Raw genomic sequence first — 115343 nt, forward strand, 5'->3', positions numbered from 1 at the left:
GAGAACTACCTGCTCGGAGGCGAATACCAACCGCTGATCGAATGGGCCCGGCTCAACGCCCGCGTCGCGGGCCGTCGCGGACCACTGATCGGCGTCCCATTGTCTGCGCTCAGCGCCATCATGCCGGTGGCCGAACCGATCTGCGCCGCGCTGGGTTCAGACCTTCTCTCCCAGGCCACACTCAACGCGCTCTCGGCCGCACCGCGGGTGGACTACTCGAAGGCCGAACTCGAACTCGGCTACACACCGCGCACCGTGGAACAGTCTGTACGCGACTTTGTGTCGTTCCTCATCCAGTCCGGTCAGCTGGACCGATAGGTCGCGCGCTACAGACCTGAGCAGCAGATGCCCACACCGCGTTGATCTTCAGCGCCGCCGCGCCGGCCGGTCCGGTCAGCGCGGGTCGCGGCATGAGCGTGCGTTCCCGATGGATCAGCCTGTCATCCGACAGTCACCGGTAGTCACCGTGAAAGTTTGGGGTAATCCTTCCACGCCCGCTTATGGATTCGTACTGCCGTCATCTCTCCTCCATGCTTTTACGCTGCGGCACGAGGGGTTACGACCGGATCGGGCCCGTCCCCGCGCCGGATACTGTTATCGCGGTGGCGATCTCGTCCAGATCGCTCGCCGCGAGTTCTACAGCCGCCGCACCGATCCACCCATCGACCTGCTCGGCATTGCGGGCACCGACAATAGCGGCGGTAATGCCGGGCCAATTCAGCACCCACGCGATAGCTATATCAGCGACACCGACTCCGTGCCGTTCGGCTATGGGGCGCAACGCCTCTGCCAGCTGCAGGTTGGCGGTCAGTCCGCTGGTGAAGTCGGAATGCGCCGAACGCCAATCGTCGGTCGGCAGCTTTGCGGCGCGCTCGGCGCTGAAAGCGCCGGAGAGCAGACCCGATTGCAGCGGCGAGTAGGTGATCACGCCAGTGTTGTTGGCGTGCGCCCATGCGATCTCCTGGGCCGCGGACCGATTGATCGCCGAGAACGGCGGCTGAATGGAGTCGACGTGGGCGACCTTCTCGGCGCGCTCGAGAAGGTCGACGGTGTGATTGGACAGGCCGATCGCCCGCACCTTGCCCTCGGCCTTCAGCCCGGCCATGGTCTGCCAGTACTCCTCCAGCGGGGTGGCGTTGGGGGACACGGCGCCGAAGCCGCCACCGGCGTACTCCAGCGATTCGCCGGTGTCGGGATAGTGCACCTGGTACAGGTCGATGTGGTCGACCCCGAGCCGGCGTAGGGAGTCTTCGAGCTCGCGGCGCACGCTGGCGGGCTTCATAATCCGCCGAGGCGCGGCCGTCGGATTCTCCGGATCCCAAACCAGGCCGACCTTGGTGAAAACGTACGGCTTATCGGCCGTGGGGAATTCGGCGATGGCCTTGCCGACCAGTTCCTCGGAATGGCCGAGACCGTAGACGGCGGCGGTGTCGATCCAGTTGACGCCGGAGGCGATGGCGTGCCGGATGGCGGCCACCGATTGCTCGTCATCGGTGGCGCCCCAGCTGAAGCGCCAGCCGGAGCCCGACACGGCCCAGGAGCCAAAGCCGAGGCGGGTGATGTCCATGCCCGTGGTGCCGAGCGGACGGGTGGACAGCTTGTCGGTCATTCTTCTTGTCCCTCTGTGGTGTGGGTGAAGAGCCAGCGATGGAAGCGGCTGGTCAAGGCGGGCATGACAATCCAGACCATCGCCGCCACGGCAACGGGGATCAGCACGGCCAACCGAACCGGGACGGGAAACTTACTCAGCAGCGGCCCGGTGACGGTGGCGAGTACGGTGATGATCGGGTAGATACCGCAGACGGTCAGCAGCCACAACTTCCAGCGCGCGGGTTCGGTCCTGGTCATAGTTCAGGTGAGAATGTCCAGGACCAGACGCGATGCTTCGGGAAGCGTGATGTGATTCTCCGGATATGCGCCCAGGTGCCCGCCGTCCGGGAGCACGAGGGCGGTGGCTCCGAGCTCGCGGACCAGAACATCGATGTGCTCCAGCGGGTTCGGGGCATTGACCGGATCATCGATCGCTGTCAGCGCTCGAAACTGCCTGGCAGCAGCGCGGATTCGCGGCCAGTCGAATTCGCGCTCGAAGAACTCCGCGAGCAGGTCGTAGCCGACCTCGTGTACCGAGGTCGAGACCAGCACGACTCCGGCGAAGACTCCGCTCGCCACGTCGTATTGTTCGAGGAACCGCAGGACATTGACCGCGCCGATGCTGTGGCCGACCAGCACGGTGTCCTCGGCAGGTGCCGCGACTGCGCCCGCCAGGGTCTCGAGCCACGGTTTCACCCGCGGTGCCTCCGAATTCGGAAGGTCAGGGATGACCACTCGGTGCCCGGCCGCTTCCAATTCGGCTCGAAAGGTGGGGAACCAGACGCTGTCGTTCCGCGCCGCGAGCCCATGCGACACAACGATGGTACTCAAATGCTTCTCCTATTGTCTCAAAAGGGCAGTGCGGCAGGCGCATCGGTCTGCTGCAATAGCCGGGACTGGGTGAAGAATTCCCGATCCCAATGGCTGCCGAATCCGCTGTCACGGAAACTGCTCACCGGCGAGAACGGGTCTTCGTCCACGGTGTGGTGATTGACATGGGTTGTGCCGTGCCGCAGCCGCCGCGCAACGGCGAGGGCCCGCGCCCGGTCACTGCTGAATACGGCGCTGGCCAGGCCGTAATCGGTGTCGTTGGCCAATGCCACTGCGGCGTCGTCGCTTTCGACGGTGTAGAGGCAGGCCACCGGGCCGAAGATCTCTTCGTGATGGATCCGCATGTCCGGGGTGATGCCGGCCAGCACAGTCGCGGGGAAGACTCCGTCGACAGCCGGGCCGCCGCCGACCAGCATGGCGGCACCCTTGTCCGTCGCGTCGGCCACCAGGGCGGTCACCCGCTCCACGGCGCGCCCATTGATCAGGGGGCCGACGACGGTGTCGGGATGCGACGGATCACCCTGGTCGAGGAAACGGGCTCGCCGCACAAATCGGGTGGTGAACTCTTCAGCGATGTTCTCGTGCAGGATGATTCGGTCCACACTCAGGCAGATCTGCCCCGAGTTCATGAAACGGGTGAACAGGATCTCCGCAACGGCCTGCTCCAGATCCGCATCATCGAGCACGATGATCGGATTCTTGCCACCCAACTCCAACACTACTGGAGTGAGGTGTTTCCCAGCCAACTCCCCCACGATCTCTCCGACGCCGGTCGATCCGGTGAACCCCACCCGCCTGACCCGCGGATCCCCGATCAAGGCCGCCACCACCTCGGCCGCATCCTCGCGGTCGTTGGTAATTACATTGAGCACCCCGGCAGGCAGACCCGCTTCGGCCAAGACATCGGCAAGGAACAGCCCGGACGTGATCGGCGCGTCCTCGCTGGGCCGCAGCACGACCGTGTTCCCGACCGCCAACGCCACGGTCACAGCACGAATCGCCAACACCAGCGGCGCATTCCACGGCACGATCGCCGCCACGACACCGGCTGCCTCGTAGGTGATCTCGGACCAATCGCCGGTGCCGTCGTGGGGTGCCGCTGCGATCTCGTAACCGGCTACGGCCTTGGTGGCCTCGATCATCAGACGGGAGGCGCCGATAATGTTGAACCGGGCCCACTTCTGCGTCCCGCCGGTCTCGCAACGAAGTAGTTCGGTGAATTCCCCGAGCCTTTCCGCCAAGAGCCCCGCCGCCCGATCGAGTACAGCTGTGCGCTCCGTGGCGGGGAGTGCTGCCCAGCCCGGGAATGCCAGCTGTGCAGCATCCACAGCCGAGGTCACGTCAGCGGCCCGCCCTGCTGCGACCATCGCGAACACTTCGAGGGTGAACGGGTTGATATCGGAGGTCGACTTCGCAGACAGCGCCGGCACTTCCGCGCCGCCGATCAACAATCCGCGTCTGATCGGACCTGCTTGGTTGGTCATGGGTTCCTTCACTCCTCTGCAGGGGTATGTGCCGAACGCTGTAGCAACGCTCGCATTGAGCGGACTGCGGAGGGAATGACCGATCCTGCACTGCAGCCGTGCGCAGGTTGCATCACCGAAATCGCGGTTCTCGGTAATACTCGAGGGCGTGACGGCCCCGAACGAAGACCGCGAGATGGAACGATCGCCGCAGATCACCAAGTCGCCGGAGGCGCTCGAGCTGCGCCATTTACGCGCATTCATCGCGGTGGCCGGTGAACTCAACTTCGGTCGCGCCGCCGCGCAGCTATACCTGTCGCCGCCCGCGCTGAGCCGCCAGATCCGCGCACTCGAGCAGATCGTCGGGTGTGAATTGTTGCGCCGCACCACACACCGGGTCGAGCTGACCCTGGCCGGCAATGCGCTCCAGCACAGGGCGCTGGAGATTCTCGCTCAGGTGGACGAAGCCGTGTCGGCCACCCGTCTTGTAGGCGGGGAACTGGTTGCCCGCATCGCCCGGTACTGGGAGCCGGTCGGCGACCTCATCGACGCTGAATTGCAGGCGCTACGTATGGCTTTCGAGGATCTCCATGCGCAGTTCTCGCCACCGCAGGACGTAGCCGTCCGGCCGATCAATGCGGGCGGCGTGCCGAGTCTGCTACTCACGCCACCGCAACCCGCGACCGGCACCGTGCTGTATCTCCATGGTGGCGCGTACATTTCAGGATCCGCATTCGGATACCAGGCGCTCGCGGGCGCGCTGGCCGCCGCCGCGAATACCAGGACCCTGCTGCCGGATTACCGTCTCGCGCCGGAATACCCCTTCCCCGCCGCAGTGGAAGACGCCCTGCGCGCGTATCTCTGGCTCGTCGAAGGAGGCACCGACCCGGAACAGATCCTGCTCGCCGGAGACTCGTCGGGCGCTCATCTGGTGCTGTCGACGCTGATCGGGATCAAGAACCGGCAGCTCCCCGCGCCTGTGGGCGCGGTACTCCTCTGCCCCGGTGTCGATCTCGCCGGCAGTCGTCCCGGTGAGCAGCCGACCGAGCCGCAGCCCGCCACCGCCGAACGACTGCGCCAGCGATTCGTCACCGACTACCTTGCCGGGCATCCGCATGATGATCCGATGGTCGATCCGCTCGGCACCGACCTCTCCGATCTCCCCCCGATCCTCATCCAGGCGGGCACCGGCGACACCCTCCTGGCCGACGCGCACCGCCTCGTGGAGCACGCTCGACGGTGCGACGTCGCAGTCACACTTCAGCTGTATCCGGTGGCAACACACGACTTTCATATCTTCTGGTCCTTCCTCCCCGAGGCCGCCGAGGCCCTGCGCCATGCCGGTCAGTTCATTGCAACGACGACGCAGCGCGGTGCCGCCACCGAGTCGCGACCGGAGGAACAGAGCGCCTGAGTCGAGTCAGGCGCGACCACGCGGTCATCGCCGGTTGCACAAAGGCCATGCCCCGGTCTGCTGCCAGTTGCCCCAGCACCCGCCACCGATGCCCGGTCGGTTCACACGCCACTGTCACACCCGTGAACCCAGCCCTGGCAGCGTGCTCGGCCGCCCAGCCCAGGCCAGCACCAAGATCCCAGGCCCGACACCGGAACGTCCTGCGCGCCAGCACTTTCAAGTCATCATCAACGACCACCACCATCTGTTCGCGTTCGGCCAGATCGATCCCGACTATCGCGTTGCTCACCGGAACCAACCCCCGCAGCCTCGCCAAACGCGCATTCCGGTTGCGATCACCCCGGGACACGCCACTGCCGTTACCCATGGAACGTCCTTCTACCGCGATGGGCCACCAAGCCCGACAAGCGCATCAGGAGGACGTTCCCCACGTCCAGACACCCGAAGCACAGAACGCCTTTCTATGTCGCTGAGATCGGGGGTGGATTGCGGGCACCGCTCGCTGCCCCGACCACGTCGCATACGGAAGGGCAGTCCATGGCGAAGAAAATCACCATAACTATGGTGGAGGACTACGACGGCGAATCGACGGCCGACGAGACCGTCTTCTTCTCAATCGACGGCAACGACTTCGAGATCGACCTGTCGAACAAGAACGCCGCCACGCTGCGGGAGGCCATGGAACTGTGGAGCGATAAGGCCTGCAAGCTGGGTCGCTCCAAGCGCGTCAAAGTGGTTGGCGGCGGGCGCGCGCGTCTGGCGGCGGACCGGCAGGAGAGCACCGCGATCCGTGATTGGGCGCGCGCTCAGGGGCACCAGGTGTCCTCACGCGGCCGCATCCTCGCCGAGATCGTCGACGCTTACCAGCGCGCGAAGAACTAGCCGGCGCGAATCGCCGGGGGAGCCGAGAACCCGCAGACATCGGCTCCTGACCGTTCAGCCTTCGGGGGCTCGTTCCGACCACTGTCAGGTTTCACCGGTGCACGACTCAGGCCGCGCGGTATGCGGCATGTGCGGACGTTGGCTGGGCGGGATGCCCGTCGCAGTGCTCCGGCGGGACTGATCGGGCGATTCCGGCCGCCCTGAGTAGGTGTTCAAGAACCGATGATCTGACGAACGCGAACCCGGCTCGCCCTGAGCGACTGCACACCGGGGAGCCGGTGTTCGGAAGCCTGTTCATCAAGGGACTGCTTGGATCAAAGCTCGATCGGCCGCTGTCGTCGGATTTCAGCCACTCGGCTCAGCCCTGAGCACTCCGGCCTGCACGACATAGGCGTCCGCGCCGAATATCTCGGATGTCGTCATCGGGGATCAGTCGGTCCAGCTGGTGGTGTGGTGGCCGCCGCTGTCTGAGTGGCCACCATGGTGGCCACCGCTGTCGTGGTGGTGCCCACCATGGTGGTGCCCACCATGGTGGTGCCCACCATGGTGGTGGCCACCATGGTGGGGCGTGATGTCGGAATGTGAAGTTTCGGAGGAGATTCCGAAGGTGTCGAACGAACCGCTGCGGCGGCGTGGCCGTGGCCGTGAGTCGCGGTGGACGATCGCGGTGACGATTACGCGGACGGTCAGCAGCGCGAAGAAGACGGCCAGCGGCGCGAGCACCAGCACGAGGAACCCCAGCACGATGTAGACGAAAATTGTCACCGCCGCAGCGTGCGCGTGGTGCACGTGCGGCGTCAACACCGGAGACTCATCGCCGGCGAAGTGCGGGGCCAGGCAGTGTCGAGAAACGCGGCGGAAGCCGTGTGTGTCCGACAACTTACATTGACCGATTTCGGACCAATACCGCCCATGGGAACACACGACACTCGGCAATAGCGTGCACTGCCGACGGCCGTATGGCGCTCTGCCAGTTGATCTTCCGATGTCCGCGCTGGCCGGTTCGGTCCGCGCGGGATCCGGCAGTAGCGGATGTTTGAACTACCTCAGCTCTGCGGTGTCGATACATCTTCAGTGGGAGGATCGAGGCGAAAGAAGCGGCTACGACGCGCGCTTCCGTCTCGACGGATGATGGTGTCCTGGTGCACGCCGAGGTCAGTCGCGCCCAGCTTGCGGATCGCGGCCGCCGATCGGAGGTTTCGCTCGTCGGTGCGAAACCTGATCCACTTTGCCCCTTGCGTGAACACTTCACCGATCAGCAGCGCCTTCGCTCGCATGTTGATTCCAGTGCCCCAAACTGTCGGCGTGAACTGGGTTCCCCCGATTTCGACGCCCTCCGGGGCGGAAGGATCCCAGATCAACGATGTCCTGCCGACCACGCCCTCTGCTCGGCGGACGGTGAATGTCAGCCACAATCCGGCCGCCATGCTGGCCGCGATGTCCGCATCAAGCGTGCTGAAATCCTCGGGCACCGTGCGAGGTATGTGCTCCCATACACATTCATCGCGCAGCGCTTCGAACAGGTCCTCAGCGTCGGCGGAGCTGTACGACCGCAATGACACCTCGCCATCGTCGAGGCGGTCGTGGGAAAGACGTAGCGGCCAGATCACATACCGATCCTCGCAGGAGTCAGCCGATTGCTACCAGATGCACTCAACTCGGGCAGTAGCGGACGTTCCGCCGGCCTCGGATCGGCACGGCCAGTTGATCTTCCGACAACACGCGCCGGCCGGTTCGATCAGCGCGGCATGCGGCAATAGAGGATGGGTGCGGCTCTCCTGGTGACGGTTGATCAGGCGGCGAGTCGATAGTCGTCGGCGGGGACGCGTTGGCGTTCGCGGGTGAGGTGAAAGTTCCAGTAGGAGTTGAAGTCTCCGTTGCTGATGAGGGTGCGGAGGGTGAGGATGGCTTCAGCGCCGGTAAGTCCCCATCGGGAGCCGGTGATGTCGAGCCGATCGGCGACGAGGTGGCGGGCCGCTCCCTCGATCTCGATCAGTCCGAGAGTGCCTCATCAGCGGCACCGAAGTCCGCATCGACGGTGCTGCCTACACCTGACCACTCGCCCTTTCCACTGGGCGCCGAACGATTTCCTAACACCGGATGGTCAGTGCTGATGAGTCTGTCCAGAAGTGATTCCGCCACAACGGGATTGGGGAACAGCTGGCTGCCCTATTCGGTCAGTGCCCTCGCATCGGCTCTGCAGGGAAGCTGAGAGTTGCGGCCGGGTTCTTGTCGCCGGTCCCGGCTCGGATGCGATTCGGGTGGGTTGATATGGCCCCGCACCCGCATCAGTGCGCGGACTGGGGAGGGCAGGCCAAGTCGATGAGAGCGGCGACCGCGCGGGAGATCCGGATGGCGGCGTCGTCGGGGTCCGGCTGTCCAGCGTCCAGCCAGGCGATGATGGCTTCGAGGATGAAGGTGGGGATGACTTGCGCGGCCCAGGTCTGCCACGGGCCTTCGGGGGTGGCGTCCGCTAGATATCGGCGGGTGAGCATTGCCCCGTGGCTCTGGGCCAGTTCGGTGACGTCGCGGAATTCGGGTTCTCGGGGGGCGTAGCGAAACAACAACCGAAAGGCGTCCGGATCCGCGGCCGCGGCGCTGAGTAGAGCGGGAATGGATGTGCCGTCGAGCGTTTTGGTCCCGGCTGCGTCGCCGAGTCTCGTGTAGGCCCTTTGCAGGGCGGCGCGGAACAGTTCGGCCTTCGAGGCGAAGTGGCGGTAGAGGATCACCTGTGAGACGCCCGCCTCGGCGGCGATGTCCTCCAGTCCGGCCCCGGCGAACCCGCGCTGCGCGATCACCCGCGTCGCCGCGCTGAGGATCTGTTCGCGGCGTTGTTCGCGAGGCATGCGCCGGGTCTGTGCGGGTTGTCGATCTCGAGCAGGGATGCCGACCTCCTTGTTGAGGTGACAGTGTACAACCTCAGATGTTTAATGTAACTTGTACATGTGCTCCTATATAACGGTGTTGGTGAGTGCTCGATCGTCACCGTGTGCGTGTCACTTCCTCCGACCGGTGATGTGTTCACACAAAGATCCCGCGGCTGCCCAGAAACGCATCGCGGCAATCGAATCCGCCGTGCCCACCCTCATCCGATCGGTCGGGAGAACGGCTATTTCGGCCGGTAGTCGAGTCGGAGGGCGAATCTTGCCGTCTTGGGATTGCAGATTGCGCTCGCGGTACTCGGACGGCGATTCCCGGAATGCGTGTGGTCGCCCCGAGCGAGGAAGTGCGGTTCTTCGAAGGCGACTTCCTCGGTTCGCTGGTTTCCTCGACGTCACCTGGTAGCTACCCGAATCGATTGCACTGGAAGGAATTCAGTCCATGTCGCACCGTCATACGGATGGCAAAGCGAACGATGTACCTGTATTTTATTTCAACTCGACTGCAGAAGGACTCGAACCACAGCCATGTGCGGTGAGCCCATGGTCTCCCGACATGATCATCGGTCCTGCAATCTGCGGCGCTCTGGCTCACGCTCTCGACACCGAGCACTCGACGGATGGATTCTCGGCTGTACGACTGACTATCGACCTGTTCCGACCCGTGCGATGGAGCCTGCTGACACTGGAGACCACCCGTGTTCGGGACGGCAGCCGGATACGGGTGGCAGACTCGATCGCTACACAGGATGGGAGTGCCGTTGCCCGAGCTTCGGCCGTTTTCCTTCGGCAATCGAGTCAACCGCCTGGCATCATTTGGATGCGAACCGATGTCCCGATGCCACCGCCGGGAGTGGACCCGGCAGTCCCCTCGATTCCACACTGGGGAAGCGATGACAGTGATCGATGGACGACCGATCCCATCGATCACAGCAATGGCAGCCGGAAACGGACCTGGCAACATGCCGCTCCCCTCTTCGCCGACCATCCGGGATCGACATTCGCGCGCGTGGCGATGGTGGCCGAATCCACCAGCATGTTGACGAATTGGGGAAACAGCGGCATCGGCTTCATCAATACAGATCTGACGATGGCCATTTCCCGTAGGCCCCAACAAGATTCGGGCATCGGCTTGGAAGCGGACAACCACATCAGCAGCGGCGGTATCGCCGTGGGGACGGCCACACTGTACGACGAGCAAGGCATGTTCGGAACCGTTATCACCGCAGGGGTTTCCAGTGCCGCGCGGCAGATCGATTCGACCAAACTTCAGGAGGCGATCCAGCTGCCGACACGGGGTGGACGGGCGTCCGGTATCTCATGACTGACGGGCGCACGAAAACGTATGCGGCCTTTGCGGGTTCGTGGATATTGCCGGTCGTGGACGAGAGGTTGCCCGATAGACCCGAACCATACGCGGCCGGTGAGGCAGTCTGCGCCTCCGGCAGCGTTCTGAGCTCAGCCGACATTCGCATTTCTACACAGGGGAATTCACGGTGACGACGATCGAACGAAATCCGTGGGGTGCACTGGCTGCGCTCTGCGTGGGTTTCTTCATGATTCTGCTGGATATGACCATCGTCGCGGTGGCCAATCCTTCCATCATGTCCGGCCTGCATACCTCCCTGACCAGCGTGGTCTGGGTGACCAGCGCCTACCTGCTCACCTACGCGGTGCCGCTGCTGGTGACCGGCCGCCTCGGCGACCGATACGGGCCGAAGAATCTGTATCTGGCCGGTCTGGTCGTGTTCACGGCGGCGTCGCTGTGGTGCGCGCTGGCCGGCAGTATCGAGTCGCTGATCGCGGCCCGGTCGGTGCAGGGCCTCGGCGCGGCCCTGCTCGCGCCGCAGACCATGGCGGTGATCAGCCGGATCTTCCCGATCGAGAAGCGCGGCGCGGCAATGGGTGCGTGGGGTGGTGTCGCGGGTGTCGCGACGCTGGTCGGCCCGCTGCTCGGCGGTGTGCTCATCGACGCCGGCGGCTGGCAGTGGATCTTCTACGTGAATCTGCCGATCGGGGTGATCGGTCTCGCATTGGGCGTGTGGCTGATCCCGGATCTGCCGACCACCGAGCAGGGTTTCGACATTCCCGGCGTGGTACTGGTCGCGATCGGCATGTTCGGTTTGGTGTTCGGACTGCAGCAGGGCAATGCCTATCACTGGGCCGGATGGGTGTGGGCGCTGATCGTCGGCGGGCTGGTCGTGCTCGCGCTGTTCGTGGTCTATCAGGGCCGGGTGCGCAGCGAACCGCTCATGCCGCTGGGACTGTTCAAGGATCGCAACTTCGCGCTCGGCAATGTGGCGATCGCTTCGCTGTCGGTGGGCATGACCGCGCAGATGGTGCCGTCGTTCTTCTATCTGCAAGAGGTGCGCGGACTTTCGCCGACCAAGGCGGCGCTGATCTTCGCGCCCATGGCGATCGTGACCATGTTCCTGTCCCCGGTGGTGGGCCGCTTCACCGACAAATTGCATCCGCGGCTGCTACCGACCTTCGGTTTCGGACTGTTCGCGGTCGCGGTGTTCTGGTTCACCCGCCTTGCCACCCTGCACGGGTCGCTGGCGCTGATCTGTGTGATGGCTGGGCTCTGCGGTGTCGCCGGTTCTTGCATCTGGGCACCGCTGACGGCCACCGCGCTGCGGAACCTGCCGATCCAGCAGGCCGGTGCGGCCGCCGGCATCTTCAACAACAATCGCCAGCTGGGCTCGGTGCTGGGTAGCGCGGGCATCGGCGCGTTGCTGGCCGCGCGGTTCTCGGCGCACGGGCTGCCGTCCACCGGTTCCTCGGAAGGTGCTGTGGCAGGCGGTCTTCCGGAGATGATCAAGGTGCCCTTCGCGCTGTCGCTGACCGATTCGCTGTATCTCACGGTGCTCTGTCTGGCGGTGAGTGCGATGGTGTCGGCCTTCTTCGTCGCGGGCAAGCCGGTCGCCGCGCCGACCACGTCGGTGAAGTCGGAGGACGAAAGCTCGGCCTTCATTCCATAGAATTTGCTGAACGTTATTTGCGCCGCTCGGCGGGTGATTGGTCGTTGGGCAGCAGCTCCGCCAGACCCGCTCGGTCGAGCCGGTTCAGCAGTTCCGGGGTGAGCTCGTCGACGGTCAGCGCTTTCGTGTGTCGGTAGTTACGAGGCTCGGGCTCTCGGCCGTGGTGGCCGCGACCATCGCGAACGCACCGAAGGCCGCGCCGCTGCTCATGACCTGGGTTGAACACGAGTCGCAGATGGATGCGGTGACCGCGGTGTCGGGTTCTGGGCCCGCGTGGCCATATCCCGGAACTGCACGAGGTGGTGAACGCTTTCGCCGCGCGACGAGCTGACGACGGCGGTCGTCATCGATGACCTGCCCGCGGACCGCACCGGCGAGGCGTTCGCGAAGGCCCTCGGTATCGGCGACGGCGCACTCGGGATGCGTCGAAGTGATCATCGTCCGCAGCAGCCACCGCCCGGCACTATCGCGTGCCGACGCGATAATGCCGGGCCGCTGTTGTCAACGCCTGTTGCATCCGGGTCAGGACACGTTGGTCAGCGGCAGCATGCCCCGCTCACCGAAGACCTTCTTCGCGACCAGGGTGGCGTTGATGGACCTCGGCATGCCCGCGTAGACGGCAGTGTGCAGCAACGCTTCCGAAATTTCGGTGGGGGTGAGTCCGACGTTGAGTCCCGCATTGATGTGCACGTCCAACTCGATCTCGCAGCCGCCGAGCGCCGCGAGCACGCCGAGGGTGACCAGCTGCCGGTCGCGGGGCGCGAGTTCGGGTCGGTCATACATATCGCCGAATGCCCAGGCCACCACCTGATGTCCGAGCTCAGGCGAGGTGTCGGCCAGCGACGCCACAATCCGTTGTCCTGCTTCGCCATCGACGCGGTTGAGGACATCGAGGCCGTGGGCGTAACGCTGTTCGCGGTTCATGATTTCTCCTTGGACGATTCGGTCGGTGTGACTGCTCAACTGTCGCGCACCGAACGACCGAATTAGCCCCACAGGCATTGGTAGCTATGCTCCCTATGCTTGGGAGGTATGAATTGATGGAGCTTCGACTGCTCGGCTATGTGGTCGCGATCGCCGAGGAAGGCACGGTCAGCGGCGCGGCGCGGCGCTTGCACGTGACCCAGCCGACCTTGAGTAGACAGGTGCGCGAACTCGAAAGACGGCTCGGCGTAGCACTTTTCGAGCGGGAGGGACGTGGGCTGACGCCGACCGCGGCGGGAGCGGCCCTGGCGCGACGAGGCGCCGCCGTCCTGGCCGAAGCCGACGCCGCACTCGAGGATGTTCGGCTTGCCGCACAAGGGATGACCGGACGGCTGACCGTGACCTTCGCCGGATCCGGCATCAATGGACCGCTCGGGGCGGTGCTCGGCAGGCTGCGCCGGGAACTGTCCGGGGTGGACCTGCGGCTCGAGGAAAGCTTCAGCGATGCGGAGATGTCCGCCGGTGTCCTGGACGGCCGCTACGACATCGCCGTACAGCGACTGCCTGCGCGCGACGCCCGTCTGGCGACCCGCGTCTGGTGGACCGAACCGCTGACCATGTTCCTCCCCGCCGCCCACCCCCTCGCCCACGCGGTCGGACCGGCACCGCTATCCGCACTGGGCCAGATCCCATTGGTCATCTGGCCACGCGAGGTCTCCTCCCGTTCCTACGACGAGGTCATCGCGCTCTGCCATCGAGCCGGGGTGGTCCCGCGCATCGGCGCCGAAGGCCGAAGCGCCCAAACACTTTTGGCACTGGTAGCCGCCGGATTCGGCGCCGCCGTACTAGCCGACTCGCACCGCGCGTTACGCCGTGTCGGGGTAGCCCCGAGACCGCTGGCCGACACCTCGACGTCGCTGCATGTTGCGTGGCGTACGGACGATCCGAGCCCGCTGGTCGCGCGGTTCCACGGCGTGCTTGCCCAACACAGTCAAGAGCGCGGAAACGCCGACGGCAGTGCGGAAGTGACCTATCCCAGCCACTAGGAGCGAATCAACCGCGCACGATACTGCTGTCTGCTGTCCCCATTTCGCTGAGCCCGAACCTGCCTCGCACGGCAGTGATCTGGCACAACCGGACCGTCGATGCACCCATCAAACGATCGCTCATCGCATACGACCACGAGAAATCTGTCGTCTACGCTGTTGACGTGCCTTACGCGCTCGCCCCGGACGATTGCGAGATCTACTACGAAGTCCATGGATCACAGGGAACTCCTCTGGTTCTGCTCGCGGGGCAGGCGAACACGCATCACTGGTGGGATGCGGTGCGCCCTGACTTCGAGGGCGTCCATCAGGCTGTGGTGATCGACTGGCGAGGCACCGGACGTAGCGCCAGACCCGATGACGATTCCTACAGCACCCGCGCCTTCGCTGCCGATGTGTTGGCTGTTCTCGACCACCTGGGCATCCAGCGAGCGGATGTCTACGGGACCTCCATGGGTGGCCGCGTCGCCCAGTGGCTCGCCGCCGATCATCCGGACCGGGTAGAAGCGCTGGTGCTCGGCTGCACATCGCCGGGAGGTGCGCACAGCGTCGAACGGAGTCCCGTGGTGCGCCGCGCCCTGAGTCAACCGGACGCCGCAAAGGCTCGCCGCGCGTTGCTGGAACTGATGTATACCCCCGCCTACCTAGCTGCACACGTCGGGCCCTACCACACCCTGGGCGACCCGACGATGCCGAATCACGCCCGCCGCCACCACCTGCGCGCGAGCGCACAACACGACGCATGGGAAGTGCTGCCGCGCATCATCGCCCCGACACTGATCGTGCACGGGTCCGACGACCGGTTCAATCCCACAGCCAATGCCTCGCTTCTCGCAGGCCGGATCCCGCATGCCCGAATACATCTCATTTCCCGAGCCAGACACGCCTATTTCGAGGAATTCCGGTCGAGCGCCAGCCCACTGGTACTCGACTTCCTCGATCAGGCCCACCACCGCCAGTCCTCGCGTCATCAGGTCGTGTCTCCCAATGATCAGAGCCATTCGACGATGAGGGCCGGGACGGATCCGGCACGGTAGGTGGTCGCGAGCTTGTCGTAGCGGGTGGCGACTGCTCGCCAGTGTTTGGCCTTGTTGCAGGTGCGTTCTATGACGTTGCGCCGCAACAGAGTTCGATTCGACTTCGCCGAAGACAACGCATGATCTCGCGATGGCGGCCGCTTCGAATACTGAACGCCATCGTGGTCCGGACGCTCGGAACCGATTTGCCGGTGATTCGTGTCGAACTCGCGGCGATCAAGCCCTCTGCTGCGGCAACGACGGAGCCGAGACAGGCATCGATCTCACCCTGGGTCGCGATGACGCCTCGAAGAGTCGGGTTTCGATGTCCTCTCGACTGACTCACCAGCGTATTCCCGTATGCGGCAATAGCGCTCGCGCCTGAACTGTCGGATCAGTTAGGGTCGGCGCTGGTGCCGGACCGCAGACTGGCCCGTCGGTTCAATTGGGAGTTGGCAGTGAGTTCGTTGTTCGCGGTGTTCCTGCCGCTCGCGCTGGCACTGGTGATGTTCGGTCTCGGTTTGACGTTGACCACGGCCGATTTCGTTCGGGTGCTTCGCTATCCGAAGGCAACGGTGGTGGCGCTGGTGTGCCAGATGGTCGTGCTACCGACGGTGTGCCTGGGCTTGGTCTACCTGTTCCGGCTCGACGGTGCGGTGGCGGCGGGTATGTTGCTGCTCGCGGCGTCACCGGGCGGACCCTCGGCGAATTTGTTCAGCCATGTCGCGGGCGGCAATGTGGCGCTGAACATCACGCTGACGGCAGTGAATTCGGTGCTGGCGGTATTCACCCTGCCGCTGTGGGTGGGTCTGTCGTACGCGCTGTTCCTCGACGGTGACGCCGGAATCGGCCTGCGCCCCGACAAATTCGCGCAGGTATTCGCGATCCTGCTGGTGCCGGTGGCGCTGGGCATGTGGGTGCACCACCGCTTCCCGGACTGGTCGCTGCGGATGCGCGGCACCGTGAAGGTGGCATCCATCGTGGTGCTGGCATTGGTGGTCCTGGCGGCCGTGGCCCGCGACTTCCACACCCTCACCTCCCACATCGGCGCGCTCTCGGCGGTATGCCTGTCGCTGGCGATCATCGGCCTGGCGGTCGGCTACTACGTGCCCCGACTGTTCCGAATCGAGACCGACCAGGCCATCGCGGCCGCGATGGAGATCGGAATCCACAACGGCGCGTTGGCCATTGCCGTGGCCACGTCAGTGCTGCACAGCACGGCGCTAGCGGTGCCGGGCGCGGTGTACGGGGTCCTGATGAATCTGCCTGCCGCGGCGGCGGCGTACTTGTTCGCCCGGCGTAGTCGGCCTGCGCCGGTGCCTGCTGCCGTTTGAGGGTAGTTGGACCATACGATCGTGACGCGGTCATGTCTTCTCTCGGGAGTGCTCTTGACCGGCGCTCCCGGACGACCTATCGCCCGACCGTGCCCCCTGAGGGGAGCACCCATGTCGATACTGCGTTCACGGGTACCACCTCCTCGGTCTCCTGCACGATCTCCGGAAAGCTAGCAGTGGTCGCTGTAGTCCGCCAACAGGTTTTTCGGTGGCTCTGCGACCGGATGAATCGTTCGGAATGCACTCAACTCGGCAGTAGCGGACGTTCTGCGGCGCACCGTTCCGGCCGCCGGCGCCCCGCGCTGGCCGGTTCGGGCCGCGCCTTGTTCACCGCTGCCGCCACGCGATCGCGACCGGCCTCGGTCAGTCCCTCGATCACACCGTCGATATCCGGCTGAGGGCGATTCTGGCTGAGTTTGAATTTGGCCTCGATATGAGTGATCGCGACCTCGATACCGACGATGGCGCGTAGTTGGCCGGAAATGAACTGCGGTGGCGCGTCATCGACTGACCATGGATTCGGGCGGCCGCCCTCGTGTCGTTCAGTGAGGTCGCGGACGAGTTGGTCAACCCATTCCGGATCATCGTGCACGATGAGGCGGCCGTACACGTGTGCGGTGACATAGTTCCAGGTAGGTACCGCGCGCCCGTGCTCAGCCTTGCTCGGATACCACGACGGGGAAACGTAGGCATCAGGACCGCGAACGATGACAAGAGCCTCACCGGTCACCGTTCGGCGCCATTGATCATTGTTGCGGGCCAAGTGCCCGCGCAGAGCCCGTGATTCCGGGTCGTAGACGAACGGCAGCATGGTGGCGACCAGACCGTTCGGTGTCGCGGTGATCAGATCCGCGGCGCCGTGGTTGGTGAGCAGATCATCCACGGCCTGCGCGTCGGCGGAGAAATGCGTTGGAACATACACCTACTCAGTCTCGCTGGTCCGGATTGATCTTGACCAGAGATGCATCTGATATCCGCAACTCGGCATGGGCGGATGTCCCTGGGCCGCTGTCGATCTCGCCGCCAGCGGTACCGCGCTGGCCGGTTCGGTCAGCGCAGTATGCGGCATTATCGTGCATCGGCAGAAGCGGACGTTCCGCCCGTGAAACCTTGGCGAAGTGGGCGGCTCAGAGCTTGTGGAATTCGCCTGGTCTTCGAACAAAGCGACTCGATCGATCCGGTCCAGTTGCGAAGGCCGTCAACGCCTGTCACTATCGGCTCTCATGATCGGAAGAATCGAGTTCTCCACCGCGCGGTGAGCGCGATCACCGGCTCGGCCCAGCCCAGCCCCCGGACCTCCTTCTACAACCATGCTCTTGCTCTTGCGCGGAGATATCCTGGCATTCCACTGCCTCATGAAGGCAGACCGTATCCGGACGCCGAACGACGAAACATTCGCGTGGGAAGTGACGACAGGGCCGATCACCGGGGCACCCGTACGAGCCGCCTGATCGATGAATACTTCAGCGTACCAAGGGAACACCGCGACATCGAACGGCTCTGCCGCGAGATCATCGAGTACGACATCCAGATTGCCCTCTGGCCGTCGATGGCGGAGGCAATCAGCCGCGTGGACCCTGGTCAAGCGCGCGAGCTCGGCCGGCGTCTCACCCGCACCAGCATCGACGAGAACCCCACAGTGCTCGGCATGGCGATACTCGCCGCCGTCGGAACTGAAGAAGACGTCTCGCTGATCCAGACGATCGGATTGCTGTCCAACACCTTCGGACTCCTGGCCGCCCAGGCTCTCGCGCGGCTTCCCGATGCCACGACCAACCTCATCTGGCTCGCCGACCGCACCGCGGGCTGGGGTCGCGTGTATCTCGTCGAAACCATTTGCGAGCTCAACGATCCCGCAGCCGAACAGTGGCTACTACGCAAGGCCTGCGATGGCGACTACCTCAACGGCGAATACGCGTACAAGGTTGCCTGTGCCGTCCCGATCCACCAAGCGATAGCGGCACCAGATGCCGACGAGGCTCTCATCGACCACACCGGAGACCTGATGTCCACGCTGGTCTGGAGTGACGGCATGGGCGGCACCATCTGGGACTACGAACACGCCGAACAGGTTCTCACCGACTACCTCTCGCACATGGGCGTGCTCGCACCAACCTTGATTCGATATCGCTGGTTATGGGTTCTCGCCTGCTTTCTGGACGGTAGCCCGAACCTGACACCACCGAACTGGGCAACCCTGGGGTCGCTACGAACCGGCTACTGGTCACTCCTGACCACCCCGCCATGGCATTCCGTCCTCATTGATGCATCCACCAGCAGCAACGAACCAACTCGCGAATGGGCGTTCCGGATCCTCGACGAGTTGCGCCAACATGCCGCCCACAGCGGAGAATAACTGCCCCGCAACCACATCGCCGACCCTTGCATCAGGCCGCAGGTCCTGGTGGTCATCGGCGTTACGGTGCGTCTGGCCGGCCGCGTCCTGGCCGGTCCGAACGGCCTTGTAAGCGGCATGAGCGGACGTCGAAGTGATTTCAGTCCGGCTGTTCCGTCGCAAGGTGCAGGCACAAAATGTCGTAGGCCATGGCAAGGTCATCTGCCCACGCCGCATCGTGGTCGCGCTCGAATGCTGTGAGCAAGCGGTTGCGTATTGTTTTGCGGTACAGCCAAGCAGCCGTCACCTTGTGACGGCGATCAGCGTAAATGTAGCTGTTGACCAATAGCGCAAGATGCCGATCGGCAGCCGGGCCGAGGACTGTATCCCAGGTCGCGAGGAACGGGTCGACGCCGTCGCCGGTCTCGTCGACAGCAGCGAGAAAATCGGCCGCATCGACGAACGCCCCGGTCTGTGAGGGGAACTGTGCCAGCAAGGCCCGCCACACCGTGGCGAGATACTCCTCAATCGCCTGCTGCTCGACGGAGGGCCATGTGCGCCACTGCTCTTGCGCCAGCTTGGACAGAACGATGTACGGGTCGAGCTCACGGGAGGTCACCAGGCGCTCAAGCAGCAGAGGCAGCAGGCTTTTCACGTCCGTGCGGCTACCAACCGTGGTGCCCAGCCTCATGGTCAGCGAGAACAGATCGTGCTCGTCGACCAACGTCGTAGGCCGGCAATGAGGACAACCGTCGAGCACTGCTCGATGCGGATACGGTGAAAAAGCTTGACCGACCCGCGTCAGGGTGTTCGCGAGCGCTGCATCCACCTGCCCAGACTAGCGCTACAGATCAGTTCGGCACCCTCTCATCGGCATGAGCGCACGCTGCCGGCGGTCGTACCGTGCTCTGCCCGTTGATCTTCCGATGTCCCGCGCTGGCCGGTTCGGTCAGCGCGGTATGCGGCATTACCGTGCGTTTCCTCAGCAGTGTTATGCATGTGGGTTCGGTTGCCGAGATGGGTTAGTGCACCGTCTACGAATCACGGTCGCCGAAACCCGGCAGATCGAACACGTTCAGGCACGCCGGCACCGCCCGGATCAGTGCTGGGGGTAGACCCGAGAAGCACACGCGTGCAATGGATCTCGGCGCGTTCTCGATGATCGACCACTACCGCGATGATGTCGTCGCGCGTACGGGAACTGATGCCGGGAGCAGGGGTGCACGTGGTTCTGGACCATGTTGGCGCGCCCGTGTTCGCGAACGCGATCCGCTAGCTCCGGCACTACGGCCGATACGTGAGCGCCGGGGTCACCGCAGGTCATCTCGCCGAGCTCCATCTCGGACGGGTCTTCTAGCGAGGGCTGTCGATACTCGGCGGTGTGGCGACCCAACGAACAGCGGGTTCGGCAGGTGCTCATCGAGCTGTTGCGCCTCGTCCAGTAGGGGGCGGTGACACCCTCTGTGCGCCAGGTATTCTCGCTCGAGCGCATCGCAGATGCACACCACCTGATGGAATCGTCAGATTTCTTCGGCAAGATCGTCCTCTCCGCCTGAAAGCAGGTCGCATGTTCGAATTCGTCGTTCACGGTTCGCATCTCATGCAGTTCGCGCGGGCGATCGGCGACACGGATCCGGAATTCGAGGATGTCGGTCGTTTGTCGGCGATCGAGCCCGATGCGCTCGTGGCTCCGCCGACATTCCTGATGGCTGCGGACCAGTTCGACCCCACCTGTCCGCGGCGTCCGCAACCGCACGTGCCCTGGATCGGGTCGCAGCCCCGCACGCTCGAGCAGCAGGCGTGGTTCCACTTGGAGCAGCACTTCGTCTATCACCGGCCGGTGCGTGCAGGGGATGTACTGACAGTCGATGCGCGGTCCGGCGCGGCGTGGGAGAAGAGTGGACGTCGCGCCGGCGCAATGACGTTCAGCGAGACTCTCACCGACTACAGGGACGCTGACGGTGCGCTCGTCGCCAGCGCGCGCTGGGTCTCGGCCATGGTCGAGCGCAAGCCCGACGCTCCAACACCTGCGGGCAAGCCTGAGCAGTCCAGCACTTCGAGCGTCGTGAGTGGCCCGGAAGATTCTGCCGCAGCAGAACTCGTGGTCGGAAACACGTGGAGCACGGTCCTGGTCGAGGACCTGACCCGCACCCAGCTCGTGATGTACGCCGGTGCGTCCGGCGACTTCCATCCCCTGCACAGCGACGACGTCTACGCCCGTGACCACGGATTTCCCGGGATATTTGCGCATGGCATGCTCACAATGGGGATGACCGGACGTATTATCACCGATCGCTTCGGTCATGCGAGCGTCCTGTCGTTCGGTGGTCGCATCGCCTCACAGGTCTGGCCCGGGGATAGCCTGACTGCCAGAGGTGAGATCGCAGCGCTACGCGAGAACGAGAATGGCCAAACCGTCGCGGACCTCGAGGTCGTGACGGTGAACCAGGATGGAACGCAAGTGTTCAGCGGAGAGGCGACGGTGCTACTTGAACAAGGTATGGACGCTTCCGAGGGCTCGCCGTCAGGCGCTGAGCGCTGAGCGCTGAGCGCACGCATGCCGTCCGGTGAGTTAGCCGACCCATACTTTGCGACTATTGCTGAGGACAACGGTACGTCGAATTTGTCCAGCGGAAGAGGATCGCCCGATACAGTCATGATCACATTCGGTTCGTATATGAATGTGCGCTCGTCGTTTTCGTCGTCGTCCTCTTCTTCGTCGTCCTCGCTCTGGATGTCCAGATCGACGTAGTGGAGGAAGACAGTCGTCGCGGTAGCTGCTTGGCGGGCGTGATCGTATCCGGCGAGCCAGCGGCGTTCGGCGAGTCCGTCGCCGAGGTCGGTGAAGCGGTGGACTGAACCACGGGGTCCCGTCAACTGCACATCGCACCAGACCGATTCTCACGATCGCACGCTCATCGGCAGTAGCGGACGTTCTGTGCCGCACTAGATTCCGACCGCCGACGCGCTACGTTGGCCGGTTCGGTCAGCGCGGTATGCGGCAATAGCGTGCGCTGTCGGCGGTTGGTCAGCCGCCCGGAATGCCTGCGGCCCGTTGATCTTCCGAGGTGCCGCGCTGGCCGGTTCGGTCAGCGCGGTATGCGGCATTATCGTGCGTTCGTGGAGCGTGTCTCCGATCTTCGAACTAGGAGGCACCGACGATGAGCATGTCCATCCACTGGCAGCTGGAAGACTTCGGATGGGCGAATGTTCGTGTGTCCGACGAGAACATGGAGGCAACCGCGGTCGCCTCCTACGTCACTGGTGCACCGCAATACCTCCTGCGAGCAGTCACCGACATCGTGCGTGGCGTTCCCGAGGCCCGCGCCGAGTTCGAGGCCGAGCCGACCGTCTACCGGTGGCTGTTTCGTCGCCAGGGCAATGAGATCGACATCCGGCTGCTCGAATTGGACAACTACGATCTGCCCGACTCGTCAGGAATCCAACGCTGGCGCAGCTGTCAAACCGTCTGGGCGCTCGCCGCCTCGGTGTGTATCTGCTTCCGCGACGTCCTGCGACACTACGGTTTTCAGGGATACCTGGACCAATGGGGTCGTCCCTTCCCCCGGAATGAACTCGAGGCTCTGATCAGCGCAACCCGTCAGCTGGCGCAGCCCTCTGCCGATTCCGATTAACTTCGCGCTGAAGTCGACATCGACACGTGTTCCCCTGTCCTGTGTGTCGAGCCCGCCGTTCTGATAAGACCACGCTCAGCCGGTTCGGTCAGCGCGTCATGCGGCATGACAGCGCGTTGGTTCGGTCAAACGCTGGCCACAGCGGTGATCTTGCGCGGGGTGATGGTGATCAACATCCGCTGACGGTCGGGAACCCACCCGACCGCACCCGGCGCCGTCGACACGTCGATGTATTTGGCTCGGATACGATGGGTCCAAAACGCATTCGAATCGTTGGAAACCTTCGCATCACCGATGACCCGAACCTGCCTGTTCGGCCGCTCGCCGTCGGTTCGCAATGCGCCCTCCACGTCAATCACCAACCCAACCTTGGGATTTCGCATGATCCGCCCCAGATGCGGTCGACCTGAATAGCTGGTCAGGACGAACACTCCATCGCTCCACAGAAACCAGATCGGAGTGACGTGGGGGTACCCCTCCGCGTCGACCGTCGCCAGGTGCGCAACGACATTCAGGCTCAACAGTTCCCCGACCTCGGGGCTTTCAAGACTGCGCATGAAGTCAGAACGCTACCCGTCGTGTCATCGGCCTTACCGTGCACTACCGGCGGTTGGTCAGCCGCCCGGGATGCATGCAGCCCGTTGATCTTCCGAAGTGCCGCGCTGGCCGGTTCGGTCAGCGCGGTATGCGGCAGAAGAGTACGTTCAGGCTCGGTGGAGGCCTGGCCTTCGGAGGCGCATCTGAGTCCGCGGGGCGCTGTGGCGCTCCTCCAGATCGTTAGCAGCACAAGAAGATCCGGCAGAATCGGATAGGTTGATCATGTGATTACCGCGTTGATTGCCGTCGCTGGGACGTTATTGGGATCCATTGTTACCCACTACTTTCAGCGGGCGTCAGCTCAAAGGACGATCCGGCAGAGCTTCTCGGAACGCTTGCGGCAGGATCGCTTGAATGCATACAACGCGTTTGCGGCCGCAGCGATCGAGTACCGCCATCACCAAATCGAGAGGTGGCATCGGCTGAGACAGGATCCCGATGCAGAGCTGAACACGAGATCGGAAGCCTTTTCTAAGAAGGCAGCACTGAAAACGGAGTTGCTCCGTGTCAAGTTGCTGTCCGACGATACCCGGCTGCATCGACTGGCAGAGGAAGCGATCGAAGCGATTCGAGGGATCCAGCGAAGCGGGGCGACCGCGAGCGATGCGGACGAACATGAACGACGCTATCTAGCAGCTACGGCGGCGATCGACGCGTTTGTTCAGTACGCGGCCAACGATGTCCAAACCCTGCCCGCTATGGCCGCCAGGGCTGTCGATTCCGTCGACCAGTAATGCTGCAGGATGAATTCGGTAGTTGCGGATGTTCCGCCAGCCTCGGATCGGCACCGCCAGTTGATCTTCCGATGCCTCGCGCTGGCCGGTTCGGTCAGCGCGGTATGCGGCATTATGGTGCACTCGGTACAGCCATCGGTTTGAGCTCAAGGGGGAACTGTGGTCTACGTGCCTAACAGGCTCTTGTCCCGCCTGGTTGGTTGTCGCCTGTTCTCGGTGGTGTTCGTCATGGACTACGTACAGCTGTGCTTCGACTCGGACGCTTCCGCGGACATGCCGATACTCACTTGCGATGTCTTCCCCGTGATCCATACAGAAATCGGCCAGCTTCGAGAGGGGCAGATCGGTTACGGGGATGCGCTGCGGGCGTTCATCCCTGGGCACGTCGTGGCAACGGCCGAAGCGTTCGAGGCGGGGCTGCGCGTGGAATTCCCGAACGGCGCGATCGTGCTGCGCCCCAGTGACGACGAACTCGTCGGCCCTGAGATCGCTACTCTGTCTGGGTTTGTCGATAGGGCGTGGATGTGCTGGCGACCGGGTGAGGATGCCTTCGAATACCTTCACTGATCCTTCGGATCGCCCGGGTCGCGGCAGAAGAGTGCGTCGTCGCGAGGATCGTGGGATGGCTCGTGGGAGACCCTGCTGAACTCGTAGAGGATTACCGCTGCCTGATCCAATACATCCCGCGACCGGATTCAGCCGGGGCCCGCTTCTCGCGGGGTGCTATCCGGTCGAGTCGGTAGCCGAGCCGGTGTGCGATAGCTGCGCTGCGCAGATTGGCTGCGTCGCAATGGATCTCGACTCTGTCGATCCCTGGCAGCGCTATCGCGATCCGGGTCAGCGCGTCCGCGCTGCGGGTCATCACACCGCGTCCGGTGTGCTCGGCGTGGCACCAATAACCGATCTCGAGCGCCGAGGGGCCGAGACGGTCGTGCACGCCGATCGCGCCGAGTACTGTGCCGTCACTACCGAAGATGCCGTAGTCGAAACCACGATCGGCAGTGGGCCAGCCCTGTGCGACGATCTCACCGAATGCACGTTGCTGCTCCAGGGTGGTCGGTTCGGCCAGCCAGTGCATCCAGGAATGGAGATGCTCGAAGGACGTCGTGATCGCCTCGAACCGGGCCATCAGATCCTCCGGCTGCCGGCGACGGATCAGCAAGTCCCCCAAGTCGATTCGTTGCGGAGGTCCGACGCCCGGTTCAAGTGCCGGCGACAATTCCACGTCCATGCCTGCGATAGTGGTGGTCCAATCACAAGCGCGGCAACTGGATATCCACCGTCCTCGTGAAGCGCTGTAATCGGCATGAGCGCGCACTCCCGGCGGCCCGTATGGCGCTGTGTCAGTATATCTTCCGATGCCCCTGCTGGCCGGTTCGGTCAGCGCGGTCGCCGGGAGAATGAGGATGTTGCGTCTCGTGCAACCGAGTGGAGGACCGGCTCACCCGCCCCAGTAGTAGACGCCGAAGATGCCCGCGCTCGGTGTTGCTGCGGCCTGCTGTGCCCAGCCCATACACAGCTCGACACATTCAAGAAGGCGCGGATGAAGTGATGCGAGGTGATCCGGCGAAGACGCACTCCACGCGTCTGATGCTCGCTGGCACTGTTCATGCGTCCATTGGCAAAACTCTTGGAACCCATCGACACTGACCGAATCCACGCCGAGTCTCGTCAGAGCCTGATCGATCTGGACCGGAAGGTCACCGCCGTAACTGAAGCAATGCACGCGTTCGCCGCCCAAGAACCCGCACAGCGTCTCGAGCGCTTGGCAATGGGTGTAGCACCACTCGCCCTGCGGCCCGATGATCAGTTCACGCAGCGCGTCGAGCTCGGTAAGCTCACCCGGCTCTGATTCCTCGGCTTCGAGTTCGTAATCAGCACGATTCTCCTCGGCAATCGCCGCGAGCAACTCCTCGTCTTGTGAATCCAGGGATGCGAGAACCCTATCCACATCCACCACGAACACATTGATGAAACGACTCACGGGCGGTGAGCGTAGCCGAGGCAGCCGACAACAACCCGCCATTGTCACTGCACATCGCACCAGACCGATTCTCACGATCGCACGCTCATCGGCATGAGCGGATGTCTCTGGGCCGCCGTCGATCTCGTCGCCGGCGGTACCGCGCTGGCCGGTTCGGTCAGCGCGGTATGCGGCTACTTAAGACTGGTGTCAGGGCCGGGTCCCGGCCAGAATAGTGCGTTCATCAGATTGCGCGGGGCATCGCTCAATAGCCCAGTAAGTTCGAACGGACTCGCTGCAAGCGCGCGATCCGCCGACACTGCGTGGTGGTCGGTTATCAGGTATGGAGCCCGTCGAGCACGAGTGTGATCAGCTGGTTCGCGGAGCCGCGTGGTTGAGCGCGGCGGACCGCTGTCGCGGTTCCGATGAGCAGATCGAGCACGTCGGTGCCGTCGACGTCCGCTCTTACCGTCCCTGCCTTTCTCGCCTGTGCGAGAACGTCTTCGAACGATCGATTGAACTCGTCGTATAACTGGTCGGGTATCGCGAGTGCGGATCTGGTGCCGTGGTCGAGGGCTTCGCACAGCGCCTGGTTGTGCGCGATCTCGCCGACCAGGTAGGCGAAATAGCCATCGAATGCCCCGCCTGCCGCGGTGTCGTCGGCGGCCAGTGTGCGTGCTCGTTCGGTGAACTCCTGGACACGGCCGACCACGATCGATTCGAACAATGCGGTGCGAGTGGGGAAATGCCGGTACACGGTGCCGACACCAACCCCGGCGCGGCGCGCGATCTCGTCGAAAGACACGGAGCCGCCCTCGGCCGCCAGTATCTCGCGGGCGACGGCCAATACCTGGTCACGGTTGCGGCGAGCGTCCGCGCGTAACGGTTTGCTGGTCGGTTCGGCCTGGCCACTCATCGGTCGATGGTAACTCCGATCTTGCGAAGCGGAGAACTCTCTCCGTATGCTCCCTAACCGGAGATAGTTCTCCGGTTTTATGACTTCGATTTGGGGAGGACAGCGATGGACCAGGTTGTATTCGTCACTGGCGCGACCGGACAGCAGGGAGGCGCGGTCGCGTCCCGGCTGCTCGCTGACGGCTGGCGAGTGCGCGCGTTGACTCGCCGTCCCGACAGCATCGAAGCTCAACGTTTGGCCGATGCAGGCGTGGAGGTCGTGGCGGGCTCGTTGGAGGATCTCGCAACGATTGATCGCTGCGTCGAGGGCGCCTACGGCGTATATAGCGTGCACCCCGGACCGCTGTCTCCGGAGCAGGACGAGGTTAAGGCAGGCAAGACGATCACCGATGCGGCCGTGAAACATGGAGTGCGGCATCTGGTTTACAGCTCGGGTCTGGGTGCCGATCGCGGTGGCCAGTCGGCCAAATGGGAGATCGAACAGTACATCGCCGCGTCAGGTATCTCGGCCACAGTGTTGCGACCGAGTTCGTTCATGGAGAACCTGATCACGCAGTCGGCCACCGTCGGGATTCGCGACGGTGCGCTGCGGACCGCTGCGGCTCCCCATGTACGCCAGCAGTTCATCGCGCTCGATGACATCGGCGCTTTCACCGCACTGGCGTTGCGGAACCCGGACAACTATCAAGGCCGGACGCTGGAGCTGGTCGGTGACGTCTTGACGCCTCCCGAGGTCGCCGCCCATGTCAGTGCCGTGGTCGGCAGGGAAGTTCCCTATATCCAACGCGCGATCGAGGAACTACGCAGTATCAACGAAGGGTTCGCCCACGCCTACGAGTTGTTCAACAGCGGGGACGGCAGCGTTCCCTATGTCGACATCGACGAACTGCGTTCGCTGCACCCAGGATTGCTGAATATGCGGAACTGGCTGCAACGCCGGGGAGCGGAACTGATCCAACCACTGGTCGATCCGCGACCCTGACCGCAGCCCGAAATGACCTCATCGGGTTGATCTTCCGCTGTCAGGCGATGGCCGAAGGCTCTAACATGCGCGCACAACGCTGTGGGAACAACGGATAGCGATCGAATGCACTGAACTCGGCATGAGCGCGCACTGCCGGCGGCTGTATGGCGCTCTGCCCGTTGATCTTCGAGACGCTGCCGGCCGTTCGAACCGCGCGGGCTGCGACAGCACAGGGCGCGTTAGCCGTACGAACGGCTCACGAAACCGTCAGGGCGAACCAGCACCGTGCCGTAGGGCCAGCCGTCTACGAGGTGCACCGGAACGTCGGCCTCCACGTCGGGATCGGCCGTGAGTACGCACCACTGCGATCCGACGAGATCCAGCGTGGACACCCCGTCGGCCACCCACATGTGCGGCAGACGGGATCCCGGCGACCCGTCGAGGTCGAGGGCGACATCCTCGGTGGAGGGGAGCTCCGCGCCGCCGTAGCGATAGCCCATGTGCACCACTGGTGCGTTGATCGCCCCTGCTGCCTTGCGCGCCTCTGCCATGTCCTTTCCCCAGTGCAGGGACGGATCGTTGAACCGCAGCCGCGCCTGCTCCATCGTCATGAGGGCCACCGGATGGCGTTCCGCGTGATACGTCTCCAGCAGCTCGGGTCCGGCGTCACCGAGCAGTACATGCGCGAGCTTCCACGCCAGATTGTGCGCGTCTGCGATCCCGGCGTTCAACCCGAACGCGCCCAGTGGGGGGATCGCGTGCGCTGCGTCGCCCACCAGGAAGACCCGCCCGACGGAGAGCCGATCGGCCACCTGGCCGCGCCCCCGGAACCTCAGCACACTGCGAATCTCCACCTCGATCGACGGGTCGCCGAGCGCGGTGCGAATGAGGTCGGGAGTCGGCTCGGTGTCGAGGCGAGTGAGGAACACCCACTCGCGTACGCCGTCGACGGTCACCAGCAGGCCGGTCGCGTCCGGATGCTCGATATTGCACATTGCGAACGGCTTACGCGGACGCAGATCAGCATCGAACAGGACACTCGTCGTCTCCTGACCGAGCACACCGGGACCGGTGAGGCCGATGCCGAGGACCTCCCGAACCCGGCTGCGCACACCGTCGGCGGCCACCAGATAGCGCGCCCGCACAACACGCCCGTCGGACAGGGTCGCCGTGACGCCGCCGGAATCCTGCTCGAACGAGTCGAGCGCCACGCCGAACTCCACGTCGCCCGCCCTGGTGACCAGTACGCGGTCGAGCCGGTTCTGTGCGCAGGTGCCGCGGATCCGGGCTGGCGTGTAGGTGAGCTCGGCCGCGGTTTTCGCCTTCCACTCAGCGCTTTCGGTGAAGTCGGCCTCGGCGAGCGTGTGCCCTCTGATCTTCCCGGCCCGCAAGTCGACCGCAGCCTCGTTGACCGCGTGATCCAGGCCGACTTCGCGCAGGATCTCCACCGACCGCGACCCGATGCCGGTGGCCCTGGGGTGGGGCGACAGCTCCGGCTTCTCCTCGACGACAAGGGGCTTGACGCCGTGGTGGCGCAACAGCACCGCGAGCATCAGCCCGACGGATCCGCCGCCGGCGATCAAAACATCAGTGGGCACAGTGTTCCCGTTCATGGGAACACTGTATCCAGGTCTGTAGACTCCTGTCCATGTCGCTTATCTGGGAACGTGAGCCGTACCGGTCGAAAAGGCAGGCCCTGAGCGTCGAGCGCATCGTGGACGCGTCCGTCGCCATCGCCGACGCCGAGGGGCTCGACGCGCTGTCGATGCGCCGCGTCGCCACCGAGCTGTCGACCGGCACGACCTCGCTCTACCGCTACGTGGACAGCCGCGACGACCTGCTCGACCTCATGGCCGATGCGGTACAGGGCGACCACGTGCCGCTGACGGGAGACTGGCGCGCCGACCTCGAGGCGTACGCCCACCATGAGCGCGAGCTGTGGCTACGGCACCCGTGGCTCGCCCCGCTTCTGGCCACGCGGCCATCGCTCGGCCCCAACTGGCTGCACGGCCTGGAACACGCCCTCACCGCAGCCGCCTCACTGACCTCCGACATCGCCGACGCGGCCTCGGCCGTCGGGCTGATCAGGGACTACGTGCGCGGCGCGGTCATACGCGAGCTCGCCGAGAAAGAAACCCAGCGGCGCACCGGTCAGACCGAGGATGAGTGGCGCGCCGCCGTCGCCCCCTACATGCGCAAGATCATCGAAAGCGGCGCATATCCCCGGGTTTCGCGCATGACCGAATCCGCCGATCTGAGCCCGGCCGAACAGTTCTCGTACGGCTTACGCCGCATCCTCATCGGGATCGCGGACTCTCAGCAGACGGCCGAGTGATCACGAATGCACCGAGGCCGATCCCGCCCGAACGGGGAACCACACCTACGCGACACACTGCATTCGCCATGAGCGCGCACTGGCCGGCGGTCGTACGACGCTCTGCCCGTTGATTTTCCGATGCAACGCGCTGACGGGTTCGGTCAGTGCGGTATGCAGGCACGACCGGACGTTTGCTCACGCCTTGGGTGAGCAAACGGTCGCGCCGGTTATATCTACTCCGCAATCTCGGTTCGCTCGAACCACTCGTACACAGGCAGCCGCCCCTCGGCGGTCTCGGCGAACCTTGGGGTGCTTTTGTAATGTTCGTAGCCGGCACGACGCTCGATCTTCACCTCGAAACCGGGCGGCGTGATCGGGACGATTCGCGTGGGCATGTCATCTGGTCCGCCTTCGATGAAACACTTCGCCGACATCATGCGCTCCTTTCGTTGATTGACCAGCTCAGCGGCATTCTATCGATCAGTTAACGGCAAAAGTGGGGCAACGGAATACTGCCGATGCACATCCTCCATTCGACAGAAGAGGATGTCCCGGGCGGCTGTGGCATCACTGGGAGGCAGGTCAAGCCACCGGCGTCAAGGCGAGGGTTGCAGGCCGGCGATCTGCCAGCGTTCGGTGACCGGCTTGCCGGGCGACAGCGTCCGCGGAACGGGCATGTGCAGCTTGCTGATTCGAGCGCGATCCCGCGGTAGCGATCTAAAATCTAGCAACGCTAGACAAGTCGCTGCGACGAATGTTACCGTTGCTCCAGTTTCTAGCTCTGCTAGACATCAGGAAGAGGAAGCCGAAATGCTCATGATCACCTGTTCATCGCCATTGCCGGACTGTGCGCCGCGCTGATTCTGTTCTGATCTCAGAGCAGGTAGCCATCCCCGCGATGTCGCGGTCCCGATGAACCGCCGTCGCAAGACGCGCGGGACGGGCAGGCGACAACTTGCGCTTCCCGCACCCGACAACTTCCGGCTGATCGCCGGAGCACACCTGATATCGAATTCACCGAGGAGTAATGACATGACCTTCACCATCAACGAACAGCAGTTCCTCGCGGAGGCCGGGATCGGTCGGCTGGCGACGGTGTCGCCCGACGGCGTTGTGCAGAACAACCCGACCAGCTATCGGGTGAACGCCGACGGCACGATCGACATCGGGGGCATGCGGATGCGTGCCAGTCGAAAGTTTCGCAATGTCGAGGCGGGCAGCCGGGTGTCGTTCGTCATCGACCAACAGGTTTCCTTGGACCCATACGTGATTCGCGGCATCGAGGTACGCGGCACGGCCGAGGCGCTCGATGACGAGGAGCCGCCGTTCCAACCCCAGGAACGTGCGGTCATCCGCATTCACCCCGAACGGATCATCTCCTGGGGCATCGACGGCGGATCCTTCGACTTCATCAGTCGCCGCGCCGAGTAGGACATCACACAAGACAGATCAAGAACGCTCCGACGTTGACGGCGGGCGGAAGGATCCAGGGTAAGCAGGGCAGAGCGGAATAGCCGGCCATGGCTTCGGACCGTTGCTCCGCTACGGGGGCAGCTGCCGGTTCGGCTGTGGATACGCCCGCACCGGCAGTGATGATGGATGCAATCGCTAGGGCTGTTGTCAGTGCACTCGATTTCTTGGTCATGGCAACCTCCGCTGTAGTGGTACCGGACGACCTCGCCGAGTGCACTCGATCGCGCTCGGACCGCTGGACAAGTCGACCCGGCGGGGGCGGAATGCTCGAACACCAATTAACCCGCTCAGGAGGGGTCCTCCGCAAGGGGCTCCGTTCGGGCATCGGACTTGCTGGTGAAGAAACCCCTGCTTCCGCCGTCCGCTCGACCCCGGACACGCTGTGCCCCAACCACTTGCCGGTTAACGCGTCTTCGAAGCCCGCCGATCTTGACTCGACAGCGGCGCGCGCACCCCACCCCGGGATGCGCGCGCCAGTTCGATCAACGCAAGGAACAACATGCGCAAGACTCTGTTCGCCCTGTCCGGCCTCGCCTTCGCCACCGCCGCCGCGGTGCTGCCCGCGGCCCCGGCCCAGGCTGCCTCCGGCTCGTGGGGCGCGATCGCGGTGTCCGACTACGGCGACCTGGGCTGGTCCTGGAACTACGACACCGAGGACTCGGCGAGCCAGGCCGCCATCGACAAGTGCGCCAAGGCGAGCTGCTCGACCGTCACCACCTTCACCGGCTGCGGCGCGGTGGCCTTCTCGGATTCGATGAACAAGTACACCGGCGGCTACGGCGCGACGCCGGCCGACGCCGAGAACTCCGCCAAGTGGTACTCCGACTCCTACCTGGTGCGCACGGCCATCTGCAACGACTGACCCACCGGGGCCGGACGACCGCCCTGACATGGTCGGCCGACCCTGGAGTCCTTGCGCTGGAGCCCCTTTCAGGAGCTTCAGCGTTCGGCGGCTTCGACCGCCTTGCGCACCGTCTCCGCATCGGCGGGGGCCGCCTCGTTCTCCCAGAACGGCGCGGCGACGGCGTAGGGCGTGCCGTAGACGGGGGTTTCGGGTTGCGTGCGCCAGCTGTCGGCGAGCGAGCCGATATCGACGGTGTCGTAGCCGAGCCTGCTGATCAGTTCCGCCGCAGCGGTTTTCGCCGCGGTATCGTCACCGGCGATGGGCAGCGCGGTGCGATCTGCCGCCCCGGCGGGGCGGGCCAGCACGGCCAGATGCTTGAACAGGATGTTGTTGAACGCCTTCACGACCCGTGAGCGCGGCAGATGCCGTTGCAGCAGTTCGGAACTGGTGGCCACACCCGCGTCCAGGTCGGCGAATTCGCCGTCGCGGCCGGGATAGTAGTTATTGGTGTCGATGACCACCTTGCCGACCAGCGGATCGGCCGGTATCTGCTGATATGCCTTGAGCGGTACCGTCACCACCACGATGTCTCCCGCGGCGGCCGCCTCGGCCGGGGTCGCGGCACGGGCCCGCTCCCCCAGTTCGGCCACCAGCTCCGCCAGGCTCTCCGGCCCTCGTGAATTGCTCAGCACCACATCGATTCCCGCGGCCACGGCCAGCCGGGCCAGGGTGCCGCCGATATTTCCGCTTCCGATCAATCCGAGCGTCGTCATGCCCGCTGGTAACGCGGTCGCGGCGGGCAATGTTCCCGCGAGATCCGCCGGCGGTCACCCGGTGGGCGGGTCCCCAGGTCGCACCCACGGCCGCCGGCACGCGACGGCCGTGGGAGCTCGCCGGGTGGTCTCAGCCGAGGGTGATGGCGTCGAGGCGGGTGCGCAGGAACTCGGCGGAGACGACCGGCGCCAGGCCGGAGACCCGGCCGATGGGCGGCTCGAGGGGCGTCACCCGGGCGTCGTGGTCCAGTTCGTAGAAGTAGATGAGCGACACCAGGTCCTCGTCGGGTGCGGACGCCTGGGGCGGGAGTACGCGGTGGCGGCCCGCGGGCCAGCGCTGGCCGCTCCAGTAGGCCAGCAGGTCACCGATGTTCACGGTCAGGGCGGACGGGTCGTAGGGCGCGTCTGCCCAGCCGCCTCCCTCGGTGTAGACCTGCAATCCGCCCGCGCCGGGTTCGCGGTCGAGGACGGTGACGGTGCCGAAGTCGGTGTGCGGACCGATGCGGAACTGGCCGGGTTCGGGCGGGCCGACCTCGGCCAGCGGCGGGTACCGGTTGATATTGCAGGTCCAGGTCGGACGGCTCGCCAGGCCCTCGAAGGGGTTGTGCGGCAGGTCGAGTGCGGCGGCGAAGAGCGCGAGCAGTTCGTCGGAGAGGGTGCGCATGGCCGCGGTGTAGGCGAGGAACAGCTCGCGCAGCTCGCCCACCTCCTCGGGCCACACATTGTCGAGGAACCACACGGTGTCGATCAGGGCGTCGCCGGTGCGGGTGTCCGCGCCGATCGCGAAGGTCTCCTTGAGGTCCGGCGGGGTCTCGGTGCCCTCGGCGTAGCCGTTGGCCTCGAGGCCCGGACCGATCCAGCCGCGCCCGCCGACGGAGACGGCATACCGCTGTTTCACCTCGGTCGGGAGTGCGAAGAAGCGCCGGGCCGCCGCCCGCAGGTCGGCCGGAAGCCCGTGCGGCACACCGTGTCCGCGCACCAGGAGGAATCCGGCGCGCTGCATGCCCGCGTCCACCTCGCGCAGCACCGTGGCCGCGGTCTCGCCGCCTTCGCGCCAGCGGTCCAGGTCGACGGTCGCTATGGGGGTCATTCCGCCACTCCTATGTCCTCGTTCCAGAGTTCGGGCCGTTCCGCGATGAAGCGGGTCATCATGTCCACGCAGGCCGGGTCGTCGAGCACGGTGATGGAAACCCCGTGTGCGGCAAGCCAGTCGTGGCCGCCGGTGAAGGTGCGCGATTCCCCCACGATGACCGCGCCGATGCCGAACTGGCGGACCAGGCCGCTGCAGTACCAGCACGGGGACAGGGTGGTGACCATGATGGTGTCGCGGTAGTCGCGGCGGCGGCCGGCATTGCGGAAGGCGTCGGTCTCGGCGTGCACGCTGGGATCGTCGTTCTGGACGCGGCGGTTGTGGCCGCGGCCGAGCAGGTTGCCGGCGCTGTCGAACAGGGCCGCCCCGATCGGTATCCCGCCTTCCCGCAGCCCGAGTTGCGCCTCGTCATAGGCGGTGACCAGCAGATCCTGTGCGTTGATCATGCCGATCATGCTGCCACCGCGGCGCGAGCGATCCGGGACCGGTTCACGATCAGATAGGCCGCGCCGGAGAGCACGAAGCCGACGAAGAAGGTGATGTCGCCAAGCTGCGGCACCGCCTTGGCGACGAAGCCGACGAACTTCTCCTGATTGGAGAACAGCAGCACCGACACCACCAGCCCGGCCAGGAACGCCGCCACGCCGGCCCAGTTGCGGTGGGCGCGGTCGTAGAGCAGATGGTCGATGCGCTGACCGCGACGCAGGTACTCGTCGGCGAACACCACACCCAGCCACGGCCCGATCCAATACGCGACGATGAGCAGGAAGCCCTCGTAGCTGGCCGCCGCGTCCGGCAGCGCCCACCAGGCGACCAGGAACCCGATCACGCCGAAGGCCGCCGACACCAGCGCCCGCTGCGTGCGCACCGAGAACGTGAAGCCCATGGTCACGAAAGCCATTGCGCCCGAGTAGACATTGAGCGCATTGGCGGCCACCGCGCCCACCGCGATGGCCAGCAGGGTCAGGTCCGCCAGCAGCTTGGGCAGGTTGGCGGTGAACACATCGGTGGGGCTGCCCTGCGCGGTGCTCGCCACGGTCGCCGAGGCCGCACCGACCACCTCCAGCCAGACACAGGAGATGAACAGGCCCGCCGAGGCGTACGCACCGGTCGCGGCCCGTGACACCGTCGCGGGCAGATAGCGGGAGTAGTCGGCCGCGTAGGGATTCCAGCCCGCGCCGTAACCGAAGGCGGTGCCGACGGTGAGCAGGAAGCCGCCCATGCCGCCCACGCCCCCGGCCGGTGCGGGCGCGCCCAGCGAGGCCTTGCTGAAGATCACCACGGTGACAATCGCGAACACGATGGCCAGCAGTGGGAAGGCGATGCGTTCCACCGCCTGCACCAGGTTGTGGCCGAAGAAGGCGAAGGCGGTCTGCACCACCACGATCACCAGCAGCGCGGTCAGTTTCGGCATGCCGGTCAGGGAATTCAGCGCGAACGCGCCGCTGACCGAGTTGGTGGCAAACCAGCCGACCCCGCACATGACCGACATGAACGCGGCGGGCAGGGTGTTGCCGCGATAGCCGAAGGCCAAGCGCCCCAGCACCATTTGCGGGACACCGTGCAGGGGCCCGCGCGCCGACAGCAGGTAGTGGGCTGCCGCGCCCAGCCCGGTACCCACGACGATGCCCAGGCTCGCCTGCCAGAAGTTCATGCCGTACGCGGTGACGGCGAGCACGCCCACGAAGACGGTGGCGAACTCCATGTTCGGAGACATCCACGTCCAGAACAGTTTTCGCGGCGTACCGTGCCGGGCTTCCTCGGGGATGTAGTCGTCGCCGCCGGGCTCGACGGCTATCACGCGGTCGCCGTACGCAGGACGGATCTCGGTGTCGGTCATGGCTTTCCGCCTCTCAGCGCTCGTGGGACTCTTCCAGCACGGTCCGGCCCAGCAGCGCGTAGCGGCCGGGATCGGTGCGCTTGAGGTACAGGGCGTAGCCGATACCGACGATGGCCACCGCGGCCACCAGGTACGGCGTCGCCTTCAGAATCAGCGACCCGGCCTCGCTTCCGGCCGCGGTGTCCATATTGAGGACCAGCAGCAGCACCACGCCGATCATGGCCACGCCGCCCACCAGCGGGGCCACCAGAGTCCGGAACCAGTGCCGGGTTTCGGGGTGGTGGTTGCGGAAGTAGGCGATGACCGCGAAGGAGCACACGGCCTGCACGATCAGGATCGCCATGGTGCCGAGCACCGCCATCAGCGTGTAGAGGCTCGCATAGGGGTCCTTGCCCGCGAGGCCGAAGGCCAGCACCAGCACGGCCGAGAAGACGGTCTGCACCAGACCGGCGATGTACGGGGATCCGTTCTGCGGGTGGGTCTTTCCGATCGTCCGCTGCAAGGCCGGAATCACGTCCTCGCGGCCGAGCGCGTAGAGGTAGCGGGAGGCGCAGTTGTGGAAGGCCATGCCGCAGGCCAGCGAACCGGTGACCATGAGCCACTGCATGGTGTCCACGGCCCAGTGCCCGACATAGCGTTCGGTGGGTGCGAAGAAGAGATTCATCGGATTGTCGGAGGCGGCCAGTTCCATGGCCCTGCCCTGCCCGTTGCCGGAGATGGTCATCCAGGAGATGAACAGGTAGAACACGCCGACACCGAGGACGGCGATCATGGTGGCGCGCGGGATGATTCGCTTCGGATTCTTGGATTCCTCACCGTAGATGGCGGTGGATTCGAATCCGACCCACGACCAGAAGGCGAAGAACAGTCCCAGGCCCGCGGACGCACCGTGGAAGGCGTTGACCGGATTGATCGGGGCCAGCGACAACCCGTCCGGCCCGCCGCCGTGCAGCAGTACCGACAGGCCCATGACCGTCAGCACGGTCACCTCGGTGACCAGCAGCACGATGAGCAGCCGCTCGGCCACGGCGACGCCGAACCAGGTACCCAGGCCGTTGATCACCAGCATCAGGATGGCGAACACCCACCACGGAATGTTCACGCCCACCTGATCGGAGACGGTGTTGTGCGCGAAGCTGGAGAAGATGCCGATCAGCGACGGCTCGAACACCATGTAGGCGAAGGTGGCCAGCAGCCCGGCCGACAGGCCAGCGGTGCGGCCCAGTCCGTAGGAGATGAAGCCGTAGAACGCACCGGTGGTGGTGATGTGCTTGGCCATGGTGGTGTAGCCGACGGTGAAGATGGCCAGCACCACCATGGCGATCAAAAACGCCGCGGGCGTGCCGATTCCGCTGCCGGCCGACATCATGAACGGCACATTGCCGGTCATGGCGGTGATGGGCGCGGCCGTCGCGACGGCCATGAACACCACGCCGAGCAGACCGACCACATTGGGTTTGAGCCGCGACACTCCCGCTGCGGATGTGTCCGATCCCCCGGAAAGTACGGTTGGTGCACTCGATTCCATGGTGAAGCTCCTCAATCTTGGTCGACTGACCTGCGAGGAATGTTCGGGCTGGAATGTTGCCTGGATATGAATCGGAGTTACCGGCAGAAACCAAAGGAGTGACTCAGATCACTATTCTTACAGTCAGCCGGAAACCCGGTCCGGTGCTTTACGGTTCGTATGGCGCACAGCCATGTCGATTCGCTCACCGCAGCGGATCGCGTCACCAATCTGGCTTCAGTTAGCTGAATTCAGCCACTAGGGTTGGTACATGGACAACGACCTCGCCCGCGAGGTGTGGCGCGTGCTGGAGCCCTTGCACGCCGTCACCTATTTCGCAGCCGACTGCATCGCCGCCAACAAAGCCGTTGGCCTGCGCGGCTTCTGGATGGGCTACTTCGCGTCGCGCTCCGCCCCGCTCGGCGCGGTCGGACCGTCGGTCGTGGAGGCGACCTTCTACAACTTCCATCCGGCCATGGTCCGGCGGGCCATTCCGGATGCCTGGGGTTTCACCGCACCGGACGCGATCATCGCCACCCGCACCATCGCCGCGGCCGCGGTCCTGCGCGCCGTCGTGCCCGATATCACCGACATCGCCGCCCGCGCCGTCCCGCGCCTGCAGCAGGCCATCGCCACCGCGCCGGCGGCGGGCCGCCCGCTCTTCGCCGCCAATCGCGACCTGCCCACCCCGGACGACCCCGTCCACGCCCTCTGGCAGGCGGTCACGGCGCTGCGCGAACACCGCGGCGACGGCCACGTGGCATGCCTGCTGAGCGAGGGCATCGACGGCTGCGAGGCGCACGTACTGTTCTCGGCGTCCACCGGCACCCCCGCGCAGCTGTGGCGCGACAATCGCGGCTGGAGCGAAACCGATTGGAAGGCAGCGCGAGAGCGGCTCACCGACCGCGGCGTGCTCAACGCCGAGGGCATCACCGAGGCCGGGCGCGCCCTGCGCGCACACGTCGAGGCCCGCACCGATGCCCTGGCCATGACCGCCTACCGCGGCGTCCCGGGCATCCTCGAAATGCTGTCCGCCCTCACGCCGGCCGCCCGCGCCGTGGTCCGCAGCGGCGAGGTCCCCTACCCGAACCCGATGGGCGCCGACCCCGCCTGAGGTCACCAGACGCCGGGGACCAGGCGCTTGGTCGTGAGGCGATAGGTCTCGTAGGGCGCGCCCAGGGTCGCCACCAGTGTCTTCTCCTCGAGCGTGATCCGGCGCAGGAACGCGTAGACCGGGACCACGGTGGTGAGCAGCAGGGACACGTAGTTGCCGGCGGCCAGGCCGAAGCCCAGCGTCAGCAGCAGGATGCCGGTGTAGGAGGGGTGCCGGATCCAGCGGTAGGGGCCGGTGCTGATGACCGGCTGGTCCTGGTCCACCTCGACGGTGGTGCGAAAGTGCTTGCCCAGCACCGCGATCGCCCAGGCTCGCACGACCAGGCCCAGCCACATGAGGGCGACGCCGAGGATCTGCCACGGCAGGACCGGGCCGGGGAAACGCAGCGGGCTGTCGGCCGGGAGGAGGATTCCGGCGAAGCTGGCGACCGTCATGGCGGCGGCCACCAGCACGAAGATGAGGAGCCTGGTGTGGCCGTCCCCGGCGGTGGAGCCGGTGCCGCGCATGCGATCCCGCACCCGCAGCGCGATCTCGAATGCCATCCACGCCCAGGTGGTGTACACGGCGATGGTCACGTCGGACTCCCTTCCGGTTCGAGATAACCATCAAACGGGATCGGCCCGCATCGGGGATCCACCCGGAGAATGAACCCTGACCGCCCCGGATCAGACTCGATGCTGACACCGCGCCCCGCTCGATGCCGACACCGCGCCCCGCTCGATGCCGACACCACGCCCCGCTCGATGCCGACACCGCGCCCCGATCAGTACCGCTCGAGTCGAATGGCATTGGCGGCCTTCTCGATCGGCTTCATGATCGGGCGCAGGGCCATGCCCTTCCACGGCATCCAGCGCAGCATGCGCAGCATGGTCATCTGCATGCGCAGGGCGCGGGCGTCGGCGGCGACCATCTGGGTGGCGTTGTTCCAGCCGAGGGTCAGGTTCTCGTCGACGTACTCACGCATGCGCTGCTGGTAGGCGGCGAAGGCGACGCGGTGGTCGCCGGCGGCGGCGCGCAGCTCACCGGCCAGTACGTACGCCCCGACCAGGGCCATGCTGGTGCCCTGCCCGGACAGCGGGGACGGGCAGTAGGCGGCGTCGCCGACCAGTGCGACGCGGCCCGAGGACCAGCGCTCCAGGTGGATCTGGCTCACCGTGTCGAAGTAGAAGTCCGGCGAGTCCGGCATGGCGTCGAGCAGGGTCGAGGTCTCCCAGCCGCCGCCGGCGAAGGCCTCGGCCACCAGCCGCTGCTGTGCGGCGGTGTCGCGGCGGTCCGGCAGCCGCTCGGGGGCGGGAAAGATGAACTGCGCCTTGGCCGCCGAGCGCTGCGTGCTGTACGCCTGCACGACCTTGCCGGGGGCGGCGTGGATGAGCTCCCAGTGATCGAGGTCCAGGTAGTTCGGCACCGAGATGACGCAGGCCGCCATGCCGGTGTGCCGGGCGAACTGCTCCTCCGCGCCGAAGACGCTGCGGCGCACCGTCGAATGCATGCCGTCCGCGCCGATCACCAGGTCGAACACCTGGGGAGCCGCGTGACGGAAGTGCACCTCGACGCCGTCCGCGTGCTCGATCAGCTCGGTGATGGCGTCGCCGAACCGGTAGTCGACGCCGCTCTTGCCGGCGTCGAACAGGATGCGCGCCAGGTCGCCGCGCAGCACCTCGTCGTCGCCGGGCGAACGCATGCCGATCAGGTCCGGTCCGAGGGTGGCGATCGCCTTGCCGGTCGCGTCCACCCACGCACCGCCGCGCATATCGGTGGAGGCCTTGCGGATCTCGTCGGTGAGCCCCATCCGCTCCACGACTTCCATTGCCACGCCCCGGATATCGACCTTGTACCCGCCCTCGCGCAGGGCCGGAGCCTGCTCCACGACGGTGACGGTGAAGCCGTACTTCTTCAGCCAGAAGGCGAGGGCCGGGCCGGCGACGCTGGCGCCGGAGATGAGGACGGTCTTGTTGGCGAACTGCTGTGTGCTGGTCATGTCACACAGCTTCGGCCGGGGTGCTCACCAATCCCTCACCGTCGGCTCACCGGCCCTCACCAACATCCTGACCTGCGATTTCAGGCGCCTTCCAACAGTGCGAGACCCTCCCGCGCCCGCTCGTGCGCCTCGGTGATGGCGATCGAACCTCCGGCCGGGATCGCCAGCACCGACCGGTACAGGTTCCGCGCTGACGCCGGGTCTTCGGCACGAGCGATATCCCCCAGGCCGCGAAGTGCACCGGCGTACATGTCGATCGCGCCGTGGGTCCGCGACAGCTCCGCTGCCCGTTCATAATCCGCGCGCGCCGCTTCGGCATCCCGGTCCGCCGCCCCGCCGAGGTGGATGTCGCCGCGACGGGTCAAGAGGTCGGCAGTGTCCGCGGCCCAACCCAATTCGGTGTTCACCGCGATCGCCTCATCGATCAGGGCCAGCGAGGCGGCCCGATCGCCGCGCCGCTCGGCCACCGCCGCCAGCTTGTCCAATGCGGCCGCGATCGCCCACCGGTCCCCGATCCGCCGGAATCCCGCCAGCGCCGCCGCGAACTCCGGCTCGGATTCGCCGGCCCGTCCGGACATGAACAACGCCATCCCGTCCCCCAGCCGCAGAAACGCCTGCGACCAGTCATCCGCCCCGAACAACCAGCGCAACTCCGCAGGATCCCCGGGCAGCATCCCGCCCGCGAGCGCGAGCAGAAAGATCAGATGCGGCTGCCGCATCGGATGCTCCTGCGCCGCAACCCCCGCCGCCGCCCGCTCGACCGCGGCCGCGAGATCATCCCGTCCCCGCGCTGCCACCGCCGCCACCAGCGCGTATTGCTCCGCATCCACGGCAACCAGCCGCTCGGGCCGGGATAGGCGAGCCTTCGCGGCGACGCTCGACTCCACTCCCGGTGCATCATGCCCAGCAGCGGTTTCCGCAACGAACGGCACGCGCCGCTCCTCGCCTAGCGGGCGCGTATCCGACCGGTGCGCGGCAGTGGGAGTGATCAGCGCCGCAGGCTCGTGGAGGTCTGCGTCTCGGCGGTCGCCGACGTCATCGCGGTGCATCGGCTGACCGTGCGGCCGGGCGGCCGGGTCCGGCCGGCGTACTGCCGAATTCAGTTCGGGTAGCAGGCGGTTGGCGAGGGCGGGGCCGTCGCCGGAGTGGCCGGTGAGCCACCAGTACCAGGCTTGGGCGGCGATGAGGCGGGCGGCGAGGGCGGGGTCGGCGGTGGTGGACCAGTGCAGGGCGGACTGGAGGTTGTCGTGGTCGGTGGTGAGGCGGGCCAGGTGCTGGAGTTGGGTGGCGGTGCGTAGTAGGGGGTCCGCGATTTCGGCTGTGTCGGCGAAGTATTCGGCGTGGGCGCGCTGGGTTTTCTCGTGGTCGCCGGATTCGATGGCGCGGGTGCGGGCGAATTCGCGGATGGTTTCGAGCATGCGGTAGCGGCCGGCGGCGATGTCCAGCAGGGACTTGTCGGTGAGGTCGGCGAGGAGGTCGTCGATATCGTCGATGTCGCACACGCGGCGGGCCTGCTCGGCGGTCGCGCCGCCCGCGAAGACCGAGAAGCGCTGGGCCAGTTGCTGTTCGGCGGGTTCGAGGAGTTCCCAGCTCCAGGCCACCACGGCCTGCAGGGTCTGGTGGCGGGGTTCGGCGGTGCGGTCGCCGCGAGCCAGCAGGCGGAAGCGGTCGGTGAGGCGGGCGTCGATCTCGGGGAGGTCGAGGGTGCGCAGGCGCGCGGCGGCGAGCTCGATGGCGAGCGGCAGGCCGTCGAGGCGGCGGCAGATGCGGGCGACCAGGGCGATGGTGCCCGCGTCCGGGAGAAAGCCGGGCCGGACCGCGGCGGCCCGGTCGGCGAACAGGCGCACCGCCGGGGCGGCCAGCTGGTCGGCCAGCGGCGAATCCGGTGGGGCCATGGGCAATTGGGGGACCGGGAACAGCGTTTCGCCCGTGACCCGCAGCGCCTCGCGGCTGGTGGCGAGAATCCGCAGGCCCGGGCACGCGACCAGCAAGCGGTGCGCGAGGCGGGCGATATCGAGGACGACGTGCTCGCAATTGTCGAGGATGAGCAGCAGCGGACGGTCGGCGAGCACGGTGACCAGCTGCGACTCGAAATCGCGTGGTCCGGGGGCCGCATGCGCCGACAGGTCGCGACAGCCCAGGGCGCTCGCGATCGCCTGGGCCGCCTGCACACCGTCCACCAGCGGCGCCAATTCGACGAAACAGATGTCGCCGCGGACCCGGCCGCCCGCCGCCAGCGCCAGGCGCGTCTTCCCGGTGCCGCCGGGGCCGATCAGGGTGACGAGGCGGGCCTGGGCGACCAGTGGCACCAGCCGAGCCAGTTCGTCCTCCCGCCCGACGAAACTGGTGAGCGGGGTGGGCAGCCGCCGATTCGACACGGCCGCAACCTCATCCGCGCGCAGGATCGCCAGGTGGGCGTCCATGAGCTCGGCCGAGGGATCGGCCCCGAGCTCGTCGGCGAGCAGCCGCCGTCCCGCTTCGAAGGATTCCAGCGCCTCGGCCTGGCGGCCCGCCGCGTACAGGGCACGCATGAGCAGCGCGCGTGCCCGCTCTCGGAGGGGATGCGCCGCAACCAATTCCGACAGTGTCGCCACCACCGCCTGCGAATCCCCCACCGCGAGCGCCGCCTCGGCCCGATCCTCCTCGGCGGCCAGCCGCGCCTCGTCCAGCCGCGCGCCCTGACTCTCGGCGAAGGGCGCGTCCCGCACATCGGCCAGCGCCGGACCACGCCACAATCCGAGCGCCTCGTCCAGCAGCGTCATCGCCGCACCGGAATCGCGGTCCCGCAAGGCTTTCCGCCCCTGCTCGGCCAGCCGCGCGAATCGGAGCGCATCCACCGACTCCGGGTCGACCGCCAATCGATAACCCGCCCCGGCCGATTCGACGAACTCGCCGTCTCCCACACCAGTGCGCAGCGCCCGCCGCAGCCGCGACACCTGCGACTGCAACGCATGTCCCGCATCCCCCGGTGGCTCTGACCCGTACAGGTCGTCGATCAGCCGCTCCCGCCCGACCACCCGCCCGGCATCCAATGCCAACACCGCCAGCAAGGCCCGCACCTGCGGACCCCCGATCGGAAACGGGCCCCCATCGGCCCGTCGCGCCTCGATCGGACCCAGAATCCCGAACTCCACGCGGCCAGTATGCCCGGGCCGGACCTGGCCCCCGACGCGCGGACCTCAGCCGCTCCCGGTCATTCCGATGCGCTCTGCCCGGAGCCCACCGACCCACGTCGGAAGCACCGCCGGTTCGACGACCAGGCCGGCGACATACCGGGACGACGGGCGGCGATCCGGATCACCGCCTCGAGAATGCGCTGGCGCACAGCGCTTCTCGGGCCGGCCCCTACCACGGAATTCACGTCGGAGGATCTCGCCAGGGGCGGCGGTCAGCGGGGTTCGGGGGCAGCGACCAGGTCTCGGATGAGCAGGGCGGTGTGGAGGGAGGTGCGGGTCTCGCCGTTGTCGAGATCGACGTCACGGAATTCACGTCGGAGGATCTCGCCGGGGCGGCGGTCAGCGAGGTTCTGGGGCAGCGACCAGGTCTCGGATGAGCAGGGCGGTGTGGAGGGAGGTGCGGGTCTCGCCGTTGTCGAGATCGACGTCGAGGATGCGTTCGATGCGGGACAGGCGGTCGTAGAGGGTGGGCCGGCTGATATTGAGGCGCTTGGCGAGTTCGGTCTTGTTGCCCGCCAGGTCGAGGAATTGGCGCAGGGTGCGGGTGAGGTCGGCGGCATTGCGGATGTCGTGCCGGAGCAGGGCGCTCAGCTCGGTCTCGGCGAAGCGCTGGACGCCCGGCTCGTCGCGGATGAGCGACAGCAGGCCGCGCAGGCGGACGTCGCCGCTGCGATAGAAGGGGCGCGGGACCGAAGGGTCCAGGGAGAGAGCGACTTCGGCGACGTGCGCGGCCTGGGCCAGCTCACGCGCGGTGTCGAGGAGGGAGTCCGATTCACCCCCGGTGCCGATGACCGCGCGCTCCACACCCGCCACGCGGCGGATCTCGCCGAGCATGGCCGAGCAGATCGCGGTGAGCGCACTGTCCAGGTCGCCGCTCCGGGCTACCCCCAGCACGATGGTGACCCGATTGCCGTGGTCGGGTGCGGCCAGCGCGGTGGCCTTGGCCAGCGCCACCCCGTGTAGCGCCGCGTCCAGCAGTGCGGCCGTACGGCGTTGCTGCGCCACCGGATCCGCCTCGGCCGCCGCCGCGACCTCCACCGCGAGCGGGACATAGCGGGCGCGGCGGGCCAGCCCGAGCGCCGCCGCCAGCGCCACGGCGTCACGCTCGTCGGTGAGGCGGCCGTTGACCATATCGTCGATGAGCCCGGTCTGGGCCTGCCGGTGCAGCCCGAAGCGGTCGCGCTCGATCATCCGGTGCAGGGTCAGCGTCTGCGCGGCGCGTTCGAGCACCATGCGGGCGCGGGCCGTGGGCACCCGGTTCGAGCGCAGGATGAGCCGGCCCCAGCGCTGTGTATGCGGGCCCACCGGAACCACATTCGGGTCGGTGCCGGGCAGCAGCCGGGAGGTGGTCTCCCAGTGCTCGAGCAGGGCCGAGGTGCCGGTGTGGCGCGCGGTCAGGGCCAGCACGCGATGCGCCAGGTCCTCGAGCACGACCGAGGCGTCCAGCATCCCGGCAGCGGTTTTCACGATCTCGGCCAGCGACGCCCGCCGCACGCTCAACGCCGTGAACGTTTCGTGCACCGTGCGCGCGAATTCCAGCTCCGCGTACTGGTCGGCCACGATCACCCGGTGCACCGCCTCGGTGACCTCCACGAACCGCACCACCCGGCGCAGCGCCACGATCGGCAACCCCACCCGGTCGGCGGTCTCGGCCACCACCGGCGACAATTCCCGCACGTAGGTGCCCAATTCGATGACCAACCCGGACACCCCCGCCGCGGCCAGCGATTCCAGGTAGGCCACGGTGGCCGCGTCGCTACCGGCCAGCGCCTGTCCGGTGGTGAGAATCAATTCGCGTCCCACCAGTAGTTTCGCCACGTCCGGCAGTTCGCTCACATGCACCCACCGCACCGGCCGATCCAGCGGACCGCCGCCCACGACCTGCGGCTGCCCGGCCCGCACGACCGGCATGGCCAGCACATCAGCAACGGAGAGGAGCACCGACGAATCGTAATACGAAGTTGGAAAATGGATACACAACGTCGGGAATCAACCGGCGGGTAATGGCGCAGAGTAGGGACGGACACTCACGGAATCGAGGAGATATGCAGACCATCGCACACTGGCTCGACGGCAAGTCCTTCACCGGTTCCAGCACGGCGACCGCACCGGTCACCAATCCCGCGACCGGCGTGGTGACCGGACAGGTCGCCCTGGCCTCCGCGGCCGACGTCCGCACCGTGATCGAATCCGCCGTTGCCGCGTTCCCAGCCTGGCGCGACGCCTCCCTGGCCAAGCGCACCCAGGTGCTGTTCCGCTTCCGCGAACTGCTCAACGAGCGCAAGGAGGAGCTGGCCGCCCTCATCACCAGCGAGCACGGCAAGGTGCTCGCCGACGCGATGGGCGAGGTCAGCCGCGGCCTCGAGGTCGTCGAATTCGCCTGCGGCATACCGCATCTGCTCAAGGGCGGCTACACCGAGAACGCCTCCACCAAGGTCGACATCTTCTCCGTACGACAAGCCCTGGGCCCGGTGGCCATCATCTCGCCGTTCAACTTCCCGGCCATGGTGCCCATGTGGTTCTTCCCCGTCGCGATCGCAGCCGGCAACACCGTGGTGCTCAAGCCGAGCGAGAAGGACCCCTCGCCGTCGCTGTGGCTGGCCGAGCTGTGGCGCGAGGCCGGGCTGCCGGACGGGGTCTTCAACGTGGTCCAGGGCGACAAGGTGGCGGTGGACGAACTGCTGGCGAACCCCGCCATCAAGGCGGTGTCGTTCGTCGGCTCCACCCCGATCGCCAAGTACGTCTACGAGCACGGCACCGCCGCCGGCAAACGCGTGCAGGCCCTCGGCGGGGCCAAGAACCACATGGTGGTGCTGCCCGACGCGGATCTGGACCTGGCCGCCGACGCCGCCGTGAACGCGGGCTTCGGCTCGGCCGGTGAACGCTGCATGGCCATCAGCGCGCTGGTGGCGGTGGGCGATATCGCCGACGACCTGGTGGCGCGGATCACCGAGCGCGCCAAGACCATTCGCACCGGCGACGGCACCCGTGGCACCGATATGGGCCCGCTGGTGACCGAGGCGCACCGCGACAAGGTGGCCGCCTATATCGCGGCGGGCGAATCCTCCGGCGCCACCGTGGTTCTCGACGGCCGCGGGGTGGCCATCGACGGCGCGGCCGACGGATTCTGGCTGGGCCCCACCATTCTCGACCACGTCACCACCGACATGAGCGTCTACACCGACGAGATCTTCGGCCCGGTGCTGTCGGTGGTCCGCGTGGACAGCTACGACGAGGCGCTGGCCCTCGTCAATGCCAACCCCTACGGCAACGGCACCGCCCTGTTCACCAATGACGGTGGTGCGGCCCGGCGCTTCCACAACGAGGTCGAGGTCGGCATGGTCGGCATCAATGTCCCCATTCCGGTCCCCATGGCCTACTACAGTTTCGGAGGCTGGAAGAACTCCCTGTTCGGCGATTCGCATGCACACGGCACCGACGGCGTGCACTTCTTCACCCGCACCAAGGCCGTCACCACCCGCTGGCTCGATCCCAGCCACGGCGGTCTGAACCTCGGCTTCCCCCAGAACCACTGAACGGAGTCCGCGATGACCCTGCCCAATGGGCTGACCCCGGAGGCGGCCCGCGAAAAAGCCGCCCGCGCCTACGAATTGGACCGCAAGCACGTCTTCCATTCCTGGTCCGCGCAGAAGTCGCTGGATCCCATGGTGATCACCGCCGCCCAGGGCTGCTACGTGTGGGACGGCGACGGCAACCGGCTGCTCGACTTCTCCTCGCAGATGGTGAACACCAATATCGGACACCAGCATCCGAAGGTGGTGGCCGCCATCCAGGAGCAGGCGGCCACGCTGTGCACCATCGGCCCGGCGTACGTGAACGACGCCCGCTCGGAGGCGGCGCGGCTGATCGCCGAACGCACTCCCGGTGAGCTGAACCGGATCTTCTTCACCAATGGCGGCGCGGACGCGGTCGAGCACGCGGTGCGCATGGCCCGGCTGCACACCGGGCGGTACAAGGTGCTCGCGCGCTACCGGTCGTATCACGGCGGCACCGAGACCGCGGTCAATCTGACCGGCGACCCGCGGCGCTGGCCGAACGACCACGGCAATGCCGGAGTCGTGCACTTCTTCGGACCGTTCCTGTACCGCTCGCAGTTCCACGCCACCACCGAGGCCGAGGAGACCGAACGGGCGCTGCAGCACCTCGAGCAGACCATCGCGCTCGAAGGGCCGAGCACCATCGCGGCCGTCATTCTGGAATCGGTGCCGGGCACGGCCGGAATCATGGTGCCGCCCCCGGGGTACCTGGCCGGCGTGCGCGAACTGTGCGACAAGTACGGCATCGTGTTCATCGCCGACGAGGTGATGGCGGGCTTCGGCCGCACCGGCGAATGGTTCGCCATCGACCATTTCGACGTGGCGCCGGACCTGCTCACCTTCGCCAAGGGCGTCAACTCCGGGTATGTGCCGCTGGGCGGCGTCGCCATCGCACCGCACATCGCGGCCACCTTCGACGACCGCGCCTATCCGGGCGGGCTCACCTACTCCGGGCATCCGCTGGCCGCGGCCGCGGCCGTCGCGACCATCACCGCCATGCGCGAGGAGGGCATCGTCGAGAACGCCGCCGACATGGGCGAGCGCGTCATCGGCCCGGGCCTGCGGGAACTGGCCGAGCGGCACCCGAGCGTCGGCGAGGTCCGCGGACTCGGCGTGTTCTGGGCCGTGGAGCTGGTCCGCGACCGCGCCACCCGCGAACCCCTGGCGCCCTACGGCGGCACCAGCCCGGCCATGAGCCAGACCGTCGCCGCGGCCAAGGCCGCCGGACTGCTGCTGTTCGTGAACTTCAACCGCCTGCACGTGGTCCCGCCCTGCACCATCAGCGAGGCCGAGGCCAAGGAGGGACTCGCCATCCTCGACCAGGCGCTCACGGTCGCCGACTCCCATACCGTGTGACCCGGAGACGGTGACCTTCGAGAACGCGAGGAGCGCGATGGATCAGGAACAACTGCAATTCATCGGCGGCGCACGACGATCCGGGTCGGGTGCGCAGCTGTCGATCATCGCGCCGGCCACGGGCGCGGTCATCGCCTCGGGCGCCGGCGCGAACGCGGCCGACGTCGAGTCGGCGGTGACCGCGGCCCGGGCGGCCTTCCCCGGCTGGGCCGGGCTCACCCCGGCCGCGCGGTCGGACCTCATGCACGAATGGGCCCGGATCCTGCGCACTCGTGCCGGGGACCTCGCGGCGATCGAAAGTGGCAACGCGGGCAAGCCGATTCGCCTCGCCACGGAATTCGACGTGCCCGGCACCATCGACAACACGGCCTTCTTCGCCGGCGCCGCCCGGCACCTGGAAGGCAAGGCGGCGGCCGAATACTCCGGTGACCACACCTCGTCGATCCGGCGGGAACCCCTCGGCGTCATCGGGTCCATCGCGCCCTGGAACTATCCGCTGCAAATGGCGGCCTGGAAGATCCTGCCCGCCGTCGCCGCCGGAAACACGGTGGTGCTCAAGCCTTCCGAGCTGACCCCGCTGTCCTCGCTGTTGTTCGCGGAGGCCGCCATCGACGCGGGCGTGCCGCCGGGCGTGATCAATGTGCTCACCGGCACCGGCGCCGAGGCGGGACAGCCGCTGGTGGAGCATCCCGCCGTGGCCATGGTGTCGTTCACCGGCTCCACCGGGGTCGGCAAACGGGTGGCCGCCACCGCCGCCGGTGCGGTCAAGCGGGTCCATCTCGAACTCGGCGGCAAGGCCCCCTTCGTCGTCTTCGACGACGCCGACCCCGAGGCCGCGGCTCGGGGCGCGGTCGCGGGCGCGCTCATCAATACCGGCCAGGATTGCACGGCCGCCACCCGCGCCTATGTGCAACGCCCGCTGTTCGAGGAATTCGTAGGCCGCGTAACCGATCTCATGGACCGGGTGGTGCTCGGTCCGGTCGAGAACCCGGAAACCGATATGGGACCGCTCATTTCGCGCGCACACCGCGAGAAAGTGCTGGGCATGGTGGAACGCGCCCGCGAATCCGGCGCGAAAATCGTTCGCGGCGGCCGAATTCCGGAACACACCCCGGCGGCAGGTTCCTACTTCGAGCCGACCCTGATCACCGGCGCGGCCCAGGACTCCGAGATCGTGCAGCACGAGATCTTCGGCCCGGTGTTGGTCGTGCTGCCCTTCGACACCGACGACGAGGCCATCGCGCTGGCCAATGACACCGTCTACGGGCTGGCCGCCTCCGCCTGGTCCCGCGACGTGTTCCGCACCCAGCGGGCGAGCCGGGAAATTCAGGCCGGCTGCGTGTGGATCAACGACCATATTCCGATCATCAGCGAAATGCCGCACGGCGGGTACAAGTCCTCCGGATTCGGAAAGGACATGTCCGCCTACGCATTCGAGGAGTACACGAATATCAAGCACGTCATGTCGGATATCACCGGCGCGGCGCACAAGCCCTGGCACGACATCATCTTCCGGGCCGGGTAAAAAGGCGGCGATATCGCGCGGGCGGGCTCCGATCGGACCCGCCCGCGAATTTCTGGGCTATCCTCATGACACAGGAGGAGGCGGAAATGGACCGGCCGACGTCGCCGACGCAGGTATTGCGGTCCACCGTGCGTATGCCCCGCCGCTCCGAGGATCGCGCCGCCACCAGCTGACTCTCTCGAAAGCCGCCGACTGGTCCCCCCACGGGTGACCATCGGCGGCTTCCACGTACCCCGAGCACGCAGGCGCGAACGTTCGCCGTAACGGCACGAGAGAAGGAGTTGATCGGCCATGTCGGCCAAAGGAAGCAAACTGTGGGCGTCGGCACTCATCGATGCAGCGCCGACGCCGTACTGGACCGACCGGCCCGAGCGGCCGACCCCCACCGACCCCCTCACCACGGCCACCACCGCGGATCTGGCCGTCATCGGCGGCGGCTACAGCGGACTCTGGACCGCGCTGCTGGCCAAGGAACGCGATCCCGGCATCGACGTGGTGCTGCTGGAGTCCGGTCTCTGCGGACACGCGGCCTCGGGCCGCAACGGCGGATTCTGCTCCGCCAGCCTGACCCACGGCCTGGCCAATGGCATGGAGCGCTTCCCCGACGAGATCGGCCAGCTCGAACGGCTCGGCCGCTCCAACCTGGACGACATCGAGAAGGCCATCCTGCGGTACGGCATCGACTGCGACTTCGAGCGCACCGGCGAGATGGAGGTCGCCACCGCGCCCCACGAGGTCGAATGGCTGCAGGAGAGCCACGCCGCCGCCGAAGCCCTCGGCTACCGCACCGAACTGCTCGACGCCGGCCAGATGCAGGGCATGGTGCACTCCCCCACCTACCTCGGCGGCTGGTGGGACCGCGACGGCGTCGCCATGCTCGATCCGGCCCGGCTGGCCTGGGGACTACGGCGCGCCTGCCTGGATTCCGGTGTCCGCATCTTCGAAGGCACTCCGGTGCAACGCCTTTCGAAATCCCACGGCGGCACGCTGACCCTGCACACGCCGCACGGTGAGGTCCGCGCGCCCCGGGTCGCCCTGTGCACCAGCGCTTTCGCGGGCCCGGTGCCCAAGGTGTCACGCCATGTGGTGCCGGTCTACGACTACGCGCTCATGACCGAGCCGCTCACCGCCGAACAGCTCGACAGCATCGGCTGGGGCACCCGCATGGGTCTGGGCGACGCCTCCTACCGCTTCCACTACTACCGCCTGACCAGCGACAACCGCATCCTCTTCGGCGGCTACGACGCCATCTACCACTTCGGCAATCGCATCGCCCCCGCCCTGGAATACAACGAGGCCACCTTCGAAACCCTCGCCCAGCACTTCTTCCAGACCTTCCCGCAGCTCGACGGCCTGCGCTTCACCCACCGCTGGGGCGGGGTCATCGACACCTGCGGCCGGTTCTGCGCCTTCTTCGGCTCCGCCTACAAGGGCCGGCTGGTCTATGCCGCCGGCTACACCGGGCTGGGGGTGGGCGCGACCCGCTTCGGGGCGGAGGTCATGCTCGACCAGCTGTGGGGCCGCGACACCGAGCGGACCCGCCTGCGCATGGTCCGCTCCCGGCCGCTGCCGCTGCCGCCGGAACCGTTGCGGTCCGCGGGAATTCACCTCACCCGCTGGTCCCTGGCGCGCGCGGACGCGCACCAGGGGCGCCGCAATCTGTGGCTGAAGACCCTCGACTACACCGGCCTGGGCTTCGACAGCTGAGCGGCCGGAATCAGTTGGGCCGGCGCATGATCAGCACGGTGATCTCGCTCGGCGCGAACAGGCGCAGCTGCGGACCCCAGAAGCCGGTGCCCCGGCTGGTGTAGAGCTGGGTGCGCTCGCCGTGGCGGCTGAGCCCGGCCACCACGGGCTGATCCAGGCGGACCAGGTACCGGAAGGGCCAGATCTGCCCGCCGTGGGTGTGGCCCGAAATCTGCAGGGCCACACCGGCCGACACCGCATCGGTGACCTGTTTGGGCTGATGGGCCAGCAGGACCACCGGCAGTGCCGGATCGGCGCCGGCCAGGGCGGCGGTGATATCGGGGCCGTGGCCGGGCAGGCCGCTACCGGTGGGGTCGTCGATGCCCGCCAGCACGAGGCTGTCGCCCTCGCGGGTGATGACCTCGTGCTGGTTGCGCAGCGGCTGCCAGCCCAGGCCGGACATGTGGTCGATCCAGCCCGGTGCGTCGCCGAAGTATTCGTGATTGCCGGTGATGTAGAAGCGGCCGTACTCGGCCTCGACCTTGCCCAGCGGATCGACCTGCGCCCTCCGCTTCTCCACCGAGCCGTCGGCGAGATCGCCCGCGTGACAGGCGATATCGGGACGCAGCGCGTTGACCTCCTCGACCACCCGCTCCGACCAGCGCAACCGATCGGTCGCGGCGTAGTGGGTGTCGGTGACGACCACCAGCCGGAGACCGTCCAAACCCGCACCGAGACCGGGGATCTCGACCTCGACCGTGCGCACGCGGGGCACCCGGCGCGCCTCGTAGATCGCCCAGGCCGACAGCGCGACCGACACCGCGAGCACGCCGGCGGCCACCACGCGCGAGCGCACCGGATCGTCCACCCCCGCGACCGCCAGCACACCCCGGACCGCGGCGCCGATCACCGACCAGGTGAACACCACCCACATGACACCCAGCATGGTGTCGCCCACCAGCGACGCCGCGTCGGACTGCCGCGGGCCGTGCCCGAGCAGCATGCCCGCGGGCAGCGCCAGATAGCCGAGCAGGAACACCGCCGACCCGAGCCAGAACCATGTCCCGGACATCGTCGTGTAGACCAGCAGCCACCAGGGGAGGGCGAACAGGAGCGCGGGAATGCCGAGGAACAGAACCGCGCGCGGAACGTACTTCACGGGAGATCATCCTTGTCGGACCGAAAACCGCCGGACCCGGCGACCGATCCCAACATACCCGCGCGCTCGCGACCGCCGGTCGGGCGTTCGCCCGACCAGCCGCGATGAGGAAGGATGATCTCGTGATCGACCAGAACTCCGGCCGGGGAGCTCCGATCCTCGACGACATCTCCAAGCGGATCATCGACCAGCTCCAGGAGGACGGGCGACGCGCGTACGCCACCATCGGCAAGGCTGTCGGTCTCTCGGAGGCCGCCGTCCGCCAGCGTGTGCAGAAGCTGGCCGATGCCGGGGTGATCCAGATCGTCGCGGTCACCGATCCCCTGCAGGTCGGGCTGTTCCGGCAGGCCATGATCGCCATCACCGTGGACGGGCCGGTGCAGCAGGTGGCCGACATCTTGGCCGCCATCGAGGAAATCAACTATGTCGTGGTGTGCGCGGGCCGCTACGACATCCTCTGCGAGGCCGTGTGCCCGGACGACGAAGCCCTGCTCGACCTGGTGTCCAACCGGATTCGCGGGCTGGCCGGGGTCCGGCACGCCGAGATCATGGTGTACCTCAAGCTGCGAAAGCAGACCTACAAGTACGGCACCCGCTGATCGGGGTGCCACCCCTCACTCGGCCCCGGGTTCGCCCGCCGCCGCGGTGAGCATGGCGAGTTCCGCCGCGAGGTTGGCGCGCGCCGCGGACTCGTAGCGGGCCCGGGCGGTGGGCGTGCGGAAGAGGGCGGGCTGCCCGGCCAGCGCCGCCAGCACGGCCGCCCGGCCCGAGCGGAAGAGCGGGTCGGGAACGTGGGCGTACTCGGCGCGGACGGCGGCGGTGTAGGCGGCGTAGGCGGCCGTGTCGGCCGCGAGAATCGCCAGATCGGCATCGCAGAGCACCGCGCCGTTGCGGTCCGACGGGTCCGGATGGTGGCCGCCGGTCAGCCGGACCAGCCGCGCGGCCTCCGCCACCGTGTCCGCGCCGACTCCCAGTGCGGGCAGGGCGGTTTCGGCCAGGCGGGCGCTGGCCTCCTCGTTATCGGTGCCGTCGACGGCGTAGACCGCGTCGTGGAAGAAGGCGGCGTAGCGCACCGCGTCCAGATCCTCCGCGTCGGCGGCGAGATCGTCGATGACCGCCAGCATGGCGGCCAGGTGCTCGACGGTGTGATAGCGGCGGTGCGGCTCACGGTAGCGGCGGACCAGGTCCTCCCCCACCGCGCGTGCCTGCGGCCCGGCCAATTTCGTCCAGCGGTCCAGCAGATCCGCGTCCAGACTCATCCCCATCCGGGCAGTGTGCCCAATCTTCGGTCCGGAGAAAACCCCTCCGGCAGAGTGGTTTTCACCACTGGGTCACAAGGTCAGGCGTTCCCGAGCGTGAGGTAGCGCTGAATGGTCGGCCCGATCTCGGCGACGATCTGCTCCGAGCTCAGCGCCACCACCGGCGGCAGCCGTAAGACGTAGCGGCACAGGGCGAGTCCCAGGATCTGGGTGGCGATCAGACCCGCGCGATGCGGTGCGTCGGCCGGATCGCCGAAACGCAGCACGGCCGGCATGAGCTGCTGGGCGAAGATGCGCCGGGTGCGTTCCACCACGTCCTCGTCGGTCAGCGACGAACGGATGAGGGTGAGCAGGATCTCGCTGGTCGGCGGCTGCTCCCACAGCTCCAGGAAACGCGCCGCGAGCAGTGCGCCCAGCGAATCCGGCTCGGCCGCACCGAGATCCGGCAGCTCCAGGTCGACATCCAGTGCGGCGTCGAACAATCCGTCCTTGTTGCCGTAGTAGCGCATCACCATCGACGGGTCGATCCCGGCGTCGGCCGCGATCGCCCGGATCGTCGCCTTCCGGTAGCCGTCCTCGGCGAAGCGGCGGCGCGCCGCCTCCAGAATCGCCGCGCGGGTGGCATCCGACCGCCGCGGCCCCGTCTCCACAGTCATGCCCACAAGTGTAGGCCAACAACTGTTGACTACCAAGGGCCGGGTTACAGTGAGCCATGTCCATGCAGCCCAAGCGCTGGACGCCGCCCAAGGCGACGGCCCGCGCCCACGAAAACCACAGTGCGCCACCCATGCCGCCCGTGCGGCGGCTCGAGGTGCCCGGAGACGGGCCCGAGGATGTGGTCATCGCCCCCGACGGCAGAATCGTCGCGGGACTCGCGGACGGCACCCTGGTGGCGGTCGACCCGGCCGACGGCACGGTCGAGCGGATCGGGCACACCGGCGGACGGCCGCTGGGACTGCACGCGAACCCCGATGGCTCGCTGCTGATCTGCGATGCCGACCGTGGGCTGCTGCGCCTGGACAAGCCGGGCGGGCAGGTCGAGGTGCTGGTGTCCGAGGTCGACGGCGTGCCGCTGAACTTCACCAGCAATGTGGTCGCCGACGGCGACACCGTGTACTTCTCCGAATCCACCCGGCACTGGTCGCTCGGCGAATACATGGGCGACATGCTCGAGCACTCCGAGACCGGCCGGCTGCTACGCCGCAATCCCGACGGCAGCGTCGAAACCCTGGTCGACGGGCTGAAATTCGCGAACGGCATCGTGCTCGCCCCGGACCGCTCGTGCCTGCTGGTCGCCGAGACCGGCGGCTACAGCATCACCCGCTACTGGCTGACCGGGCCGAAGGCGGGCACCCACGACTACTTCGCCGAGAACCTGCCCGCCTTCCCCGACAATATGGGCCTCGGCAATGACGGGCTGGCCTGGGTGGCGCTGGTGTCGCCGCGAAATCCGCTGCTGGACATGCTGCTTCCGCTGCCCGGCGTGCTGCGCCGACTGGTGTGGGCGATTCCCGAAGCGCTGCAACCGAAACCGGCCCGCACGGTGTGGGTGCAGGCCTTCGACTTCGACGGAAATCTCGTCCACGACCTGCAGCGCGAGGGCACCGACTACGCCATGGTCACCGGGGTCGCCGAACAGGACGGTGCGATCTACCTCGGCAGCCTGACCGAATCGGCGATCGCGGTCACCGCGGTGCCCTAGCGCTGCTGAGCCTCGTCAGCTCTTCTGAGCCTCGTCCTGCGCGTGCTGCGCCTGGGCCAGCTGCCCGGGCGTGTACCGCAGCGTCAGCGCCAGCAGGCCCATGATCGCGGTGCCGATGGCGCACACCAGCAGAACGAGGGTGTACCCGCTGCCCAGCGCATCGATCTGACTCGGCGACATCTCGCTCACCTTGCCCGATTTGCCGCCGAGCGCCAGGGTGCGCGACAGGGCGACCGGGCTCAGCACGCCGACCGCGAACGGCGTGCCCATGTTCATGAACATCTGCCCGACCGCCGACAACGGGCCGATGTGGGCCATGTCCACGCCGACCAGCACGCACAGCGGCAGGATCACGATGGCGGTGCCCACGCAGAAGCCGACGATCGACATCATGACCAGCAGCGTGGGGAAATAGTCGGCCGAACTGTCCAGTGTGGAACCGAAATACAGCGCGCCCGCCAGCACCAGGGCCGCCGCCAGCAGCAGCCAGCGCGCCCGGACATACATGCACGCCTTGGACGCCACCGCGGTACCGACACCCGCGCCGAGGGTGAACGGAATGCTGGCCAGACCGGCCTGCAGCGGGCTGTAGCGCAGCACGTTCTGCAGGAACTGCGCGACGAAGAAGGTGGTCGCGCCGAGCACGCCGGAGGTCAGGAAGATGGCGGCGAAGGTGATCACGCGGTCGCGGCTCTTGAACAGCGACCACGGCAGCAGCGGGTTGTCCACGTCACGCTCGGCGAAGATGAACACGATGAGCAGGACGAAGCCGCCGATCAGCGCGCCGAGGATGATCGGAGAGCCCCAACCCATTTCGGGCCCCTCGGTCGCGCCGAAGACGATCGACACACAGGCCAGCGTGCCCAGGATGGCGCCGCGCACATCCATGGACATGCGGTGGTGCGCGGTGTCGCGCAGCTGGTAGATCGCGCCCCAGACGATGAGAATGCCGATCGGCACATTGATCCAGAAGATCCAGCGCCAGTCGACCTGGGTCAGCGCGCCGCCGATGACCAGACCGCCGACCGAGCCGATACCGACCATGGATCCGAAGATGGCGACCGCCTGATTGCGGGCCGGGCCGGGCGCGTAGGTGCTCGCCACCAGCGCGAAGGCGGTCGGCGCGGCAATGGCCGCGCCCGTGCCCTGCAGCGCGCGGGCCGCGATCAGCCAGGCCTCGTTCTGCGCGGTGCCGCACAGCGCCGAGGCGACGGTGAACAGCGCGACGCCGAGAATCAGCATCCGCTTGCGGCCGAACGAGTCGCCGAGACGCCCGCCCAGGAGCATCAGGCCCGCGAACGGAAGACCATAGGCCGTGACCGTCCACGCACTGCCCGCGCTGGACAGGCCGAGCTGTTCCTGTAGTCGCGGCAGCGCCAGGATCATGACGGTGCCGTCCAGCACGACCATCAGCTGAAGCCCGCTGAGGACGAGAATTGCGAGCCCGAACGCCCGCTTGGTCACCGGATACTGCATCGTCGCAGCGGGGTTATCGAGCACCCGCCCACTGTAATGGATGCACTATCCGGCGAACCGAACTCATTACGCGACGTCAGGAGTTGTCCTGGTCCGGCGCACCCGCGGTGAAGCCCGCGGTCGGGCCGATGACGATGATGGCCGGCGGGCGAATGCCCTCGGTGCGCACCCGCTCGGCGACGGTGGCCAGGTCGGCGCGCAGGATGCGCTGGGTGCGCAGGCTGCCTTCCTGGATGACGGTGACCGGGGTGTCGGCGGCACGGCCACCGGAGATCAGCGCGTCGGCGAACTTCTCGATTCGCTCCACCGCCATCAGCAGCACGATGGTGCCGCGCAGCTTTGCCAGCGCGGGCCAGTCCACCAGCGAATCCGGGTGGTCGGGGGCGACATGGCCGCTGACGACCACGAACTCGTGGGTGACACCGCGGTGGGTGACCGGGATACCGGCCAGGGCGGGCACCGAAATCGCGCTGGTGACACCGGGAACCACGGTCACCGGGATACCGGCGTCGACGCAGGCTTCGAGTTCCTCGTAGCCGCGCCCGAAGACATAGTTGTCGCCGCCCTTGAGCCGCACCACGAACTTGCCCGCCTTCGCGCCCTCGATGAGCGCGGCATTGATGGCCTCCTGCGCCATGGCCCGGCCGTAGGGAATCTTGGCCGCGTCGATGACCTCCACCTCCGGCCCGAGCTCGGCCAGCAGCTCCGGCGGCGCGAGCCGGTCGGCGACAACGAGATTCGCGCGGGCCAGCAGGCGGCGGCCGCGCACGGTGATGAGATCCGGATCGCCGGGGCCGCCGCCGACCAACGCCACGCCCGGGGTCACGGGGGCCGAATCATCGGTCACCACACCGGATTGCAGGGCTTCCAGCAGCGCGTTGCGCACCGCGGCCGAGCGGCGGTGCTGCCCGCCGGCCAGTACGCCCATCGTCATGCCGTCGTAGCGCGCGGTGGCCGGGGTGACCGCGGTGCCCAGCCGCGCGGTGTCGGCGCGGACGCAGAAAATGCGGCGGCGGGTGGCCTCCGCGACCACGGCCGCATTGGTCTGGGGCTCGTCGGTGCACGCCATGACGTACCAGGCGCCGTCGAGATCGCCGTCGGCGTAGGCGCGCAACTCCAGGGTCAGCTGTCCCGAGGTGGCCATGCCCTCGACCGCGGGCGTGGCCTCGCGGCTGATCACGTGCACATCCGCGCCGGAAGCGATGAGCAGCCCGAGCCGCCGCTGCGCCACCGTGCCACCGCCGACCACGACCACGCGGCGACCGTTCAGATCGAGGCCGACCAGGTAGTTCGGATCACCGGTGTCGACCCGAGACTCGGGAACCGGCTGGTCATCGGGGGTGGCTGCGGGGTTCTGCACAAGGATTCAGGGTACGGCGTGGGCGGCGGCGCCCGACAATCGCCCGGCATCCGGGTGGCAATCGATACAGAGTTCACAACGGTCGCGGTCATCTTGCGCATCCAACGCGCCGGTCATTTCTATGCTCGATAGCTATGACACGCAGTGCCGCCGTGCTTGTTCGCTGTTGCCTGCTCGCCGCACTGGTGCTCGGCATTCCCTTCGGAATCGGTCACGCGGACCCGCCGGTCGAGGCCGTCTATGCGCAGCCGGGGCCTTGGGCGGTGACCGAACAGCGCGCCTTCACGTGTTGCGACTCCACCGGGGCGGCCTACGACATCTGGTATCCGACCGAGCTGGGGGCCAACGGGTTCCGGCATCCGATCATCACCTGGGGCGACGGGACCAACGCGCATCCGAACCAATACGCGTATCTGCTGCGGCATTTCGCGTCCTGGGGGTTCGTGGTGATCGCCACCGAGAACTCGGCCACCGGGTCGGGGATCGACATCGCGAGGGCGGTCGACCGGCTGCTGTCCCTGGCCGCGGACCCGGGCAGCGTCTTCCACGACCGGCTCGACCCGGATGCGATTGGCGCGGTGGGGCATTCGCAGGGAGCGACGGGCGCCCTCAACGCCATGATGCATTCGGGCGGCCGGATCAAGACCGCGGTGCCGATCGAGCTGCCCATCCAGCTGTCGTGCTTCCTGGGCTGGTGCCCCGACACCCTCGGACTGGCCGGTGGTTCGGTCTTCTTCGTGAACGGTTCGGCCGACACCGTCATCTCGCCGTCCGAGCAGACCTTGCCGCCGACGGCCGTCGGCCTGCAATCACTGCGGGCCTTCTACGAGGCGGTGCCCGCCGGTGTCCAGAAGGCGTGGGGCACCCTGGTCGGCCCGAATCACAATGATGTTCAGGGCCAACCGGATTGCGCCGACGCCTCCTGGCCGTGCACCTCCGGCGTCTCCGGCTACCTCGGCTATCCCACCGCCTGGCTGGCCGCCCGGCTGCTCGGCAGGGCCGACGCCCAGCGGGCGTTCGCGGCCGGATCCGGTGAATTCCTCGCCCCGAATCCGCTGTGGACCAACCAGATCAGCGACATCACTACCCCATGACCTTGCCGAAGTTCGCGTCTTCCCGAATCAGGTGCAGGCCACGGCCCTTCCGGAGCGGCAGCTGGCCGAGGTCGACCTGATCGAGCGTGATGGTGACCGGGTGGCCGTCCAGCCGGCCGTCGAGCACCAGCCGGTTCGGCGTCGGTTGCTGGTAGCCGAGATCCGCCAGGTCGGTGGTCGCCTGCGCGCCGCGGAGCACCAGTCGGTGTGCGCCGGTGTCGATCTGCGCGCCCAGCGGCATCAACTCATCGTCCATGCGCTGCACGACGGCCATTGTGGGCTGGTCGAAAACCAGTCGCCGCCAGCGGCTCTCATCGGTCAGCAGCGGCGGCACCGGCTGGCCGTCGCGCGTGAAGTCGGTGACCGTCCAGATGCCGTACAGCTCGGATTTCGGGCTGCCACCGCCGTATTCGTGCCAGTTGTCCGCCCCGATCCAGACGTAGCCTGCCGACAACCACACGATCAGCAGCACCTGAGCGGCGGCCGCCCAGCGCAGCGTCCGGCGCGTGCGGAACGGCTCCGGTGTGGCGGCCGGACCGGCGGCCCGGCCGGTCAGCAGCGCGGTGAGCCGCGGGGCCTCGGGCACCAGCAGGACCAGGCAGAGCAGCATCAGATGGAACGACAGCAGCTTCACCGGCACATCGAAGGTCATGTTCAGCACCCACACCTGCGCCATGCTCACCAGGCTCAGCAGCACACCCGCCAACCGGGTGCGCGGTATCAGCAGCAGCACACCGCCCAGCACCTCGGCGGTCCCGAGCAGGGTTTCGTACACCGGTGACACGCCGACCTGACTCCACAAGTCGCCGTACGGGGTCAGCAGCGTGGTGAGCGCGGGCTCGGGCATCTGCGTCGGAATCGCTTTGGCGAACCCGTATCCGAGCATCTGACCGGCCAGGCACAACCGGATGAAGAGCAGGAACCACGCGGACAGGCGGTGATACTCGGTCCGGGTGCGGTCCAGCATCGTCCAGAGCACGGTCCCGGCCGCCGCGATCACGAGCAGGCAGAACACCAGGATCCAGAAGACCACCTGATCACCGCTGCCCGTGCTGTGCAGCGCCACATCGGTCCCGAAGACGGTGTGGCCCGTCCACTTCACCACGGGCAGGGACACGCTCATCCAGAGGCGGGGCCAGTCGTCCGGGAGCCAGCGTTGCAGCGGTCCCGCGAAGTCGATCAGCATTTGCGGGTAGAAGACGCAGAAGAGCCCGAAGTACAGGAATCCGAAGCGAAAGAGAATGCGTCCGATCGGATTCCAGGACCGTGCGGGTTCGGTGTCCCTCCCCTCCCGATCGGTCGTGGTGTCGATTGTCTGCACGCTCATGCCCCGTCCCTCACTTCCATTCGGAAGCTCCGACGGTAGGTGGTCCGGCGGTCCGCACGCTTCCGGATTCACCCTGAGCCGACCCGGAATATGCCTGATAGGAACTACTTCTCGAGGCGTACGTGGCAGCACGACCACGACGTGGCGACCAAGCCACATCCCGGTCACCGGTACTGGTGAAACGGGTCTCGCCGATCCCCTACCGGAGCTATTTAGAACGCGTTACATTTCACCCAACGTGCCGACCGGGCTTACCACAGCGGCGACTCGGCCGCATCCGGTAGCCCGCAGGCACACTCCGCTACACCCGCGCAGGGAGGACCCCATGACTTCGGCCCACGCCGATCCCAACCAGCGGATGGAACTCACGGTTTCCGACCAGAACCTCGATGAACTCGCGACCGAACTCGCGCAGTGGCTCGGGACCAAGGTCGAGGCCGACGAGCCGCCGCAGGTCACCTCGATCACCCGGCCGCAGGCCGGCGGCATGTCCAGCACCACGCTGCTCTTCGACGCCGAGTGGACCGAGCAGGGGCAGGCGGCCGGCGGGTCCTTCGTGGCGCGGCTCGCGCCCGATCAGAGCTCCTTCCCGGTGTTCGAGAACTACGACCTGGCAACACAGTTCGCGGTGATGGCCGGTGTCGCCGAGGCCACCGACCTGCCGGTGCCGCCGCTGTGCTGGCTGGAAACCGGTTCCGACAATGTGCTCGGCGCACCGTTCTTCGTCATGCGCCGCGTGAACGGCCGTGTGCCCGAGGACAATCCGCCGTACGTGTTCATCGGCTGGCTGCACGAGGCCACCCCGGAGCAGCGCTACCAGGTGACCTGCCGGACCATCGAGATCATCGCCGAGGTGCACTCGATTCCCGATCCGGCCCAGCGGTTCCCGATGCTGGCGGGCGAGGGCTCGGCGCTGCGGCGGCACTTCGAGGCCCAGCGGGCGTGGTACGACTGGGCGCTCGCCCGCGACGGCTTCCGCATCCCGCTGCTGGAGCGCACTTTCGACTGGCTCGAGGAGAACTTCCCCACCGATACCGGACCGGACGTGCTGAGCTGGGGCGACGCCCGGCCGGGCAATGTCATGTTCGACGAGTTCGATCCGGTCGCGGTGCTGGACTGGGAGATGGCCGCCATCGGCCCGCGTGAACTCGACGTGGCCTGGACGATCCTCATCCACCGGTTCTTCCAGGACATCGCCACGCGGTTCGACCAGCCGGGCCTGGCCGACTACATGCGGCGCGCCGACGTGGAGAAGCTCTACGAGGAGGCCAGCGGGCACGCCGTGCGCGACCTGGACTGGTACCTCATGTACGCCGCGTTGCGGCACGGCATCGTGATGGCCCGCATCCGGCGGCGGATGATCCACTTCGGTGAGGCGGCCGACAACGACGATCGCGACGACTACGTGATGCACCGGCATCTGCTGGAAGCCATGCTCGACGGCACCTACTCGTGGGATTGAGAGATGACGCAGAATCAGATCAACTCGCTCGACGAATACCCGATCCACCAGACCCCGCTGTCCATGTCGCGGGTCGGGACCAGTGATCGGAACTTCTACGACCGCAACTACTTCAACGCGCTCGACACTGGCAGCGACACCTTCCTGGTCACCGGTTTCGGCGTATATCCGAACCTGGGCGTGACCGACGCGTTCGCGACCGTCCGCCGCGGCGACACCCAGCGGGCCGTGCGGTTCTCCGACGCCCTGGCCGAGCGCAGCCTCGAGCCCAAGGTCGGCGGCTACCGGATCGAGATCGCCGAACCGCTGCAGAAGATCCGCGTGCTCTGCGAACACGAGGACCTGTCCTTCGACCTGACCTGGGAGGGTTCCTTCCCGGCCATGGCCGAACAGCCGCACACCATCCTCACCGGCGTGCACCGGCCCATCATCGACGCGCAGCGCTTCGCGCAGGTCGGAACCTGGTCGGGCACACTGCATGTCGACGGCACCGACATCAGCGTGGACCCGTCCGCGTGGTGCGGCACCCGCGACCGCTCCTGGGGCATCCGCCCGGTCGGCGAATCCGATCACCCGGGCCGGTTGGGGTCCGAACCGTCCGAAGGCTTCTGGTGGCTGTACGTGCCGCTCCTGTTCGACGAGTTCTCCATCATCGTCATCGTGCAGGAGGAGCCCAACGGCTTCCGCACCCTCAACGACGCCACCCGGATCTGGAAGGACGGGCGAGTCGAGCAACTGGGCTGGCCCCGTGTGCATCTGACGTACAAGTCCGGCACGCGCATCCCGACGCGGGTGCGCCTGGATCTCACCACGCCCGACGGCAAGCCGCTCGAGGTCGAGGTCGAGGCCGGAACCTTCATGGCCCTCAATGTCGGTTGCGGCTACGGCGGCGACCCCGATTGGCAGCACGGCCAATGGAAGGGCCGCGACTGGTCCGAGAGCAAGCTCTACGACCTGACCGATCCGGCCATTGCGGGGCGCATTCCGTTCGGCGTCATCGATCACGTCGGCAAGGCGCGCTGTGGCGACGCCGAGGGCTGGGGACTGTTCGAGCACGGCACCATGGGGCGCCACGATCCGACCGGATTCGCCGATTGGGGTGCTGTCGCACCCTGATCGCGCACAGCCGCAGCCCTCGCCGGCAACCAACCACCCGGCGGGGGCTGCGGCGTGCGAGAGTGACGTCACATGTCGGCAATTACGGTGGCCTACTGCGGAATTCACTGATCGCGGACGCCGCGGCCCGGATGAGGAAGTGGTCAGGTAGAGGGCCACCAGTAAGTGGCGACCATGTAAAGGCTGAGTAGGAAGCCTGCGATGAAGATCAGGGCACCGATCGCGAGTGCCCAGGTGGGGCGCCAGCCGTGGCGTCGGGCTATGCGACCGAGCTGCCAGGAGACGGCGCCACCGGCTGCCCAGGTGTACAGGGGGAAGGCGCCCAGGCCCAGGATGATCTGGGGTGGGCAAGGGTGCCGCCAGCCGCAGAACTCTGGGATGCCGTCCAGGTCTCTGATGATGAGGAAGGACAGGAAGGCTGTGGCGCAGAAGCCGACGGTGCCCCAGAAACGCCACCACATCAGGAAGCTGCACCAGCCGTCGGGTACGAGGGTGGGATACGCCACAAGGCAAAAGATAGAGAACAAAACGCAAAAGACAAAAGACCAAAGATGCCTGGAGAAGGGAGGGGGCCGGGATTGGGGACGCGCCTTCGTCTACCAGCCCCCTCACCTCTGAACCTGCATGTGGGTGTCGCTGCAGGAGGTATTCGCTTAGATCTCGGGGTTGGGGTATCCGCAGGATGGGAAGTCGCGAGGAGAAGACCGCTGTGGTTGTTCGGTGTTCGAGGATTTCAGGGTGGGCTTGCGGTGGGTTTTGTCTGTAGAAGGCGATGCGTGCGGTCCGTGGGCCGGGATCGGTGGGTGGCGGCTCTCAACCCGGCGTGAGCCCAAGTCCGGTAGGGCAGGCGAGGTGACCACACTCCCCGGTCCCTGCGCACGCCAGCAGCACACGAGCAGCCGGGAATCACGCCGCCCGTGAACCCCACCTCGAGCAACTGGAATCGATGGCAGCGGCGACCCACTCACCGACGTGATGTCTGTCGTTCACGCGAGGAATGCCAGTCGGGTCAAGACGTTTCGGGGCAATCCACCCGGTGCGACCCCGATACGGGGAATCCTTGCCCATGACAACGGTTTTCCAACCCTCGGCACTGTCGTTGACCAGCGCATGGCAGTGATCACAGACGAGCGTCAGGTTGGTCAGATCGGTGGGGCCGCCTTTGGCCCAGTCGGTGATGTGGTGCACCGCGCACATCGACGCGGGTGCGTCGCATCCGGGTCGGGTGCAGCCCTTGTCGCGGGCGATCAACGCCAAACGCTGAGCCGGAGTGGCCAGGCGCTGGCAGCGACCCAGGTACAGCGGCAGCCCGTCGGCGTCGAGGACCACCAGCACCGGGCGGGTGCCCTCGGCCATCTTCAACGCCTCATTGATGGAGACGTGGCCACCGGAGGCGGTGGTCGCAACCCCGGCCCCACGCTCCAGATCGTTGAGCGAGATAGTGACGATGGCCTGCACCGGCAGACCCCGGTGGGAGCCCAGCTTGGCAGGGTCGACACCGGGCTGCAGCAACGCGAACAACGCGTCGTGGGTGCGCTGACCGGCATCACGACGGTCCCGACGCGCAGCAGCCTCGAGCACCGTCGAATCGACGACCTTGACCGTGGCGGCAACACTGTCGGCGTCGTCGATGTTGCACCTACCCGGACGCGCCAACTTGGCGAACACCGCATCCAACAGCGCCCGCAGTTCGGGGGTGATCCAGCCCTCGATCCACGACATGCCATCCACCCCGGGACGACCCAGGATCAAGCCGCGGCGGCGACGGCGGTCGGCGTCGGAGACGACCTTGCCGTCGGGGTCGATACGGGCGAGGATGTCGCGACCGATCTTGGGCAGGTCATCGGGCCACCCGACCCGGGAATGGCCGACCAGGATGTCCTCTGCTTCCGCGCGAGTCTCGGCGGGGATATCGGTGGGCAGGTGGTTCATCACGTCGATGATGTTGCGGACATGATCGCGCGAGATATCCCCTGCCTCGAAGGCTTCGGCGGTCTCGGCCAACGCGGCCGGACGCAGATGACCGGTGGGCTCGAAGAACTCGCCGCACTGGCGGGTGATCTTCACCCGCACCGACGCGTCGTATTTCGACAATCCCAGTGTCTGCCGCAGGAACGGCACTACGCCCTTCGCCCCACTACCTTCGGGCAGCGAGCGGTTGCAGGCCTCGATGATCAGGCGTGAATCCAGCGCCGACAGTTGACGTTTGCAGGTCTCCAACCGCTGCATCAACTCCACGACCTCGCCATCGGCGAGCGGAGTGAGGTTGCCGTTGAGGACGGAATTCGACAGGGTTTCGACGGCGGTCGCCAGTTCTGCGATGCCGCACTTGTCGAGTGTCACCCCCGTCGAATTCATGCATTGATTTTACCGCTATAGCAACAACCCAGGAACCCGAAATGTCCTGTATCACTTGGCTTTTCACATTTACGACTTCGAATTCAATTCTGCCGCAGCGATAACAACCCCACCGAAGACGGTTTTGGCGATGACCAAATTCCCTCCCTCGCCGGCCAGCACAGCAGCCGCCTCGGCAACACTCGCGCTCCCCACGGCAAGCGCAACTCGCTCCGACGGATTGGGAACGGAAATGGCCTCCAGCTCCGCGAGCGTGAATCCCACCAGCTCGACACCCAACCAGTCGGCCGCCGCTCTGATTCCAGGCTCTCCGACCCGTCGCTCGACGGTCGCCAAGCAGCGAATCACCCTGTCACCGACCGCGTTTCGAATGGCAGCGAGGATCGCGTCGGCGGTTGTCCCGGGACGGAGTCCAACCCCGACAGCCAATTCAGGCCGGGGCATGGGTGCGGGCGAAATCAGCGGCGGTGGTGACGAATCGGCCGATGGCCGCTGGATTTCCGGCGGGGTGGGTGTGCAGGTAGGACGCGTGGACGCGATGCACCGCCGCACCCTCGCGGACGGTCTCGCCGGAGGGAGCGCGCCAGGCCCAGGCCGCAGCGGCGGATCCGGGGGTGACCAGACGGGTGCGGTGGAATTCGTGGCCGCGCACGCGTGCGCCCGCGCTCCAGAGCGGAGTATCGGTGAGCGCCACCGCATCCCGGTATCCGAGGGTGAGGCGCGGGCCGAATTCGGCTTCGGCGTCGATGACCCCGGCCATGCGGTGACCGTCGAGGGTGCGGGTCAGGTAGAGCAGGCCCGCGCATTCGGCGTGGATCGGGAGGCCGTGGCCGGCCTGTTCGGCGATGGCGTCGAGCAGGCCCTTGTTGGCCGCGAGTTCGGCGGCGTGCTCTTCGGGGAAACCGCCGGGAAGGACCAGTCCGGCTGCACCGGAGGGCAATTCGTCGCGCAGCGGGTCGAAGACTCGCACCTGCGCGCCCGCCGCCGCCAGCAATTCGCGATGTTCGGCGTACCCGAAGGTGAAGGCCGGTCCGCCCGCCATCGCCACCACCGGCCCGGATTCCGCCGCCGTCACCTCGGCGGCGGGATCCCAGTCCTGCCCCTGTGCGCTCGACGCGGCCAAGGCGGCCACCGCCGCGAGATCGATATGTGCCGCAACGAGATCCGTCATGGCGTCCACGGCGGCCTGGGCGGCCGAGCCGTGCTCCACCGCCGGAATCAGGCCGAGATGCCGTGACGGCACCGCCAATTCGGCCAACCGCGGCAGTGCGCCCAGTACCGGCAGTCCGACCCGGGCGCAGGCCGCACGCAGCACCTGCTCGTGGCGTTCGCTGCCGACCCGGTTGAGAATCACTCCGCCGAGCCGGATTCCGCTGTCGTAGGTCGCGAATCCGTGCAGCAGGGCCGCCAGGCTCTGGCTGTGCCCGCGCGCGTCGACCACCAGGATGACCGGCGCGCCCAGCATGGCGGCGATCTGGGCGGTCGAGCCCTCGGCGACGGGTTCGGTGTGGTGTTCGTCGATGCGCCCGTCGAACAGGCCCATGACGCCCTCGACGACCGCCAGATCGCAGCCCTGACTCCCGTGCCGGTACAGCGGCACCACGCGGTCGGGCCCGACCAGCACCGGATCCAGGTTCCGCCCGGGCCGTCCGGCCGCCAGCCCGTGATATCCCGGGTCGATGTAGTCCGGGCCCACCTTGAACGGCGCGACCCGGTGCCCGGCCCGGCGCAGTGCCCCGATCAAACCGGTGGCCACGGTAGTCTTCCCGCTCCCCGACGCGGGCGCGGCGATGACGACCGCGGGCGTGTTCACCATTCGATGCCGCGCTGGCCCTTGCGGCCCGCGTCCATCGGGTGCTTCACCTTGGTCATTTCGGTGACCAGGTCCGCGGCCTCGATCAGCGCCTGCGGTGCGTCGCGGCCGGTGATCACCACGTGCTGGTTGCCCGGCCGGTTGCGCAGCGTCTCGACGACCTCGTCCACGTCGACCCAGCCCCACTTGAGCGGGTAGGTGAACTCGTCCAGCACATAGAACCGATGCTGCTCGGCCTCCAGGCGGCGGCGAATCTCCTGCCACCCCGCCAGCGCCGCGGCCGCATGATCCTCATCGGACCCCTGCTTCCGCGTCCACGACCAGCCCTCCCCCATCTTGTGCCACTCCACGGCCCCGCCGACCCCGGTCTCGTCGTGCAGCGTCCCGAGCGTCCGGAACGCGGCCTCCTCGCCCACCTTCCATTTCGCGCTCTTCACGAACTGGAACACCGCGACATCGAACCCCTGATTCCAGGCCCGCAGCGCCATCCCGAACGCCGCCGTCGACTTCCCCTTCCCGGGCCCGGTGTGCACCGCGAGCACAGGCAGATTCCGACGCTGCCGCGTCGTCAGCCCGTCATCCGGAATGCTCTCCGGCAGCGGCACACCCTTCGGCATCGTCTCCAGCTCCTTCCACACCGACTCGTCGGTGAATCACGGTGCCATACGCACCCGGCGCGCCGATCCGCGCCCCGGTCCCGCACGACGACGGGTCACCGGTTCTGGTCATGGCCCGGGCCGCTCCGGAACCCCGGCGCCCGCCCTGATCCGGATCGGCCGGCCGCGATGTGCGGCTTCGCCGACGAAGGTCAGGCGGCTCGGGTGGCGCGGACGATGCCGGCGACGGAATCGCCGGTGAGGGCGGTCAATTGGAGGTAGCCGGCGCGGAGGGCGGTGGCTATGTCGCGGGCGAGGTTCAGGCGGATCATGCCGCGTTCGCAGTCGATGACCATGGCGGTGACGGCGTCGGCGGCGAGCATGCGGGCGGCGGTTCGGGCGCGCGGGAGCGGGTCGGTGCCGCCGGTGGCGCGGCCGTCGGTGAGGAGGACGAGGAGGGGGCGGCGGTGGGGGTCCCGGGTGCGTTCGCGGCGGATGAGGTCGCGGGCCTTCAGGAGGCCTTGGGCGAGTGGGGTTTTGCCGCCGGTGCGGAGGTCGGCAAGGCGGCGGACGGCGATGTCGACCGACGTGGTGGGCGGAAGGACCAGTTCCGCGTCCTGGCCGCGCATGGTGATGACGGCGACCTTGTCTCGGCGCTGGTAGGCGTCGCGGAGCAGCGCCACCACCGCGTTGGTGACGGCCGCGAGGCGGTCGCGGGCGGCCATGGAGCCGGAGGTGTCGACGACGAAGACGACCAGGTTGCCTTCGCGGCCTTCGCGATACGCGCCCCGCAGATCGTCGGGGGCGAAGGCGAGGGGGCCCGACAGGCGGCCGCGCTCGAACTGGCGCGGGGCCGCGGCGAAGATGGTGCCCAGCAGGTGCAGGCCGGTGGAGGTGTCGTCGGTGGTGCGCACGACGCGGCCCTGACGGGTGCGGGCACGGGAGCGGCGGCCGGGCGCGCCCTCGCCGACGCCGGGGACCTCCCAGCGCGGGGGCTTGGGCAGGGTTGCGGTGGGGGCGGCGACGCGGCCCTCACGGCCGGCCGAGTCGTTCCGGCCACGCCCATCGTCGTCGTGCGGGCGCGGGTCACCCGGTGGATTCTGGCCTCCCCCAGGGAAATCCGGGCCGCTGTCCGGCTCGAGGCCATGGCCCGAATCCGGGCCGCTACCAGGGGCATCGGAGTCCCTCGGCAAGGGGTCCGCGCCATCGCACGACTCAGGGCCGCCATCGCGCGAGTCCGGTTCGGCGCCAGGTGAATTGGCGTATTCCGGGTTCAGGCCGGAATCCTCGGACCCGTCCGCCGGATCCTGCGGTCCCGCACCGTTGTTCGGCGGGACCGCTTCACCTTTTCCCAGGCTGTCGTCCTCCTCGGCGCGGGCCGCTTCCTCGGCCGCGTTCCGCATGGCGTCGTCGAGTTGCTCCTCGCTGATGCCGGGTTCGTCGAAGGGATCGCGGCGACGGCGGTGCGGCAGCGCCAGTTCGGCGGCCACGCGGACATCGGCCTCGGTGACCGCGGTCGCGCCGCGCCAGGCCGCATGGGCGGTCGCGGTGCGTGCCACCACCAGGTCGGCGCGCATGCCGTCGACATCGAAGCTCGCGCACAGGGCGGCGATGCGGCGCAGCTCGACATTGTCGAGACCGACGTCGGCGAGCTTGTCGCGGGCGGTCAGAATGCGTTCGGCCACTTCACGATCCGCGGCCGCATAGCGGCCGGCGAAGGCGCCGGGATCCGCCTCGTAGTCCAGGCGACGGCGGACGACGGCCATGCGCACGTCCACATCGCGGGAGGCGACCACGTCCACGGTGAGCCCGAATCGGTCCAGCAGCTGCGGCCGCAGCTCGCCTTCCTCCGGATTCATGGTGCCCACCAGGACGAATCGCGCCGGATGCGTGTGCGAGACACCGTCGCGCTCGATGTGCACCCGCCCCATGGCGGCCGCATCGAGCAGCACGTCCACCAGATGGTCGTGCAGCAGGTTCACTTCGTCGACGTAGAGCACGCCGTGATGCGCGGCGGCCAGCAGCCCCGGTTTGAACGCCTGCTCGCCGTCCCGCAGCACCCGCTCCAGATCCAGCGACCCGACCACCCGGTCCTCGGTGGCGCCCACCGGCAGCTCCACCAGCCGCGCGGGCCGCGCCCCGGACTCGTCCACCACCGGTGGTAGCAACTGCGCCAGCGCCCGCACCACGGTCGATTTCGCGGTCCCCTTCTCGCCGCGCACCAGCACCCCGCCGATCCCCGGATGCACCGCGCACAGGATCAGCGCCAGCTGCAACCGCTCCTGCCCCACCACCGCGGAGAACGGAAACCCGGCCTCGTCACCGGCCGTACGAACACTCTCGGAGTAAGCCACAGGAGAAACGGACACGACCCCAACTCTAAGGGCGCCCCGGTCCCCCACCCCGAGCACCCCTTCCCGGTCGCGCTGCCGACCTGGGCCACTGGACGAAACAGCCGCGCCCGCTGTGGGTTTCACAGCGGGCGCGGGGTTGTTCGGCGGGTGCGGGGTCAGCCGCGGCGCATCGGGATGTGCGGGATGCCGTCTTCGATGTACTCCTCGCCGTCGGGCTTGAAGCCGTGCTTGGTGTACATGTCGAGCAGGTAGGTCTGGGCGTTCAGGCGGACGGTCGCCGAGCCGGCTTCGGCCAGGGCGGCCTGCAGCAGGCGGGTGGTGTAGCCGTGGCCGCGGGCCTCGGGGGTGGTGCAGAGGCGGCCGATGCGGAAGGACTTCACGCCCTCGTCGTGCTCCTCCATGAGGCGCAGGGTGCAGATGACCTCGCCCTCATCGTCGAGCCAGAAGTGCCGGGTTTCCGGCAGCAGGTCGAACCCGTCCAGTTCCGGGTACGCGCACTTCTGCTCGACGACGAACACCTCGACGCGAAGTTTCAACAGCTTGTACAGCGTCGCGGTGTCCAGGTCTTGGGACCACGACCGTTTGAGAGCAACCGTTGACATCATCGCGTCTTGCTATCACATCTAGGCGTGAGAAGCGATACCGACGGGCTTGGGCGTGTTGTCCGAATCCACCGAATCCAGCTGCAGAGCCTTGGTGGACCAGTCCCAGACCTCGCGGTACAGGGCCTGGTTCTCGGAGAGCTTGACGCCCAGCGACGGCACCATTTCCTTGAGTTTCGGCTCCCACGTGGAGAATTCGCGCGGGAAGCACTTCTTCATGACATCCAGCATGGCGCTGACACAGGTGGACGCGCCGGGGGACGCGCCGAGCAGACCGGCAATAGTGCCGTCCTCGGCAGCGACGACCGCGGTGCCCAGCTCCAGCACGCCGCCGATGCCCTTGCGACGGATCATCTGCACGCGCTGACCGGCGATGATCAGCTCCCAGTCGTCGCCGTCGGCGCGCGGGATGAACTCCTCCATGGCCCCGATGCGGCCGTTCTGCGACTTGAGCAGCTCGGAGACCAGGTAGTTGACCAGGCCCATCTCCGTGACGCCCACGCCCAGCATGGAGAACAGGTTGTTCGGCTTGACCGACTTGATGAGGTCGGTCAGCTTGCCGTCCTTGAGGAACTTCGGCGTCCAGCCGGCGTAAGGGCCGAACAGCAGGCCCTTCTCACCGTTGATGACGCGAGTGTCCAAGTGCGGCACCGACATCGGCGGCGCGCCGACCGACGCCTGGCCGTACACCTTGGCCTCGTGCTGGGCGATCAGGTCCGGGTTGGTGCAACGCAGGAACAGGCCCGACACCGGGAAGCCGCCGAAGCCGCGGATCTCCTTGATGCCCGACTTCTGCAGCAGCGGCAGCGCGCCGCCGCCCGCGCCCACGAACACGAACTTGGCGTTGATGACCCGCACCTTGTTGCTGCGCAGGTTGCGCACCTTGACCAGCCAGGAGCCGTCGGACTGCTTGGTCAGGTTCAGCACGTCGTGGCCGAAGGCGATGTCCGCGCCGGACGCACCCAGGTAGGCCAGCAGTTCCTTGGTGAGCTCACCGAAGTCGATATCGGTGCCCGAGTCGGTCCAGTTCAGGGCGACCGGGTCGGAGAAGTCGCGGCCCTTGGCCATCACGGGCAGGCGACGGCTGAATTCGGCTGCGTCGTCGATGAATTCCATGCCCTCGAACAGCGGGTGCTTGGACAGCGCCTCGTGGCGCTTGCGCAGGTACTCCACGCCGTCCGGGCCGTGGGTGAAGCTCACGTGCGGGATGGGGTTGATGAAGTTCGACGGATTGGCCAGCACGCCGTTCTCGACCGAGTAGGACCAGAACTGGCGCGAGACCTGGAAGCGCTCGTTGATGTCGATGGCCTTGGTGATCTCCACCGAGCCGTCGGCGTTCTGCGGCGTGTAGTTCAGCTCGCACAGGGCGGAGTGGCCCGTACCGGCGTTGTTCCACGGGTCGCTGCTCTCCGCGGCCGCGGCCTCCAGGCGCTCGAAGATGGTGATCGACCAATCCGGCTGCACCTGTCGAAGCAAGGCACCGAGGGTGGCACTCATGATGCCGGCACCGATGAGTACTACATCGGTCTTTTCAATCGTGGCAGCGTTCGACACGGCGTTGATCGACTTCCTTGTCATTTGTGGGTCACCAGGTGGAGGTTAGGTTACCCGTCGTTCACTTGGACTCAATTCTGCCCCTGACCATTCCCGAATCTTGCTTCGAAATCCCCGAATGTGAGAGATCCCTCCCAAATGGACATCGTCGGGACGCGGTCTATGTTGGGCGTGTGACCTCCGAAACGTCATCCACCACGTCGTCGACCACCACCTGGCAGCCCGATGTGCTGGGTGCCGACTACCAGCAGCTGACCATTCCGATGGGTCCGGATCCGGACGGTGAGGGCGACGTGGTCGCCACCCTGGTCCGTTACGCCCCGGCCGACGCCCCGGTCGCCACCCGGGCCGTGCTGTACGTGCACGGGTTCACCGACTACTTCTTCCAGGAGCACCTGGCCCAGCACCTGGCCGCCCAGGGCTACGCCTTCTACGCGCTGGATCTGCGCAAATGCGGGCGCTCGCAGCGGGCCGGGCAGACCCCGCACTACGTGAGCGACCTGGCGCTCTACGACGGGGAACTGAACCGGTCGCTGCAGGTCATTCGCGAGGAGACCGAGCTGCCGGTGCTGATCATGGCGCACTCCACCGGTGGCCTGGTGACCTCGCTGTGGCTGAACCGATTGCAGGCCACCGGTGGCGCTCGCGCGCAGGGCATCACGGGCCTGGCGCTCAACAGCCCCTGGTTCGACCTGCAGGGACCCGGCTACTACCGCTCGGTGGGCACGCCGCTGCTGGAGGGCCTGGGCCGGTTGCGGGGGTTCGCGAAGCTGCCGCTCGGCGTCTCCACCGCGTACGGTGACAGCCTGCACCACAGCGTCTCCGGCGAGTGGGATTACAACCTGGACTGGAAACCGTTGAGCGGCTACGCGGTTCACGCCGGCTGGCTGCGGGCGATTCGCCGCGGTCAGCTCCGGCTGCACAAGGGCCTGGACATCGGTGTGCCCGCGCTGATCCTGCGGTCGAAGGCCACCAAGTTCATGAGCAAGTACGGACCCGCCGCCGACCTGGCGGATCTGGTACTCGACGTCAAGCAGATCCAGCGCTGGGCGGGCTGCCTGGGCGAGCGCACCAATATCGTGCCGATCGAGGGCGCGCGGCACGACGTGTTCCTGTCGTCGGAGACGCCGCGCACCCAGGCGTTCAGGGAGCTGGATTCCTGGCTGAAGTGGCTGGCCGACTCACCAGAAGCTGGTGCGTAGCACCACTTCGGTGGCCAGCTCGTGGCCCGCTTCGGCGGCCACATCGGTGACATCCATGGGGACCAGCCGGAATTCGCCGTAGACGAACCGGCTGGAAGCCTCGGCCACCGGGCGCGGCAGGCGCTTGGTGGCCAGCAGGGTGGTGGGGATCTCCACCGGCGGGCAGGAAGGGTCCTTGACGGCGCCGTCCGCGCCCGGCGCGGCCGGGTGACCGCCGCCGGCCACGATGAGGCTCATGAAGCGGCCGAAGCCGCGGGCGGCCAGCTGCCAGGCCAGGTCCGCGCCCGCGCCGCTGCCGACCAGGTTGGCCCACGGAACCTTCAGCTGGTCGAGGATGGCGAAAACAGTGGTGGCGTCGAGACCGTCGATCGATTCGATCGCGATGGTGTGCAGGTCCGAGGTCTGCAACCGGGCACAGACCTGGTCGTAAATGTCGGCCGGATCGCCCGCATCGGGTAGCAGCAGGACGTGGTGCCTGGTTTCGGGTCCGCCGACTCGCACCGCCCACTCGCGGTCACCGACCGTGATCCGCCGAGATTCCATGTTCGATCACGCTACAGGAGCGCCGGAGGGGCCGAACGCGAGTCGGGCGGTTTTTTGTGACGGCGGTCACTTGTTGACGGTCAGAACGGGGAGATCCGCGGGCGCACCCGCGGTGATGAGCTGTTCGAGCGCGTCCTGGTCGAGGTGCTTCTCCATGAGATCGGCCAGCAGATCCAGCTGGGCGGAGCGCACCTCGGCCACCGAAACAGTGTCGGAGACAACGAAATCGGTGCGGCCCGCCCGTGCGGCGACCACGCGCAGCCAGGCGCGGCGGAACTCGTCCGACTCCAGGGCTCCGTGCAGATGGGTACCCCAGATCGCCTCGCGCACACTGCCTTCGGGAGCGCCGTCGAGTTCGAACCACGGGTCGTCGCCCTGCCGGGTGACGCGGCCGTGGTGGATCTCATAGCCGTGCACCGGGAGGTCGCCGGCACGGCCCGGCACACCATGATTCGGGACACGGCCGCTGGAACGGCGCAGCACCTTGGGGTCGGCGAATTCGATCTCCAGGTCCAGCAGGCCCAGGCCGGGGACGGTGCCCGCGGCGGATTCGACCGGATCGACGATGGTGCGGGCCAGCATCTGGTAGCCGCCGCAGATGCCGAGAATGGGGCCGCCGACCGCCGCACGCGCCGTCAAGGCGTCGGCAATCCCGGTGCGCCGCAACCACTCCAGGTCTCCGACGGTGGATTTGCTGCCGGGAATGACGACCAGGTCCGCTCCGGCCAGGCGAGACGGGTCGCTCACCCAGCGCACGGACACCCCGGGTTCGCAGGCCAGGGCCTCCACATCGGTGGAATTGGAGATACGTGGCAGCCGGATCGCGGCGACCGTCAGCCATTCTGCGCCCAGCGGCGGCCGGGAGCGGCCGACGGGAGCGTCGGCGACGGTACCGAGCGAGTCCTCTGCGTCGATCCAGAGGTCCTCGGCAAACGGGATGACACCGAGCGTGCGCCGCCCGGTCAGCTCGGCGAGCTGATCCAGCCCCGGTCGCAGCAGGTCCACATCGCCCCGGAACTTGTTGATGATGAACCCGGAAATCAGTTGCTGGTCTTCGGGTTCCAGGACCGCCACGGTCCCGAACAGGTGGGCGAGCACTCCCCCGCGATCGATGTCGCCGACCACCACGACCGGCAGATCCGCCGCTCGCGCCAAACCCATGTTCGCCAGATCCGTTGCCCGCAGATTGATCTCGGCGGGCGACCCCGCGCCCTCGCAGATCACCACATCGAACTCGGCTCGCAGCGAAGCCAATTCCTCGGCGACGATGGCGCGCAACTGCTGACGATGCCGGAAGTAATCCTTCGCCCCCACGGTATCGACGGCCTTGCCCCGCACCACGAGCTGCGAGCGCCGGTCACTCCCCGGCTTCAACAGCACCGGGTTGAACCGCACGCTCGGCTCCAGCCCGCAGGCCCGGGCCTGCAGCGCCTGCGCCCGGCCGATCTCCCCACCATCCAGGGTGACGACCGAGTTGTTCGACATGTTCTGCGCCTTGAACGGTGCGACCCGCACCCCGCGCCGCGCCAGCATGCGGCAGAGCCCCGCCACCACCACACTCTTCCCCGCATCGGAGGTGGTCCCCGCGACCAGCAGAGCGCCCTTCACCCGGGTCACCCGATACCGTCCACCGCAGAGCCGCTCCCCATGCTCCGCGGTACGACTTTCACCCCACGCCTCGCCGACATCCGGCAAAGCCCGGCCGCGACAATGCTCACCCCCGCTTCGGAGGTGGCGCCCGCTGCCGCAGCAGCACCCTTCACCCCTGCGATCCGACGCTCCACCGGCAGCCGAGGGCGAGGACGGTGAGGCCGGACGCGTTCCGCGCTCTCTACTGCGAGCTGGCGGCAAAACCCCGCCACCACAACGCTTTTCCCGGCGGCCGAGGTGGCACCCGCGACCGGCAGCGCACCCGTCACCGCGGGCTGTTCCCCGCTCGCGAACCGCCGGTGTAGGCGTCCCGGCTGAGGTAGGGGTCTCGGCCGCTACTCGTGTAGGCATCCCGGCTCGTGTAGACGTCGCGGCCGTCGTCCGCTTCGACGTCCGTGCCGTTGGTCACCTCGACGTCGGGCTGCTCGCCGGGGGCGTCGTCCGTTTCCGGCACCTGCCGTCCCGCGGCGAGTTCGACGTGGCGGCGCATGGTGGCGCGGAGCGCGCCCAGGCCCTCGTCGCGAGGGTTGGGCGGGAGGACCCGCGAATTCTTCCGCCGCGGGCCGCGGGAGCCGATCGCCCGAGTTCTGGTACCCCGCTGGGGCATCGCGACTCTCACGGGAGCGTCAGGATCTCGGCGCCGTCGTCGGTGACGACGAGGGTGTGCTCGAACTGGGCGGTCCACTTGCGGTCCTTGGTGACCACGGTCCAGCCGTCGTCCCAGATCTCGTAGTCGATGCCGCCCAGGTTGATCATGGGCTCGATGGTGAAGGTCATGCCCGGCTCGATGACCGACTCCACGGCGGGCTGGTCGTAGTGCAGGATGACCAGGCCGGAGTGGAAGGTCGGCCCGACCCCGTGGCCGGTGAAGTCGCGGACCACGCCGTAGCCGAAACGGTTGGCGTAGGCCTCGATGACGCGGCCGATGACATTGAGCGCGCGGCCCGGCTTGACCGCCTTGATGGCCCGCATGGTGGCCTCTTCGGTGCGCTCGACCAGCAGGCGCACCTCCTCGTCCACATCACCGGCGAGGAAGGTCTTGTTGGTGTCGCCGTGCACGCCGCCGATGTAGGCGGTGACGTCGATATTGACGATGTCACCGTCCTCGATCACGGTCGAGTCCGGAATGCCGTGGCAGATGACCTCGTTCAGCGAGGTGCAGCAGGACTTGGGAAATCCCTTGTAGCCCAGGGTCGATGGGTACGCGCCGTGGTCGAGCATGTACTCGTGCGCGATCCGGTCCAGCTCGTCGGTGGTGACGCCGGGAGCGACGGCCTTACCGGCCTCTTCCAGGGCCTGGGCCGCGATCTTGCCCGCGATCCGCATCTTCTCGATGGTCTCCGGGGTCTGCACCCAGGGCTCGTGTCCCTCCTTGGCCGTCTTCTTCCAGACGTACTCGGGTCGCTCGATGTTCTTCGGGACCTCGCGAATGGGCGACTGCTGCCCGGGAGCGAGGGGCTTGCGGGTGCGCACAGACATGGGTACCAGACTATCTGCCGGTCCGGATCGCGAGATTCCCAGGTCCGGGTACGGGGGAATTCTTCCGGACCGTGGTCCGTTTATGCTTCCAGTTGACTTGGAAACAAGACTCGAGAGGGGTTCCGGCCGTGGAACTGGGACTGACGACATTCGCTGAAACTCATCCTGTCGGCGGAGACGGGCCGGTGCCGACCGCGGGCGAGCGGTTGCGGCAGGTGGTCGAGGAGGCAGTGGCCACCGAACAGGCCGGGCTGGACGTCTACGGCGTCGGTGAGCATCACCGCAAGGACTTCGCCGCGTCCTCGCCGGCCGTCGTACTGGCGGCCATCGCGTCACGCACCGAACGGATCCAGCTCACCAGCGCGGTGACCGTGCTGAGCTCCGCCGACCCGGTGCGGGCCTTCCAGGATTTCTCGACGCTGGACGGGATTTCGAACGGGCGGGCCGAATTGATGGCCGGACGTGGGTCGTTCATCGAATCGTTCCCGCTGTTCGGGTACGACCTCGGCGACTACGACGAGCTCTTCGAGGAGAAACTCGCGCTGCTGCTGAAGATCCGCGAGGAGGAGCCGGTCACCTGGTCCGGCAGGTTCCGCGCACCGCTGACCGACGCGATCGTCTACCCGCGCACCGAGAATCGGCCGCTGCCGGTGTGGATCGCGGTGGGCGGCAGCCCCGAATCCGTCGTGCGGGCAGGGCTGCTGGGCCTGCCGCTGGCCATCGCCATCATCGGCGGGCAACCGGCGCGGTTCAAGCCGCTGGTGGATCTGTATCACCGCGCGCTGGAGGAAGGCGGGCACGAGCCGCAGCCGGTGGCGGTGCACGCGCACGGGTATGTCGCCGACACCGACAAGGAAGCCGTCGAGGACTTCTACGCGCCGTACGCGCGGGCCATGTCCGGAATCGGGCGCGAGCGCGGCTGGGGTCCGATGACCCGGCAGCAGTTCGATGCCCTGCGCTCGCAGAGCGGTTCGCTGTTCGTGGGCACGCCGGACTATGTGGCGGAGAAGATCGCCGATGTCCGTGACACGCTCGGACTGGACCGGTTCATGCTGCACGCCAGCGTGGGCACGCTGCCACACGAGAAGGTGCTGCACACCATCGAACTGCTGGGCGGCAAGGTTGCCCCGCAGCTCGGCTGATCGGCGTCAGTAATCGGTGAGTCTGGCCTGGAAGGCGATGCGGTCGCCGCGGTAGAGCGAGCGCACGCGTTCGATGGGCACGCCTTCACCGTCGACACTGCGGCGGTGCAGCAGCAGCATCGGCAGGGCCGTCGTGCATTCCAGCAGGGCGGCCTCGCGCGGTGAGGCGAGCACGGTTTCGATGCGCTCGGTGGCGACCGCGTAGACCACGCCCATGCCGCGGGTGGCGGCGTACAGCGAGGTCTCCGGGTTGTAGAACTCGCGCAGCACGGCGAAGCGGTCCAGCGGCATCCAGGTGCTCTCCAGGCCGATGCGCTCGCCGTCGGCGAGCAGGATGCGCTCCAGATGCATGACCGGTGTGCCGGGTTCGAGCGCGAGGTCCCGGGCGGTGTCCTGGTCCGCCGGGATATCGGTCCATTCGACGAGCAGACGGCCGGGTTTGCGGCCGAACTTGATCGCGCCCTCGGTGTAGGAGCGCAGCGACAGGGGCTGCACCATCTTCGGGCGCGAGACCACCGTGCCGCGGCCCTGACGGCGAATACGGCCTTCCACCAAGAGTTCTCGCACGGCCTGACGCACGGTTTCGCGGGCGACGCCGCAGCGCAGGGCCAGTTCGCGCTCCGAGGGCAGCGGGTCGCCCTCGGAGAGTTCGGTGAGCAGCGCCTCGAGTTCCGCGCGCACGCGGTACGACCTCGGCAGGCGCGCGTTCGGCGCGGAATCGGTTCCGGCGCCGGGCATTTCACCCAGCGGACGGCCTGGCTCCACCTGGTCTTCCACCCCGGCAGCCTCCCTCGTGTCCATCACCCCAGCCTACACAGAATTGGTCTATACCAATTATTAACCTACCGTTTCCACACGAAACACTCGTAGGTCTAGACCATTGCTCAGGATGATTCCATGCGATTGGTCATCATCGGCGGAGGGATCCTCGGTACCGCCCACGCTCTGGCCGCCATCCGGCGCGGCCACCACGTCATCCAGCTCGAGCGCGAGGTCGAAGCCCGCGGCGCGACCGTACGCAACTTCGGTCTGGTGTGGGTATCGGGGCGCAGCGCACACGAATTGGAGCTCACCCTGCGCTCGCGGCAGCTGTGGGAGGAGATCGGCGGCCAGGTCCCCGGCGTCGGCTTCCGCGCGGCCGGTTCCCTCACGCTCGTGCGCTCGGAGAACGAGCTCGCGGTGGCCGAGGCCGCCGCGGCCCACCCCTCGGCCGCCGAACGCGGCTTCGAACTGCTCGACGTCGACCGGGTGCGCGCGCTGAACCCCGCGCTGCGCGGCAAATTCCTTGCGGGCCTGCACTGTTCGACCGATGCCGCCGTGGAGTCCCGGCAGGCGCTGCCCGCCCTGCGGCGCTACATGGAGGCCACTGAACGCTATGCCTTCTTCGCCGGCACCGAGGCCCGCGCCGTCACCGGCACCACCGTGATCGACGACCGCGGCCGCCGCCACGAGGGCGATCTGGTGCTGGTCTGCCCGGGCGCCGCGCACACCGGCCTGACCCGCGAACTGGTGGGCGACATTCCGGTGCGCCGGGTGCGGCTGCAGATGATGCAGACCGCCCCCCTGGGCGAACCGCTCACCACCGCCATCGCCGACGGCGACAGCTTCCGCTACTACCCGGCCTTCGCCGGCCCGGAGCTGGACCGGCTCAATCGTGAAGAGGCGCAGCCGTTCACCGCCGCCCAGCACAAGATGCAGCTGCTGGCCGTGCAGCGCCTGCACGGCGGACTCACCATCGGCGACACCCACGAGTACGACGAGCCGTTCACCTTCGACGTGGACGAGGCCCCCTACGAGCACCTCACCGGCGTGATGGAGGAACTGCTGGGCCGCAAGCTGCCGCCGATCGTGCGGCGCTGGGCGGGCGTGTACAGCCAGTCCATCGATCCGGGCACCATCGTCACCCGCGCGCAGGCGGCCGACGGCGTCTGGGTGGTCACCGGTCCGGGTGGCCGCGGCATGACGCTCGGCCCCGCCCTCGGCGACGAGACCGCCGACCTCCTCTCGCTCTGAGACCTCCTCGATCAAAGGAATCACCGTGTCCGACAAGCAGATCGAACTCGCCGTCCTCGATATGGCGGGCACCACCGTCGCCGACGACGGGCTGGTCGAGCGGGCGTTCGAGGCGGCCATCACCGCCGCGGGCGTGCCCGCCGAGGGCCCAGAGCGCGAGGCGGCCCGCACCTTCGTGCGGGACACCATGGGCCAGTCCAAGATCCGGTGCTTCCGTACCCTGCTCGGCGACGAGGACCGCGCCCAGCTGGCCAACCGCGCCTTCGAGGCCGCCTACGCGGAGTTCGCCGAGGCGGGCGTGAACCCGATTCCCGGTGCCGCGGAGGCTATTTCGGCGCTGCGGGCGGCGGGCATCAAGGTGGCGCTGACCACAGGGTTCAGCCGCGAGACCCAGGACAGACTGCTGAACGCGCTGGGCTGGAACGACATCGCCGATCTGGCCCTGGTCCCCTCCGACGCCGGGCGCGGCCGCCCCTACCCCGACATGGTGCTCACCGCCGTGCTGCGGCTGCAGGCCGACGCCGTGGATCGCGTTGCGGTGCTGGGTGATACGTCCAGCGATATCGCCACCGGCCTGGCCGCGGGCGCGCGCATCGTCGCGGGCACGCTGACCGGCGCGCACACCGAGGAGCAGCTGCGGGCCGCGGGAGCGACCCACGTGGTGCCGTCGGTCACCGAATTCGCGCAGCTGCTGCTGGCCGAGCGCGGCTAGAGAATTCCGCCGCCCGGGCGCGCCTCGCCCGGGCGGCGGAGTACCCCCATCCCATCGATTCCACCCAGTCTTCGACTCGACCGTCCCCTGAACTGAAAGTGCAGTCACCGTGCGTATTTCGAACAACCGCCTCGCACGCAACATCGCCCGCACCGCTCTCATCCTGACCTCCGCCACCGCGGTCGCCTTCAGCCTGACCGCCTGCGGCGGCACCGGCAGCGACTCGAAGGACGGCAAGACGGTCACCGTCTACTCCGTCGATGGCCTCGGCGACTGGTACAAGCCCGTCTTCGAGAAGTTCAAGGCGCAGACCGGCATCACGGTCAACGAGGTGGAAGCCGGCTCCGGCGAGGTCGTCAGCCGGGTGGAGAAGGAACAGTCCAACCCGCAGGCCGACGTCGTCGTCACCCTGCCGCCGTTCATGCAGAAGGCCGACAAGTCCGGACTGCTGCAGGCCAGCGGCGTGGACACCGGCGCGGTCGCCGCCGCCGACAAGGACGCCAACGGCAAGTGGGTTTCCCTGGCGGGCAACTACCTGTGCTTCATCGCCAACCCGTCGGTCGACGCCACCAAACTGACCTGGGACGACCTGCTCAAGCCCGACTACAAGGGCAAGCTGCAGTACTCCACCCCCGGTCAGGCAGGTGACGGCACCGCGGTGCTGGTGCTGCTGCAGCAGCTCATGGGCAAGCAGGGCGCGCTCGACTACCTGGCCAAGCTGCAGGCCAACAATGTCGGCCCGTCCTCCTCCACCGGCAAGCTGCAGGCCAAGGTGGACAAGGGCGAGATCCTCATCGCCAACGGCGATGTGCAGATGAACCTGCAGAGCGTCAAGAGCGGCTCCAAGTTCAATGTCTTCTTCCCGGCGTCCGCCGACGGCAAGAAGTCGACCGTCTCGCTGCCCTACCTGATGGGCATGGCCAAGGGCGCGCCGCATTCGGACGCGGCCAAGAAGCTGATGGAGTTCCTGCTCTCGGCCGACGTGCAGAAGTCGCTGCCCGACACCTTCGCCATCCCGTCCCGCACGGATCTGGCGAGCGCCCCGGCCACCGGCAACGGCCCGTCCCCGGCCTCGACCATCAAGGACGTGACCGTCCTGCACCCCGACTGGACCTCCGTGCTCGACAACCTCGACGCCGACGTGGCCGCCTACACCAAGGCCACCGGTAGCTAGCGCACGGCGTCAGTCCGATACCAGCCCCAGGAGCAGCAACCATGTCCTCCGCGTTGACGACATCCACGGTGGCCGGCGAGACCACCGACGAACCGGCCATCGTGTTCGACCGGGTCGGAGTCACCTACGGCCGCGGCCGTAGATCCACTGTGGCACTGGCCGATTTCAACCTGCGGGTGGCCGCGGGGGAAACGGTCGCGCTCCTGGGGCCCAGCGGTTCCGGCAAGTCCACCGCGCTCAAGGCGCTGGCCGGGTTCGTCCGGCCCACCTCGGGCGCGGTGCGGCTGGCCGGCCGCGACGTCACCGACCTCTCCCCCGCCAAGCGCGGCATCGGGGTGGTGGTGCAGTCCTACGCGCTGTTCCCGCACATGCGGGTGCACGACAATGTGGCCTTCGGACTGAAGGCACATCGCGTGCCGCGCAACGAGATCGGGGCCCGGGTGACCGAGGCCCTGGACATGGTCGGCATGGGCGCCTACGCCAAGCGGCTGCCGCGCGAGCTGTCCGGCGGGCAGCAGCAGCGCGTCGCCATCGCGCGGGCGCTCGCCATCCGGCCCCGGGTGCTGCTGCTCGACGAGCCCCTCGCGGCGCTGGACGCGCAATTGCGCCAGAACATGCTCGGCGAGCTGCAGCAGCTGCGAAAGGCCTTGCCGGACACGGCGATGCTGTACGTGACCCACGACCAAGCCGAGGCGCTCGCGCTGGCCGACCGCATCGCGGTCATGCGCGACGCGCGGCTGGTCGACATCGATACCGCGCGCACACTGTGGCAGCAACCCGCCACCGAATTCACCGCATCCTTCCTGGGCGGCGCGAATCTGCTGGCCTGCACGGTCAAACACGTCTCCGGCACCGCCGCGCTGGTGACCGTCGGCGAGCACACGCTGCGCGCGGACGCGCCGCCGCCCGGCGTGGGACGCCCGGACTGGGCACCGAATGCCGACGCCCAGTTGTGCGTCCGGCCGCATACCGTGCGCATCGTGCCGCTCACCGAACGAGATGCGCTGCGCGCCACCGTGATCACCAGCGTCTGGAAGGGCGCCTCGACCCGGCTGCACCTCGATGTGGCGGGCATCCCCGCCGAACTCACCGCGGATGTCCTGGGCCACACCGAGATCGCGCCCGGCGACCACATCGGCGTACGCTTCCCCGACCCGGCCGGGGTGCTCATCCCGCCGGGCATCGGCACCGACTCCGCCGCCGACGGCGAGGTCCGCGCATGACCGCCCCGCCGACCCGTCGAGCCACGGGTGAATTCGACTATGCCGCAGTGACATCGAGTCCGCTGCGGGAAGAACGGCGGACGGTGTCGCGACGGCGCGCGGTGACCGCCGACGAGGGGTCCGAGCGGTTCGCCGGGTCGGCCGCGATGCGGGACGGGAGGCCGTCGTGACCGCCCTGCTCGAATCTCCTTCCGCGGCAGAGGCTCCCGGGACTCGCGAGCCGGGACGGTCGTGGCGGCCGGTGCTGTGGACACTGCCGCCGGTGCTGACGGTGCTGCTGATCGCGGTGTATCCGATCGTGCGGGTGCTCTTGGAATCGACCAAGACCAAGTCCGGGCGAGGGGTCGGGACCTGGTCGGCGGTGCTGGCCGAAGAGTCGTTCCGGAATGCGCTGATGCGCACCGTGACCATCGCGGTCAGCTCGACCATCGGCTGCCTGCTGCTGGGGACATTCCTGGCGATCGTGCTGGCATTCGTGCCGTTTCCCGGTGCGCAACTGGTGGGTCGGCTCATCGACTCGGTGCTGACCCTGCCGTCCTTCCTCGTGACACTGGCCTTCACGTTCCTGTACGGGACAGCGGGGGCGGTGAACGCGCTCATCAACCAGATCACCGGTGGTACGCGGCCGGTAGTGAACTTCCTCAGCACGCCCTGGGGCGTGATCCTCGCCGAGGTCACCTTCTTCACGCCGTTCGTGGTGCGGCCGCTGCTGGCCGCGTTCGCGCAGCTGCCGCGCGAACAGCTGGATGTGGCCTCCAGTCTGGGCGCCTCGCCGTGGCGGGTGCTGGCGCAGGTGGTGATGCCGGAGGCCTGGCCCGCGCTGGCGGCAGGTGGCAGCCTCACGCTCCTGTTGACCCTCAACGAATTCGGCATCGTGCTGTTCACCGGGGCCAAGGGTGTCATCACGCTGCCCGCGCTGATCTACACGCGCGGCATCGTCACCTTCGATCTGCCGGGGGCCGCGGTGCTGGCCTCGGTGCAGGTATTGCTGTCGCTCGGCCTGTATCTCGGATACCGACTGCTGTTCGCGCGCCTCACCGGTGCGCGGAAGGAGAGCTGAACCATGCTGGTGTGGACCAGGCGCGGGCGGGCCGCGGTGCTCGCCGTGTTCGGGGTCGTGGTGGCCGTGGTGTTCGTGGCGCCCATCGCGACCGTGGTGGCGGCGGCGCTGGCCGGACGCTGGAACGGGCCGCTGCCCTCGCAGCTGGGGTTCGCGAACTTCTCCCGGGCCCTGTCGGGTGAGGAGTCCGCGAGCCTGTCGGTGAGCCTGCAGACCGCGCTGCTGGCGGGTCTGCTCTCGCTGGCGCTGGGCACCTGGGCGGCGCTGGCGTCGATGGAGGCGCCCGGCCGGCTGCGGCGGCTCACCGACGCGGTGTTCCATGTGCCGGTCGCGGTGCCATCGGTGGCGATCGGCCTGGGCGTGCTCATCACCTTCAACGAGCGGCCGCTGCTGCTGGGCGGCACCAAATGGATCGTGATCCTGGCGCATACGGTGCTCGTGCTGGCCTACGCCTTCAGCGGGGTCTCCGCGGCGCTGGACCGGCTCGACCCCGGCTATCGGCAGGCCGCCGAATCGCTCGGCGCCGGACCGGCGCGGGTCCTGTTCCGGATCACGCTGCCGCTGCTGCTGCCCGCGCTCGGCGCGGCGGCGGGGCTGGCCATCGCACTGTCCATGGGTGAGCTGGGGGCGACCATCATGGTCTACCCCGCGACCTGGAAAACCCTGCCGGTGGCCATTTTCGCGGCCACCGACCGCGGCGAAGTCTTCGATGCCGCGGCCAGTACCACGCTGCTGGTGCTGGTCACGCTCCTCGCCCTGGTGATCCTGGGCCGCTTGAAAGGTCGTGCGGCGCTGCGCTGACTGCCGGGTCAGCTTTCGGGTCGACCGCACCACACCGCTGACCGCTGCCAGTGAGGGGACGGTCAGCGGTGTCTTGCGTTTATTGCCGGGCGTGGCGGACAGTTGAACGGTTAGGCTCGCCGCGTTGTCGCGTTCGTTCGCGTTGTCGGAGTTACTGCTCGGGCGGGGGTAGTTCGATGGTGGTCGTAGCAGGGTTGTCCGGTGAGTCCTATGACGTGGACAGCGAACCGTTCTATACCGGGGGCAACCGGTCGGTGCAGTACCTGTGCCGGGATCCGCGCGGGCTCCAGCGGCTCTACAAGCTGTACCGGACTCCGGTCACCGGTCCCGACGTCATCGAATCAGCCCGGCAGGCCATGCTCTTCGGGCGGCAGACCGTCCTCGCCGCCGAGGCCGCGGGCGGATCCACCGGGGACGCCGCCGAGGCGGTGAACTGGCCGATCGATCTGGTGCTGCACGAGGGGATGCTGGCCGGGACCGTGCTGCCGCTGATCCCCATGGACTTCCTGCAGCCGGACGGGCGGCCGCGCACGCTGGATCAGCTGTGGGCCGCGCCCGGGCAGGTGGCGTCGTATTTCCGGGCCGGGCTGGCGATCCGGCTGAGCGACATCGCGCGGGTGCTCGAGGAGCGGCAATTCGTGCACGGGGACCTGTCCGCCAAGAACGTGCTGTGGCAGCCGGCCGCGCCGCTGGTGTACGTCATCGACACGGCCGGGCCGACGACGCTCGAAGCGACCCACGACCGGTTCAAGGATCGGTACGACCTGGCGGTGCTGGTGTATCGGACGTTGCTGCCGGATGCCGGGGCGGGGGCGCCCGGTGCGCCGTGGCAGCCGTCCGGGGTGCCCGCCGATCTCGACCCGCGGGTGCGGGCGCTGTTCGACCGGGCCTTCAGCAATGGCGGATTCGGGCCGGACGCCCGGCCCTCCGCGACGGAGTGGAGTGACACCCTGCGGGCGGTGTATCTGACGCCCGACGGCGCGAACTATGTGCCCGAGGCGCTGGCGGTGCTGGATCGGCACGCCGGACAGCCGGCCAGTGCGCCCGCCATGCCGACGGTGGCGTTCGGCGCGCCGACCACGCCGAGCCCACCGAGCGGTTGGTTCAACCCGCAGCAGCCGGTGGCGTATTCGACTGCACCGCAGTCCAATTCAGCGAACACGGCACTCAAGGTGATCCTCGGCGTCCTGCTGGTGGTACTGGTCATCGCCATCGCGGTGGGCGCGGTGGTGCTCACCGGCAAGGACTCCAGCAAGAACTCGGCCGCCGGCACCTCCACGACCACCACCACGACGGCCCCGCCGACCAGCACCACCGCGGGCTTCGACAAGAACACCCTCAACAAGCAGTCCACCGACAAGACCCCGTTCACGGCGGACGCCCTACTGCCGCAGAGCTTCACCGACAGCAAGGGCGTGGTGTTCACCCGTCACTCCTTCGGCCCCAAGGACTGCGTCTCCAGCAATATGTCGCAGAACGTGAAGACGGCGCTGCAGAACAACAAGTGCCAGCAGATGATGACCGGCGTCTACCTCGACGCCTCCGAGAAGATCCTGACCTCCATCGAGGTCTTCGCCTTTCCCTCCAACACCGAGGCCGAAACCCTCTACAACGGCCTCAAGGGCCAGGACCAGATCTGGGACGTCTGGTGCCCCACCCAGGGCGTCGGCTCCAGCGTCTGCCAGGCCAACACCGACACCCTCTTCAAGGCCACCTACTCCAGCTGGGGCAGCCAGGAATACCGCTACCTCTACGAGTCCTACTCCCTCTATATCAACCTCGCAGTCGACGCCTCCCTCGAACCCAACCTCGAGGCCCCCTCCCGCACCATCCTCAACCTGGTAGGCCCCGACAACTACTGGAAAGACCGCTGACCCCAACCCATCTCAATCGGTGAGCTTGGGATGACCCGTCTGCGGCGGGGCGTCTGCGGGACCAGTTGATCCGTGTGCACGCGCAGGCCTCGGAGTGGAGAGCGTGGGCTGCCGGGCGGCGGTCGAGCGTGGCTGCTACCGGACGAGCTCGACGGATAGATCATCAGCGGGGCAACGGTTTTCGGCACTCACGGCCGTTGCGGGCCATTACCCTGGGGTGATAGTGCCTGTGTCGCATGTGGTGGCATTCGGGGTGGTAGGGGCGACGAATCCGAAGACGGTGGTGTTCTTCGCGGCGGTGCTGCCGCAGTTCGCGGTGCCCGCCAACGGGTGGCTGCCGGTGCAGTTCCTGGTGGTAGGGGCGATCTTCGCGGTGCTGCAGGTGCTTTCGGATGTGGTGTGCGACAAGAATTGGGCCGGTACCCGTTCGGCGGATACCGGCCCAACCTTCTCCGGGTGAGGGATCAACAAGACCCGAAGTCTCAGAGGCCGGCGGTGGCGGCCAGCAGGGTGCGCGAGTAGGTGGCGTCAGTGGCCTCGATCAGGCCGGCGGCCAGCAGGCAGGCGGCGGCCATGTCGAGGGCGGAGTGCTGCAGGGCGCTCAGGGCCTCGGTGAGCTGGCGGCCCTTGTGTTCGAAACCGCGCCGGAGTTGGTGGGCGGAGTCGAAATCCCCGAAGCCAGTGAGGGTATGGGTATCGTGGCTGCGCTCGATTTGCGGGTCCAGTGCGTCTGCGAACCGCAGGAAGTGTGCGGCGCAGGTACGCGCCGCCCCCACCTCCAGGCGGAATGTGCCGTCCTGGGCCCGCCGGTAGAGCTCGGTGGCCGTGCCCTCGCCCGTGTTCATGACGAACTCCCTCCCTCGAAATGTGAAACGCCGTATTACACCCGCAATTTTGTGAATCCGCCGCCATGTGAATGAAACATGGCGTGAACAAAAACCGCACGGATGGTTTTGGGGCGCTCCGCGATTTATCCAGGCGGGCGTGCCGCGCCAGTCGACCACGCGGCACGCCGGGCGGGGCGCCCCGTTGCGCCCGCCGTCTCGGGCGGGCGACGTCCTACGGTTCGAGCGACCTATTGGTCCGATAACACGACTCGGCTGACGTCACCGCTGACGATCAACGATTCGGTGGCAATACATCAATTGTGTCAATGCATTTGGAATCATTGTTCTGGTAAACGGCGGCGGCCACCGGCCACGTCGATTACGAGATCAGTGTAGCCGTCCACCAGTTCGGCCAGGTGGTACCAGTGTTTATGGGTGTTGTCACTGGCCGCGCCCTCGTGATCGATCACCTGATTGGCCTCCACCCAGCTCCGGGCCATACGGTCGACGACCGCGCCCAGGCTCTCGGTGTGCAGCGTGGCGCCGTTGCGGTGTTGCGGCAGTTCCTGTTCCACCCAATCATTGATATCGTCAACGAGTTCGCTGCGGCGACAATCGATCTCGTTGATCATCATGGGATCCCGTAGCTGGCCGCGACGTTCGTGCAGTTCGGCGAGAGCGTGCGCCGACCGTAGCAACACTCGATCTTGAAATCGCCTCCCCTGGAAGGCACAGAGCAATTGCGGAGCGGTCGGCAGGACGCCGGCTATCGACATGGTCATCGAGACTCCCTATACGCACCCGACAGCATCACTAATCGCACCAACATGATTGGTCTCCGGATTCAGCTATACCGGTCATCGGATCGGTTGTTCACGAATAGGCTAGCTGGATCATGCTCTTACAAATGCAAGAACGCAATACTGCGTTCTAGCAAGTGCGACAAGGGAAAGGGTTGTCATGGCAGGCAAGCGCACCGTGCTCACCGTCCGTTTGCGGCGGCTCGCCGCGATGCTGCACGAGATGCGCGAGAACGCGCAGCTCAGCAAAGAAGTGGTCAGCGCGAAGACCGGCATCAACGTGACCACCCTCTACCGCATCGAAACCGCACAGGCCAGGCCCCAGCGCCGCACCCTGACGGCCATGCTGGACCTCTACGGCATCGGCGAGCCGCAACGTTCAGATGCCTTGCAGTTGCTGGTGGATGCGCTCCGCCCAGGCATGGCACGGTCTTTCGAGGATGCGGTGTCGGAGGTCTACGGCGCCTACATCAACTTCGAAGCCGAGGCGCTCTCGGCTCGGTTCTTCCAGTCCACCTATGTCCCCGGCCTGCTACAGACCGAGGCGTACGCGAACGCGGTGTACCAGACCACCATGCCCAAGATCTCGGATCAGGTTATCGAGCAACGCATCCGGGCGCGCCAGGAGCGGGCCAAGGTGCTCACCAAGGACGATCCGCTGGAGCTGTGGGTGGTGCTGGACGAGGCCGTCATCCGCCGGCTGGTGGGCGGCCCGGAGGTGATGTTCCAGCAATTCACCCTGCTGCTGGAGCACACCGAGAAGCGCAATGTGATCCTGCAGATCCTGCCCTTCGACGCCGGCGCGCACCCGGGCATGCTGGGCTCCTTCACGCTGCTGGACTTCCCGGACCCCGCGGACCCGGAGCTGGTCTACGTGGAGGGCATCGCCAGTGACGAACTGATCGAGGGCCACCCGGAGGTGCGCCGCTACGGCGTGATGTTCGACCAGCTCCGGGCCATGGCGCTGAGCCCGCGCGACTCCATCGCCATGATCTCCCAGACCATGGAGGGCCTGGGCGGCTGATCTTCCACCCACCCCAGGGTGGGTTCATCCGCACCCTCGGAGCGGGTTTCGGCAGCACTGTGGTCGCTATCGGCCGCGGCGCGCGGCGGCGACAGTAGATACATACCGAACGCCACCGCAAGCGCCCCTCCGAGAGGATGATGTTCGATGTGCAAGCCGGTCGAATCGCCCGCCGCCATCGCGATGACCGCCGCCGACTGCGAACTGAGCTACGCCGAACTGGATCGCTGGAGCAACCGCCTCGCGCGCATGCTGCTGCGGCTCGGAGCCCACCCGGGGGCCCGCATCGCGATCGCGGAGACTCCGCAGCTGGAGGCCGCGGTGTCCCGTCTGGCCATCACCAAGATCGGCGCGATTCCGGTGCCGCTCACCACCGAAACCACAGTGGCCCGTGCCGATTTCGGCGTCACCACCAAGGACGGCCGGGAGCGGATCACCGATCCGAGCCGCTGGCTGGTGCTCGACGACCGCTCCACGCTGGTGCAGTACCTCACCGGTTCGGACGCCCCGCTCACCGCGGCGGAACTGCCGCCGGCACGGGAGGCCGCAGCCTGACCGTACCGAATCAATATCGCCCGCAGGATGTTTCAGAATGGTTTTCAGCACCCTGTCCACATCCACCCCTGATTCGTCCGCGGCCTTCGCTCTCTCGGCGGCCCAGCGCGGCATCTGGTTCGCCCAGCAGCTGGCGGGTGACACGCCCGTCTCGATCGCCCAGTACGTGGAGCTCACCGGCCCCGTCGACGTGCAACTGCTCGCCGACGCGATCCGCCGCGCCGGGCGCGAGTTCGGCACCGGATACCTGCGCCTGACAGAAATCGACGAGCTGCCCTGGCAGCTCGTGGACACCACGCTCGACGACACGATCGACACCGTCGACCTGAGCGACGCGCCCGATCCGGTGGCCGCCGCCCGGGCATGGATGCACGCCGAATACACCGCGCCACTGGACCTGACCCGCGACCGGCTGTGCCTGATCGCCATGCTGAGCCTGGGCCCGGACCACTGGTACTGGTACTCGCGGTTCCACCACATCCTGATCGACGGCGTCGGCGCGCTCACCATGCTGCAGCGCACCTCCGAGATCTACAACGAGGCCGCCGCCGGGCACGAGATTCCGCCCGGCCGGGCCGAACCGTTGCAGCGCATCGTGGAAGCCGATGCGGCATACCGGGATTCGGACAAGCTCCAGGCCGACCGGGAGTACTGGCGCGCGCATCTGGCGGGCCTGCCCGAACCGGCGCAGCTGGGCAAGCGCACCGGCGCGGTCGACGCCCACCCCCGCCTGCTCAGCGGCACACTGCCGGAATCCACGGCGGCCCTGCTGGATTCGCTCACCACCGCCCTGTCCACCAGTCCGGCGCCGGTCGTGGTGGCCGCCTTCGCCGCCTACGTCGGCGCCATGACCGGGGCGGGCGAGATCGTGCTGAGCCTGCCGGTGTCCGGCCGCACCACCGCCGTCCTGCGCCGCTCCGGCGGCATGGTCGCCAATGTGGTGCCGCTGCGGCTACGTCCCTCCCCCACCGCCACGGTCGGCGATCTCGTCCGCGCCACCCAGGGTGAGCTCACCGCCGCGCTGCGCCGCCAGCGGTACCGGCAGGAGGACATCATCCGCGACCTCGGCTGGGCCATGGACGAGGTGGCGGGCTTCGGCCCGACGGTCAATCTCATGCTCGCCGACACCCGCATCCGCCTGGGCGGGGTCACCGGGCAGCTGCACGTGCTGACCTCGGGCCTCATCGACGACCTGTTCGTGAACGTCTATCCGGGCGGCGGCGCGGAACGCACGCACATCGACTTCCAGGCCAATCCGAACCGCTACGACGAGCCCGAACTCGCGGTGCTGCACGCGCGCTTCCTGGAGTTCCTGCACCGCTTCCTGGCCGGTGGCGCCGAACAACCGCTGGCGGCGGTGACCGCGCTCTCCGAAACCGAACGCGCCGAACTGGCCCCCGCACAGGGCCGCGACGGCGCCGGTCCGCGCACGCTGCCCGAGATCCTCGCGGCGGGGGCGGGCCGGGACCCGTCGGCCATCGCCCTGCGGGTGGACGGCACCGCGTTCACCTACCGTGAGCTCACCGAGTACACCGACCGGCTGGCCCGGGTGCTGATCGCGGCGGGGGCCGGACCGGAACGCACGGTGGCGATCTCGATCCCGCGTTCCGCGGAGTCGGTGCTGGCCATGTGCGCGGTCGCCCAGACCGGCGCGGCGTTCGTGCCCGTCGACCCCGGCTATCCGGTCGACCGCATCGAGCACATGCTCACCGACAGCGGCGTGGTCGCGGGCGTGACGGTGGCGGGTTCCCGGGCGGCCCTGCCGGATCGGGTCGAGTGGCTGGTGCTGGACGACCCGGCCACCGAGAAACTCATCGCCGCAAGCGATTCCGGTCCGATCACCGATGCCGACCGGCGCGCGCCCCTGCACCTGGACCAGGTCGCCTATCTCATCTACACCTCCGGCTCGACCGGGCTGCCCAAGGGCGTCGCCGTCACCCATCGCGGCCTGACGAATCTGGTCACCGGTTCGGGCGCCGCATTCGGCGTCGGACCGGATGCCGTGGTGGCGCACGCGGTCTCGCCGAGTTTCGACATCTCGGTGGAGGAGCTGTTGGTCGCCCTCGCGGTCGGCGCGACGGTGGCCGTGGTGCCGCCGGCCGCCTACGCGGGCGACGAGCTGGCGCGGGTGCTGCGGCACCTGGAGGTCACCCACCTGAATGTGACACCGGCCGTGGCGGGTTCGCTGGAACCGGACACGCTGCCGCGGCTGCGCACCGTGGTGGTGGGCGGCGACTCATGCCCGCCCGAGCTGCCGGTCCGCTGGGCCGGGCGGTGTGTCATCAATGGCTACGGCCCGACCGAGGCCACCGTCACCGCCACCCTGAGCGCCCCGCTCGCCCCCGGCGATCCCATTACGATCGGCGCGCCCTCGCGGGGCATGGGTGCGGTCGTCCTCGATCCGTGGCTGCGTCCGGTGCCGCCGGGCGTGACGGGTGAACTGTATTTGTGCGGGCCGGGTCTGGCCCGCGGCTACCACCAGCGCATCGGCCTGAGCGCCGAGCGTTTCGTGGCCAGCCCGTTCGACTCGGGCGCGCGCATGTACCGCACCGGCGACCTGGTGCGGTGGCGCCGGCGCGGCGGCCGCTGGGAATTGGAGTACCTGGGCCGCGGCGACACCCAGGTGAAGGTGCGCGGCTTCCGTATCGAACTCGGCGAGGTGGACGCCGCGGTGGCGCGGTATCCGGGGGTCGAGATGGCGGTCACGGTGGGCGCGACCACGCCCGGCGGTGCGACCGCGCTGGTGTCCTATGTGCTGGCGGCCGATTCGGTGGTCGCGCCGGAGCAGGTGAAAGCCACTGTGGCCCAGTCACTTCCGGCACATATGGTGCCGTCGGTCGTGATGGTGCTGCACTCGCTGCCGCTCACCCCGGCGGGCAAGGTGGATCGCCGCGCGCTGCCCAGACCCGATTTCGGATCCGGCCCCCGCGCCGGTCGCGCGCCAGCCACCGAGCGGGAACGTGCGCTCGCGGAGGTCTTCGCCGCGGTGCTCGGGGCGGAATCGGTTGCGGCGGACGACAATTTCTTCGCCCTCGGCGGCGACAGCATCGTGGCCATCCAGCTGGTGGCGCGCGCCAAGGCGGCCGGACTCGGGCTGCGGGCCCGGGATGTGTTCGAGCACAAGACCGTCGCGGCGCTGGCCGTCGTCGCCACCGAGGTGACCGGCCCGGTGGTCCAGGAGCTGCCCGGCGGCGCGGTGGGCCCGGTGCCGCTCACCCCGATCGTGCACGCCATGCTCGAGCAGGGCGAGACCTGGCCCAGATTCGCTCAGGCCGTGCTGATTCCGCTCCCCCGCGCTGAAGACATTTCCGCCTCCGGCGCTGAATACACTTTCGCCTCCGGCGCTGAACACACTTTCGCCTCCGGCGCTGAACACACTTTCGCCTCCGGCGCTGAACACACTTTCGCCTCCGGCGAAGCCGGCCGATCCCGGCTCACGGCCGCGGTGCAGGCCCTGCTCGACCGGCACGACCTGCTGCGCAGCACCCTCACCCACCGGCCCGCGAACGGCAGCGGCCCGTGGGAGTGGCGGGTCGGCGCGCCCGGCACGATCGAGGCCGGGGCCCTCATCGAAACCGTGACCGCCGCACCCGGCACCGACGGCGAGGATGCACTGCAGCGTGCGGCCGACCTGCTGGATCCCGCCGCCGGCATCGTGGCCCGCTTCGTGCTCATCGACCGCGAGGACGCCCCGCCACTGCTGTGGGCGGTGCTGCACCACCTGGTCACCGACGGCGTGTCCTGGCGCATCCTGCTGCCGGATCTGGCCACCGCCTGGGCGGGCGGACCGCTCGCGCCGGTGGGGACCTCGTTCCGGCGCTGGGCGCACGGGCAGGTCGAGCAGACCCCGGCGCGCGCGGCCGAGATCCCGCAATGGCGGCGGATCCTCACCACACCGGACCCGCGGCTGGGCACCCGGGCCCTGGATCCGGAGCTCGACACCGTGGCCACCATGGGCCAGCTGCGGACCGTCATCGACAGCGATACCGCCACGGCCGCACAGGAACTCATTCCGGCGCGCTTCCACTGCGGACTCGACGACGCCCTGCTCACCGCGCTGGCGCTGGCGGCGAGCCGCTGGCGGCGCACCCGCCGGACGCTGCTCACCGTGGAGGGGCACGGACGCGAGGAATCGGTGCTGCCGGGTGCGGACATCTCACGCACCATCGGCTGGTTCACCAGCGTGTTCCCGGTGGCGCTCGACCTCGGCGACCTCGACCTCGACGACGCCTTCCGGGGCGGGCCCGCGGCGGGCGCGGCACTGAAGGCGGTGAAGGAGCAGCTGCGGGCGATTCCCGACAAGGGCGTCGGCTTCGGCATGCTGCGCTACCTCGGCACGGGACCCAACCGGCTCGACGATTCGCCCACGCCGCAGATCAGTTTCAACTATCTCGGCCGCACGGGCGCGGGGGTGGAACATCCGGGCGGCGAGGAAACCCCGTGGGTGCCGGTCAGATTCGCCGCCACCCAGGACGATCGCGCACCGCTGGCGGCGGTCATCGACATCAATGCCTTCCACACCGCCGCCGGCCTCGAGGTGACCTGGGCCTACGCGTCGCGGCTGCTCACGCCCGGGCAGGTGCGGGAGTTCGCCCGGCTGTGGGGGCGGGCGGTCACCGCGCTGGTGGCCCATGCCCGGCACACCGGAGCCGGCGGGCACACGCCCTCGGACTTCCCGCTGGTCACGGTGGATCAGGCGCAGATCGACGCCTGGGAGCGGGAATACCCGGACCTCACCGAGGTCTGGCCGCTGTCGCCGCTGCAGTACGGCCTGCTCTTCCACGCCCGCTACGACACCGACACCGCCGACGGGTACACCGTCCAGACCCGGCTGTCGCTGGCCGGCCGGGTCGATGCCGGGCGGCTGCGCACGGCCGCGGCGGCGCTGACGGCTCGGCACGAGGTGCTCCGGGTGGCCTACGTCGAGACCGCCGACGGCCCCCGGCAGCTGGTGCTCGGGGAGGCCGAGATCCCCTGGCAGGACATCGATCTCACCACCATCGAGGAACCGGCCGAACGGCAGCGGGAGCTGGCCCGGCTCATCGCCGTGGACGCGGGCACCCGCTTCGACCTCGCCCGGCCGCCGCTGCTGCGCTTCAGCCTGGTACGCACCGAACCCGAGGCGTACACGCTGCTCATGACCAATCACCATCTGGCCCTGGACGGCTGGTCCACGCCGCTGGTAGTGCGCGAGCTGCTGGCCGGCTACCTGGCCGCGGTCACCGGGCACGAGATCGCGCAGGCTCCGGCACACTCGTATCGCGAATTCCTGGCCTGGCTCGATCAGCAGGACGACGCCGCGTCCCTGGCGGCCTGGACCGAGGCGCTGGCCGGGGTCGACGCACCGACCCGCGCGGTGCCCACCCTCGCGGGCATCACCTCGACCGAATCCGGCATGGTCTCGGCCGAATTCACCACGGCGCGACTGGAACGGCTCACCGACACCGCGCGCACCGCCGGGGCCACGGTGAACACCGCCGTGCAGGCCGCGTGGGCGCTGCTGCTGACCATGCTCACCGGCCGCACCGACGTGGTGTTCGGCGGCACCGTCTCCGGGCGGCCGCCGCAGCTGGCCGGGGTCGAGGAGATGGTGGGGCTGTTCATCAACACCCTGCCGGTGCGGGTGCGGCTGGATCCCGGTGAGCGCGTGGGCGATCTGCTGGCCCGGGTGCAGGCCGAGCAGGCGCGGCTGCTGGACCACCAGCACGTCGGGCTGGCCGCCATCCACCGGGCGGTCGGGCTGCCCGAGCTGTTCGACACCCTCACCGTCTTCGAGTCCTATCCCATCGACCGCGAAACCCTCTCGCGCGCACTGGATATCGCGGGCATGCGGATCCTCGACGTGTCCGGCACCGACGCCACCCCCTACCCACTGAACCTCATGGTGATCCCGCAGCGCGCCTCCGACGGTAGCGAAAGCCTCACCATCACCGTCAAATTCATGGCCGATGAGCTGCCCGAGGCCGCCGCGCGCCGGCTGCTCGACCGGTTCGTGCTGCTGCTCGACCAGATCGCCGACCATCCCGAGCGCCGCACCGCGCAACTGCAGCACTGCGATCCGATCGAACGCACCCAGCTGCTGCCCGTCCGCGGCGGCACGCCCAGCCCCCTGCGCACCCTGCCCGACATCCTGGCCGCGGGCGCGCGTGTCAATCCGGACGGCATCGCCCTCAGCTCGGGCGCCCTCAGCATGACCTACCGCGACCTCGATGCCTGGTCCAACCGCTTCGCGCGAGTCCTGTTGCGGCGCGGGGTCGGCCGCGAGAGCTTCGTGGTGCTGGCCCTGACCCGGTCGGTGGAATCCGTGGTGGCGGTGTGGGCGCTGGCCAAGACCGGGGCGGCGTTCCTGCCGCTGGACCCCAGCTATCCGGTCGAGCGCATCGAGCACATCCTGAGCGACTCCCGCGCGCCCATCGGGGTGACGGTGTGCGCGGTCGGCGAGACCCTGCCCGGCAGTATCGACTGGCTGCTGCTCGACGACCTCAACACCATCCGCCGGGTCATGACGGTGTCCGACGCGCACATCACCGACGCCGAACGCGGCGGGCCCATAAACCTGGCCCAGACCGCCTACCTCATCTACACCTCCGGCTCGACCGGCAAGCCCAAGGCGGTGCTGCTGAGCCATCGTGGACTCGCCAATCTCGTTGCCTCGCAGCAGAGTCTGCTGGACCTGGACGAGACCTCCAGCACCCTGCAGGTGGCCTCCCCCAGCTTCGACGCCTCGGTGCACGAACTGCTCATGGCGCACGGCGCGGGCGGGCGGCTGGTCATCTCGCCGCCGGATGTGTACGGCGGCAGCGCACTCGAGGAACTGCTGCGCACCGAAGGGGTGACACACGCGGTCATCACGCCGTCGGTACTGGCCACCATGAATCCGGCGGGACTCGACGAACTCGGCTGCCTCTCGGTGGCCGGTGAGGCGGCCGGGCCCGAACTGGTGGCCGCCTGGTCCGCCGGGCGGCGCCTGGTGAACCTGTACGGCCCCACCGAATTCAGCGTGTGGGCCACCGGGCCGGGTGAGCTGCTGGCGGGCGAACCGATCACCATCGGTGCGCCCATTCGCGGCGCGGCCGCCCTGGTACTCGACGGCTGGCTGCGGCCGGTGCCCATCGGGGTGACGGGGGAGCTGTATCTGGCCGGGCCCGCACTGGCGCGCGGCTACTTCAACCGATTCGGGCTCACCGCCGCCCGTTTCGTCGCCAACCCGTATGCCGCGCCCGGCGCGCGCATGTACCGCACCGGCGACATGGTGCGCTGGGTGGAGGTCAAGACACCCGACGGCGCACAGCTGGAGCTGGAATACCTGGGCCGCAGCGACTTCCAGGTCAAGATCCGCGGCCTGCGCATCGAACTCGGCGAGATCGACGCGGTGCTGGCCGCCGACGAGCAGGTCGACTACGCCGCCACCCTGGGCTGCCCCGGCCCGGGCGGGCAGACGGTGCTGGTCTCCTACGTGGTCGCCGCGGCCGGGCACACCCTCGACACCGAACTGCTGCGCACCCGCGTCGCCGCCGCGCTGCCGGGCTACATGGTGCCGAGCTACCTGATCGCACTCGACGATGTGCCGCTGACCCCGGTCGGCAAGCTCGACCGGAATGCGCTGCCCGCACCGGATTTCGCGACCCTCGACCAGCGTTACCTGGCCCCGCGCACCGCCGTCGAAACGGCCGTCGCCCAGGTCTTCGCCGACGTCCTCGACGCCGAGCGCGTCAGCATCGACCGCTCCTTCTTCGACCTCGGCGGCAACTCGCTCACCGCCACCCGCGTGGTGGCCCGGGTGAACGCCGCCCTCGGCGCGACCATCGCCCTGCGCGACCTCTTCGACGCGCCCACCGTCGCGCAACTGTCGTCCCGCATCGTCCCCGGCACCGAGACTCCCGGGCTGCCGGTACTGGCCCCGCGCATCCGCCCGGACCGAATCCCGTTGTCCCCGGCGCAACAACGGATGTGGGTCCTCAATCGCCTGGACCCGGGCTCCGCCGCCTACAACATCACCGCGGCCCTGCGCCTGACCGGCGAGCTGGATACTGCGGCCCTGCGCGCGGCGGTCGCCGACGTGGTCGCCCGGCACGAATCGCTGCGCACCATCTACCCCGCCGACGCGGACGGCCCCCGGCAAGTGGTGCTCGGCGCCGAAGCGGCCGCGCCGCAGATCAGCTTCGCCGAGACGGACGACGGCCCGGACCTGCGCGCGGCCATTGCCGAAAGCACGGGGGCGGGTTTCGATCTCACCCGCGAAGCCCCGCTGCGGGTCCGTGTGCTCCGGCTGACCGGCCCGGCCGAGGTGCACGTGGTGGTGCTGGTGGTGCACCACATCAGCGCGGACGGGGCCTCCATGGCACCGCTGGCCACCGACCTGGTGACGGCGTATCTCGCGCGCAGTGGCGGCGCGGAAGCCGAGCGGCCGCCGTTGCGGGTGCAGTACGCCGACTATTCGATCTGGCAGCGGGAACTACTGGGCGACGAGGCCGATCCGGAATCGCGTGCCGCACAGCAGATTCGGTACTGGAAGGAACGGCTGGCGGCGACGCCCGACGTGCTGGAGCTGCCGACCGACCGGCCGCGACCGGCGGTGCAGAGCCTGCGGAGCACGGATCTGGAGTTCCGGCTCGACGCCGGATTGCACGCTGCGCTCACCGAATTGGCGGCCGCGACCGACACCAGCCTGTTCATGGTGTTGCATGCGACGCTGGCGGTGCTGCTGTCGCGGCTGTCCGGCACGCCCGACATTCTGATCGGGACCGCCGTGGCCGGGCGCGGCGAGGCGGCCCTCGACGACCTGGTCGGCATGTTCGTGAATACGCTCGCCCTGCGCACACCGGTGGATCCCGCCACCGGGTTCCGGGAGTTCCTGGCGCAGGTGCGGGCCACCGATCTGGACGCCTTCGCGCACGCGGAGGTGCCGTTCGAGCGGCTGGTGCAGGTCCTGGACCCGCCGCGGTCGACAGCCCAGCATCCGCTGTTCCAGGTGTCGTTGTCGCTGCAGAACTTCCAGCCACCGACCGTCGAATTCCCCGGTCTGCGGGTGACGGTCGAGCCCATCGAGCGGGACGCCTCGCAGTTCGACCTGACCTTCGATCTGCGCACCCCGCTGCCCGGCACCGAGGCCGCCGGGCTCGACGGCACGCTCACCTTCGCCACCGACCTGTTCGACGAGGCCACCGCCGCGCGGCTGGTGACCCGGTGGCAGCGGATCCTCACCGCCGTCACCGCCGACCCCGGGGTCCGGCTGTCGGATATCGACCTGCTCGACGCCGCCGAACGGACCGCCCTGGTGCCGCTGCGCGGCCCGAGCCACCAACGGATCACCACACTCGCCCAGGTTTTCCGGGCCGCCGCCACCGCCCACCGCCTGTGCCCGGCCATCATCGCCGACGGGCGCGCGGTGTCCTATCGCGAGCTGGACACCGCCTCCCAGCGGCTGGCCATGCAGCTCTCGGCCGCCGGAGCGGGATCGGAAACAATTGTGGCGCTGGCCCTCTCGCGCGGCGTCGAACTGATCACCGCGATCTGGGCCTGCGCCAAGGCCGGGGCGGCCTTCCTGCCCATCGACCCGCGTCACCCCCTGGACCGCATCGATCACATGCTGGCCGACTCGCGTGCGGTGCTCGGGCTCACCACCAGCGCCCACCGGCCGCTGCTGCCCGACAACGTCGGCTGGCTGGTACTCGACGATCCCGCCGCCTCCAGCGTGCGGATCGCAGTGGGGCAGAGCCGGATCCGTGCCATGACCACGTACCCTGATCAGCCCGCATGGCTCATCTACACCTCCGGGTCCACCGGCACACCCAAGGGCGTCTCCGTCTCGCATCGCGGCATCGCCGACCTCGTGCGGGCCCAGCGGGAACTGCTGGGCCTGGGTGAGCACTGCCGCGTACTCCAGGTCGCCTCACCGAGTTTCGACGCCTCGGCCTTCGAGGCGCTCATGGCCTTCGGGTCCGGCGGCACCGCCGTGGTCGCCCCGCCCGAGGTGTTCGGCGGCGAGGCGCTGTCGGATCTCATTGCGGCGCAGGGTGTCACGCACCTGGTGATCACGCCGTCGGCATTGGCGACCCTGGACCCGGAGGCGGTGTCCAGCGTGCGGGTGCTGGCAGTGGCCGGCGAGGCCATCGGCCCGGACCTGGTGGCCCGGTGGTCGAGCGGGCGCACACTGATCAACCTCTACGGGCCCACCGAATTCACCATCTGGGCAACGGCTTCCGAACCCTTGACCGCCGGGCAGCCGGTCACCATCGGCACTCCGATCCGAGGTGCGGGCACCCTCGTCCTCGACGATCGCCTGCGCCCGGTGCCGATGGGTGTGGCCGGGGAGCTGTACCTGGCCGGACCGGCCCTGGCGCGCGGCTATCACGCGCGACCCGGTCTCACCGCGGCCCGCTTCGTCGCCGACCCGTACGGGCGGCCCGGTGAACGGCTCTACCGCACCGGCGATCTGGTGCGCTGGACCGGCTACCTCGACGAACCGCGCCTGGAATACCTGGGCCGCACCGACTTCCAGGTCAAGGTGCGCGGCCAGCGCATCGAACTCGGCGAGATCGATGCCGCGCTGTCCGCCGCCGAGGGCGTCGAATTCGCCGTCACCCTGGGCGTTCCCGGACCCGGCGGCGCCACCGCGCTCGCGGCGTATCTGCTGCCGGAGCCGGGGTGCGAGGTCGACCTGGCCGCCGTGCGCGCCCACGCCGCCGACCGGCTGCCCGGTTATATGGTGCCGACCGCGTTCGTGGTGCTCGACGCCATCCCGCTCAATGCCGTCGGCAAGCTCGACCGCAAGGCGCTGCCGGCGCCGGTGTTCGAGGCGGCGACCGAATACCGGGCACCGAGCACCGAGCTGGAAACCGTGCTCGCCGAACTCGTCGCCGAACTGCTCGGCCGCGACCGGGTCGGCGTGCACGACTCGTTCTTCGCCCTCGGCGGCGACAGCATTCTGGCCATCCAGCTGGTCTCCCGCGCCCGGCTGCGCGGCATCGAACTCACGCCATTGCAGATCTTCGAGCATCGCACCGTCGCGGCGCTGGCCGCGCTCGCGGCGGCCGCGGGCGAGACCGTCGTCCTCGCGGAGCTGCCCGGCGGCGGAGTCGGCGAGCTGCCGCTCACCCCCATCGTGCGCTGGATGCTCGAACGCGGCGGCGACCACCGCAGATTCGCGCAGACCGCGGTGCTGGAACTGCCGCAGGGCATCGGGCGCGAGCAGCTCGTCGCCACCGTCACCGCCGTCGTGGACCACCACGACGCCCTGCGCGCCCAGCTCGCCTACGCGGACGGCGACTGGCGGATGAGCATCCGCGAACCCGGCGCAGTCGATGTCGACACGCTCCTGCATCGGATCGAATTCGACACCGCCGATGCGGTAGACCTGCGCGAATACGCCGTCACCGAACTGGATTCCGCGCTCGGCCGCCTCGACCCGGCCACCGGGACCGTCCTGCAGCTGGTGTGGCTGGACCCGGCCCCGGGCAGCCCCGCCGACCGCCGCGGCCGCCTCATCCTGGTCGCCCACCACCTGGTCATCGACGGCGTGTCCTGGCGCATCCTCATTCCGGACCTGATCGCCGCCTGGGCGCAGATCAGCGGGGACACGCCACCGATCCTGCCGGCGACCGGCACCTCCCTGCGCCGCTGGGCGCACGCGCTCGAGGAGGCCGCGCAACGCGAAACCCGCACGGCCGAACTGGATTACTGGCGCGAGGTGGCCGCCACCCCCGACCCGCCGATCGGGCCGCGCGCGCTCGATCCCGCCGTCGACCGGGTGCCGGCCGTCCGCACCGTCGAGATCGAACTCGACGCCGACGTCACCACCGCCCTGCTCACCACCCTGCCCGCACTGTTCGACGGCACCGTCGAGGACACCCTGTTGGCCGCGCTCACGCTGGCCGTCATGCGCTGGCGCATGGAACCCGACGCGGCGGTGCTGATCCGGCTCGAAGGGCACGGGCGACAGCAGGAAATCGTTCCGGGAGCCGATCTGTCGCGCACCATCGGCTGGTTCACCACTGTGTACCCGGTGCGACTCGCCCTGTCCGACATCCCGATTCGCGACGCCTTCGCCGGCGGACCGGCCATGGGCACGGCCATCCGGGCGGTCAAACACCAGCTGATGTCCGTGCCGGACAAGGGCATCGGCTACGGCATGCTGCGCTACCTCAACCCCGAGACCGCCGCCGAACTGCCCGACCGGGTGCCCGGCCGCATCGGGTTCAACTACCTCGGCCGCTACGCCACCGCCGACATTCCGGCCGGGCTCGAAGATCTCGGCTGGCTGCCCACCGACGAGTTCGGCGACCTGCACGCCACCGAGCATGCCGACGTGCCCGTCACCGCCGAGATCGAGATCAATGCCGTCGTGGCCGGGGACCGTCTACAGGCCGCCTTCACCTTCCCCGAAACCCTGCTGCCCCGCCACGAGATCACCATGCTGGCCCACCTGTGGACCGACGCGCTCGCCGCCGCAGCCTATTTCGCCACCTCACCGGCCGCCGAGCTCGCCGCCGAGGCCGAACGCCAGTATCTGCGCGACCAGCAGGCCGCGGCCGAACTCGCTGCCATCCGGGCGGATTCGCCGCCGGGACTCGGCCTGGACGTGGTGCTGCCGATCCGGCCCGGCGGCGACGAGCCCGCCCTGTTCTGCATCCATCCGTCCTCCGGCATCGCCTGGACCTACCTCGGCCTGGCCGACGTGTTGAACCCCGGTCGTCCCATCTACGGCCTGCAGGCCCCCGACCTGTCCGGTGAACCGCACGCCCGCAGCATCGCCGACTTCGCCGCGCGCTACGTGGCCGAAATTCGCCGACTGCAACCGCGCGGCCCCTATCATCTGCTCGGATGGTCCTTCGGCGGCCTGATCGCCCACGCAATGGCCGCCCAGCTAGCGGCAACCGGAGACGAGGTCGGCACCCTGGCCCTGCTCGACGCGGACAGCACCGATATCGACGGTGACAGCATCGACAAGCTCACCGCCGGCTCCTTCGTCGCGGCTTTCGGCTCGGTCTTCGGGATCACCGACATCCCCGCCGACACCAGCGCCGGACAGGCCGCGGCCATGATCCGGGACCGCATGGGCGGCGTCAGCCTGGTCGACGCGCAGACCCTGGAACGCATGGCCGCCTCCTACAACGCCTCCGCCGCCACCCGCACCGGCTACCAGCGGCCCGTATTCCATGGCGACGCACTGTATTTCAGCGCCACCGTGCACACCTCCGACATCTTCGGGCCCGCCGGCTGGCGACCGTGGATCACCGGGACCATCAGCAACCACGACATCGACGTCAGCCACGACGAACTCACCGCACCGCACGCGCTCGCGGCCATCGCACGCATTCTCGACGCACACCTGGGAGGGACGCCGTGAACATCGACAGTGGCAAACCCGATACAACAAACGTGGAAACCAGGACGGTCGCACCCCCGAGCAGCGTGCACACCGGCGTCGACGGCGTGGTCGTCGAAGACGTCGAGAAATCCTTCGGCGCGGTCCGGGCGCTGCGCGGCATCACCTTCAAGGCCGCGCCCGGCGAGATACTCGGCATCCTCGGACCCAATGGCGCGGGCAAGACCACCACGGTCAATATCCTGTCCACCCTGATCGCCCCCGACAGCGGGCGCGCCCTGGTCGCCGGGCACGACGTCGTCACCGACGCCGCCGCGGTCCGCCGATCCATCATGCTGACCGGGCAGTTCGCCGCCCTCGACGACGCCCTGTCCGGGTACGAGAACCTCGTCATGTTCGGCCGCCTCATGGGCCTGCGCAAACGCGCCGCCCGCGCCCGCGCCGACGAACTCGTCGAGGAATTCGACCTGGTGCAGGCCGCCGGACGCCGCGTCGGCACCTACTCCGGCGGCATGCGACGGCGCATCGACATCGCCTGCGGACTCGTGGTGCGGCCCGAGGTGGTCTTCCTCGACGAACCCACCACCGGCCTGGATCCGCGCAGCCGGCAGGGCGTCTGGGACCTGGTCGGCGGCTTCCGCAAACACGGCATCACCACCCTGCTCACCACGCAGTACCTCGAAGAGGCCGACGCGCTCTGCGACCGCATCATCGTCATCGACCACGGCCTGGTCATCGCCGACGGCACCGCCGACGAACTCAAGGCCCGCACCGGCGGCAGCTACTGCGAGATCGTGCCGCTGCGCATCGAGGACCTGCCCGCCATCGCCCGCGCCCTCGGCGACCTGCTGCCCGCCGCCAATCGCGAAGCGCTGACCGGGGATTCGGACCGGATCGCCATCCCCGCGCCGGAGGGCGCCAAGACCCTCGCCGAGGCGCTGCGCCGGCTCGACACGGCCGGAATGGAACTCGTCGACATCGCGCTGCGGCGCCCCTCCCTCGACGACGTCTTCCTCGAGCTCACCGGGCACATCGCCAAATCCGAAGAGGCCGAAGATGATTCGCCGTCGGTCCGGTTCCGGACGACGGACGGGGGCTTCAGCGCCGAGGATCGGACCCGGGCATGACCGCCGTCGAGGCCGCACCCGCCGGGTGGCTCACCAACGTCCGCGCCACCCCCGCCACCCTCGCCCAGTGGTGGGTGCTCACGGTGCGGCTCATCGTGCCCTCGGTCAAAACCGGCGAAATCATCACCGCCATCCTGGCACCCATCACCTTCACCGCCAGCTTCTACATCCCGCTCAACCGCGTGATGTCCTTCGCCGGACTGGGATTCAGCAGCTACGCGCAGTTCATGGCGCCGATCGTCATCCTGCAGGCGTGTGCCTTCACCGCGGTCTCCGCCGCCTTCCGCGCCGCCACCGACGCGGTCTCCGGCCTCGACCGGCGCTTCGACGCCATGCCCATGCACCCGCTCGTCCCCGCCGCGGCGCGCATGTCCTCCAATGTGTTCCGGCTGCTCATCGGGCTCGCCTCGGCCGTGGTCAGCACCCACGTGATCGGGTTCCGCTTCGTCGGCGGCACGGTGCACACCCTGGGCTTCCTGGCTCTCGGACTGGCCATCGGCATCGCGTTCTGTCTCGGCGCGGACGCCATCGGCACCGCCACCCACAGCCCCGAGGCCACCACCCAGGTGCTGGTACTGCCGCCGCTCATCCTCGGCATGCTCTCCACCGGTCTCGCCCCCGCCCACCAATTCCCGCACTGGGTCCAGTTCTTCGTCCGCAACCAGCCGGTCTCCCAATTCGCCGAGGGACTGCGCGCGTTCGGCGGCGACACCCTCGGCAAGGCCCACCCGGTGACCTGGTCCCTCATGATGCCGCCGCTGCTGTGGCTCGCGGGCAGCACCGCGCTGGCCTGCTACTTCATCGCCCGGCAGAACCTGAAGAGGTCCTGATATGGCCACCCTCGACCACCCCGAACTCGCCGACACCATCGTCTTCGGCGAAGGCTCGGCCCCAGCTCTGCTGCGGCACACCTGGATTCAGACCCAGCGCTTGCTGCTGCGCTGGGTCCGCGACCCCATCACGCTGCTCGAAACCCTCATCGTGCCGTGCCTGCTGCTGCTCATGCTCGACATCGTGGTGGGCTCACAGATCCAGAAGTTCTCCGGCCACAGCGCCCTCTACGGATCCACCCCCATGGTGACCCTGGTCGGCGCGCTCTCCGGAACCGTGGCCAGCGGCGTCATGCTCGGCCGGGAACGGGAGGCGGGCATCCTGTCCCGCTTCTGGGTGCTGCCGGTGCACCGCGCCTCCGGGCTCGCCGCGCGCATCATCGCCGAGGGCTGCCGCATCTTCGCCGGAACCGTCGTGATCATCTGCTTCGGCACCGCGCTCGGCTTCCGCTTCCGGCAGGGACCGTTGCAGGCCTTCGCCTTCCTGTGGATTCCGGTGCTGTTCGGGCTGGCCTTCGCCACCATGGTCACCGCCATCGCCGTGTTCACCGCCAAGTCCACCCTGGTCGAGGCCGTCGCACTGCTGTCGTCACTGCTCATGTTCTTCAGCACCGGATTCGTACCGCTCCCGGCCTACCCCCAGTGGATTCAGCCCGTGGTCCGCGATCAGCCCATGTCGGTCGCCGTCGACACCATGCGCGCGCTGGCCGAGGGCGGACCGGTGGCGGGCCCGCTGACGCGGACCCTCGCCTGGACCGCCGGCCTGATCATCGTGTTCGCCATCCCCTCCGCCTACGGCTACCGCCGGGCCAGCCGCCGCTGAGATCAATACCCCTATCCGGGAATGTCGGCGCCCAGGCGCGGCTACCTCCCGCAGCTACGGGTCGGCCGATTAAGCTGTCCGCCGTGCTCGAACCCGAAACCACCGTCGCGCCGCACCCCGATATCGCCCACCTGGCCCCGCTGCTGGGCACCTGGCGCGGCCGCGGCCGCGGCGAATACCCGACCATCGAACCGTTCGAGTACCTCGAGGAAGTGCACTTCGGCCACGTCGGCCGCCCCTTCCTCACCTACCGGCAGCGCACCCGCGCCGCCGACGGCAGCCGGCCCATGCACAGCGAGGCCGGATACCTGCGGGCGATCAGCCCCGGCCGCATCGAGCTCATCCTGGCCCATCCCACCGGTATCACCGAGATCTGCGAGGGCAGCCTGGTGACCGAGGACGGCGAGCTGCGCCTGGAACTCGACTCCACCTCGATCGGCCTCAGCAGCACCGCGAAATCGGTGACCGCGCTGGGCCGCACCATCACCGTCACGGGCGACACCCTCGAGTACTCGCTGCGCATGGCCGCAGTCGAGCAACCGCTGACCCATCACCTCGCGGCAACCATGCAGCGGCAAAACTGACAGGGAACTTCGGACTCCAACCCGGCCCGTAACCTGCCGCATCTCCGTCCAACCGGAATGCGGCAGCACACTTGCGGGTTGCCTCGGCATAAGTGACCGATTACCGTTTCTTCCATTGGCAAACAGTCAGCCAACCCTTAATGAGCATCGGATCACCACCGTGTTCGCCGATAGCGGCGAACGTTCGGGTCTCCCAACTCATCCCCAAACAAGGGAGAGGGACATGAAGCGCTCGGCCCTTCTGCTGATCACCACCGCAGGCATGATCCTCGCCGGTGCGGGCGTCACCGAGATCCTCGGCGACGCTTCCAGTGACGGACCACCCGTCCAAGCCCTTGCCGACCAACGCTTCGTGACCGACAACTTCGGCGCGATCCATCCCGTCGCGTGCTCGCGACTCGACACCTACAGCGAGCGCTGACCCCGCCGGGCGGTCGTCCTCAGTAGCCCGGAGGCAGCGCCGCGAGCATGTCCCGCGTCACCACCACCGCATTGTCCGAACTGCCACCGCGCACCAGCAGGGTCGCCCAGGCCAGATCACCGCGGTAGCCGATGAACCACGAGTGCGAACCGCCGTCCACCTCGGCCTCACCGGTCTTCCCGTAGACCTCACCCTGATCCACGATGCGCTCGGCCGTACCGCCGAGCACCACCTTGCGCATCATCAACCGCAACCCGTCGATGATCTCCGGCTTCAACTTCGGCCGATCACCCGACACCTGGGTCGGATGGCCCGCGATCAGATACGGCACAGGCGTCGAACCGTGCGCCACCGTCGCCGCCACCATCGCCATGCCGAACGGGCTGGCCAGCACCTTGCCCTGACCGATGCCGTCCTCGGCGCGCTGCACCGGATCATCGTCGGCCGGCACCGAACCCGACACCGTCGGCAGGCCCGCCATCGTGTAGTCCGGACCCAGCCCCAGCGCGGCCGCGGCCGTGCGCAGATCCTGGCCACCCAGCTCCGAGGCGAGCTTGGCGAACGACGTGTTGCAGGAACGCTCATAGGCGGTCGCCATGGCCACGTTGCCGACGCTGAACAGGTCGTAGTTGGGAATCGTGCGCTCCCCCACCACGATTCGACTCGGGCACGGCACCACGGTGTCCGGGGTGGCGTGGCCGGCGGTCATGGTCGCGGCGGCGGTCACCGTCTTGAAGGTCGAGCCCGGCGGATAGAGGCCGATCGCCGCCACCGGGCCGTCGGCATCGGCCGCCTCGTTCTGGGCGATGGCCAGCACCGCGCCGGTGGACGGTTGCAGCACCACCATCATGGTCTGCTCGGTGCGGGCATCCACCGCGCTCTGGGCGGCGTTCTGGATGTAGCGGTCGACGCTGAGCGAGAACGACGGGGAGGTCTGGGGATCGACCTCCTGCAGCACATCGGTGTCGACGCCATTGGCATTCACGGTCACCACGCTCCAGCCCGCCTTGCCGTCCACCTCGTCGATGACGGTCGTGCGGACCTGGGTCATCAGGTCGGGGGCGAAGTGGCGGTCGGTGGGGACCAGATCGAATTCCTTGCTGAAGGTGACCCCGGACAGCCCCAGCAGCTGCGAATTCACCTCGCCGAACTCCCATTCCGAGAGCAGCGCCGCGGTGTAGGCGCCGTCGGCCTTGCCGGCCGCGCGCAACAGCGAGTCCGGGGTGAGATGCGCGTCGAAGCGATGCAGGGCGTTCGCCAGCGCCGCGGAGACCCTGGTCGGATCGGACGATGCCGACGGTTTGAACAGCACCCGGTACAGCGTGCCCGGCACCATCACGTCACTGCCCGAGCGTTCGTTCACCCGCGCCCGGGGCGCGGGATTCGAACGCAGTTGCAGCGTCTGGGTATTGCCCAGCTGCGGGTGGATGTCGGCGGAGGACCAGCGCACCTGCCACTGCCCGTTGGCGCGGCCCATCTGCAGCTGGCCCTGGTATGTCCAGACGCGGTCCTTGGGCAGATGCCATTCGTAGGTGTAGTCGACGATGGCGGTGTCACCGGTGACGCGGGCGGCGCCGGTGGTGGCCACCAGCTTCTCCGCCTGCAGCTGGTCCCACGCCGAAGCCAGTGCGGCACCGGCCTTTTCGGGCTGGCTGGTGCGGTCGGCCGCCGCCTGCACCTCGTGGTCGGCGAAGGCGGAGACGAAGGCCTCGGCCGCCTGCGCGGGGCCCTGCGGACCCGACGAGCAACCGGCCGCGGCGACGGTGACCGGGAGGGCGACCGCGGCGGCGATCAGCGTGATGAAGACCCGTGTTGACATCGAGTCAGATGCTAGAGCCAACTACTGGCAAACCGGCGCGACACACTGCACCGGAACGGATTTCATGCTCACATCACAGAGTGTGGCTCAATCCAGCAGCACGGTCGCAAAGGTGGCGACCTGACGGAACCCCACCTTGCTGTACGCACGGCGCGCAATTTTGTTGTAGCAGTTGACATATAGGCTGGCCGTGCGCCCGGAGGAGACCACCACATTGGCCACGGCCGCGGTCCCCGCCGTGCCGTAACCCTGGCCGCGCTTGTCCGGATGGACCCATACGCCCTGAATTTGTCCGGTGCGTCGCGACAACGCGCCGACTTCCGCCTTGAAGACGACCTCACCGTCCTCGAATCGTGCCCAGGCCCGGCCGGATTCGATGAGCCCCGACACCCGGCGGCGATAACTGCGCCCGCCGTCGCCCGTGCGCGGATCGATCCCGATCTCCTCGGTGAACATGGCGACCGCCGCGACCAGATACCGGTCGATCTCCTCGGGCCGCACCCGGCGCACCCGCAAATCCGGCGCAATATTCGCGGGCCGTTCCAGCGCGAGCAGCGGCTGATCCTCGCGCACCTCCCGCGGCGTCCCCCAGTGCTCGGCCAGCAACTCCCACAGCGGCAGAGCCAGCTCACGCCGCCCCACCACCGACGAGCACAGGCGCGGGCCCTTGATCGCACGCTCCGCGAAGGCCTTCATATCGTCGCGACCACCGCGCAGCGGAACCAGATTCGCGCCCGAGAAACACAGCGACTCCGCCGGCCCACCCCGGGTCCACAGTTCGCCGTACACCCCGCGCGGGTCCAGCCCGTACTCCTGCAGGCGCGCGGCGACCATACAGGTCGCCACCGGATCGGTGTCGAGCACACGCAAGACCTGCGTCAGATCGCGGTTCGCGAGCTGACGGGTCCCGGACGTCCGGCCCCTGCGAGTCGGCTCCAGCACACTCCGCACGCTCACAGCCTGCCAGAACTTCCCGCCCCGCGCCGCACGATTGTCCCCAACCGCCCACCCATCAGGCAAAAGCCCCAACCCCCAACCCAATCCAACCCCTCGGTACGACATCCGCCCCACATCACTCCGGAACGCGGCGGCCGGTACGGGTCCCGGGCCGAGGCGCGAACGACGAACGGCCCGGGCGGCAGCGGCGGTGATGCCGATGCGGACCGGGCCGGGTTGGGGTATGGCTAGCCGGCGGTGACGACCGGAGCGCCGGATTCGGTGGTGTCGCCCATTTCCTCGGCGAGGCGCATGGCCTCCTCGATGAGGGTCTCGACGATGAGGTGCTCGGGGACGGTCTTGATGACCTCGCCCTTGACGAAGATCTGGCCCTTGCCGTTGCCGGAGGCAACGCCGAGGTCGGCCTCGCGGGCCTCACCGGGGCCGTTCACGACGCAGCCCATGACGGCCACGCGGAGGGGGACCTCCATGCCTTCGAGACCCGCGGTGACCTGGTCGGCGAGGGTGTAGACGTCGACCTGGGCGCGGCCGCACGACGGGCAGGAGACGATCTCCAGCTTGCGGGGGCGCAGGTTGAGGGACTGGAGGATCTGGGTGCCGACCTTGATCTCCTCGGCGGGCGGGGCAGAGAGGGAGACGCGGATGGTGTCGCCGATGCCCTCGCTCAGCAGGGAGCCGAACGCGACGGCCGACTTGATGGTGCCCTGAAAAGCCGGGCCGGCCTCGGTCACACCCAGGTGCAGCGGGTAGTCGCACTGCGCGGCGAGCTGGCGGTAGGCCTCGACCATGATCACCGGGTCGTTGTGCTTGACCGAGATCTTGATATTGCCGAAGCCGTGCTCCTCGAACAGGCCCGCCTCCCACAGCGCGGACTCGACCAGCGCCTCGGGGGTGGCCTTGCCGTACTTCTCCAGCATCCGCTTGTCCAGGGAGCCGGCGTTGACGCCGATGCGGATCGGAATGCCCGCGTCACCGGCCGCCTTGGCGACCTCCTTGACGCGGCCGTCGAACTCCTTGATGTTGCCCGGGTTGACGCGCACCGCGGCACAGCCCGCGTCGATGGCGGCGAAGATGTAGCGCGGCTGGAAGTGGATGTCGGCGATCACCGGGATCTGCGACTTGCGGGCGATGGTCGCCAGCGCGTCCGCATCCTCCTGACGCGGGCAGGCCACACGCACGATGTCGCAGCCGGACGCGGTCAGCTCCGCGATCTGCTGCAGGGTGGCGTTGACGTCATGGGTCTTGGTGGTGGTCATCGACTGGACCGAGACGGGGAACTCACTCCCCACTCCGACATTGCCCACCATCAGCTGGCGCGTCTTGCGCCGTGGTGCGAGGACGGCCGCCGGTGCGGCCGGCATCCCCAAAGCGATGGCACTGCTCACGATCGGCTGCCTACTTTCGACTAAGTCCTCACCCTTACCGGCTCCGAGCTTACCGAGACTCGAATACCGGTCGCCCTGTGACGGCGGCGACAAGGGTACCCGCGCCGGCTGCAGGACTCGGAATCGCCCCGGGGCCTACGGTTCATATTCGTTGCAATCGACGCGAAGGTTTACGCTCCGAAAAGTGAAGGTAGCGAATCCAGATCCGTGGCCGGCGACACCGGAAGAGGCAGTGGCACTGCAAGATCGGCTGCGCGCCCGGGTGATCGCCGCCAACCCCCGGCCCCCGGAATTCCGGACGATCGCGGGGCTTGACTCGGCCTATGACGACGACGGCAATGTGGCGGCCGCCATTGTGGTGCTGGACGCCACCACGCTCGAGACCGTCGAGACCGCCACCGCGCGCGGCACCACCGATTTCCCGTACGTGCCGGGCCTGCTCGCCTTCCGGGAGCTCCCCACCACCCTGGCGGCACTCGAAAACCTCACCGTCACACCGGATCTGCTCGTCTGCGATTCCCAGGGCCTGGCCCACCCGCGACGCTTCGGCTTCGCCTGCCACCTCGGCCTCCTGACCGGCGTGCCGACCATCGGAGTCGCCAAGAACGCCTGGGGCGACTTCGAGGAGCCCGCCCCCGAGCGCGGCGCCTCCACCGTCATCACCATCGACGGCGACCCGGTCGGCCGCGCCCTCCGCACCCGCACCAAGGTCAAACCGGTCTACGTCTCGGTCGGCCACCTGATCGACCTGGAAACGGCCTGCGCACAGGTCCTGGCCCTGACCCCGGAGTACCGTCAGCCCGAAACCACCCGCCGGGCGGATCGGCTCTGCCGCACCCTGCTGCGCGAGATCGCCATCGAATCCGCAAGCGCGCCAACGACTATGGGAACAGTTTCACCGGATTGACGATGTCGGCGACCAGGGTGAGGATCATGTAGGCGCCGCCCATGACGACTACGACGTAGGTTGCGGGGAGCAGCTTCAGGTAGTCGACCGGGGCGCCGTCGGGGAGGCCCTTGCGGTTGCGGAAGAGGTTGCGGAGCTTTTCGTAGATGACGACGGCCATGTGGCCGCCGTCGAGGGGGAGCAGCGGGAGCAGGTTGAAGGCGCCGAGGAAGAAGTTCAGGCTGGCCAGGGTCAGGACGAACATCGACCAGAGGCCATGCTCGGCGGTCTCGCCGCCGATCTTGGAGGCGCCGTAGACACTGACGGGGGTCTCCGGGTCGCGGGTGCCGCCGGTGACGGCGTGCCACAGGTCGACGACCTTGGAGGGCATCTGGGCCAGGGATTCGACGGTGCGCACCGCGATCTGGCCGGTGAACGCGCCCGATGCGGGAATCGCGCTGAGGATGTTGTGCTGGACCGGCGCGTAGTAGTCCTGGCCGACGCCGACCTTGGCGACGGTCTTCGGGGTGCCGTTCTTGTCGGTGTAGACCGTTGCCATCTGCGGGGTGACCTGGATCGGCAGCGTCTTGCCGTCGCGCTCGACGGTGTATTCGAAGGTGCCGGTCTGCTTCTCGGTCTGGGTGCGGAAGTCGTTCCAGGTCTTGATCGGGACGCCGGCGACCGCGGTCACCCGGTCGCCGCGCTGCAGACCCGCGAGCTGGGCCGGGCCCTGCCCGGTGCAGGGCAGCAGCGACTGGTCGGGAGCCATGTTGGCCACACAGCTCATCGCCCCGAGCTGGGTGGCCGGCGGCTGATCGAAACGCGGCAGCCCCCACCCCACCGCGAGCAGCACGATGAGCAGGTAGCCGATGAGGAAGTTCATCAGGATGCCGCCGGACATCACCAGCAGCCGCTTCCAGGTGGCCTGCCGGTACATGGCCCGGTCGAGCTCTTCGGGTTCGAGCTCGTCGAGGGCGGTCATGCCCGCGATATCGCAGAACCCGCCCAGCGGCAGCGCCTTGAGACCGTACTCGGTCTCGCCGCGCCGCCAGGAGAAGACCTTGGGCCCGAAACCGATGAAGTAGCGCCGCACCTTCATGCCCGTGGCCTGCGCGGTCCACATATGGCCGCATTCGTGCAGGGCGACCGAGGCCGTGATCCCGAGGGCGAACAGTACGAAGCCGATCGCGTAGACCATCCGGTTCCGAGCCCTCCTGCTGTCAGCCGCGCACGATCGTGCGTGCGGTGTCGCGCGCCCACGTATCGGCCGCGAGCACCTCGTCCAAGCTACCGGGTTCGGCGCTCCAACGGTCGGCGGACTCGACGACGCGCGCGACGGTGCGCACGATGTCGGGGAATCGGATGAGTCCGTCGAGGAATGCCTGCACGGCGATCTCGTTGGCGGCGTTGTAGACCGCGGTCACGCATCCGCCGGCCTTACCGGCCCGGCGGGCCAGCTCGACGGCCGGGAAGACCGTGTTGTCGACCGGCTCGAAAGTCCAGGTGGAGGCGGTGGAGAAGTCGCACGCGGCGGCCGCGCCGGGAACGCGGTCCGGCCAGCCCAGGGCGAGCGCGATGGGCAGCTTCATATCGGGCGGGCTGGCCTGGGCCAGGGTCGAGCCGTCGGTGAAGGTGACCATGGAGTGCACGATGGACTGCGGGTGCACGGTGACGTCGATGCGGTCGTAGTCGATGCCGAACAGCAGGTGCGTCTCGATCAGCTCGAGGCCCTTGTTCACCAGCGACGCCGAGTTCAGCGTGTTCATCGGCCCCATGGACCAGGTCGGATGGGTCTTGGCCTCGGCCGGATTCACCGATTCCAGCATCTCGGTGGTCCAGCCGCGGAAGGGTCCGCCGGAGGCGGTGAGCACCAGTTTGGCGACCTCGCCCGCGGTGCCGCCGCGCAGGCACTGGGCCAGCGCCGAATGTTCGGAGTCCACGGGCACGATCTGTCCCGGCTTGGCCGCCCGGGTCACCAGCGAGCCGCCCGCCACCAGAGACTCCTTGTTGGCCAGGGCGAGTCGCCGCCCCGATTCCAGCGTGGCGAGGGTGGGCTCCAGGCCGAGCGAGCCGACCAGCGCGTTGAGCACCACGTCCGCGTCGGTGCGCCGGACCAGCTCGGTCACGGCGTCCG

General features: G+C 67.9%; 97 protein-coding genes and 3 pseudogenes (2 of these 100 running past the window's edge). 48 read left to right on the forward strand and 52 right to left on the reverse strand.

Going from position 1 to position 115343, the window contains the following annotated elements; genetic code table 11:
- On the forward strand, window positions 1-318 hold the 3' end of the coding sequence (locus ACWEQQ_RS08420; protein WP_452347760.1) for an NAD-dependent epimerase/dehydratase family protein. It extends 672 nt beyond the left edge of the window; only the last 318 of its 990 coding nucleotides appear in the window; its start codon lies off the left edge, out of view; its stop codon occupies window positions 316-318.
- 238 nt (window positions 319-556) lie between these two features.
- Here ACWEQQ_RS08420 and ACWEQQ_RS08425 read toward each other — a convergent pair whose 3' ends face one another.
- From ACWEQQ_RS08425 to ACWEQQ_RS08440, 4 genes are read right to left on the reverse strand one after another with little or no spacing between them, the layout of a single operon-like run.
- A complete protein-coding gene (locus ACWEQQ_RS08425; RefSeq protein WP_452347761.1) occupies window positions 557-1609 on the reverse strand; it encodes an aldo/keto reductase in 1053 nt (350 codons plus the stop codon).
- Complete coding sequence (locus tag ACWEQQ_RS08430) at window positions 1606-1848, reverse strand: hypothetical protein (RefSeq protein ID WP_452347762.1); 243 nt, start codon at window positions 1846-1848, stop codon at window positions 1606-1608. The genes ACWEQQ_RS08425 and ACWEQQ_RS08430 overlap by 4 nt, the downstream gene beginning before the upstream one ends.
- 3 nt (window positions 1849-1851) lie before the next feature.
- Window positions 1852-2421, reverse strand: coding sequence for an RBBP9/YdeN family alpha/beta hydrolase (locus tag ACWEQQ_RS08435; protein WP_452347763.1), 570 nt, complete (start codon window positions 2419-2421; stop codon window positions 1852-1854).
- Between the two features lie 17 nt (window positions 2422-2438).
- Window positions 2439-3905, reverse strand: coding sequence for an aldehyde dehydrogenase family protein (locus tag ACWEQQ_RS08440; RefSeq protein WP_452347764.1), 1467 nt, complete (start codon window positions 3903-3905; stop codon window positions 2439-2441).
- 148 nt (window positions 3906-4053) lie between these two features.
- Between ACWEQQ_RS08440 and ACWEQQ_RS08445 the strand changes: the two genes are divergently transcribed.
- Both ACWEQQ_RS08445 and ACWEQQ_RS08450 read left to right on the forward strand, forming a co-directional pair.
- Entirely contained in the window at window positions 4054-5298 is a 1245-nt protein-coding gene (locus ACWEQQ_RS08445; RefSeq protein WP_452347765.1) for an alpha/beta hydrolase fold domain-containing protein, read from the forward strand.
- Between the two features lie 537 nt (window positions 5299-5835).
- Entirely contained in the window at window positions 5836-6180 is a 345-nt protein-coding gene (locus ACWEQQ_RS08450) for a histone-like nucleoid-structuring protein Lsr2 (protein WP_452347766.1), read from the forward strand.
- A gap of 429 nt (window positions 6181-6609) precedes the next feature.
- Here the strand turns inward: ACWEQQ_RS08450 and ACWEQQ_RS08455 are convergent, their stop codons facing one another.
- The 4 genes and pseudogenes from ACWEQQ_RS08455 to ACWEQQ_RS08470 all read right to left on the reverse strand — a co-directional run bounded on the left by ACWEQQ_RS08455 (window position 6610) and on the right by ACWEQQ_RS08470 (window position 9026).
- Window positions 6610-6945 (reverse strand): hypothetical protein, encoded by a 336-nt coding sequence (locus ACWEQQ_RS08455; RefSeq protein WP_452347767.1) that lies wholly within the window; start codon window positions 6943-6945, stop codon window positions 6610-6612.
- 281 nt (window positions 6946-7226) lie between these two features.
- Window positions 7227-7790, reverse strand: a complete 564-nt coding sequence (locus ACWEQQ_RS08460; RefSeq protein ID WP_452347768.1) for a GNAT family N-acetyltransferase — start codon at window positions 7788-7790, stop codon at window positions 7227-7229.
- A 182-nt stretch (window positions 7791-7972) separates the two neighbouring features.
- A pseudogene (locus tag ACWEQQ_RS08465) lies at window positions 7973-8167 on the reverse strand (ISKra4 family transposase); the annotation flags it as partial.
- A gap of 301 nt (window positions 8168-8468) precedes the next feature.
- Window positions 8469-9026, reverse strand: a complete 558-nt coding sequence (locus tag ACWEQQ_RS08470; protein ID WP_452346329.1) for a TetR/AcrR family transcriptional regulator — start codon at window positions 9024-9026, stop codon at window positions 8469-8471.
- Window positions 9027-9501: 475 nt separating this feature from the next.
- On the opposite strand from ACWEQQ_RS08470, the pseudogene ACWEQQ_RS08475 reads away from it, so the two are divergent.
- The 3 genes and pseudogenes from ACWEQQ_RS08475 to ACWEQQ_RS08485 all read left to right on the forward strand — a co-directional run.
- Window positions 9502-9831 (forward strand): annotated as a pseudogene (locus ACWEQQ_RS08475) (acyl-CoA thioesterase domain-containing protein); the annotation flags it as partial.
- Between the two features lie 48 nt (window positions 9832-9879).
- Window positions 9880-10383 (forward strand): hypothetical protein, encoded by a 504-nt coding sequence (locus tag ACWEQQ_RS08480; protein WP_452347945.1) that lies wholly within the window; start codon window positions 9880-9882, stop codon window positions 10381-10383.
- A 232-nt stretch (window positions 10384-10615) separates the two neighbouring features.
- Window positions 10616-12040, forward strand: a complete 1425-nt coding sequence (locus ACWEQQ_RS08485) for a DHA2 family efflux MFS transporter permease subunit (protein ID WP_452347946.1) — start codon at window positions 10616-10618, stop codon at window positions 12038-12040.
- Window positions 12041-12562: 522 nt separating this feature from the next.
- On the opposite strand, the gene ACWEQQ_RS08490 is transcribed toward ACWEQQ_RS08485, so the two are convergent.
- Window positions 12563-12964, reverse strand: coding sequence for a carboxymuconolactone decarboxylase family protein (locus ACWEQQ_RS08490; protein WP_452346331.1), 402 nt, complete (start codon window positions 12962-12964; stop codon window positions 12563-12565).
- A 116-nt stretch (window positions 12965-13080) separates the two neighbouring features.
- Between ACWEQQ_RS08490 and ACWEQQ_RS08495 the strand changes: the two genes are divergently transcribed.
- From ACWEQQ_RS08495 to ACWEQQ_RS08505, 3 genes are all read left to right on the forward strand, one after another.
- A complete protein-coding gene (locus ACWEQQ_RS08495) occupies window positions 13081-14010 on the forward strand; it encodes a LysR family transcriptional regulator (RefSeq protein ID WP_452347769.1) in 930 nt (309 codons plus the stop codon).
- Window positions 14011-14174: 164 nt separating this feature from the next.
- On the forward strand, window positions 14175-15047 hold the full coding sequence (locus ACWEQQ_RS08500; protein WP_452347947.1) for an alpha/beta fold hydrolase: 873 nt from the start codon (window positions 14175-14177) through the stop codon (window positions 15045-15047).
- 437 nt (window positions 15048-15484) lie between these two features.
- Window positions 15485-16360, forward strand: coding sequence for a bile acid:sodium symporter family protein (locus ACWEQQ_RS08505; protein WP_452347770.1), 876 nt, complete (start codon window positions 15485-15487; stop codon window positions 16358-16360).
- Between the two features lie 244 nt (window positions 16361-16604).
- Here the strand turns inward: ACWEQQ_RS08505 and ACWEQQ_RS08510 are convergent, their stop codons facing one another.
- A complete protein-coding gene (locus ACWEQQ_RS08510) occupies window positions 16605-17282 on the reverse strand; it encodes an FMN-binding negative transcriptional regulator (RefSeq protein ID WP_452347771.1) in 678 nt (225 codons plus the stop codon).
- A gap of 477 nt (window positions 17283-17759) precedes the next feature.
- On the opposite strand from ACWEQQ_RS08510, the gene ACWEQQ_RS08515 reads away from it, so the two are divergent.
- Complete coding sequence (locus tag ACWEQQ_RS08515; RefSeq protein ID WP_452347772.1) at window positions 17760-18716, forward strand: hypothetical protein; 957 nt, start codon at window positions 17760-17762, stop codon at window positions 18714-18716.
- A 139-nt stretch (window positions 18717-18855) separates the two neighbouring features.
- Here the strand turns inward: ACWEQQ_RS08515 and ACWEQQ_RS08520 are convergent, their stop codons facing one another.
- A complete protein-coding gene (locus ACWEQQ_RS08520; protein ID WP_452347773.1) occupies window positions 18856-19524 on the reverse strand; it encodes a hypothetical protein in 669 nt (222 codons plus the stop codon).
- Window positions 19525-20146: 622 nt separating this feature from the next.
- On the opposite strand from ACWEQQ_RS08520, the gene ACWEQQ_RS08525 reads away from it, so the two are divergent.
- The 3 genes from ACWEQQ_RS08525 to ACWEQQ_RS08535 all read left to right on the forward strand — a co-directional run bounded on the left by ACWEQQ_RS08525 (window position 20147) and on the right by ACWEQQ_RS08535 (window position 22330).
- Window positions 20147-20251, forward strand: a complete 105-nt coding sequence (locus ACWEQQ_RS08525) for a zinc-binding dehydrogenase (RefSeq protein WP_452347774.1) — start codon at window positions 20147-20149, stop codon at window positions 20249-20251.
- A gap of 11 nt (window positions 20252-20262) precedes the next feature.
- Window positions 20263-21237 (forward strand): MaoC family dehydratase, encoded by a 975-nt coding sequence (locus ACWEQQ_RS08530; protein WP_452347775.1) that lies wholly within the window; start codon window positions 20263-20265, stop codon window positions 21235-21237.
- A gap of 625 nt (window positions 21238-21862) precedes the next feature.
- Window positions 21863-22330: a hypothetical protein gene (locus tag ACWEQQ_RS08535; RefSeq protein ID WP_452347776.1), complete on the forward strand. Its 468-nt coding sequence runs from the start codon at window positions 21863-21865 to the stop codon at window positions 22328-22330.
- Window positions 22331-22455: 125 nt separating this feature from the next.
- Here the strand turns inward: ACWEQQ_RS08535 and ACWEQQ_RS08540 are convergent, their stop codons facing one another.
- Entirely contained in the window at window positions 22456-22887 is a 432-nt protein-coding gene (locus ACWEQQ_RS08540; protein WP_452347777.1) for a pyridoxamine 5'-phosphate oxidase family protein, read from the reverse strand.
- Window positions 22888-23151: 264 nt separating this feature from the next.
- On the opposite strand from ACWEQQ_RS08540, the gene ACWEQQ_RS08545 reads away from it, so the two are divergent.
- Both ACWEQQ_RS08545 and ACWEQQ_RS08550 read left to right on the forward strand, forming a co-directional pair.
- Window positions 23152-23661 carry a hypothetical protein gene (locus ACWEQQ_RS08545; RefSeq protein ID WP_452347778.1) on the forward strand — a complete coding sequence of 170 codons (510 nt, stop codon included), beginning with the start codon at window positions 23152-23154 and terminating at the stop codon, window positions 23659-23661.
- Between the two features lie 228 nt (window positions 23662-23889).
- Window positions 23890-24228 (forward strand): hypothetical protein, encoded by a 339-nt coding sequence (locus tag ACWEQQ_RS08550; RefSeq protein WP_452347779.1) that lies wholly within the window; start codon window positions 23890-23892, stop codon window positions 24226-24228.
- A gap of 91 nt (window positions 24229-24319) precedes the next feature.
- On the opposite strand, the gene ACWEQQ_RS08555 is transcribed toward ACWEQQ_RS08550, so the two are convergent.
- From ACWEQQ_RS08555 to ACWEQQ_RS08565, 3 genes are all read right to left on the reverse strand, one after another.
- Complete coding sequence (locus ACWEQQ_RS08555; RefSeq protein ID WP_452347780.1) at window positions 24320-24979, reverse strand: GNAT family N-acetyltransferase; 660 nt, start codon at window positions 24977-24979, stop codon at window positions 24320-24322.
- A 123-nt stretch (window positions 24980-25102) separates the two neighbouring features.
- Window positions 25103-25645, reverse strand: a complete 543-nt coding sequence (locus ACWEQQ_RS08560; RefSeq protein WP_452347781.1) for a DUF7691 family protein — start codon at window positions 25643-25645, stop codon at window positions 25103-25105.
- Window positions 25646-25961: 316 nt separating this feature from the next.
- Window positions 25962-26540 carry a TetR/AcrR family transcriptional regulator gene (locus ACWEQQ_RS08565; RefSeq protein WP_452347782.1) on the reverse strand — a complete coding sequence of 193 codons (579 nt, stop codon included), beginning with the start codon at window positions 26538-26540 and terminating at the stop codon, window positions 25962-25964.
- Between the two features lie 105 nt (window positions 26541-26645).
- Between ACWEQQ_RS08565 and ACWEQQ_RS08570 the strand changes: the two genes are divergently transcribed.
- Window positions 26646-27521: an NmrA/HSCARG family protein gene (locus ACWEQQ_RS08570; protein WP_452347783.1), complete on the forward strand. Its 876-nt coding sequence runs from the start codon at window positions 26646-26648 to the stop codon at window positions 27519-27521.
- Between the two features lie 221 nt (window positions 27522-27742).
- Here ACWEQQ_RS08570 and ACWEQQ_RS08575 read toward each other — a convergent pair whose 3' ends face one another.
- On the reverse strand, window positions 27743-29116 hold the full coding sequence (locus ACWEQQ_RS08575; RefSeq protein WP_452347784.1) for an FAD-dependent monooxygenase: 1374 nt from the start codon (window positions 29114-29116) through the stop codon (window positions 27743-27745).
- A 35-nt stretch (window positions 29117-29151) separates the two neighbouring features.
- On the opposite strand from ACWEQQ_RS08575, the gene ACWEQQ_RS08580 reads away from it, so the two are divergent.
- Entirely contained in the window at window positions 29152-29838 is a 687-nt protein-coding gene (locus ACWEQQ_RS08580; protein WP_452347785.1) for a TetR/AcrR family transcriptional regulator, read from the forward strand.
- Window positions 29839-30053: 215 nt separating this feature from the next.
- Here ACWEQQ_RS08580 and ACWEQQ_RS08585 read toward each other — a convergent pair whose 3' ends face one another.
- On the reverse strand, window positions 30054-30257 hold the full coding sequence (locus ACWEQQ_RS08585) for a DUF5988 family protein (protein WP_452344469.1): 204 nt from the start codon (window positions 30255-30257) through the stop codon (window positions 30054-30056).
- A 595-nt stretch (window positions 30258-30852) separates the two neighbouring features.
- On the opposite strand from ACWEQQ_RS08585, the gene ACWEQQ_RS08590 reads away from it, so the two are divergent.
- Complete coding sequence (locus tag ACWEQQ_RS08590; RefSeq protein ID WP_452344471.1) at window positions 30853-31251, forward strand: PPOX class F420-dependent oxidoreductase; 399 nt, start codon at window positions 30853-30855, stop codon at window positions 31249-31251.
- Window positions 31252-31792: 541 nt separating this feature from the next.
- Window positions 31793-32155: a DUF4189 domain-containing protein gene (locus ACWEQQ_RS08595; protein ID WP_452344472.1), complete on the forward strand. Its 363-nt coding sequence runs from the start codon at window positions 31793-31795 to the stop codon at window positions 32153-32155.
- A gap of 77 nt (window positions 32156-32232) precedes the next feature.
- Here the strand turns inward: ACWEQQ_RS08595 and ACWEQQ_RS08600 are convergent, their stop codons facing one another.
- The 5 genes from ACWEQQ_RS08600 to ACWEQQ_RS08620 all read right to left on the reverse strand — a co-directional run bounded on the left by ACWEQQ_RS08600 (window position 32233) and on the right by ACWEQQ_RS08620 (window position 37368).
- On the reverse strand, window positions 32233-32910 hold the full coding sequence (locus ACWEQQ_RS08600; RefSeq protein ID WP_452347786.1) for an NADPH-dependent F420 reductase: 678 nt from the start codon (window positions 32908-32910) through the stop codon (window positions 32233-32235).
- A gap of 130 nt (window positions 32911-33040) precedes the next feature.
- Window positions 33041-34000, reverse strand: coding sequence for an isopenicillin N synthase family dioxygenase (locus tag ACWEQQ_RS08605; protein ID WP_452347787.1), 960 nt, complete (start codon window positions 33998-34000; stop codon window positions 33041-33043).
- A complete protein-coding gene (locus tag ACWEQQ_RS08610) occupies window positions 33997-34446 on the reverse strand; it encodes a nucleoside deaminase (protein WP_354851255.1) in 450 nt (149 codons plus the stop codon). The genes ACWEQQ_RS08605 and ACWEQQ_RS08610 overlap by 4 nt, the downstream gene beginning before the upstream one ends.
- A gap of 5 nt (window positions 34447-34451) precedes the next feature.
- Window positions 34452-35840 (reverse strand): purine-cytosine permease family protein, encoded by a 1389-nt coding sequence (locus ACWEQQ_RS08615; RefSeq protein WP_452347788.1) that lies wholly within the window; start codon window positions 35838-35840, stop codon window positions 34452-34454.
- Window positions 35841-35853: 13 nt separating this feature from the next.
- Window positions 35854-37368, reverse strand: coding sequence for an APC family permease (locus ACWEQQ_RS08620; RefSeq protein ID WP_452347789.1), 1515 nt, complete (start codon window positions 37366-37368; stop codon window positions 35854-35856).
- Window positions 37369-37618: 250 nt separating this feature from the next.
- Here ACWEQQ_RS08620 and ACWEQQ_RS08625 point away from each other — a divergent pair, with 250 nt between their 5' ends.
- On the forward strand, window positions 37619-38461 hold the full coding sequence (locus tag ACWEQQ_RS08625; RefSeq protein WP_452347790.1) for an SCO6745 family protein: 843 nt from the start codon (window positions 37619-37621) through the stop codon (window positions 38459-38461).
- A gap of 2 nt (window positions 38462-38463) precedes the next feature.
- On the opposite strand, the gene ACWEQQ_RS08630 is transcribed toward ACWEQQ_RS08625, so the two are convergent.
- From ACWEQQ_RS08630 to ACWEQQ_RS08645, 4 genes are all read right to left on the reverse strand, one after another.
- The gene (locus tag ACWEQQ_RS08630; protein ID WP_452344477.1) at window positions 38464-39036 is read right to left on the reverse strand and encodes a methyltransferase family protein; all 573 of its coding nucleotides are present in this window, start codon (window positions 39034-39036) and stop codon (window positions 38464-38466) included.
- A gap of 188 nt (window positions 39037-39224) precedes the next feature.
- Window positions 39225-40439 carry an FAD-dependent monooxygenase gene (locus ACWEQQ_RS08635; protein WP_452347791.1) on the reverse strand — a complete coding sequence of 405 codons (1215 nt, stop codon included), beginning with the start codon at window positions 40437-40439 and terminating at the stop codon, window positions 39225-39227.
- A gap of 80 nt (window positions 40440-40519) precedes the next feature.
- Complete coding sequence (locus ACWEQQ_RS08640; protein ID WP_452347792.1) at window positions 40520-43573, reverse strand: BTAD domain-containing putative transcriptional regulator; 3054 nt, start codon at window positions 43571-43573, stop codon at window positions 40520-40522.
- 381 nt (window positions 43574-43954) lie between these two features.
- On the reverse strand, window positions 43955-45556 hold the full coding sequence (locus ACWEQQ_RS08645; RefSeq protein ID WP_452347793.1) for a PucR family transcriptional regulator: 1602 nt from the start codon (window positions 45554-45556) through the stop codon (window positions 43955-43957).
- A 104-nt stretch (window positions 45557-45660) separates the two neighbouring features.
- Here ACWEQQ_RS08645 and ACWEQQ_RS08650 point away from each other — a divergent pair, with 104 nt between their 5' ends.
- The 4 genes from ACWEQQ_RS08650 to ACWEQQ_RS08665 all read left to right on the forward strand — a co-directional run bounded on the left by ACWEQQ_RS08650 (window position 45661) and on the right by ACWEQQ_RS08665 (window position 51760).
- Window positions 45661-47151 carry a CoA-acylating methylmalonate-semialdehyde dehydrogenase gene (locus ACWEQQ_RS08650; protein WP_452347794.1) on the forward strand — a complete coding sequence of 497 codons (1491 nt, stop codon included), beginning with the start codon at window positions 45661-45663 and terminating at the stop codon, window positions 47149-47151.
- A gap of 12 nt (window positions 47152-47163) precedes the next feature.
- Window positions 47164-48528 (forward strand): aminotransferase class III-fold pyridoxal phosphate-dependent enzyme, encoded by a 1365-nt coding sequence (locus tag ACWEQQ_RS08655; protein ID WP_452347795.1) that lies wholly within the window; start codon window positions 47164-47166, stop codon window positions 48526-48528.
- A 37-nt stretch (window positions 48529-48565) separates the two neighbouring features.
- Entirely contained in the window at window positions 48566-50053 is a 1488-nt protein-coding gene (locus ACWEQQ_RS08660) for a gamma-aminobutyraldehyde dehydrogenase (protein ID WP_452347796.1), read from the forward strand.
- Between the two features lie 291 nt (window positions 50054-50344).
- A complete protein-coding gene (locus tag ACWEQQ_RS08665) occupies window positions 50345-51760 on the forward strand; it encodes an NAD(P)/FAD-dependent oxidoreductase (protein WP_452347797.1) in 1416 nt (471 codons plus the stop codon).
- Window positions 51761-51770: 10 nt separating this feature from the next.
- Here the strand turns inward: ACWEQQ_RS08665 and ACWEQQ_RS08670 are convergent, their stop codons facing one another.
- Window positions 51771-52898, reverse strand: a complete 1128-nt coding sequence (locus tag ACWEQQ_RS08670) for a metallophosphoesterase (protein WP_452347798.1) — start codon at window positions 52896-52898, stop codon at window positions 51771-51773.
- Between the two features lie 104 nt (window positions 52899-53002).
- Here ACWEQQ_RS08670 and ACWEQQ_RS08675 point away from each other — a divergent pair, with 104 nt between their 5' ends.
- Window positions 53003-53497: an Lrp/AsnC family transcriptional regulator gene (locus tag ACWEQQ_RS08675; RefSeq protein WP_379386513.1), complete on the forward strand. Its 495-nt coding sequence runs from the start codon at window positions 53003-53005 to the stop codon at window positions 53495-53497.
- A gap of 15 nt (window positions 53498-53512) precedes the next feature.
- Here the strand turns inward: ACWEQQ_RS08675 and ACWEQQ_RS08680 are convergent, their stop codons facing one another.
- Together ACWEQQ_RS08680 and ACWEQQ_RS08685 are read right to left on the reverse strand one after the other, a co-directional pair.
- Window positions 53513-54163, reverse strand: coding sequence for an HD domain-containing protein (locus ACWEQQ_RS08680; RefSeq protein ID WP_452347799.1), 651 nt, complete (start codon window positions 54161-54163; stop codon window positions 53513-53515).
- Between the two features lie 74 nt (window positions 54164-54237).
- Window positions 54238-54813, reverse strand: a complete 576-nt coding sequence (locus ACWEQQ_RS08685; RefSeq protein ID WP_452344486.1) for a TetR/AcrR family transcriptional regulator — start codon at window positions 54811-54813, stop codon at window positions 54238-54240.
- A 56-nt stretch (window positions 54814-54869) separates the two neighbouring features.
- On the opposite strand from ACWEQQ_RS08685, the gene ACWEQQ_RS08690 reads away from it, so the two are divergent.
- On the forward strand, window positions 54870-55859 hold the full coding sequence (locus tag ACWEQQ_RS08690; protein WP_452347800.1) for an SMP-30/gluconolactonase/LRE family protein: 990 nt from the start codon (window positions 54870-54872) through the stop codon (window positions 55857-55859).
- Window positions 55860-55874: 15 nt separating this feature from the next.
- Here ACWEQQ_RS08690 and ACWEQQ_RS08695 read toward each other — a convergent pair whose 3' ends face one another.
- Both ACWEQQ_RS08695 and cobA read right to left on the reverse strand, forming a co-directional pair.
- The gene (locus ACWEQQ_RS08695) at window positions 55875-57359 is read right to left on the reverse strand and encodes an MFS transporter (RefSeq protein ID WP_452347801.1); all 1485 of its coding nucleotides are present in this window, start codon (window positions 57357-57359) and stop codon (window positions 55875-55877) included.
- A 52-nt stretch (window positions 57360-57411) separates the two neighbouring features.
- A complete protein-coding gene (cobA, locus tag ACWEQQ_RS08700) occupies window positions 57412-58620 on the reverse strand; it encodes a uroporphyrinogen-III C-methyltransferase (protein ID WP_452347948.1) in 1209 nt (402 codons plus the stop codon).
- 209 nt (window positions 58621-58829) lie between these two features.
- Here cobA and ACWEQQ_RS08705 point away from each other — a divergent pair, with 209 nt between their 5' ends.
- Window positions 58830-59789: a poly(ethylene terephthalate) hydrolase family protein gene (locus tag ACWEQQ_RS08705; RefSeq protein ID WP_452347802.1), complete on the forward strand. Its 960-nt coding sequence runs from the start codon at window positions 58830-58832 to the stop codon at window positions 59787-59789.
- Here ACWEQQ_RS08705 and ACWEQQ_RS08710 read toward each other — a convergent pair.
- A complete protein-coding gene (locus tag ACWEQQ_RS08710; RefSeq protein ID WP_452347803.1) occupies window positions 59779-61116 on the reverse strand; it encodes a DoxX family protein in 1338 nt (445 codons plus the stop codon). The two genes, ACWEQQ_RS08705 and ACWEQQ_RS08710, sit on opposite strands and share 11 nt — an antisense overlap.
- 325 nt (window positions 61117-61441) lie before the next feature.
- Between ACWEQQ_RS08710 and ACWEQQ_RS08715 the strand changes: the two genes are divergently transcribed.
- Together ACWEQQ_RS08715 and ACWEQQ_RS08720 are read left to right on the forward strand one after the other, a co-directional pair.
- Window positions 61442-62578 carry a phosphotransferase family protein gene (locus ACWEQQ_RS08715; protein WP_452344491.1) on the forward strand — a complete coding sequence of 379 codons (1137 nt, stop codon included), beginning with the start codon at window positions 61442-61444 and terminating at the stop codon, window positions 62576-62578.
- Window positions 62579-62581: 3 nt separating this feature from the next.
- A complete protein-coding gene (locus tag ACWEQQ_RS08720) occupies window positions 62582-63694 on the forward strand; it encodes a hypothetical protein (protein WP_379468259.1) in 1113 nt (370 codons plus the stop codon).
- Window positions 63695-63837: 143 nt separating this feature from the next.
- Here ACWEQQ_RS08720 and ACWEQQ_RS08725 read toward each other — a convergent pair whose 3' ends face one another.
- From ACWEQQ_RS08725 to mqo, 8 genes are all read right to left on the reverse strand, one after another.
- A complete protein-coding gene (locus tag ACWEQQ_RS08725; RefSeq protein ID WP_452347804.1) occupies window positions 63838-64200 on the reverse strand; it encodes a hypothetical protein in 363 nt (120 codons plus the stop codon).
- 400 nt (window positions 64201-64600) lie between these two features.
- Entirely contained in the window at window positions 64601-66052 is a 1452-nt protein-coding gene (locus ACWEQQ_RS08730; RefSeq protein ID WP_452347805.1) for a DUF222 domain-containing protein, read from the reverse strand.
- A gap of 69 nt (window positions 66053-66121) precedes the next feature.
- Window positions 66122-66496 carry a cobalamin biosynthesis protein gene (locus ACWEQQ_RS08735; protein ID WP_452347806.1) on the reverse strand — a complete coding sequence of 125 codons (375 nt, stop codon included), beginning with the start codon at window positions 66494-66496 and terminating at the stop codon, window positions 66122-66124.
- Entirely contained in the window at window positions 66483-67868 is a 1386-nt protein-coding gene (locus tag ACWEQQ_RS08740) for a cobyrinate a,c-diamide synthase (protein ID WP_452347807.1), read from the reverse strand. Before ACWEQQ_RS08740 ends, ACWEQQ_RS08735 begins: the two co-directional genes overlap by 14 nt.
- Window positions 67862-68482, reverse strand: coding sequence for a cob(I)yrinic acid a,c-diamide adenosyltransferase (gene cobO / locus ACWEQQ_RS08745; protein WP_354837574.1), 621 nt, complete (start codon window positions 68480-68482; stop codon window positions 67862-67864). Before cobO ends, ACWEQQ_RS08740 begins: the two co-directional genes overlap by 7 nt.
- A gap of 191 nt (window positions 68483-68673) precedes the next feature.
- Window positions 68674-70830, reverse strand: a complete 2157-nt coding sequence (locus ACWEQQ_RS08750; protein ID WP_452347808.1) for a magnesium chelatase subunit D family protein — start codon at window positions 70828-70830, stop codon at window positions 68674-68676.
- A gap of 140 nt (window positions 70831-70970) precedes the next feature.
- A complete protein-coding gene (locus ACWEQQ_RS08755) occupies window positions 70971-71420 on the reverse strand; it encodes a GNAT family N-acetyltransferase (protein WP_354837578.1) in 450 nt (149 codons plus the stop codon).
- 18 nt (window positions 71421-71438) lie between these two features.
- A complete protein-coding gene (gene mqo / locus ACWEQQ_RS08760) occupies window positions 71439-72971 on the reverse strand; it encodes a malate dehydrogenase (quinone) (protein ID WP_452345094.1) in 1533 nt (510 codons plus the stop codon).
- A gap of 263 nt (window positions 72972-73234) precedes the next feature.
- Here mqo and ACWEQQ_RS08765 point away from each other — a divergent pair, with 263 nt between their 5' ends.
- Entirely contained in the window at window positions 73235-74173 is a 939-nt protein-coding gene (locus ACWEQQ_RS08765; RefSeq protein WP_452347949.1) for an alpha/beta hydrolase, read from the forward strand.
- On the opposite strand, the gene ACWEQQ_RS08770 is transcribed toward ACWEQQ_RS08765, so the two are convergent.
- The 4 genes from ACWEQQ_RS08770 to map form a co-directional block, all read right to left on the reverse strand.
- Window positions 74153-74716 carry an alpha/beta fold hydrolase gene (locus tag ACWEQQ_RS08770; protein WP_452345073.1) on the reverse strand — a complete coding sequence of 188 codons (564 nt, stop codon included), beginning with the start codon at window positions 74714-74716 and terminating at the stop codon, window positions 74153-74155. The two genes, ACWEQQ_RS08765 and ACWEQQ_RS08770, sit on opposite strands and share 21 nt — an antisense overlap.
- A 66-nt stretch (window positions 74717-74782) precedes the next feature.
- Window positions 74783-76324, reverse strand: coding sequence for a cobyric acid synthase (locus ACWEQQ_RS08775; RefSeq protein ID WP_452345096.1), 1542 nt, complete (start codon window positions 76322-76324; stop codon window positions 74783-74785).
- A gap of 307 nt (window positions 76325-76631) precedes the next feature.
- A complete protein-coding gene (locus ACWEQQ_RS08780; protein WP_452345074.1) occupies window positions 76632-76973 on the reverse strand; it encodes a hypothetical protein in 342 nt (113 codons plus the stop codon).
- Window positions 76974-76981: 8 nt separating this feature from the next.
- Entirely contained in the window at window positions 76982-77845 is an 864-nt protein-coding gene (gene map, locus ACWEQQ_RS08785; RefSeq protein WP_452345075.1) for a type I methionyl aminopeptidase, read from the reverse strand.
- Window positions 77846-77973: 128 nt separating this feature from the next.
- Here map and ACWEQQ_RS08790 point away from each other — a divergent pair, with 128 nt between their 5' ends.
- Window positions 77974-78987: an LLM class flavin-dependent oxidoreductase gene (locus tag ACWEQQ_RS08790; protein WP_452347809.1), complete on the forward strand. Its 1014-nt coding sequence runs from the start codon at window positions 77974-77976 to the stop codon at window positions 78985-78987.
- 6 nt (window positions 78988-78993) lie between these two features.
- On the opposite strand, the gene ACWEQQ_RS08795 is transcribed toward ACWEQQ_RS08790, so the two are convergent.
- Complete coding sequence (locus ACWEQQ_RS08795) at window positions 78994-79725, reverse strand: GntR family transcriptional regulator (protein WP_452347950.1); 732 nt, start codon at window positions 79723-79725, stop codon at window positions 78994-78996.
- A 159-nt stretch (window positions 79726-79884) separates the two neighbouring features.
- Between ACWEQQ_RS08795 and ACWEQQ_RS08800 the strand changes: the two genes are divergently transcribed.
- The 8 genes and pseudogenes from ACWEQQ_RS08800 to ACWEQQ_RS08835 all read left to right on the forward strand — a co-directional run.
- Window positions 79885-81000, forward strand: coding sequence for a TIGR03364 family FAD-dependent oxidoreductase (locus ACWEQQ_RS08800; protein ID WP_452347810.1), 1116 nt, complete (start codon window positions 79885-79887; stop codon window positions 80998-81000).
- Between the two features lie 25 nt (window positions 81001-81025).
- Window positions 81026-81712 (forward strand): phosphonatase-like hydrolase, encoded by a 687-nt coding sequence (locus ACWEQQ_RS08805; RefSeq protein WP_452347811.1) that lies wholly within the window; start codon window positions 81026-81028, stop codon window positions 81710-81712.
- 109 nt (window positions 81713-81821) lie between these two features.
- Entirely contained in the window at window positions 81822-82886 is a 1065-nt protein-coding gene (locus ACWEQQ_RS08810) for a 2-aminoethylphosphonate ABC transporter substrate-binding protein (RefSeq protein WP_452345079.1), read from the forward strand.
- Window positions 82887-82927: 41 nt separating this feature from the next.
- Window positions 82928-84109 (forward strand): ABC transporter ATP-binding protein, encoded by a 1182-nt coding sequence (locus ACWEQQ_RS08815; RefSeq protein ID WP_452347812.1) that lies wholly within the window; start codon window positions 82928-82930, stop codon window positions 84107-84109.
- Between the two features lie 166 nt (window positions 84110-84275).
- On the forward strand, window positions 84276-85169 hold the full coding sequence (locus ACWEQQ_RS08820) for a 2-aminoethylphosphonate ABC transporter permease subunit (RefSeq protein WP_452347813.1): 894 nt from the start codon (window positions 84276-84278) through the stop codon (window positions 85167-85169).
- Window positions 85170-85172: 3 nt separating this feature from the next.
- Window positions 85173-85970 (forward strand): ABC transporter permease, encoded by a 798-nt coding sequence (locus tag ACWEQQ_RS08825; protein WP_452347814.1) that lies wholly within the window; start codon window positions 85173-85175, stop codon window positions 85968-85970.
- A 176-nt stretch (window positions 85971-86146) separates the two neighbouring features.
- Window positions 86147-87844 carry a hypothetical protein gene (locus ACWEQQ_RS08830; RefSeq protein ID WP_452347815.1) on the forward strand — a complete coding sequence of 566 codons (1698 nt, stop codon included), beginning with the start codon at window positions 86147-86149 and terminating at the stop codon, window positions 87842-87844.
- Between the two features lie 253 nt (window positions 87845-88097).
- Window positions 88098-88244 (forward strand): annotated as a pseudogene (locus tag ACWEQQ_RS08835) (LysE family translocator); the annotation flags it as partial.
- 82 nt (window positions 88245-88326) lie between these two features.
- Here ACWEQQ_RS08835 and ACWEQQ_RS08840 read toward each other — a convergent pair.
- Window positions 88327-88689 (reverse strand): hypothetical protein, encoded by a 363-nt coding sequence (locus ACWEQQ_RS08840; protein WP_452347816.1) that lies wholly within the window; start codon window positions 88687-88689, stop codon window positions 88327-88329.
- A gap of 320 nt (window positions 88690-89009) precedes the next feature.
- A complete protein-coding gene (locus ACWEQQ_RS08845; RefSeq protein ID WP_452345098.1) occupies window positions 89010-89369 on the reverse strand; it encodes a DUF4254 domain-containing protein in 360 nt (119 codons plus the stop codon).
- A gap of 262 nt (window positions 89370-89631) precedes the next feature.
- On the opposite strand from ACWEQQ_RS08845, the gene ACWEQQ_RS08850 reads away from it, so the two are divergent.
- The 8 genes from ACWEQQ_RS08850 (at window position 89632) to ACWEQQ_RS08885 (ending at window position 108162) form a co-directional block, all read left to right on the forward strand.
- On the forward strand, window positions 89632-90495 hold the full coding sequence (locus ACWEQQ_RS08850; RefSeq protein WP_452345086.1) for a helix-turn-helix domain-containing protein: 864 nt from the start codon (window positions 89632-89634) through the stop codon (window positions 90493-90495).
- Between the two features lie 147 nt (window positions 90496-90642).
- Window positions 90643-91050 carry an AMP-binding protein gene (locus ACWEQQ_RS08855; protein WP_354837609.1) on the forward strand — a complete coding sequence of 136 codons (408 nt, stop codon included), beginning with the start codon at window positions 90643-90645 and terminating at the stop codon, window positions 91048-91050.
- A 37-nt stretch (window positions 91051-91087) separates the two neighbouring features.
- Window positions 91088-104398 carry an amino acid adenylation domain-containing protein gene (locus ACWEQQ_RS08860; RefSeq protein WP_452347817.1) on the forward strand — a complete coding sequence of 4437 codons (13311 nt, stop codon included), beginning with the start codon at window positions 91088-91090 and terminating at the stop codon, window positions 104396-104398.
- 65 nt (window positions 104399-104463) lie between these two features.
- Window positions 104464-105504 (forward strand): ATP-binding cassette domain-containing protein, encoded by a 1041-nt coding sequence (locus ACWEQQ_RS08865; protein WP_452347951.1) that lies wholly within the window; start codon window positions 104464-104466, stop codon window positions 105502-105504.
- Window positions 105501-106334, forward strand: a complete 834-nt coding sequence (locus ACWEQQ_RS08870; protein WP_452347818.1) for an antibiotic transporter — start codon at window positions 105501-105503, stop codon at window positions 106332-106334. The genes ACWEQQ_RS08865 and ACWEQQ_RS08870 overlap by 4 nt, the downstream gene beginning before the upstream one ends.
- 1 nt (window position 106335) lies before the next feature.
- A complete protein-coding gene (locus tag ACWEQQ_RS08875; RefSeq protein ID WP_452345089.1) occupies window positions 106336-107157 on the forward strand; it encodes an ABC transporter permease in 822 nt (273 codons plus the stop codon).
- A gap of 74 nt (window positions 107158-107231) precedes the next feature.
- Window positions 107232-107741 (forward strand): peroxynitrite isomerase, encoded by a 510-nt coding sequence (locus ACWEQQ_RS08880; RefSeq protein WP_452347952.1) that lies wholly within the window; start codon window positions 107232-107234, stop codon window positions 107739-107741.
- A 223-nt stretch (window positions 107742-107964) separates the two neighbouring features.
- Entirely contained in the window at window positions 107965-108162 is a 198-nt protein-coding gene (locus ACWEQQ_RS08885; protein ID WP_379402444.1) for a hypothetical protein, read from the forward strand.
- A 19-nt stretch (window positions 108163-108181) separates the two neighbouring features.
- Here the strand turns inward: ACWEQQ_RS08885 and ACWEQQ_RS08890 are convergent, their stop codons facing one another.
- From ACWEQQ_RS08890 to ispG, 3 genes are all read right to left on the reverse strand, one after another.
- Window positions 108182-109981, reverse strand: coding sequence for a penicillin-binding transpeptidase domain-containing protein (locus ACWEQQ_RS08890; protein WP_452345090.1), 1800 nt, complete (start codon window positions 109979-109981; stop codon window positions 108182-108184).
- Window positions 109982-110068: 87 nt separating this feature from the next.
- A complete protein-coding gene (locus ACWEQQ_RS08895) occupies window positions 110069-110932 on the reverse strand; it encodes a GNAT family N-acetyltransferase (RefSeq protein ID WP_452345091.1) in 864 nt (287 codons plus the stop codon).
- A 233-nt stretch (window positions 110933-111165) separates the two neighbouring features.
- Window positions 111166-112299 carry a flavodoxin-dependent (E)-4-hydroxy-3-methylbut-2-enyl-diphosphate synthase gene (gene ispG / locus ACWEQQ_RS08900; RefSeq protein ID WP_379386894.1) on the reverse strand — a complete coding sequence of 378 codons (1134 nt, stop codon included), beginning with the start codon at window positions 112297-112299 and terminating at the stop codon, window positions 111166-111168.
- Between the two features lie 256 nt (window positions 112300-112555).
- Between ispG and ACWEQQ_RS08905 the strand changes: the two genes are divergently transcribed.
- Window positions 112556-113230, forward strand: coding sequence for an endonuclease V (locus tag ACWEQQ_RS08905; protein WP_452347819.1), 675 nt, complete (start codon window positions 112556-112558; stop codon window positions 113228-113230).
- On the opposite strand, the gene ACWEQQ_RS08910 is transcribed toward ACWEQQ_RS08905, so the two are convergent.
- Together ACWEQQ_RS08910 and dxr are read right to left on the reverse strand one after the other, a co-directional pair.
- Entirely contained in the window at window positions 113205-114407 is a 1203-nt protein-coding gene (locus tag ACWEQQ_RS08910; RefSeq protein ID WP_452345093.1) for a M50 family metallopeptidase, read from the reverse strand. The genes ACWEQQ_RS08905 and ACWEQQ_RS08910 overlap by 26 nt on opposite strands.
- 22 nt (window positions 114408-114429) lie before the next feature.
- Window positions 114430-115343, reverse strand: the 3' portion of a protein-coding gene (gene dxr, locus ACWEQQ_RS08915; protein ID WP_452347820.1) for a 1-deoxy-D-xylulose-5-phosphate reductoisomerase. 226 nt of this gene lie beyond the right edge of the window; only the last 914 of its 1140 coding nucleotides appear in the window; the start codon falls outside the window, past its right edge — the gene reads right to left on this strand; its stop codon occupies window positions 114430-114432.

This window comes from Nocardia sp. NPDC004123, assembly GCF_053603795.1.

Bases quoted from the DNA above. Each gene is read 5' to 3' on its own strand.
- ACWEQQ_RS08425 (WP_452347761.1), bottom strand. From the start codon at position 1,609: ATGACCGACAAGCTGTCCACCCGTCCGCTCGGCACCACGGGCATGGAC.
- ACWEQQ_RS08430 (WP_452347762.1), bottom strand. From the start codon at position 1,848: ATGACCAGGACCGAACCCGCGCGCTGGAAGTTGTGGCTGCTGACCGTC.
- ACWEQQ_RS08440 (WP_452347764.1), bottom strand. From the start codon at position 3,905: ATGACCAACCAAGCAGGTCCGATCAGACGCGGATTGTTGATCGGCGGC.
- ACWEQQ_RS08450 (WP_452347766.1), top strand. From the start codon at position 5,836: ATGGCGAAGAAAATCACCATAACTATGGTGGAGGACTACGACGGCGAA.
- ACWEQQ_RS08470 (WP_452346329.1), bottom strand. From the start codon at position 9,026: ATGCCTCGCGAACAACGCCGCGAACAGATCCTCAGCGCGGCGACGCGG.
- ACWEQQ_RS08480 (WP_452347945.1), top strand. From the start codon at position 9,880: ATGCGAACCGATGTCCCGATGCCACCGCCGGGAGTGGACCCGGCAGTC.
- ACWEQQ_RS08485 (WP_452347946.1), top strand. From the start codon at position 10,616: ATGATTCTGCTGGATATGACCATCGTCGCGGTGGCCAATCCTTCCATC.
- ACWEQQ_RS08490 (WP_452346331.1), bottom strand. From the start codon at position 12,964: ATGAACCGCGAACAGCGTTACGCCCACGGCCTCGATGTCCTCAACCGC.
- ACWEQQ_RS08495 (WP_452347769.1), top strand. From the start codon at position 13,081: ATGGAGCTTCGACTGCTCGGCTATGTGGTCGCGATCGCCGAGGAAGGC.
- ACWEQQ_RS08530 (WP_452347775.1), top strand. From the start codon at position 20,263: ATGTTCGAATTCGTCGTTCACGGTTCGCATCTCATGCAGTTCGCGCGG.
- ACWEQQ_RS08535 (WP_452347776.1), top strand. From the start codon at position 21,863: ATGTCCATCCACTGGCAGCTGGAAGACTTCGGATGGGCGAATGTTCGT.
- ACWEQQ_RS08540 (WP_452347777.1), bottom strand. From the start codon at position 22,887: ATGCGCAGTCTTGAAAGCCCCGAGGTCGGGGAACTGTTGAGCCTGAAT.
- ACWEQQ_RS08550 (WP_452347779.1), top strand. From the start codon at position 23,890: ATGGACTACGTACAGCTGTGCTTCGACTCGGACGCTTCCGCGGACATG.
- ACWEQQ_RS08565 (WP_452347782.1), bottom strand. From the start codon at position 26,540: ATGAGTGGCCAGGCCGAACCGACCAGCAAACCGTTACGCGCGGACGCT.
- ACWEQQ_RS08570 (WP_452347783.1), top strand. From the start codon at position 26,646: ATGGACCAGGTTGTATTCGTCACTGGCGCGACCGGACAGCAGGGAGGC.
- ACWEQQ_RS08575 (WP_452347784.1), bottom strand. From the start codon at position 29,116: ATGAACGGGAACACTGTGCCCACTGATGTTTTGATCGCCGGCGGCGGA.
- ACWEQQ_RS08580 (WP_452347785.1), top strand. From the start codon at position 29,152: ATGTCGCTTATCTGGGAACGTGAGCCGTACCGGTCGAAAAGGCAGGCC.
- ACWEQQ_RS08585 (WP_452344469.1), bottom strand. From the start codon at position 30,257: ATGATGTCGGCGAAGTGTTTCATCGAAGGCGGACCAGATGACATGCCC.
- ACWEQQ_RS08590 (WP_452344471.1), top strand. From the start codon at position 30,853: ATGACCTTCACCATCAACGAACAGCAGTTCCTCGCGGAGGCCGGGATC.
- ACWEQQ_RS08595 (WP_452344472.1), top strand. From the start codon at position 31,793: ATGCGCAAGACTCTGTTCGCCCTGTCCGGCCTCGCCTTCGCCACCGCC.
- ACWEQQ_RS08600 (WP_452347786.1), bottom strand. From the start codon at position 32,910: ATGACGACGCTCGGATTGATCGGAAGCGGAAATATCGGCGGCACCCTG.
- ACWEQQ_RS08605 (WP_452347787.1), bottom strand. From the start codon at position 34,000: ATGACCCCCATAGCGACCGTCGACCTGGACCGCTGGCGCGAAGGCGGC.
- ACWEQQ_RS08610 (WP_354851255.1), bottom strand. From the start codon at position 34,446: ATGATCAACGCACAGGATCTGCTGGTCACCGCCTATGACGAGGCGCAA.
- ACWEQQ_RS08615 (WP_452347788.1), bottom strand. From the start codon at position 35,840: ATGACCGACACCGAGATCCGTCCTGCGTACGGCGACCGCGTGATAGCC.
- ACWEQQ_RS08620 (WP_452347789.1), bottom strand. From the start codon at position 37,368: ATGGAATCGAGTGCACCAACCGTACTTTCCGGGGGATCGGACACATCC.
- ACWEQQ_RS08625 (WP_452347790.1), top strand. From the start codon at position 37,619: ATGGACAACGACCTCGCCCGCGAGGTGTGGCGCGTGCTGGAGCCCTTG.
- ACWEQQ_RS08635 (WP_452347791.1), bottom strand. From the start codon at position 40,439: ATGACCAGCACACAGCAGTTCGCCAACAAGACCGTCCTCATCTCCGGC.
- ACWEQQ_RS08650 (WP_452347794.1), top strand. From the start codon at position 45,661: ATGCAGACCATCGCACACTGGCTCGACGGCAAGTCCTTCACCGGTTCC.
- ACWEQQ_RS08655 (WP_452347795.1), top strand. From the start codon at position 47,164: ATGACCCTGCCCAATGGGCTGACCCCGGAGGCGGCCCGCGAAAAAGCC.
- ACWEQQ_RS08660 (WP_452347796.1), top strand. From the start codon at position 48,566: ATGGATCAGGAACAACTGCAATTCATCGGCGGCGCACGACGATCCGGG.
- ACWEQQ_RS08665 (WP_452347797.1), top strand. From the start codon at position 50,345: ATGTCGGCCAAAGGAAGCAAACTGTGGGCGTCGGCACTCATCGATGCA.
- ACWEQQ_RS08675 (WP_379386513.1), top strand. From the start codon at position 53,003: ATGAGGAAGGATGATCTCGTGATCGACCAGAACTCCGGCCGGGGAGCT.
- ACWEQQ_RS08680 (WP_452347799.1), bottom strand. From the start codon at position 54,163: ATGGGGATGAGTCTGGACGCGGATCTGCTGGACCGCTGGACGAAATTG.
- ACWEQQ_RS08685 (WP_452344486.1), bottom strand. From the start codon at position 54,813: ATGACTGTGGAGACGGGGCCGCGGCGGTCGGATGCCACCCGCGCGGCG.
- ACWEQQ_RS08690 (WP_452347800.1), top strand. From the start codon at position 54,870: ATGTCCATGCAGCCCAAGCGCTGGACGCCGCCCAAGGCGACGGCCCGC.
- ACWEQQ_RS08705 (WP_452347802.1), top strand. From the start codon at position 58,830: ATGACACGCAGTGCCGCCGTGCTTGTTCGCTGTTGCCTGCTCGCCGCA.
- ACWEQQ_RS08710 (WP_452347803.1), bottom strand. From the start codon at position 61,116: ATGAGCGTGCAGACAATCGACACCACGACCGATCGGGAGGGGAGGGAC.
- ACWEQQ_RS08715 (WP_452344491.1), top strand. From the start codon at position 61,442: ATGACTTCGGCCCACGCCGATCCCAACCAGCGGATGGAACTCACGGTT.
- ACWEQQ_RS08720 (WP_379468259.1), top strand. From the start codon at position 62,582: ATGACGCAGAATCAGATCAACTCGCTCGACGAATACCCGATCCACCAG.
- ACWEQQ_RS08730 (WP_452347805.1), bottom strand. From the start codon at position 66,052: ATGAATTCGACGGGGGTGACACTCGACAAGTGCGGCATCGCAGAACTG.
- ACWEQQ_RS08735 (WP_452347806.1), bottom strand. From the start codon at position 66,496: ATGCCCCGGCCTGAATTGGCTGTCGGGGTTGGACTCCGTCCCGGGACA.
- ACWEQQ_RS08740 (WP_452347807.1), bottom strand. From the start codon at position 67,868: ATGGTGAACACGCCCGCGGTCGTCATCGCCGCGCCCGCGTCGGGGAGC.
- cobO (WP_354837574.1), bottom strand. From the start codon at position 68,482: ATGCCGAAGGGTGTGCCGCTGCCGGAGAGCATTCCGGATGACGGGCTG.
- ACWEQQ_RS08755 (WP_354837578.1), bottom strand. From the start codon at position 71,420: ATGATGTCAACGGTTGCTCTCAAACGGTCGTGGTCCCAAGACCTGGAC.
- ACWEQQ_RS08765 (WP_452347949.1), top strand. From the start codon at position 73,235: ATGGGTCCGGATCCGGACGGTGAGGGCGACGTGGTCGCCACCCTGGTC.
- ACWEQQ_RS08770 (WP_452345073.1), bottom strand. From the start codon at position 74,716: ATGGAATCTCGGCGGATCACGGTCGGTGACCGCGAGTGGGCGGTGCGA.
- ACWEQQ_RS08780 (WP_452345074.1), bottom strand. From the start codon at position 76,973: ATGCCCCAGCGGGGTACCAGAACTCGGGCGATCGGCTCCCGCGGCCCG.
- map (WP_452345075.1), bottom strand. From the start codon at position 77,845: ATGTCTGTGCGCACCCGCAAGCCCCTCGCTCCCGGGCAGCAGTCGCCC.
- ACWEQQ_RS08795 (WP_452347950.1), bottom strand. From the start codon at position 79,725: ATGCCCGGCGCCGGAACCGATTCCGCGCCGAACGCGCGCCTGCCGAGG.
- ACWEQQ_RS08800 (WP_452347810.1), top strand. From the start codon at position 79,885: ATGCGATTGGTCATCATCGGCGGAGGGATCCTCGGTACCGCCCACGCT.
- ACWEQQ_RS08815 (WP_452347812.1), top strand. From the start codon at position 82,928: ATGTCCTCCGCGTTGACGACATCCACGGTGGCCGGCGAGACCACCGAC.
- ACWEQQ_RS08825 (WP_452347814.1), top strand. From the start codon at position 85,173: ATGCTGGTGTGGACCAGGCGCGGGCGGGCCGCGGTGCTCGCCGTGTTC.
- ACWEQQ_RS08830 (WP_452347815.1), top strand. From the start codon at position 86,147: ATGGTGGTCGTAGCAGGGTTGTCCGGTGAGTCCTATGACGTGGACAGC.
- ACWEQQ_RS08840 (WP_452347816.1), bottom strand. From the start codon at position 88,689: ATGAACACGGGCGAGGGCACGGCCACCGAGCTCTACCGGCGGGCCCAG.
- ACWEQQ_RS08850 (WP_452345086.1), top strand. From the start codon at position 89,632: ATGGCAGGCAAGCGCACCGTGCTCACCGTCCGTTTGCGGCGGCTCGCC.
- ACWEQQ_RS08855 (WP_354837609.1), top strand. From the start codon at position 90,643: ATGTGCAAGCCGGTCGAATCGCCCGCCGCCATCGCGATGACCGCCGCC.
- ACWEQQ_RS08860 (WP_452347817.1), top strand. From the start codon at position 91,088: ATGGTTTTCAGCACCCTGTCCACATCCACCCCTGATTCGTCCGCGGCC.
- ACWEQQ_RS08870 (WP_452347818.1), top strand. From the start codon at position 105,501: ATGACCGCCGTCGAGGCCGCACCCGCCGGGTGGCTCACCAACGTCCGC.
- ACWEQQ_RS08875 (WP_452345089.1), top strand. From the start codon at position 106,336: ATGGCCACCCTCGACCACCCCGAACTCGCCGACACCATCGTCTTCGGC.
- ACWEQQ_RS08885 (WP_379402444.1), top strand. From the start codon at position 107,965: ATGAAGCGCTCGGCCCTTCTGCTGATCACCACCGCAGGCATGATCCTC.
- ACWEQQ_RS08890 (WP_452345090.1), bottom strand. From the start codon at position 109,981: ATGTCAACACGGGTCTTCATCACGCTGATCGCCGCCGCGGTCGCCCTC.
- ispG (WP_379386894.1), bottom strand. From the start codon at position 112,299: ATGCCGGCCGCACCGGCGGCCGTCCTCGCACCACGGCGCAAGACGCGC.
- ACWEQQ_RS08910 (WP_452345093.1), bottom strand. From the start codon at position 114,407: ATGGTCTACGCGATCGGCTTCGTACTGTTCGCCCTCGGGATCACGGCC.